Below are 111,898 nucleotides of genomic sequence, written 5' to 3' on the forward strand. Positions count from 1 at the left end.
ACCCGGCTGGCCCGCCGCGGCTGCCGGGCACACCCCGACAGCGAGTGCGGCTGCCGCGTGGCCGGCCCACCCCCGCCGACCGACGCCTACACCCCCACCGACCGGCAGCGGGCGTTCGTGACCACCCGGGACCGGCGCTGCCGCTTCTCCAACTGCGGGCAGCGGGTCGGCTGGGCCGACCTCGACCACGTCACCGCCCACCGGCCCCCGTGCAGGGTCCCGCCGCGAGCTCGCGAGCGATGGGGGGCACGGGGGTCCTTCGACTTCGCCCCCGGCTGGCGCTTCCGGATGGACCCCGACGGCACCCTGCACGTCACCACCCCCTCCGGCGTCACCCGCACCACCCGACCACCGGGCTTGAGGTTCCGAGCACCCGTGACCGGGCCACCACCGGACGGACCCGGACCGGCGGAGCCCCCCGACGACCGGCCGCCGTTCTGAGCAGGGCTGCGCGGGACGACGGGGTTGCTGCGCGCCTGCCGTCAGGTCTGCAGCCAGCGCATCCCGGACGGCGAGTACCGCTCGCCGGCCGTGACGCCGACCGGCGCGACCTCCTCGATGGCGGCGAGGTCCGCGGGCGTCAGCTCGACGTCGAGCGCGGAGACGTTCTCCTCGAGGTTGGCGATCCGCCGGGTGCCGGGGATGGGCACGACGTCGTCCCCCTGGGCGAGCACCCACGCCAGGGCCAGCTGCGCGGGCGTCACGCCTCTGGCCTCGGCGAGCGCGACCACCCGGTCGAGCACCGCCAGGTTCTTCCGGAAGTTCTCACCCTGGAAGCGCGGGGAGGTGCGCCGGAAGTCGTCCTCGGCGAAGTCGTCGACGCTGCGGATCTTCCCGGACAGGAACCCGCGGCCCAGCGGCGAGTACGGCACGAAGCCGATGCCCAGCTCCCGGACGGTCGCCAGCACGCCGTTGTCCTCGACGTCCCGGGTGAACAGCGACCACTCGGTCTGCACCGCGCTCAGCGGGGCGGTGGCGTGTGCGCGGCGGATGCTCTCCGGCCAGGCCTCGCTGATCCCGAGGTAGCGGACCTTGCCCTCGGCGACGAGCTCGCCCAGCGCCCCGAACGTCTCCTCCAGCGGCGTCTCCGGGTCGACCCGGTGCACGTAGTAGAGGTCGATCACGTCGGTGCCCAGTCGCTGCAGCGACCCGTCGACGGACCTCCGGACGTACTCCGGGGTGCCGTTGACCCGGCCGGTGCGCCGGCCCGCGTCGTCGAGCTCGTTGCCGAACTTGGTCGCCAGCACCACCTCGTCCCGGCGGCCGGCCAGCGCCCGCCCGAGCAGCCGCTCGTTCGCCCACGGGCCGTAGACGTCGGCGGTGTCGAGGAACGTGACGCCCAGGTCGAGCGCCCGGTGCAGGGTCGCCAGGTTCTCGGCGTCGTCGAAGGCGCCGTAGTAGGAGCTCATCCCCATGCAGCCCAGCCCCTCGGCCGAGACGGTCAGTCCCTGGGTGCCCAGCGCGCGGATCTCCACGCCCCGATCCTGCACCGGAGGGCGCGGAGTAGAAACGGTCGGCATGGCGGACGACATGGAGATCCAGGCCCAGGGCGAGCACGAGTTCGTCGTCGTGCAGCACACCGAGGCCGACGACGTGACGACCTGGTTCCGGCTGACCCCCGAGGTGCTGGACCGGCTCGGCACGGACGACGAGGAGGACGTCGTCCGCCGGACGGTGCTCTTCCTGCGCCGCCACCAGGACGTCGCGGACTTCCCCGACCTGGTCGAGCTCGAGGACGTCATCGCCAGCTACGAGGACTACCTGTCGGCGATGGCCGAGGACTGAGCGGCGCAACACGCCGTCCTACCGGCCCGGATGGGATGCTGCCGACGTGAGCCAGCCCCCGCTCCCCGCCGACCCGGCCGCGCTCGCCGACGCCCTGGAGTCCACCGGCTACCTCCCCGACGAGGGGCTGGCGACGGCGGCGTACCTCGCGCTGGTCATGCACCGGCCGCTGTTCCTGGAGGGCGAGGCCGGTGTCGGCAAGACGGCGCTGGCCCGGGCGCTGGCCGAGGTCACCGGGCGGCCGCTGTACCGGTTGCAGTGCTACGAGGGCCTGGAGGCCAGTCACGCGCTCTACGACTGGGACTTCGGCCGGCAGCTGCTGCACCTGCGCGCCGCGGAGGCCGCGCACGCCACCGGGGACGCCCAGTCGCCAGACGATGTCGCAGCGCTGGAGGCGGGGCTCTACGACCGGCGGTTCCTGCTGGCCCGGCCGCTGCTGCAGGCGCTGGAGGACTCCCCGTCGGTCCTGCTGGTCGACGAGGTGGACCGCGCCGACGACGAGTTCGAGGCGTTCCTGCTCGAGGTGCTCAGCGACTTCACCATCTCGATCCCGGAGCTGGGCACGATCCGGGCGGAGACCCCGCCGCTCGTCGTCCTCACCTCCAACCGGACCCGGGAGGTGCACGACGCCCTGAAGCGGCGCTGCCTCTACCACTGGCTGGAGCACCCGGACTTCGAGCGCGAGGTGGCGATCCTGCGCCGCCGGCTGCCCGAGGTCACCGAGTCCCTCGCCCGGCAGGTCGCTGGGGCCACCGCCCGGTTGCGCGGGCTGGACCTGCTCAAGCCGCCGGGCGTGGCCGAGGCGATGGACTGGGCCACGGCGCTGCACGCGCTGGGCGCCCGGGAGCTCGACCCCGACACCGCCGCCCGCACCCTCGGGACGGTGCTGAAGTACCGGGAGGACGGCGAGCGGGTGAAGGCCCTGACCGCGGGGGCGCTGTTCGGTGGGGCCTGACCACGTCCTGCCCCGGACCCGGGACGTCGTCGGGACCGTCCTCGGGTTCGCCCGCACGCTGCGCGCCGCCGGGGTGACCGCCTCGCCCGACCGGGTCGAGGCGATGCTCGGCGCCGTCGCGCACCTCGACGTGCTGGACCCCACCGCCGTCTACTGGGCCGGCCGGCTGACGCTCTGCGGCGGACCCGACGACCTCGACCGCTACGACGCGGCGTTCGCCGCGTACTTCGGCGGCGAGGCCCCCCGACCGCGCCGGGGCGGCGCCACCGGGCCACCGCGGCTCGCCCAGGTGGCGCCGCTGCGGACCGGCGAGGGCAGCCGGGACGGCGACGAGCCGGCCGACCTCGCCACCCGGGCCAGCGGCGAGGAGGTGCTGCGGCACCGGGACGTCGCCGACCTCACCCCGGCCGAGCGGGAGCACCTGCGCCGGCTGTTCGCCCTGCTGGCCCCCGCCGCCCCGATGCGCACCTCGCGGCGGCGCACCCCGTCACCCGCCGGTCCGGTCCACCAGGCGCGGACGGTGCGCCGGGCACTGCGGGACGGCGGCGAGGTCACCCGGCTGCTGCACCACCGGGCCCGCCCACGCCCCCGCCGGGTGGTGCTGCTGATCGACGTCTCCGGCTCGATGAGCCCCTACGCCGACGCCCTGCTGCGCTTCGCGCACGCCGCCGTCCGCGCCCGCCCGGCCAGCACCGAGGTGTTCACCCTCGGCACCCGGCTGACCCGGGTCACCCGCGAGCTGCGGCTGCGCGACCCCGACCGGGCGCTGGCGGCGAGCGGCTCGGCGATCCCCGACTGGTCCGGCGGCACCCGGATCGGCGAGGCGCTCAAGGCGTTCCTGGACCGCTGGGGACAGCGCGGCACCGCCCGGGGCGCGGTGGTGGTGCTGTGCAGCGACGGCTGGGAGCGCGGCGGCGCGGAGCTGCTCGGCGAGCAGATGACCCGGCTGCACCGGCTCGCGCACGCCGTCGTCTGGGTGAACCCGCACAAGGGCCGGGTGGGGTACGAACCTCTGACGGCCGGGATGGTGGCCGCGCTGCCGTCCGTCGACCACTTCGTCGCCGGGCACAGCCTGGCCGCGTTCGAGGAGCTGGCAGGAGTGATCACCCGTGCGTGACGTGCTGGACGACCTGGTCGGGTGGTGGCAGGCCGGGGAGACGGTGGGGATGGGCACCGTCGTCGGGACGTGGCGTTCCGCGCCGCGACCGCCGGGCGCATCGATGCTGGTCGGGCCGGACGGCACCGCGGTGGGCAGCGTCTCCGGCGGCTGCGTCGAGGGGGCGGTCTACGAGGAGGCCCGGGACGCCGTGGACACCGGCGTCCCCACGCTGCAGCGCTACGGCGTCAGCGACGACGACGCGTTCGCCGTGGGGCTGACCTGCGGCGGGATCCTCGACGTCTTCGTGGAGGCGGTCTCCCGGGAGTCCTTCCCCGAGCTGGGCGAGGTGGCCGAGTCGGTGGCCGCGCACGAGCCGGTCGCCGTCGTCACCTGCGTGCAGGGCCCGGACGACCGGCTCGGCCGGCGGATGGTGATCTGGCCGGACCGGTTGTCGGGCACGTTCGGCCTGCAGCGGCTGGACGACGCCGTCGGCGACGACGCGCGGGGCATGCTCGTCGCAGGCCGCACCGGGCTGCTCCACTTCGGCCACGACGGGGAGCGGCGCGGCGACGACCTGACCGTGTTCGTCTCCTCCTTCGCCCCGCCGGCCCGGATGGTCGTCTTCGGCGCGATCGACTTCGCCGCCGCGGTGGCCCGGGTGGGCGGCTTCCTCGGGTACCGGGTGACCGTCTGCGACGCCCGCCCGGTGTTCGCCACCGCCCGGCGCTTCCCCGACGCGGACGAGGTCGTGGTCGAGTGGCCGCACCGCTACCTGCAGGCCGAGGTCGACGCCGGGCGGATCGACGAGCGCACCGTGCTCTGCGTGCTCACCCACGACCCCAAGTTCGACGTGCCCCTGCTGGAGGTGGCGCTGCGGCTGCCGGTGGCCTACGTCGGGGCGATGGGCTCGCGGCGCACGCACGAGGAGCGGCTGGCCCGGCTTCGGGAGGCGGGCCTGCAGGACCACGAGTTGGGGCGGCTCTCCTCACCGATCGGGCTGGACCTCGGCGCCCGCACCCCCGAGGAGACGGCCGTCTCGATCGCCGCGGAGATCATCGCCGGGCGCTGGGGCGGCTCGGGGGAGCGGCTGACCGGCCTCGGCGGGCCCATCCACCGCACGGCCGACCGCTGAACGGGCCGTCCAGCAAGGGGCTGCCGGCATAGCGGAAGAGGTATATCGTTCCTGGTATGCCGCCGTCGCGCCGCACCCGCTTCCCCGGCCTGCAGGCCTCCGCCGAGCAGGTCGAGGACGGGCGGCGCGCGCTCGTCGCCCAGCTCGTCGGTGCCCGGGTGGAGAGCGGGCTCAGCCAGACCGAGGTCGCCGCGCGGATGGGCACGTCCCAGTCCGCGGTCGCCCGGCTCGAGAGCGGCGAGCTCGACGTGCGGCTGTCCACGGTGGAGCGGTACGCGGCCGCGCTGGGGCGTGCCGTCTCCTGGCAGGTCGCAGCGCCGGAGGAACCGTCATGAACGCCGTGCAGGACAGCTGGCCACCGCGTCCCGAGCCGCCCTGGCGGCCACCGGAGCCCGAACCACCCGCGCCCTTCCCGCCGCGCACGCCGTGGCACCCGGGCTGGACGGCGCCGGCGCCCGGCCCGGTGTCGGCGTCGGCCTCGCTGCTCGTGCCGCCGTCGGACTGGCTGGCCGAGCGGCTCCTCGGCCAGCGGGTCATCGCTCTCGCCGGTGAGGTCGACGCCGAGGTGGCCAACCGGACGGTCGCCGAGCTCGCCCTGCTGGACGCCTCCGGCGACGAGCCGGTGCAGCTGCGGCTGAGCGGCGTGCGCGCCGACGTCGACACCGTGCTCACCCTCGTGGACGCACTCGACCTGATGGGCGTTCCGGTGCACGCGACCTGCCTGGGGCGCCTGACCGGCGCGGCGGTCGCGCTGCTCGCGGTGGCCGACCGTCGGGTGGCCGGGCCGCACGCCGTCCTGGAGCTGCGCGAGCCCTCCCCGGGGCGCGGCGTGCACGGGCTCGACGTCGAGGGGCGGGCCGCCGAGCACACCCGCCAGGTGCGCCGGCTGCAGGAACGCCTGGCCGAGGCCTGCGGGCGGCCGGTCGAGGAGGTCGCCGCGGACATGCGCGCCGGCCTGGCCCTCACCGCTGCCGAGGCGCGGGAGTACGGGCTGGTGGACGCCGCCGAGGCGCGGCGCGGCACGGGCTGAGACGCCTCACCCCGGCTCAGCGGGCGCGCGGCGGCCAGTCACTGCCGAGCTCGCCGAGGTCCCACCAGAGGCCGGCCATCAGCTGCAGCGACTCCCGGACCAGCGGTGCGGGCAGGTGCTCGTCGGGGGCGTGCTGGGAGCAGCCGGGGTAGGAGTGCGGCACCCAGACGGTGGGCAGGCCGAGCACGTCCGCGAAGGCCTCGTTGGGCAGCGAGCCGCCGAGGTTGGGCAGCAGCGCGGGGGTGCGGCCGGTGCTGCGCTCCAGGGAGCCGAGCGTCCAGCCGACCCACGGGTTCTCCGGGTCCAGCCGGGTCGCGGCCATGACGTGCTCGACGTCGATCTCCACCATGCCGAAACCGGACCGGTCGAAGTGCTCCCGCAGCTGCTCCTCGATGGACTCCCACCCGGTGCCCACCACGAAGCGCAGCTGGCAGTGCACCCGCGCGTCGGCGGGGATGGCGTTGACCGGGCCGTCCGGGTCCCCGGAGGTCATGGCCAGCACCTCCAGGGTGTTCCAGCCGAAGAGCCGCTCGCTGGGGGTGAGGCCCGGCTCGCCCCAGCTCTCGTCGAGGACGGGGCTGTCCGGGCCCTGGTCGACGGTGATCCCGGCCAGCGCCCGGCGCACGGGCTCGGGGACGGCGGGCGGCCGCAGCGCGTCGAGGAGCAGCCGCCCCCGGCCGTCCACCAGGCTCGCCACGGCGTTGATCAGCACGGTCGCCGGGTTGGCCAGCACCCCGCCCCAGTTGCCCGAGTGGTGGGACTCCGCCCGGGCCCGGGCGCGGAAGGTGACGTTCATCGAGCCGCGGGAGCCGAGGAAGACCGTCGGGCGGTCCGCGGCCACCCGCGGGCCGTCGGAGCCGATGAGCAGGTCGGCGGCCAGCTCGTCGCGCAGCTGGTCGCACAGCTCCGACAGCCCGGGGGACCCGAACTCCTCGCCCATGTCCAGCAGGAGCGTGACGTTGTAGCCCAGCCGCCCCCCGCGCTCGGCGAGCACCTGCGCCAGGGCGGCGATGTTGATGCTGTGCTGGCCCTTGTTGTCCGCCACGCCGCGGCCGTACCAGCGGTCGCCCTCGACGACGACCCGCCAGGGGTCGAGCCCCGCCCGCCACTGCTCGGGGTGGGCCGGCTGCACGTCCCCGTGGCCGTAGGTGAGCACCGTCGGCAGGGCGGGGTCCTCGACCCGGCGGGCGACGAGGAAGGGGTGCCGCGCCGAGACGGGGTTCTCCACGATCCGCGCGGTGAAGCCCAGCCGCTCGACCGCGGGGACCATCTCGGCCGTCAGGTACTCGCGCAGCGCCGGCTCCCGCGCCGGGAACGCGCTCTCGGTGGGGTGCGCGACCCGGCGTTCCAGGTCGGCCAGGAAGGTCCCGGAGTCGAAGTGCTCGGCAGCGCGGGCGATGGCGTGCTGGCGGTCCACGGGCCCACGTTGTCAGGGCCCCGAACCACCGGCCACCGACGACGACGCCCGGGTCGCGATGATCGACCGGTGAGCGACGCGGAGCTGCCGTACCGGTACGCCGTCGAGGTCGTGGGGCTGCTCGCCTCGCCGCGGCACCGCTACGACGGCCGGCCGGACGGCGCGGTCGCCGCCCTCCCGGTCGAGCGGCGGGACCGGATCGAGGTCCGGGCGGGCCACGGCGTCGTCGGCGACCGCTACGCCGGGCGGGCCGCGCACCGGGACGCCTCGGTCACCGTCCTCGCCGTGGAGGGGGTCGAGCAGCTCGCGGCCGAGCTGGGCAGCGGTCCGCTGGACCCGCTCGCCCTCCGCCGCACCGTCGTGCTGCGCGGCGCCGAGGTCGAGGCGCTGCGCGGGCAGCTGTTCGGCCTGGACTGCGGAACCGGTGAGGTGCTGCTGGCCGGTGGGCGCCCGGCCAACCCGTGCGCCTGGATGGACACGGTGCTCGCCCCGGGCGCGCACCGCGGGCTGCGCGGCCGGGGCGGGGTGCGCTGCGCGCCGCGGTCGGACGGCGTCCTGCGACTGGGGCCCGCGGTGCTGCGCTCCGCCGTCCCCCTGGACCCGGCGCGGGCGGGGGACGCCGTCCGCCCGGCTCCGCGGCGCCGGCCGTGAGGCCTGGCGGCGCAGCCCCGGTGCTGGTTCGGTGGACCCGCCGGCGGACCGCCGGACCGTCGGACCGGAGGTGCACCGTGCCGTCCCTTACCGCGGTGGTCGGCGCGGCCACACTCGCCTTCTCCGTGGCGCAGGTCGCCGCGCCGGGCCTGCTGATCCGGCCGTGCGGCCTGGAGGACACCCCGGACACGCGCACGGTGGTCCGTGCGTTCGGCGTCCGCGACGGGCTCCTCGGCCTGGGCATGGTGAGCGCCCCGGCCGGCCGCGCCCGGCGGCTGGCCACCGCGGCGCGGGTCGTGGCGGACTGGGGGGACGTGGCGGTGTTCGGGACCGGGTTGCGCGGCCGGCGCACCCGGGGGCCGGTCGCCGCCTCCGCCGCCGCGTGGGGCGCGCTCGCCCTGGCCGCCGGCGTGCTCGACGAACTCCACGGGGGGTGACGAGAGGGCGGGTCGCGGACGCGGCAGACTCGCGGCGTGACGGTGGTCGTGGTGGGCGCCGGGCCGGTGGGCCTGACGGCGGCGCTGCTGCTGGCCCGCCGGGGGCTGGACGTCCTCGTGGTGGACCGGCACGCCGCGCCGTACCCGCAGCCGCGGGCGGTCCACCTCGACGACGAGGCGCTGCGGGTCCTGCAGGCCGCGGGTGTCGCCGACGCCTTCGTCCGGGTGAGCCGGCCGATGGCCGGGCTGCGCCTGCTGGACGACGCCGGTCGCACGCTCGCCGAGTTCCCCCGCGGGGAGGGCGTGCACGGCTGGCCGCAGGCGTCGATGTTCAGCCAGCCCGACCTGGAGGCGGTGCTGCAGGAAGCGGTGGACGCCGAGCCGGCGGTCGAGGTGCGCCGGGGGACCGAGCTCGTCGCGCTCGCACAGGGCGGCGGACCGGTCCGTCTCACCCTGCGCGACCGGCGCACCGGCGCGGGGGCGGGCACGACAGCGGACGTGGTCCTCGGCTGCGACGGGGCGCACAGCACCGTCCGCCGGCTGATCGGCGGCTGGATGCACGACCTCGGACCCGCGGAGCGGTGGCTGGTGGTCGACCTCGCCTCCGCCGGGCCGCTGCCGGTGTGGCCCGGTGTTAACCAGGTCTGCGACCCCGCCCGCCCGGCCACCTTCATGCCGGTCGCCGGGGACCGCTACCGGGCCGAGTTCCGGCTGGCCGACGACGAGGACCCGGCCCACCTGGACCTCCCCGCGCTGCTGGCCCGCTTCGGCGCCGAGGAGTGCACCGTCGTCCGCGCCGCCGAGTACACCTTCGCCGCGCGGGTCGCCGACCGGTGGCGCGACCGCCGGGTGCTGCTGTGCGGCGACGCCGCCCACCTGACCCCGCCGTTCATCGGGCAGGGCCTGGCCCTGGGACTGCGGGACGCCCACCAGCTCGCCTGGAAGCTGGCCGCGGTCCTGGCCGGCGCGGACGACGCGCTGCTGGACACCCACCAGGCGGAGCGGGCGCCGCACGCCCGGGCGCTGGTGCGCCTCGCGGTGCTGCTGGGCCGGCTGATGACCGGAGGCGGGGCGCCGGGCGCGGTCGCCCGCCGCGCCGTCCTCGCCGGGGTCCGCCGCACCCCGGCGCTGGCCGGGTTCGCCGCCGGGAGCAGCTCCCCGCCGCTGCGCCCGGGGCCGCTGGTCCGTCGCGCCCGGGTCGCGCCGGGCTCGCCGGTGGGCGTGCTGGTGCCCCAGCCGACGGTCCGGGTGGACGGCGCGGCCACCCGGCTGGACGACGTCCTCGGGCCCGGCTGGGCGGTGCTCACCGCCGGCGGGCGGGTGCCGGCGGACTGGCCGGGCCGGGTGCTGCGGACCGGGCCGGGCGGGCTGGAGTCACCGGAGCTGGCCCGGTGGCTGCGCGGCCGGTCGGTGCTGGTGCGGCCGGACCGGATCGTGGCCGCCGTCGGGCCCCGGGCGGTCGCGGGGCATGCTGTCGGCAACCCCTTCGAGAGGACGAGATGAGCTTCGACGTCGCCGCGGTCCGCGCCTCCTTCCCCGCCCTGCGGGCGGGGGTGGCCCACTTCGACGGTCCGGGCGGCTCGCAGACCCCCGACGTGGTCGCTCAGGCGGTGGCCGCCACCCTGACCAGCCCCATCGCCAACCGCGGGCGCGTCACCGCGGCCGAGCGGGCGGCGGACGACGTCGTCCTCGCCGCCCGGCAGGCGGTCGCCGACCTGACCGGCGGGGTACCCGGCGGCGTGGTCTTCGGCCGCAGTGCCACGGCCCTGACCTACGAGTTCTCCCGGGTGCTCGCCGCCGGCTGGGGGCCGGGGGACGAGGTCGTGGTGACCCGGCTGGACCACGACGCCAACGTGCGCCCGTGGGTGCAGGCCGCCGCGGCGCGCGGCGCGACCGTGCGCTGGGCGGACTTCGGCCCGGCGACCGGCGAGCTGGACCCCGCCACCGTCGGGGCGCTGCTGTCCCCGCGCACCCGGCTGGTCGCCGTCACGGGCGCCTCCAACCTGATCGGCACCCGCCCCGACCTGCCCGCGATCACCGCGCTCGCGCACGCCGCCGGAGCGCTGACCTGGGTCGACGCCGTGCACCTGACCGCGCACGCGCCGGTGGACGTCGCCGCGCTGGGGGCGGACTTCCTCACCTGCTCGCCGTACAAGTTCCTCGGCCCGCACTGCGGCTGCCTGGTCGCGTCGCCGGACCTGCTCGAGACCCTGCACCCGGACAAGCTGGCGCCCTCGACCGACGCCGTCCCGGAGCGGTTCGAGCTGGGCACGCTGCCGTACGAGCTGCTCGCCGGCACGACCGCGGCGGTGGACTTCCTCGCCGGCATCGCCGGTCCCGAGGGCGACCGGCGCAGCCGCCTGGTGGCGGCGCTGGCGCAGGTGGTGGAGCACGAGGACCGGCTGCGCGAGCGGATCGAGGACGGCGTCCGTGAGCTGCCCGGCCTGACGCTGTGGTCCCGCGCGGCCCGGCGCACCCCGACCCTGCTGTTCACCTTCGACGGCCGGGACGCCGCCGACGCGTACCGGTTCCTCGCCGAGCGCGGCGTCAACGCACCCGCGGGCAACTTCTACGCCCTCGAGGCCTCCCGGCACCTCGGCCTCGGCGACGCCGGTGGCCTGCGGGCCGGGCTCGCCCCCTACAGCGACGAGTCGGACGTCGACCGGCTGGTCGCCGGGCTCACCGCGTTCGTCTCCTGAGCGTTCGTCTACTCGGCGTTCGTCTCCTGAGCATCCCTCGCCTGCGCCTCGAGGATCCGCTTGATGGCCGCCAGCGTCGCCGGGATCCCGGCGTGGGCGGCGCGGACGCGGTCCTCGACCTGCCGCGGCGCGTCGTCGCCGTACCTCTCGCGGAAGGAGGCCTGACCGGCGGGCAGGAACTCCCAGGACTCGGTGAGCCGGGTCCCGCCGTCCACCGGCTCGAGCGTGTAGCCCCAGCGCGCGTTGCGGCCGCCGACCAGCCAGGCGAACTCCCGGCCCCGCTCCGCGGCCACCACCCGGCTGCGGGTCTCCCACGTCCGGTCGGGCAGCTCGTTGCGCCCGGTGAACCAGTCCCCGACCTGGCCCGACGCGCCCTCGTCCCACCAGCAGCCCCGGCAGACCGGGCTCCACTCGCCGGTGCGGGTCACGTCGGAGACCAGGTCGTAGACCTCCTCGGGGGAGGCGGGGACGACGATCGAGTCGCTGTGGCTGAGGGTGCTCACCGCCGCATTCTGCCCTCGCCCGGGGGACGCGCGTGGATGGGGAACGGCGGGGTACCGGGTCCCTGGCCGCAGACCCCCAGGAGCAAGGAGAACTCCATGGCAAGGAACACCCTGTCCCGCTCGCTGCACGACGTCGGGCTCGCAGCCTGGTTCGGGGGCACGCTGGCCAACGCGGTCGCCCTCAACCCGGCCTCGGCCGAGGCCGGCTCGGCCTCGGCGACCGGCGCGGTCGCCAACGCCGGCTGGGACCGGTGGACGCCGGTCAACGCCGCCGCGATCGGCGCGCACCTGGTCGGCAGCGTCGGACAGCTCATCGGCAACCGGACGCGGGTCGCCCAGCAGCAGGGCGCCGCCGGCATGTCGGTGGCCAAGACGGCGCTGACCGCGGCCGCCCTCGGGGTGACCGCCTACAGCCGGGCGCTCGGGAAGATCGTCTCCCAGGAGGGCGCCACCCCGTCCCGGCGGGGGACGAAGCCGTCCAAGCGGGCGCGGGCGGAGGTCGCCGCCGCGCAGCTGCGGCTGGACCAGCTGCAGTGGGTCGTGCCCGCGCTCACCGGCGCGCTGGTGGTCGTGAGCTCCTACGCGGGTGAGCAGCAGCGGCCGAGCGAGGTGGCCCGCGGGCTGGCCGAGAAGAGCAGCTGAGCGGCGCCACGGGGCGGGTCCTCCCTCCCGAGGGGGGACCCGCCGCGTGGCGGCTGCAGCCCGGCGGCCACGCCGCCGATGCCCCCGGGGTGATCGCGTGTGCCCGGAGCCGACTGGCCGCCGCCCTCCCCCGGGGACGGCGGCTCCCGGAAGCCGTCTGGCAGCGCCGGCACCAGGTCATCGTCCGGCTGGGCCTGGCGTCGGCCGGGGCGCTCCTCGTGCTGTGCTGGGCCTGGGGTGAGAGCCAGCTGACCGCGGCCGTGGTGTTCTCGGTGGTCGCGGCGCCGTTGCTGGTGGCGCGGATCCCGACCCTGGGGCGCGTGCTCCGCGCGGCGGCGGCCACGACCGGCTTGATGGCGGCCTCCGTGGCGCTCGTCCACCTGTGGACGGGTGTCACCGAGGCCCACTTCGTGTTCTTCGTGATGGTCGGCGTGATCTCCCTGTACCAGGACTGGGTGCCCTTCGGGATCGCCCTGCTGGTGGTCATCGCGCACCACGGGATCCTCGGCACGCTCTACCCGTACGCCGTGTTCGGCCACGGTGCCGCGCACGACCCGTGGCTGTGGGCCGGGATCCACGGGGCGTTCGTGCTCGCGGCGAGCCTGGCGCACCTGGCGGCCTGGCGGCTCAGCGAGGCCCAGGGGCTCAGCGACCCGCTGACCGGGCTGGCCAACCGGGCTCGGCTCGAGGAGGCCGCCTGCCGCCTCCTGCGCACCGACGAACCGGCCAGCATCGTGTTCATCGACCTGGACGGCTTCAAGGAGGTCAACGACAGCCGGGGCCACGCCAGCGGGGACGTCGTGCTGCTCGAGGTCGCCACCCGGCTGACCCGCAGCGTGCGCCCGCAGGACCTCGTGGCCCGGATCGGCGGCGACGAGTTCGCCCTGCTGGTCCCCGACGGGCCGGCGACGGCCCGCACGGTGGCCGAGCGGGTGCTGCAGGCCCTGGGCCTGCCGGTCCAGCTGGAGGAGGGGACCGCGACCGTGCACGCCAGCGCCGGCCTGGCCACCGCCACCGACGAGGACGCCCCCTCGGTCGAGTCCCTCCTGCGCAACGCCGACCTGGCGATGTACCTGGCCAAGTCCCAGGGCGGGAACCGGGTGGTCGCCTACGCCGACGGCATGGCCGAGGCCGCCGCGCGGCGCGCCGGACTGATGCAGGACCTGGCCGCGGCCACGGCCGCCGACCAGCTCGAGGTCTACTACCAGCCGACCATCCGGCTCAGCGACGGCGCCACCACGGGCTACGAGGCGCTGGTGCGCTGGCACCACCCGGAGCGGGGGCTGGTCCCGCCCGCGGAGTTCATCCCGCTGGCCGAGCAGAGCGGCGTGATCACCGAGATCGGCGCCTGGGTGCTCCGGGAGGCCCTCGCCCAGGGCGCGGTCTGGTCCGCGGCGTGGGACACCCCGCTGCGGATGGCGGTCAACCTCTCGCCCCGGCAGCTCATGGACGGCGACGTCCCCGCGCAGGTCGAGGCCGCGCTGCAGGCGACCGGCTTCCCCGCCGGGCAGCTCACGCTCGAGGTGACCGAGGGCATGCTCGTGCAGGACGTCGACCTCGTGGTCGCCCAGCTCGAGCAGCTCCGGGCCCTGGGCATCGCCGTCGCGATCGACGACTTCGGCACCGGGTTCGCCGGCCTGTCCTACCTGAACCGGCTCCCCGCCGACGTGCTGAAGATCGACCGGAGCTTCGTGGGCGACCTGCCGCTGGGCGCGTCGTCGGCGACGCTGATCGCCTCGGTCATCCAGCTGGCCGGCACGCTGGGCCTCGAGGTCGTCGCCGAGGGCGTCGAGACCGAGGAGCAGCGCCAGGCCCTGGCCGCGCTGAACTGCGGCCACGCCCAGGGGTACCTCTTCGCCCGCCCGCAGCCGGCGGACCAGGTCCTGGTCCCGGCCGCCGCCGCGAGGCCCCAGCTCGCGGCGCGGCCGGCGACGGTCGGCTGACCGGCTAGAGCCGGACGGTCTCGTTCTCCCCGCCGGAGAACCGCTGCCCGGTCACCTTGGCCTTGGCGAAGCTGAGGACGGTGGCGAGCCGCCCGCCGGGGGTGTCCCAGTACTCGGCCGAGGTGGCCTCCACCCGCAGCAGCACGACGCCGGCGTCGTCCGGGCCCTGGGGGAGCCACGCCTCCGTGGCGCTGTTCCACAGCTCGCGCTTCTTCGCCACGTCGTCGACCACGGCGGCGCGGCCGGTCAGCGACACCCAGGTCGCGCCGGAGCCGACCGTGACGTTGACCTCGGGGTGGGCGTCGAGGTGCACCACCTTCCGGGAGGCGCGCTCGGCGAAGAACCACAGGTCGCCGTCGAACTCCACCTCCTGCAGGGCCATCGGCCGGCTGGTCAGCGTGCCCTGCGGCGCGATGGTGGTGAGCATGCCGATCCGCTGACCGCGCAGCAGTTCGGCGACCTTGCGGCTGTCGTCGCTGGTCATCGTCGTCCTCTCCGTCGTCTCCGTGGTCGTCCTCACCGCCTGCCCAGGGCGGGCCGGAGCGACACCCGGGTACGGGTGTCAGCCGAGCGCGCCGGCGAACAGCGGGACGGCGTTCTCCAGCGCGTAGCGGGTGCCCAGGACCGAGCCGCTGGAGAAGGCGTTGACCAGCGTCGGGTCGTCCATCACCACGGCGTGCCCGGCCTGCACCGACGGGACCGCCTGCCACAGCGGGTCGGCGGTGATCAGGCCGGCGTCGACGAAGATCGGGAAGGCGACGGTCAGGTCGGCGTCCAGCAGCGGCAGCTGCTCCTCGCTGATCGGGACGTAGAAGTTCTCCGCCGCCTGCTCCTGGACCGCCGGGGCGTTGGTGAAGCCGAGCTGCTCCAGGAAGTCGACCCGGCTGTCACCGCGCACGTAGGCGCCCCAGCCGGCGGAGGTGTACGCGGCGACGGCCACCGCCTTGCCGGCGAACTCCGGGTGGGCCGCGGCGGCGTCGGCGAACTGCCGCCCGACCTCCTCCTCCAGCGACCGGGCCTCCTCCGCCCTGCCCAGCGCCGACCCGACCAGGTCCAGCTGCTGCTGCCAGGTGGTCTGGTACGGGCCCGCGCCCTCGGGCTGGCCGATCGTCGGCGCGATCGCGCTGAGCGCGTCGTACCGCTCCTGGGTGCCGGCGGAGCGGGTGTCGAGGATCAGGTCGGGCTGCAGCGCGGCGATCTGCTCGTAGCTGGGCTCGAGCGTCTCGACGATCTCCGGCGCCTCGTCGTAGCGGCCCTCGGCCCACGGGCCGACGCCTTCCCCGCCGAAGCCGAGCCAGTCGCTGGCACCGACCGGCTGGACGCCGAGCGCCAGGGCGGTCTCGGCGTCCGACCAGCCGAGGGCGACGACCCGGGCGGGCTCCTCCTCGACGGTGACGTCGCCGAAGGCGGTGCCGACGGTGACCGGGAACGCCCCGGACGTGCCCGCGCCGGACGCCGCGCCGCCGCCGGCAGCTGCGTCGTCCCCGGAGCCGGAGCCGCAGCTGGTGACGACCAGGGCGGCCGCCAGCAGGGCGGTGCCGCGGAGGGCGAGTCGGGACGACATGGGGGTGCTCCTCTTGTCTGGGTCAGACGGCCGCGGACAGCGCGTCCAGGTAGGCGTCCAGGCCCCAGGTCAGGGACAAGACGGTCGGCGGGGAGACAGCTGCGATGAGCTCGTCCCCGACCAGTGTGGCGTGGTGCCCGCCGGTGACCTGCTCCATGGTCTGCGCGTACGGCTGGGCGGCGAAGGCGTCGGCCTCCTCCTGCGTGGAGGCGTAGCTGAGCAGGATGTCGCTGGTCAGCTCGGGGACCCGCTCGTAGCTCAGCGTGTAGTAGAAGGTCGACTCGCCGGTGGACAGCTCGCCCACGCTGGGCGCGACGGTCAGGCCCAGGTCGGTGAGGAACTCGACGCGGGAGTCGGCCGCCTCGTAGACGTAGAAGGTGCCGGCGGTGTCCCAGACCGCGGCCACGGTCTTCCCCTGCAGCTCGGGGTGCCCGGCGGCGGTGTCGGCGATCGCCCGGTCGGTCTCGGCGACCAGGTCCGCGGCCTCCTCCGCCTTGCCCAGCGCCTGGCCGACCGTGGTCACGACGTCCCGCCAGGGGGTGGTCCACGCCTCGCCGGGGTAGGCGACCGTCGGCGCGATGGCCGTGAGCTTGTCGTGGTCCTCCTGCGTGATGCCGGAGTAGTTGGCCAGGATCACGTCCGGCTGCCCGGCGGCGATGGCCTCGAACGGCACCTCCTCGCCGGCGGGCAGCACGGTCGGGGTCTCCGCGCCGAGCGCGTCCAGCTCCTCGGCGATCCACGGCAGGACGCCGTCCTCGTCGCCGCCGTACTCCTGGAACGGGATCGCGACGGGGACGACACCGAGGGCCAGCGCGGCGTCGGTGCTGCCGAAGCCCCAGGTGACGACGTCCTGCGGCGGCTCCTCGATCGTCGTCTCGCCGAACGCGTGCTCGATGGTGACCGGGAAGGCGCCGCCGGCCTCGCTGGGGGCAGCGGCGTCGGCCGGGGCGTCGGACCCGGAGCCGCAGCTGGTCACGAGGACGATGGCGACGAGGGCAGGGCCCAGCAGTGCGGCGCCGCGCAGGACGGGGCGGGGGGACATCGGACCTCTTCGGTCGGGTCAGGGAAGGCTCACCTAACCACGTCACCCGACCACTGCGTGATCACGGTTCGGTCACCGGGGCGGTGCCGGGCCCCGCAGGACGGGCTCGCAGGACCGGCTCGCAGGATGGGGCGATGACCTCTCCCCGCCCCGTCACGGTCGTCACCGGCGCCGGCCGCGGCATCGGCGCCGCCACGGCCCTCCACCTGGCCCGCGCCGGGCACGACGTCGTCGTCGGCTGCCGGGACGACGAGGCCTCCGCCGCCCGGGTCGTCGACGGCGTCCGCGCCGCCGGGGTCCGGGCGGTGGCCGTGGTGGGGGACGTGGCCGACGAGGCCGCCGTCGAGCGCCTGTTCGCCGCGGCGGCCGACCTCGGCCCGGTGACCGGCCTGGTCAACAACGCCGGGCTGACCGCGCACATCGGCGACCTGGCGGACACCCCGGTCGCCCTGGTGCGCCAGGTCGTGGAGGTCAACCTGCTGGGGGCGCTGCTGTGCGCCCGGGCGGCGGTGCAGGCGATGTCCACCGCGCGCGGCGGCGCCGGCGGGGCGATCGTCAACGTGTCCTCCGCGGCGGCCACGCTGGGCTCGCCGCACGAGTACGTCCACTACGCGGCGGCCAAGGCCGGGGTGGACGCCCTGACGGTGGGCCTGGCCAAGGAGGTCGCCGACCAGGGCATCCGGGTGAACGCGGTGGCCCCCGGGACGGTGCGCACCGGCATCCACGCCGCCGCCGGGGACCCCGGCCGGCCGGACCGGCTGGGCCCGGGTGCCGATGGGCCGCGCCGGGGAGCCGGAGGACGTCGCCCCGGCGATCGCCTGGCTGCTCGGGCCCGAGGCCGGCTACGTGACCGGGGCGGTGCTCCGCATCGCCGGTGGGCTGTGAGGCGGCCCCGGCCCGGCCGCCACTAGGGTCCGCGCAGGAGCGGACCACCGGAGGGGGGCGCCTGTGAGCGAGGTGGGGGACTGCCGGCTGGTCGTGGTCGACGCGCAGCGCGTGTTCGCCGACCCGGGCTCGCCGTGGGCCGCCCCGCGGTTCGCCGCGGCGCACGCGAACATCCGCCGGCTGGCCGACGCGCACCCCGGAGCGGTGGTGCACACCCGCTTCGTCGCGCCTCCGGAGCCCACCGGTGCGTGGGTGGCCTACTACGAGCAGTTCCCCTTCGCGTTGCAGCCGCCGGACTCCCCGCTCTACGAGCTGGTCGACGACCCCGGCGACGACCCGGTCGTCGTCGCCACCACCTTCGGCAAGTGGGGCCCGGACCTGGCGGCCCTGGTCGGGCAGGGCCCGGTGCTGCTGACCGGCGTCTCCACCGACTGCTGCGTGCTCTCCACCGCCCTGGGCGCGGCGGACGCCGGGGTCGAGGTGCGGGTCGTCGCCGACGCCTGCGCCGGCGCGACCGACGCCGACCACGAGCGCGCCCTGGCGGCCATGGCGCTGTACGCGCCGCTGATCACGGTCACGACCACCGGGGCGGTCCTCTCCGGCTGAGCGCGACCCGGGAGGTGAGGGGCCCGGAATGTGCGGGGCCCGGGTGGACTTGGAGCCCCAGTGACCACCCTGCAACGCCCGGCCCTCCCGGCCGGGGGCACGACCGCCGCCCGGACGCCCGCACCCCGACCGCCCGGCCAGGCGCGCACCGCGCTGACCCTCGGCGCGTTCGTGGCCCTCGGGCCGCTGACCATCGACATGTACCTGCCGGCGCTGCCGACGATCACCGACGAGCTGCGGACGACGTCGGCCACGGTGCAGCTGACCCTCACCGGCACGCTGGTCGGCCTGGCGCTGGGCCAGCTGGTGCTCGGCCCGCTCGCCGACACGCTGGGCCGCCGCCGCCCGCTGATCGCCGGGACGGCGCTGCACGTGATCGCCTCGCTGCTGGTGCTGGTCGCCCCGTCGGTCGAGGTGCTCGGCGCGCTGCGGTTCCTGCAGGGCCTCGGGACGGCGGCCGGCGCGGTGATCGCGATCGCCGTCGTCCGGGACCTCTACGACGGCCGGGCCGCGGCGACCATGCTGTCCCGGCTGTTCCTGGTCATCGGCGCCGCGCCGGTGCTCGCGCCCACCATCGGCGGCGAGCTGCTGCGGTTCACCTCCTGGCGGGGGGTGTTCGTGCTGCTCGCGGTCTACGGGGCGCTGCTGCTGGTGCTGGGGGTCACCTCGCTGCGGGAGACGCTGCCGCCCGAGCGGCGGAGCAGCAACGGCGTCGGCGGGACGCTGCGCGCCTACGGCGGGCTGTTCCGCGACCGCGCCTACGTCGGGCTGGTGCTGGTCGCCGGGCTGACCATGGCCGCGCTGTTCGCCTACGTGTCCGGCTCCTCCTTCGTCTACCAGGAGCAGTTCGGCCTGGACGAGCAGCAGTTCGGCCTGCTCTTCGGCGCCGGGGCCATCTGGCTCATCGCCGCCACGCAGCTCAACCCGGTGCTGCTGCGGCGCTGGTCGCCGGCCCGGGTGCTGGTCGCCGCCACGGTGGCCGGCACGCTCGCCGGGGCGGTGCTGCTCGTCCTGGCCGGCACCGGCACCGGTGGGCTGTTCGGGGTCGCGGTGCCGCTGTGGGCGGTGCTCGCCGCCGCCGGCCTGGCGCTGCCGAACGCGCCGGCGCTCGCGCTGTCCCGGCACGGGGAGGCGGCGGGGACGGCGGCCGCGCTGCTGGGCGCGGTGCAGTTCGGCGTCGGTGCGGCGGTGTCCCCGCTGGTGGGCCTGCTGGGCAACGACGCGGTGGCGATGGGCCTGGTGATCGTCGGCGCGCTGGTGCTCGCCGTCGTCGTCCTGGTCGTCGTCGTCCGGCCCTGGCAGCTTCCCGAGCCCGACGAGGACGCCGCGCCCGTCGCGGCGCACTGAGCCACCGCGGGCGGCTGCCTAGAGTGACCCGGTGCCCGCCCAGCTCCTGCCCTTCCTCGCCGTGGTGGTGGTCCTGACCTGACCCCCGGACCGGACATGGCGCTCGTCCTGCGCAACGGGGTGGCCGGCGGCTCGCGGGCGGCCTGGTGGACCGGGCTGGGGTGCTGCACGGGCATCTCGGTGTACGCCGCCGCGTCGGCGGTCGGCCTGGCCGCCGTCCTCGCCGCCTCGGCCACCGCCTTCGCGCTGGTCAAGTACGTCGGCGCGGCCTACCTGGTGTACCTGGGGGCGACGGCGCTGTTGCACGCCCGCAAGGGAGCGGTCGCGGCCGCGCCCACCGGGACGCCGGCGACCGCGGTGGACCGGACGACGGCCTTCCGCCAGGGCCTGATGAGCAACCTGCTCAACCCGAGGATCGCGCTGATCTTCCTGACGCTCATCCCGCAGTTCGTCTCCACGGGGGAGCCGGCGCTCGCCACCACCGCCGTCCTGGCGGCGGCGTTCCTGGGTCTGGCCGTGCTCTGGTGGCGGTTGTTCTCCCTCGCGGTGGGCAGGCTCGGCCGGGTGCTGTCCCGGGCGCGCATGCGGACCGCCGTCGAGCGGCTCACCGGTGCCGTGCTGGTCGGGCTGGGCCTGCGGGTGGCCCTCGCCGGCCGCTGAGCGGGGACGGCGGTGGAACGGCTCAGCGGATGAGCACCGGGACGGAGGTGCCCACCTGCTCGAGCCGGGTCACGCCGGTCGCCGGGCTGGTGATCGACTCCTCCAGCCAGAACACGTGGTACGTGCCGCGGGTCAGCCCGGTCACGGTCACCGTGACCTGCTGGCAGCCGTCGGGCTGGGCCGCGGTCGCGGTCACCGGGGTCGGCTGCCGGCCGGCTCCTGCGTCCTGGCTGACCGCCGAGACCCGGTAGCCCTGCACCTCGCCCCGGTCGTCCGAGGGGAAGGTGACGGTCGCCGAGCCCGCGCCGGCGGCGGTGACGGCCGGGGTGACCCGGCGCGGGGAGCCGGTGCCGCCGCAGGCCGGCTCGCGCGGGGTGAGCACCGGGGCGACGCCGTGCGCCGCCCACGGCCGGATGGAGATCCCCGCCGGCCGCGGGGGCTGCGGGACCACCAGGCCGCCGGAGCTCGTGCTGCTGTCGCCGACCGTCTCGCCGCCGGAGTCGCCGGCGATCGTCCCGTGCTCGAAGGAGAGCCTTCCCGACAGCGCGGTGCTGGCCACCCCGGAGCTGACGGTGACCCCGCCGTTCGGGATGGCCCGGCTGGTGGCGGCCGGCTCCACGGCCAGCACGGCGGGGACCAGCTGGGTCGCGGCCACCACGGCGCCGGCTCCCGCGAGCAGCAGCGGGGGGAGCCACCGGGTGCGTCGCCGGCGGGCCCGGGCCCGGGGGGTCCTGCGGGCGGTCGCGCCGGTGCGCGCCGCCGTGCCTCGCCTGTCGTCGGCCACGACACCCCTCTCCGGGTGGTCGGGTGGTCATCGTCCTCGGGTGGTCATCGGCACCGCGGCACGCCGGCTTTAGCCCAGGTGATCGGCTCAGCGGGAATGCCGGCGGCGCCGGTCGTCTTGGGCCCGACGTGAGCACCGCCCCCGTCCGGACGTCGACGACCGACGCAGGTCCGGGTGCCGGTCCGCGCACCGCGCGCCGGGCGGCGCCGGCCATCGCCGCGCTGGCACTGGGCGCGTTCGCCATCGGCACCACCGAGTTCGTCACCATGGGCCTGCTGCCCGACATCGCGCAGGGCACGGGTGTCTCCATCCCCGCCGCGGGGCACTACATCTCCGCCTACGCGCTGGGCGTCGTGGTCGGCGCCCCGGTGATCGCCGCGCTCGGCGCCCGGCTGCCCCGCCGTGGCCTGGCCGTCGGGCTCATGGCCGCCTTCCTGCTCGGCAACGCGCTCACCGCGGTCGCCGCCGGCTCCGGCGCCCTGCTGGTGGCCCGGTTCCTCGCCGGCCTGCCGCACGGCGCCTACTTCGGCGTCGCCTCGCTGATCGCGGCCGCCCTCGTGCCCCAGCACCAGCGCGGCCGGGCGGTCAGCTCGGTGATGCTCGGGCTGGCCGTGGCCAACGTCGCCGGGGTGCCGGCCGGCACCTGGTTGGGGCAGCACCTGGGCTGGCGGGCCGCGTACTGGGCGGTCGTCGTCATCGCCGGGCTGACCGTCCTGTCCGTGCTCGCCGTCGTCCCGGCGGTGGCCGGGAAGGCCGAGGCCACGCTGCGCACCGAGCTGGGCGCCCTCCGCCGTCCGCAGGTCGTGCTCACCGTGCTGGTGGCCACCGTGGGCTTCGGCGGGCTGTTCGCGATGTACAGCTACATCGCGCCGATCGTGACCGACGAGGCCGGGATGCCCGCGGGGTTCGTCCCGGTGGTGCTGCTGGCCTTCGGCGTCGGCGGCGTGGTGGGCATCTCGCTGGGCGGCCGGCTCGCCGACCGGGCGCTGTTCCCCTCCCTGGTCGGTGCGACCGTGAGCACCGGCGTGCTGCTGGCCCTCACCGCGCTCGCGGCCGGCAACGCGGCCACGCTCACCGCGGCGGTCTTCCTGGTCTCGGTGTCCGCCTCCACCATGGTCGTGCTGCTCCAGATGCGGCTGATGGAGGTCGCCGGTGAGGCGCAGATGCTCGGCGCGGCGCTGAACCACTCGGCGCTCAACGCGGCCAACGCCCTGGGCGCCTGGCTCGGCGGCCTGGTGATCGCGGCCGGCCTGGGGTACCGCGCCCCCAGCTGGGTCGGCGCGGGCCTCGCCGTCCTCGGCCTCGGGTTCCTGGTCGCCTCCGCCGTCCTCCGCCGCCGGGAGCGCGCCACCTCCTGAACCGGCTGGTCCGCGGGCACCTGGGTGGCCTTCCGAGCGTGACGGCTGACACACTCCGATGGAGGTCGGGGGTGATCCCGGCCACACCTGCCCAAGCAACGGAGCGGAGGAGCCGGTGACGCGGATCGACGTGCGTGTCGACGGGGTGTCGTACCAGGACGAGGTGGAGCCCAGGACCCTGCTGGTCCACCACCTACGAGAGCAACTCGGCAAGGTCGGCACGGTCGTCGGGTGCGACACCAGCAACTGTGGCGCGTGCACCGTGCACCTGGACGGCCAGGCGGTGAAGTCGTGCACCGTGCTCGCGGTCCAGGCCGACGGCTGCGAGGTGACGACGATCGAGGGCATCGCCGACGGCGCCACCCTGCACCCGGTCCAGCGGGCGTTCCACGAGATGCACGGCCTGCAGTGCGGCTTCTGCACCCCGGGCATGATCATGGCCTCGATCGACCTGCTGCAGGAGAACCCCGACCCCAGCGACACCGAGGTCCGCGAGGGGATCGAGGGCAACCTCTGCCGGTGCACCGGCTACCAGAACATCGTCCGGGCGGTGCAGCACGCGGCCGCGGAGATGCGCGGTGACCAGGGTGCCCCCGGCGACGGGCCGGCCGAGGCCGAGTCCGCCACCGACTCGGCCGCCGCGCCGCACGTGGCGGTGCAGGCATGACGGCCGTCGAGGACCGCCCCGGCATCGAGTCCCCCGCGCCCGCCCGCGAAGTGGGCCAGGCCCGCCGGCGCAAGGAGGACGCCCGGCTGATCACCGGCCGGACGACGTGGACCGACAACCTGGTGCTGCCCGGGATGCTGCACCTGGCGGTGGTGCGCAGCCCGGTCGCCCACGCGAAGATCAGCGCGATCGACGTCAGCGCGGCCCAGCAGGCGCCCGGTGTGATCGCCGTCTTCACCGGCCGCGACTTCGCCGACGAGCAGGGCTCCATCCCGTGCGCCTGGCCGGTCACCCCCGACATGGTCAACCCCGGGCACCCGTCGCTGGCCGTCGACGAGGTCAACCACGTCGGCGAGGCGGTCGCCGTCATCGTCGCCCGCAGCAAGGCGGCCGCGGCCGACGCCGTGGAGCTGGTGGACGTCGACTACGACTCGCTGCCGGTGGTGCTGGACATGGAGGAGGCGCTCGGCGACCAGCCGGTGCTGACCCACGACCACCTGCAGTCCAACGAGAGCTTCCACTTCGTGTTCGACGGCGGTGAGAACGGCGTGGCCGACGACACCGACCGGGCGTTCGCCGACGCCGAGGTCGTGGTCAGCCGCCGGTTCGTGCAGCAGCGCCTGATCCCCGCGTTCATGGAGCCGCGCGCGGTCGCGGTGCAGCCGCAGGGCGACAACTACACGATGTGGTCCTCCACGCAGGTGCCGCACATCCTCCGGCTGATGCTGGCCATGGTCACCGGCGTGCCCGAGCACAAGCTGCGGGTCATCGCCCCCGACGTGGGCGGCGGGTTCGGCGGCAAGCTGCAGGTCACGCCCGAGGAGGTGATCGCCCTCCTGGTCGCCCGGCGGCTCGGCAAGCCGGTCAAGTGGGCCGAGAGCCGCAGCGAGTCGCTGATGAGTGCCCACCACGGCCGGGACCAGGTCCAGTACATCGACATCGCCGCCGACCGCGAGGGCAACGTCAAGGGCCTGCGCTGCCGGATCCTCGCCGACATGGGTGCCTACCTGCGCCTGGTCAGCCCCGGCGTGCCGATCCTGGGCGCGTTCATGTTCAACGGCATCTACAAGTTCCCGGCCTACCGGTTCGAGTGCCGGGGCGTGTTCACCAACAAGACGCCCACCGACGCCTACCGCGGCGCCGGCCGGCCGGAGGCCACCTTCGCCGTCGAGCGGATCATGGACGAGCTCGCCGTCGAGCTGGACGTGGACCCGCTGGAGCTGCGGCGGAAGAACTGGATCAAGGCCGAGGAGTTCCCGTTCACCACGTGCGCGGGGATGACCTACGACAGCGGTGACTACGACGCCGCGACCGAGCAGGCGCTGCAGCTGATCGGCTACGACGAGCTGCGCGCCGAGCAGCGGCGCCGCCGGGAGTCCAACGACCCGGTCCAGCTGGGCATCGGCTTCTCCACCTTCACCGAGATGTGCGGGCTGGCACCCTCCCGGGTGCTCGGCTCGCTGTCCTACGGCGCCGGGGGGTGGGAGCACGCGTCGATCCGGATGCTGCCCACCGGCAAGGTCGAGGTGGTCACCGGGTCCAGCGCCCACGGGCAGGGCCACGAGACGGCGTGGAGCCAGCTGGTCGCCGACCGGCTCGGCGTGCCGTTCGAGGACGTCGAGGTGCTGCACGGCGACACCTCGATCGCCCCGCGCGGCCTGGACACCTACGGCTCCCGCTCGCTGGTGGTGGGCGGGGTCGCGGTGGTCAACGCCGCGGACAAGGTGGTCGCCAAGGCCCGCACGGTCGCGGCGCACATGCTGGAGGCGAACGAGGACGACCTGGAGTTCGCCGGCGGGAAGTTCTCCGTCCGGGGCACGCCGGGCAGCGAGGTCGGCATCCAGGAGATCGCGCTGGCCACCTTCGCGGCGCACGACTTCCCCGAGGGGGTCGAGCCCTCGATCGACGCCGACGCCACCTACGACCCGGAGAACTTCTCCTTCCCGCACGGCACGCACATCTGCGCGATGGAGGTCGACACCGAGACCGGGTTCGTCAAGATCCGGAAGTACGCCTGCGTCGACGACGTCGGCACGATCGTCAACCCGCTGATCGTCGAGGGGCAGGTGCACGGCGGTCTGGCCCAGGGCATCGCCCAGGCGCTCTACGAGGAGGCGGTCTACGACGCCGACGGCAACCTCACCACCGGCACGTTCGTCGACTACCTGGTGCCCTCGGCGGCCGACCTGCCGCACTTCGACACCGGCAACACGGTGCACGCGGCGCCCGGCAACCCGATCGGGGCCAAGGGCGTGGGCGAGGCGGGGTGCATCGCGAGCACCCCTGCGGTGGTCAACGCGGCCCTCGACGCCGTCCGGCACCTCGGCGTCCGGGACATCCGGATGCCCCTGACCCCGGAGCGCGTGTGGCGGGCTCTGCACGACGGCGGGGACGGCGGCGGCCGCGCCACCGCCGGCAGCAACGCCTACGGCGGGGCGCAGACCGAGACCACCGCCGGCGTCTCCACCCCGCAGTCCGCTCTCGGAGGTGACCGGTGATACCCGCCCCGTTCGACTACGTCCGCCCCGCCACCGTCGGGGAGGCACTCCAGGCGATCGCCGACGGGGGTGAGGACGTGAAGGTCCTCGCCGGCGGGCAGTCGCTCATCCCGGTCATGCGGCTGCGGCTGGCCGCGCCCGAGACGGTCGTCGACCTCGGCCGGGTGGCGGAGCTGCGCGGGGTCCGCGAGGAGGGCGACTCCCTCGTGGTCGGCGCGATGACGACGCACGCCGACGTCCTCACCGATCCGTTGCTCGCCCGCTACGGCCGGCTGGTCGTGCAGGCCACCGAGACCGTCGCCGATCGCCAGGTGCGGCGGCGCGGCACCTTCGGCGGGGCACTGGTGCACGCCGACCCAGCAGGTGACCTGCCGGCGGTTGCCCTGGCGCTGGACGCGGAGTTCGTGCTCGTCGGCCCGGGCGGGCGCCGCACGGTGCCGGCGACGGAGTTCTTCGTCGACTACCTCACCACCGCGCTGGAGGAGGGCGAGCTGCTGGTCGAGGTCCGCCTGCCCAAGCTCGGCGAGGACTGGGGGGTCCGGTACGAGAAGTTCAACCGGGTGGCCCAGGCCTGGTCGATCGTCGCGGTGGCCGCGGCCGTCCGGCGGGAGGGCGGCCGGATCGCCGAGGCGCGGATCGGGCTGACGAACATGGGGTCCACGCCGTTGCGCGCGCGGGCCACCGAAGCGGCGCTGGTCGGCGTCGACGTCAGCATGGAGACGGTGACCGCGGCGGCCGCCCAGGCCGCGGAGGGCACGAGTCCCAGCAGCGACCTCAACGCCCGGGCCGACTACCGCCAGCACCTCGCGCAGGTGCTGACCCGACGGGCGGTGGCCGCGGCCGTCGGCCTGTGACGGGGGGCGTGCCGGACCGGTCCGTCCCGTTCGCGGGGCGCCGGTCCGGCGCGTTGCGCCCTGGTGCACCTGCACGACCGTCGCGGTCGTGGTCGGATGGCACGTGCGCGGGCGCGAGCGCCCGGGCCGCACACACTCGGAGGTCCTGCAGTGCAGCTGGAGAACTCGTTCACCGTGCCGGTGCCGATCGACGATGCCTGGCGGGTGCTGCTGGACATCGAGCGGATCGCACCCTGCATGCCCGGCGCGGTCCTGGACTCGGTGACCGGCGACGAGTTCACCGGCCGGGTCAAGGTCAAGCTCGGGCCGATCAACCTGACCTACCAGGGCAGGGCGTCGTTCGTGGAGAAGGACGAGGCCGCGCACCGCGCCGTGATCGACGCCAAGGGCAAGGACCAGCGCGGCAACGGCACCGCCGCAGCGACCGTCACCGCAACCCTCGCCGACCAGGGCAGCACGACGCGGGTCGACGTCCTCACCGACCTCAACATCACCGGCCGGCCGGCCCAGTTCGGCCGGGGCGTGATGACCGACGTGGGCAACAAGCTGCTCGGCCAGTTCGCCGACAAGCTCGCCGCCCAGCTCGGCAGCACCGGCGGGGACGTGCAGGTCGACCAGGAGGCGGCCGCCACGTCGCAGGAGCCGACCGTGGCCAAGGCGACCGCCGCGGCGGCCGCGAAGGCGGCGGCGACGACGGCCGGGGTGGTCGAGGAGGTGGCGGCCTCGGCGGAGACCTCCGCCGGTGGGACCCCGGCCGGTGGCGCGATCCCGACGGCCGCGGCCGCCGCCAAGAAGGCGGCCGCCGCTGCCGCGGACGCCGCGGCGTCGGCGGAGGAGACCGCCGCCGAGGCCCCGGCCACGACGGACAAGGCTCCCGCCAAGGCGGCGAAGGCCACCCCGGCCAAACCGGCGAAGGCGGCGAGGTCGACGGTCGCCCCGGCGGCGGGGACCCCGGCGGCCACCGGGGGCGCCGCGCGGGACGCGGTGCCCGACCCGACGGCGGTCCCGGCGAAGAAGGCGCCCAGCGCGCCGCCGTCCGGCACCACCGCGCCGCCGAACCGGCCGGCCGGTTCCGGCCCGGCCCGGAGCACCCCGGTCCGGAGCACGCCCGCGAAGGCCACCCCGGCCGCCTCGTCCAGCGCACCGTCGTCCAGCGCGCCGTCGACCAGCGCACCGTCGAGCAGCGCACCGTCGAGCACCGCTCCGGTCACCCCGCCGGCCCCGCGCCGGCTCAGCGCCGTCGAGCCGGAGCCGATCGACCTGCTCGAGGTGGCCGGCACGGCGGCGTTCACCCGCTACGCCGGGCCCGCGGCCGGGGTGAGCGTCCTGCTGCTGCTCATCGCATTCCTCGTCCGCCGGCGCCGCAACAGGTGACGGCGGTGACGTTTCCGCTGGTGCTTGTGCTCTGAGTCGCCGGACGACTCAGAGCACGAGCATCAGGAGGACAACTCCCCGAGCCAGCCGGCCGCCGCGGCGGCGACCGCCGCGGGGTCCTTCCTCAGCGAATGGTCCCCGGGGACGGCGACCACCCGGCCGGCGTGCCCGGCCAGCGCGGCCGCGACCTCCGCGGGCCGGCCGAGCGCGTCGGTCTCGCCCTGCACCACCAGCAGCGGGACGGCGACCGCGAGCAGCTCGGCGGCCCGGCTCCTCTCCGGCTTCCGGGGCGGGTACAGCGGGAAGGCCAGCGCCAGCACGCCCGCGGCGCCCTCGGCCGCGGCGGTCCGGCAGGCCACGCGGGCGCCGGCGCTCCGGCCGGCGAGCACGAGCGGTCCGGCGAGGTCACCGGTCGCGCGGAGGTCCGCCAGCACCGCCGTCCAGGCCTCGTCCAGCCGCGGTGGCGCGGGTGCGATCCGCCTGCCGGCCACCCGCCACGGCTGCTCGACCCGCAGCACGCGCCAGCCCGCGCCCGCCGCGGCCAGCGCGACGTGGGTCAGGTCGGCCGAGTCGACGCCGCCGCCCGCCCCGTGGCCGAGGACGAGGGTGCCGGCGACAGCCGCGGCCGGGTCCTCCGACCGCACCCGAGCCGGGCCGAGCGGGGTGCCGACGTCGCGGGTGGTCATGCGTCGGGGAGGTCGAGCAGGCCCGCGACGACGTCAGGCAGCGACTCCCCGGACACGTGCGGCTCGCTGAACACCGGCGGGAAGACGCGCTCCGCCCGGGCCGCCCAACCGCCGGTCAGCCCGGCCTGCTGGGCCCCGTGCACGTCCCACGAGTGGACGGCGACCAGGGCCAGCTGCGCGGGCGGCACGTCGCACACGCCCGCGGCCCACAGGTAGGCCTCCCGGCTGGGCTTCCAGGCACGGATCGTCTCGGTGCTGAGCGTCCGCTCGACCAGCGCGCCCAGCCCGCCGCGGGTCAGCCCGGCCTCGGCCACCCCGGGCGACCCGTGGGTGAGCGTCACCACCCGCACCCCGGCCTCTTTCAGGCGGCGCAGCGCCGGCTCGACGTCCGGGTGCGGCACCAGCTCCAGGAACCGGTCCGCGACGTCGGCCCGCTGGGCTCCGGACAACCCGGTCAGCTGGGCCAGCGAGGCCTCGAAGGCGTCCCGGAACCGGCACCAGGTGCCGGCCACGGTGGCCGCGAAACCGGTGCCGAGGGTCCGGGCGAACACGGTCGGCAGCAGCTCGGCCGGCTCGCCGTGCTCCACCAGCGCCGCCCGGACCGGGGCGAGGTCGAGCAACGTCTCGTTGACGTCGAACGCGACCACCCGGGGGCGGGCGCGGGTCACGCGGTGCGGTCCTTCTTCGCCGCCGCCTTGCGCTGCGCGGTGGTGCTGTCGGGGTGCTTGCGGGCGTACAGGTCGGTGGCCCGGCGGTAGACCATCCACCCCACACCCAGCACGACGGCGGCGACCACCGCGTAGTCCAGGTAGTGCAGGTTCTCCTGGACGAAGTCCCCGGCGGCCACGCCCAGGCCGATGAGCACGCTGTTCCAGATCAGGCTGCCGCCGGCGGTGAACAGCAGGAACTGCGGCCACGGCATCCGCACGACCCCGGCCGGCACCGAGATGAAGCTGCGCACGATCGGCACCATCCGGCCGAAGAAGACCGCCGACCGGCCGTGCCGCTCGAACCACTCGAAGGTGCGGTCGACGTCCTCGGTCTCCACCAGGGGGAGGCGGTCGAGGAACGCGTGCGACCGCTGCGGTCCGAGCCCCCGGCCGACCAGGTAGAGGACCACGGCGCCCACGACCGAACCGATGGTGGCGGCGATGATGGTCGGCACGATGGACATCCGGCCGTCGTTGATCAGCACCCCGGCGGCACCCAGCACGGCCTCGCTGGGGATCGGCGGGATCACCGTCTCGATGAGGATCGTGAGCCCGACCCCCACCACGCCCAACTTCTCGACGAGGTCGAGGAGGAAGCCGGTGATGCCTCCCTGGTCGGAGGAGGCCGCGGCGAGGAGGGACGCGGCGAGGAGGGACATGGCCTCCACGGTATCCGCGCGTTCCGGTGGTCACCGGCCGACGGTCGGAGCCCTCATCCCGCTGTGTGGGCCTTCACAGCCAGCAGCTGCCCCTTGTCGGTGCGGCTGAGGGCCGACTGCAGGGCCGGCTCGGCGTCCACCAGCGCGACGAACGGGGCGACGTCCTCCCGATGGGACAGCACGTTGTCGACCACGAGCAGCCCGCCCAGGCGCAGCACCCGGACCGGGTGCGGCCACCACCCGGGGTAGGCGGGTCGGTGCGCGTCGAGGAGGACGACGTCCTGGCCGCCGTCCGGCAGCCCGGCCAGCACCTCGCCGCCGTCGGCGCAGCGCAGCTCGACCCACGGGTCCAGCCCCACCGCCACCAGGTTCGCCGCCGCGGCCCGCTGCGCGTCGGCATCCGGGTCGACGGTCAGGACCCGGCCGTCCACCGCCCGGACCGCGTCGGCCAGCCAGAGCGTCGAGTACCCGTTCGAGGTGCCGATCTCCAGCACGCGGGCGGCGCCCATCGCCCGCAGCACCACCGCGAGCAGCGCCGCGGCCTCCGGGCCGATGTTGCGCCGCCGGAGCTCCCGGTCGGGCTGGGCCGCGTCGTGGCGCAGCCCCTCGGCGTACAGCTCGTCGACGAAGCGGCGCACCTCGGCGTCCATGCCAGTTCCTCTCGTGGTCGGCCGGGCAGGGGGGCACTAGGTTCAGCAGCCATGGTGCAGCGCTTCACGGCCCGGGCCGTCGTCGTCGGGGACCGCGCCGGCACCGTCGTCCCCGATGCCGTGCTGGACGTCGAGGACGGGCTGATCCGCTGGGTCGGCCCCGCCGCGGACGCCCCGCCCGCTGAGGCGGCCGAGGTGACCCGGCTGCCCGGGGTGCTGACCCCCGGCATGGTCAACACCCACGCCCACTCGCCGATGGTGCTGTTCCGCGGGCAGGGGGAGGGGCTGCCGCTGGACCGCTGGCTGCGGGAGGTCATGTGGCCGCGGGAGGCGCGGCTGACGCCGGAGGACGTCGAGGTCGCGATGACCGCCGCCTCGGCCGAGATGCTGCGCCACGGGGCGACGACCAGCGTCGAGATGTACTTCCACCCGGAGCGGATCGCCGCCGCGGTGCGGGCCACCGGCGCCCGGGCGGTGGTCGCCAACCCGCTGATCGGGCTGCCCGGCTTCGGCACCTTCGAGGAGCAGCTGGACACCGCCGTCCGGCTGACCGCCGACGGCGACGCGCAGGTCGAGTACGGCATCGGTCCGCACTCCGCGTACACGGTGCCGCTGCCGGTCCTGGCGCAGGCCGCGGCGGCCGCCCGCGAGCACGACCTGCTGCTCACCGTGCACGTCGCCGAGACCGCCACCGAGGGTGACGAGCTGCTCGCCACGCACGGCGTCAGCGTCCCCCGGCTGCTCGCGGCGCACGACGTGCTCGGCGGCCGGGTGCTCGGGGCGCACTGCGTGCACATGGACGACGGCGACCTCGAGGTGTGGCGCGAGTACGACATCGCCGTGGCCCACTGCCCGAGCAGCAACGCCAAGCTGGCGAGCGGCACCGCCCGGCTGCGGGACATGCTCGACCTCGGCATCCGGGTGGGCATGGGCACCGACGGGCCGGCGTCCAACGACAACCTGGACCTGTTCGAGGACCTGCGGCTGGCCGCCCAGCTGGCCCGCCTGCGCGAGCGCGACGCCACCGCGCTCACCGCCGCCGAGGCGTTCTGGTTGGCCACGGGGGGAGCGGCCGCGGCGATCGGCCGCGCCGACCTCGGCCAGCTGACCGCCGGGCGCCGGGCGGACCTGGTGCACGTGGACACCGAGGACATCGCCTTCGTGCCGGTCGGCGACACGACCGACCTGCTCACCCACCTGGTGTGGTCGGTGGGCAGCCGGCACGTGCGGGACACCTGGGTGGCCGGCCGCCAGGTGGTCGCCGACGGCACGTCGACGACGGTGGACGAGGCCGCGCTGCGCGCCGACGTGCAGACCCGCGCCCTGCGCCTCGCCGGCCGCTGACGGCGGGTCAGGCGCGGAGGGAGACCGTCTGGCCGCGGGTGACCGTGCGCACCTCACCCGGCGCGCGCCGCTTCGCGACCTCGGCGACGAAGTCCCCGAGCGGGCTGGTGAAGACCGGGTAGTCGTCGAAGTGCACCGGCACGGTGACCGGCGGCTTGAGCAGCTCGACCAGGTCGGCGCCCTGCCGGCCGTCCATGGTGAGCAGGACGCCGGCGATCCGGGTGCCGCCCAGGTGCGGGATGAGCACGTCCAGCGGTCCGCACCGCTGCAGCACCTCGCCGAGGAACGGCCGGTACAGGGTGTCGCCGCTGATGAACCCGCGCCAGGTGACCTCCCCGTGGTGCACGAGCTCGAGCACGCTGCCCATCACCTGGGGGAGCAGCTTGTCCAGGAAGCCCGGGCCGTGCACCCCCGGGACGCTGGTGACCCGGAGGGTGTCCGCGCCCCGGGTGATCTCGTGGGTCTGCCACGGGCGCAGGTCGGCGGTCGCGGTGAAGCCCCGCCGGTCCAGGCAGCGCGCGGCCTCCGGCGTGGTCACCACCGGGGTCTCCTTGGGCAGGGAGCGGGTGGCGACGCGGTCCCAGTGGTCGCCGTGCATGTGGCTGAGCAGGACCGCGTCCAGCTCCGGCAGCAGCGCGGGCACCAGGGCCGGGTCGGTGAGCCGCTTGCTGCGCAGCCCGTACCCGAGGTGGGCCCGCTGACCACGGTGCAGGAAGTTCGGGTCGGTCAGGAGGGTGAAGGGGCCGAGCCGCAGCAGGGTCGTCGCGGTGCCGCCGAAGGTGAGGGTCACGTCGTCCCCGGGTGCGGTCATGGTCGCCCAGCTACCCGTTGGGCGCGCGTCCTGCACCCGGCCTGCTGTAGACACGGACCCGTGCCACACCCCCGCTCGGTCGACGAGTCCTTCCTCGCGCTGCCGCTGTCCGCGCTCACCGAGGCCGCGCTCACCCGCGCCGTCGACCTCGGCTGCGAGCACGCCGACCTGCGGGTCGAGCGCATCCGCACGCAGTCGCTGAGCCTGCGCGACGCCCGCCTGGAGTCGCTGGCCGACGGGGAGGACCTCGGCCTCGCCGTCCGGGTCGTCTTCCAGGGCACCTGGGGCTTCGCCGCGGGCGTGGTGCTCACCGCGGCCGAGGCGGTGCGCCTGGCCGAGGAGGCGGTCGCGGTCGCGACGGTGTCCGCGGCGATCAACACCGACCGGGTCGAGCTCGCGCCCGAGCCGGTGTACCCGGACGGCGAGTGGGTCTCCGCCTACGAGGTGGACCCCTTCGCCGTCCCGGACGCCGACAAGACCGCGCTGATGACCGAGCTGTCCGAGCGGCTGCTGGCCGCCGACGGCGTCGAGCACGTGCAGAGCAGCGTGCTGCAGGTCAAGGAGCAGAAGTGGTACGCGGACACCGCCGGCACCCGCACCCGGCAGCAGCGGGTGCGCATCCACCCGGAGTTCACCGCGCTCACCGTCGACCGGACCACCGGGGCGTTCGAGTCGATGCGCACGCTCGCCCCGCCGGTCGGCCGCGGCTGGGAGTTCCTCACCGGCGACTCCTGGGACTGGCGCGGCGAGCTCGCCGAGCTCCCGGAGCTGCTGCGGGAGAAGACCAAGGCGCCGTCGGTCGAGCCCGGCCGGCACGACCTGGTCGTCGACCCCTCCAACCTGTGGCTGACCATCCACGAGTCGATCGGCCACGCCACCGAGCTGGACCGGGCGCTGGGGTACGAGGCCGCCTACGCGGGCACCTCCTTCGCCACGCCCGACCTGCTCGGCACCCTGCAGTACGGCTCGCCGCTGATGGACGTCACCGGCGACCGCACCGCGGAGCACGGGCTGTCGACCGTCGGCTGGGACGACGAGGGCGTCGCCGCCCAGCGGTGGGACCTGATCCGGGACGGCGTGCTGGTCGGCTACCAGGTCGACCGCAACACGGCCCCCAAGGTGGGGTCGTCCCGGTCCAACGGCTGCGCGTTCGCCGACTCGGCGTCGCACGTGCCGGTGCAGCGGATGGCCAACGTCTCGCTGCAGCCGGCGCCCGACGGGCCGACCACGGAGGAGATGATCTCCGGGGTCGAGCGGGGCATCTACGTCGTCGGCGACAAGAGCTGGTCGATCGACATGCAGCGCTACAACTTCCAGTTCACCGGCCAGCGGTTCTACCGGATCGAGGGCGGCCGGCTCGCCGGGCAGCTCAAGGACGTCGCCTACCAGGCGACGACGACGGACTTCTGGGGCTCGATGCGCGTGGTCGGCGGGCCGTCGACCTACGTGCTCGGTGGCGCCTTCAACTGCGGCAAGGCCCAGCCCGGCCAGGTCGCGCCGGTCAGCCACGGCTGCCCGAGCGCGCTGTTCGAGGACATCGCCATCCTCAACACGAGTCAGGAGTCCGGCCGATGAGCCAGTCCACCCCGCAGGAGCTGGTCGAGCGGGCGCTGGACGCCTCCTCCGCCGACGGTCAGGTCGCCTTCGTCGTGGAGAGCTCGGAGGCCAACCTGCGCTGGGCGAGCAACAGCCTGACCACCAACGGCGCGATGCGGTCCCGGCAGGTCGTCGTCGTCTCGTTCGTCGACGGCGGCACGGGGACGGCCACCGGCACCGTCGCCCGCACCGGCTCCCCGGACATCGCCGAGCTGGTCGCCGCCAGCGAGCAGGCCGCCCGCGACGCCGGTCCGGCCGAGGACGCGATGCCGCTGATCAGCGAGGCACCCGAGGGCTCCGGCGCCTGGGACGACGAGGCCGCCGGCACCTCCATCGGGGTGTTCGCGGACTTCGCCCCCGCACTGGGCGAGGCGTTCGGCGAGGCACGCGGCCGTGACGAGCTGCTGTTCGGGTTCGCCGAGCACTCGATGGCCACCACCTACCTGGGCAGCTCCACCGGTCTGCGGCTGCGGCACGACCAGCCCACCGGCCGGGTCGAGCTCAACGGGAAGAGCTCCGACCTCACCCGCTCGGTGTGGGCGGGCGTCGGCACCCGGGACTTCACCGACGTCTCGGTCGCCGACCTCGCCGCCGAGGTGCGGCAGCGGATGGCCTGGTCGCAGCGGCGGGTGGAGCTGCCGGCCGGGCGGTACGAGACGCTGCTGCCGCCGTCCACGGTCAGCGACCTGATGATCTACGCCTACTGGACGATGGAGGCGCGGGACGCCGACGAGGGCCGCAACGTCTACGCCAAGGCCGGCGGCGGGAACCGGATCGGCGACCGGCTCGCCCAGCTGCCGCTCACCCTGCGCAGCGACCCGTACGCGAAGGGCCTGGAGACCGCCCCCTTCCAGGTGGTCGGCTCCTCCTCGGGGACGGCGTCGGTGTTCGACAACGGCATGGCCACCCCGGCGGTGGACTGGATCCGCGACGGCGTCCTCACCAACCTCATCCGGCCGCGGGCCTGGGCGCTCAAGCAGACCGCGCCGCCCACCGCCGCCGTCGGCAACCTCCTCCTGGAGGACCCGAACGCGACCGCGTCGCAGGCGGAGATGATCGCGGGCACCGGGCGCGGGCTGCTGCTGACCACCCTCTGGTACATCCGCGAGGTCGACCCGCAGACCCTGCTGCTCACCGGCCTCACCCGGGACGGCGTCTTCCTCGTGGAGGACGGCGAGGTCACCGGCGCGGTCAACAACTTCCGGTTCAACGAGTCGCCGGTCGACCTGCTCGGGCGGGTCACCCAGGCCAGCCGCACCGAGCGGACGCTCCCGCGGGAGTGGAACGACTGGTTCACCCGGGCGGCGATGCCCACGCTGCGGGTGCCGGACTTCAACATGAGCTCGGTGTCCCCCGCGAGCTGACCACGAGCTCACCATGAGCGACGCCGGCACTGCTCTTCCCCACCACGTCGTGGCCGGCGTCCTCCGCCGCGGCGGGCGGGTGCTGCTCGCGCACCGGACCCCCGACCGCCGCTGGTACCCCGGCGCCTGGGACCTCCCCGGCGGCCACGTCGGCGCGGGTGAGCAGCCCGGCTCCGCGCTGCGGCGTGAGCTGCGTGAGGAGCTGGGCGTCGAGGTCGACGTGGTCGGTGAGCCCTTCGCCTCCGTCCGGGGCCGGGACTTCCGGATGGACGTCTGGGTCGTCGACCGGTGGGCGGGCGAGCCGACCAACTGCGCTCCGGACGAGCACGACGCGCTCGCCTGGCTCAGCCCCGACGAGCTCGGTGGCCTGGTGCTCGCCGACCCCCGCCTGCCGGAGCTCCTGCGCGCCGCCGTCGGGCACTGACCACCGGGCGGGCAGCCCTCACCTGGGCCCCTGGTGGACGGCGGGGGCACCTGGCTACCCTCGTCGCGGGCCGTGACTGGCGCAGACAGGTGGACCACCACCGGGGAGCGGCCCCGTGGACGTGCCGCGCGCCTGGGCTCCCCGAACTCCCTGAGGAGAGCCCGTGACCAGCACCGACACCCGCAAGACCGCCGCCTTCGCCAGCGCCCTGGACGTCATCGCGCAGGTCGAGCCGCGCGTCGCCGCGGCCATCGGCCAGGAGCTCGCCGACCAGCGCGACAGCCTCAAGCTGATCGCCAGCGAGAACTACGCCTCCCCGGCCGTCCTGCTCGCGATGGGCAACTGGTTCAGCGACAAGTACGCCGAGGGCACCCCGGGACGGCGCTTCTACGCCGCCTGCCAGAACGTCGACACCGTCGAGCGGCTGGCCGCCGAGCACGCCCGGGACCTGTTCGGCGCCGAGCACGCCTACGTGCAGCCGCACTCGGGCATCGACGCCAACCTGGTCGCCTTCTGGGCCGTCCTCGCCCACCGGGTGGAGAGCCCCGCCCTGGCCGAGGCCGGGGTGAAGAACGTCGACGCCCTGACCGACGCGGACTGGCAGCGGCTGCGCCGGGCGCTGGGCGACCAGCGGATGCTCGGCATGTCCCTGGACGCCGGCGGGCACCTCACCCACGGCTTCCGGCCGAACATCTCCGGCAAGATGTTCGAGCAGTCCAGCTACGGCACCGACCCGTCCACCGGGCTGATCGACTACGCGGCGCTGCGCGAGCGGGCCCGGGCGTTCCGGCCGTTGGTCCTCGTCGCCGGCTACTCCGCCTATCCGCGGCTGGTCGACTTCGCCGCGATGCGGGAGATCGCCGACGAGGTGGGCGCCACGCTGATGGTCGACATGGCGCACTTCGCCGGGCTGGTCGCCGGCAAGGTGCTCACCGGGGACTTCGACCCGGTGCCGCACGCCGGCATCGTCACCACCACGACGCACAAGTCGCTGCGCGGCCCGCGCGGCGGCATGGTGCTGTGCACCGAGGAGTTCGCGCCCTCGGTCGACCGCGGGTGCCCGATGGTGCTCGGCGGCCCGCTGCCGCACGTGATGGCCGCCAAGGCGGTGGCGCTGGCCGAGGCGCGCCGTCCCGAGTTCGCCGGCTACGCGCAGCAGATCGTCGCCAACGCCCGGGCGCTGGCCGAGGGGCTGCTGCGCCGCGGCGTCCGGCTGGTCACCGGCGGCACCGACAACCACCTGGTGCTCGCCGACGTCGGCGCGGGCGGGCTGACCGGCCGGCAGGCGGAGGCGTCGCTTCTGGACGCCGGGCTGGTCACCAACCGCAACGCCGTCCCGGCCGACCCGAACGGACCCTGGTACACCAGCGGCATCCGGCTGGGCACCCCCGCGCTGACCACCCGCGGGCTGCGCGAGGACGAGCTGAGAGAGGTCGGGGAGCTCATCGCCGACGTCCTGGCCGCCACCGAGCCCGACGCCGACTCGAAGGTGCGCTACCGGCTGGACCCGCGGGTCGCCGAGCGGGTGCGGGCCCGGGCCGCGGAGCTGCTCGCCGTCCACCCGCTCTACCCCGAGGTGCAGCTGGACCTCGGGACCCGCGGATGACCACTCCGGCGCGGGACGTGGACGTCGCGCGTGGCGGGTGACCAGGAGCGGGGTGCCGGCCCGGGGCTGCCGGGGTGTGCGGGGCGGGTGTGGCAGGAGCTCAGCAACGGACGACAGAACCGCCGTCCGTTCCCGGGTGTCGCCGTCCTCAAACCTCGAGCGCGGCTACTTTTTTCCTGACGCCGACGACGACCACCTGCCCCCGGCAGGACGGCGAGGGGAGCCTCCATGACGTACCGCCAGAAGCCCTCGATCTTCCAGCTGGGCAAGGTCCACGACAACGGCCCGGCCGTGGTCGTCTCCGGCTGGGGGCTGGGCATGTGCGCCTCCAGCTGCCGGTGCCACCGCAACCCCGACGACGGCCAGCTCGCCCTCGCCGAGGACCAGGCCGCCGGCCAGCTGGGCCTGGTCAGCTTCACCGACAGCGGCGACTGCGCCTGCTGCGAGGCGTGGACCTCCAGCGAGCTCTCGGCGATCCTGCGCGACGTCGCGGTGCTCGAGGCGCTGCAGGCCCAGGAGCCCTCGATCGGCTGACCCGGCCGCACGACCTCCCCGGCCGCAGGCCGGGACCGCACCGGACGAGCCGTCCGCCGGGGGGACCGGCGGGCGGCTCGTCGTCGTCCGTGCCTGGTTCCCCCCGCACCGGGCCGGGTAGCCCGCTGGCATGTGGGCACGGGCAGCGCTGCGCGGCGCGGTGGCGGGACTGGTCGGCGTCGCGGTGATGACCGCGGGCGAGAAGGTGGAGCAGGCGGTCACCGGGCGGCCGGACTCTTACGTGCCGGCCCGGACGCTCACCGCGCTGACCACCGGACGACGGCTGCCGGAGTCGGCACGGCCGCCGGTGCGCAACCACCTCATGCACTGGGGCACCGGAGCGGCCGTCGGGGCGCTGCGCGGGATCTGGTCCGCGGCGGGGCTGCGCGGGTGGCGCGCGTCGGCCTGGCACACCGCCGTCCGGCTGGCCGTCGACCAGACGCTGGAGAACGTCACCGGGGTCGGCGCCCCGCCGTGGACCTGGTCGCGCCAGGACCAGGTGGTCGACGTCGGGCACAAGGCGGTCTACTCCTTCGCCACCGGGGTCGTCGCCGACCGGATCGTGCCGTCGGCGCGCAACGGGAGGGGCGGGCGGGGCCTGTGGGACTGAGGACGACGGTGGACTGATCGGTCCCGGCGCGTTCGGCGGAGCTGCCAGCAGCGGTCTCCTTACCGTCCGTTCCGACGCGCGCAGTTACCAGCTCCCCTTCCCGGGTGCGACGGTGCGCACCTGGAGGCCCGGTGACCCGCTCGACCACCCGCCGGTGGACCCGCGGCGCGGCGCTGGCGCTGAGCGTGGGTGCCGCGGCGATCGTCCTCGCCCCCGTCTCGGCCTCGGCCACGCCCACCACGACGGAGGAGGCCCGCCAGTCCGTCACCCGGGCGGCCCAGGAACTGGAGGCGATCGGGGAGCAGGTCAACGAGGCCGCCGCCGCGGCGCAGCAGCAGCAGGTCGCGGCGACCGAGGCCACCGTGGCCGCCGCCACCGCGCAGGCACAGCTCGACCAGCTCCGGCCGGCCCTGGCGGCGATCGCCCAGGCCGGGTACATCGGGACGACGCGGGGCCAGCTCGCGGCCTTCCTCACCAGCGGCTCCGTCGACGACCTGGTGCAGCAGCTGAACACGCTCGACGAGCTCGCCGACCACGCCGACGACGTCGTGGCCGCCGCGGCGGCCGCCCGCACGACCGCCGAGCAGGCCCAGCGGGCCGCCGCCGACGCCGCGGTGGCCGCGGAGACCGCCGCCGCCGAGCTGGCCGCCCGCCAGGAGCAGCTCGAGGCCGACCTCGCCGGTTACCAGGCGGACCTCGCCCGGCTCTCGGCCGCCGACCAGGTCCTGGTGCACACCGCGCTCGCCGGCCCGGCGGTCGTGGCCAGCGCCGCCCCGGCACCCACCGCGGCGGCCGGGTCCGCCGTCCAGACGGCGCTGGCCCAGCTCGGGGACTCCTACCGGCACGCCGCCGTCGGTCCGGACGCCTTCGACTGCTCCGGGCTGACGATGTACGCCTACGCGGCCGCCGGGGTCGCGCTGCCGCACTCCAGCGCCGCCCAGTCCCGGGTCGGGGTCCCCGTCGCGCGGGCCGACCTGCAGCCCGGCGACCTGGTCTTCTTCTACAACCCGATCAGCCACGTGGGCATCTACATCGGGAACGGGCAGATGGTGCACGCCAGCGTGCCCGGCCGCCCGGTCGCGGTGACCAGCGTGGACAAGGGCGGCTACGTCAGCGCCCGCCGCGTCACCGGCTGACCCGGCGGCACCTGATCCACGCTGCGCCCTCAGTGGGGGCGGTGGCCTTCGGTGAGCATCTGCACGGTGGCCGCGATCCGCCGGGCCCGCGTCTGCGGCGTCGCCGCGGTGTGCACCCGCCACAGCACCGCGTACCGGTTGGCGCCGTCCAGCCCGGCGAACGCCTCCTGGGCGGCCGGCTCGGCGGCCAGGGCGGCGGCCAGGTCGTCGGGGACGGTGATCGTCGCCGGTCCCGCGTAGGCGCGGTCCCACCGCCCGTCGGCCCGGGCCGACTCCACCGCGGCGAGGCCGGCCGGCCGCATGCGCCCCTCGGCGACCAGCCGGGCGACGGTCCCCACGTTCCGCTGCGACCACACGCTCCGCGGCCGGCGGGGGGTGAAGCGGACGGTGTACCAGTCGTCGTCCACCCGGTTCGCCCGCCCGTCGATCCAGCCGAAGCAGAGCGCGACCTCCACGGCCTCGGTCAGGGTCACCGACGGCACACCTGCCGAGCGCTTGGCCAGCCGCAGGAACAGGCCCGGCGCGCGGTCGTGCTCGGCCGCCAGCCACTCCTCGAGGTCCGCGGCGGTGGCGAAGGCGCGGGTGGCGAAGCGGCTCTCGTCGGGCACCCGGTCATGGTGGTGAGCCGCGCCGGGTCCGTCCAGGTCCGCCCGCACCGTTTCACCGGTCGCATGCCCGGCTACCGGGGACCGGACGACGCCGAGGACCGGCGGCGGGATCGGGGAGGCACATGGCGCGGGAACCGGGCCCGGCGGCGTTGTGGCTGGTGCGGCACGCGGAGAGCATGGGCAACGTCGCGGACGCGGCCGCGCAGGACAGCGGCGCGGGCCGCCTCGAGCTCGACGTCCGCGACCCCGACGTCCCGCTGTCCCCCACCGGTGAGTCGCAGGCGGACGCACTGGGCCGCTGGTTGGCCGGCCTGCCCGCGGACGAGCGCCCCACCACGGTCCTGAGCTCGCCGTTCACCCGCGCCGCCACGACCGCGCAGCGGGTCCTCGACGCGGGCGGGCTGGACCTGACGATCCGGTACGACGAGCGGCTGCGGGAGCGGGACTTCGGCGCCTTCGACGGCATGACCGGCGCCGGGATCCGGGCCGAGTACCCGGACGAGGCCCGCCGCCGCGCGCTGCTCGGCAAGTTCTACTACCGCCCGCCGGGCGGGGAGAGCTGGGCCGACGTCGCCCTGCGGATCCGCAGCCTGCTCGCCACCGAGGCGCTGCGGCACGACGGCGAGCGGCTGCTGTGCGTCTCCCACCAGGCGGTGCTCATGGTCTTCCGGTACGTGCTGGAGGAGCTGTCCGAGGCGGAGCTGCTGGAGATCGACCAGGGGGAGCCGGTCGCCAACACGTCGGTGACCCGGTACGTCCGCGGGGACGGCGGGTCCTTCCGGCTGGTCGAGTACAACGCCGTTCCGCACCTGGCGGCCGACGAGCACGACGCCGGCGCCCCGGTCACCGAGGAGAACGATGTCCCGTCCCCGGCGTGAGTCGACCCTGGTCACCGCCAAGGTGCTCCGCGGCTGGCGGCTGCCCGAGCCGACGGGGGGCAAGGACTCGCGCGGGTCGGTCCTCGTGGTCGGCGCGAGCACGGAGACCCTGGGCGCGGTGCTGCTCGCCGCCGAGGCGGCGCTGCGCTCCGGAGCGGGGAAGCTGCAGGTCGCCGTCCCGTCGAAGGTCGCGCCGCACGTGTCCATCTCGCTGCCCGAGGCCCTGGTGCGGGGTCTGCCGTCCACCGAGGAGGGCGCCATCCGCGCCTCGTCGGCCGAGCTGGTGCTCGACCTGGCGCAGAAGGCGTCGGCGGTGCTGATCGGTCCGGGCATGGCCGACGAGGCGGAGACGCGGGGGCTGGTGGAGGCGCTGCTGCCCGAGCTGGAAGGGCCGGTCGCGCTGGACGCGCTCGGGCTCGCCGCCGTCACCGCCGACCCCCGCTGCATGCACCACCTGGAGGGCCGCGCCGTCCTCACGCCGAACCCGACGGAGCTCGGGATCGCGCTGCACACCGGACCCGACGACCTCGCCGAGGACCCGGCCGGCGCCGCCCGGGAGCTCGCGGAGAAGTCGCGGGCCGTCGTGGGCCTGGGCGGGGAGACCAGCTGGATCGCTGCCCCCGACGGCCGGCTGTGGGAGGACGAGACCGGCGGCGCCGGGCTGGGGGTGTCGGGCTCGGGTGACGTCCGGGCGGGCATCGTGGCCGGGCTGCTCGCACGCGGTGCCGAGCCCGCGCAGGCCGCGGTCTGGGCCGCCTACGTGCACGGCCGGGCGGGGGAGCGGCTGGCCGCGCGGGTCGGCCGGCTGGGGTTCCTGGCCCGCGAGCTGCCGCCGGAGGTGCCGCGGGTGCTCGCCGAGGTCGATCTCTGACCGCGGCGGGGCTGCTGGCTCCGGAGCGCCGGATGGGCCAGCCTGACCCGGTGACGACGACCCCGGAGACGGGCCGCCCGGCGGCCGAGGTGCTCGAGGCGGAGCTGGTGGCCAGGCCGGGCGGCCGGTTGCTGCGCAGCACCCGGTTCCTGGCCGCGTTCATCGCGGAGCTGGCGATGGGCCTGCTGCCCGCACCCTCGCTGAGCGACGTCGTCGTCACCCGGCGGGACGACGGCACCGAGGTCCTGCGGGTGCCGGCGGGCGACCCCACCGTGCCCGGCGACATGCTGCGCCTGGTGCAGCGGCAGCTGGCCGAGCAGGACCTCCCCACCTTCCTCGCCGGATGGGGACCGACCGGCCGGGCGTGAGCTCCTCCGCGGGGTGGGGTAGACACGACCTCTCGCCGTGGGACCGGCCCGCGGAATGCGCAAGGAGCAGCAGGGTGGCGGACCACTACATCGGCGAACTGGACTTCGGGTCCCCGGAGATCGACGAGCAGGCGTTCGTGGCGCCGACCGCGGTCGTGGTCGGCAAGGTGACGATGGGCCCGCGGTCGAGCATCTGGTACGGAGCCGTGGCCCGGGCCGACGCCGAGGTCATCGAGATCGGCGCGGACTCCAACGTGCAGGACGGCTCCACGCTGCACAGCGACCCCGGCTTCCCCCTGGTGCTGGGCGAGCGGGTCACCGTCGGGCACGGCGTGGTGCTGCACGGCTGCCGGGTCGACGACGAGGTGCTCGTCGGGATGGGCAGCACCGTGCTTAACGGCGCGCACATCGGGACCGGGTCGATCATCGCGGCCGGCGCCGTGGTCACCCAGGGCACCGAGATCCCGCCGAACTCCCTGGTCGCCGGGGTGCCGGCCAAGGTCCGCCGGCAGACGAACGAGGACGACGTCGCCGCGATCAAGGCGAACGCGGTCAGCTACACCGACCGGATCGACCGGCACCGCGCCGTCCGCCGGCTGTCCTGACCGTGTCCGGCGACGGCCCGGACGCGGGCGGGCAGGCGACCGCGCTGCTGCGCACCGCGTACCTGCTCACCGGCGACCGGGCCGCCGCCGAGGACCTGGTCCTGGCCGTGCTGGTGGCCGGGGGGACGGTCGACCGCCGCCGGCTCGTCACCGAGCACCTGCGCCGCAGCCGGCGCGAGGGGGTCGTGGAGGCCACCGCGGCGTTCAGCTGGCCCGGCGCCGCCCGGCCGGCGACGCCCGGCCCCGGCCCGGTGGCCGCGGCCCTCGCCCGCCTGCCGGCGCGGACGCGGGCGGTGCTGGTGCTCCGGTACGGCGAGGACTTGCCCGATGAGGTGGTCGGCCCGGCGGTCGGCCGGCCGGCGGCGGTCGCCGGGCTGGCCGGCCAGGGCCTGGCCCGGCTCGCGGAGCTGCTCGGGGAGCCGGACGTCGAGGCGGCGCTGCGCCGGGACCTGTCGCACCGGGCCGCCGAGGTCGACGGGGCGGCACCGGCCGGGCTGCTCGACCGCGTGGCGGCCGACCGGCGGGCGCAGCGGAGCCACCGCGCCGGCCTGGCGGCGCTCGCGGTCCTCGGCGCCGCCGTGGTCCTCCTGGTGCTGCTCACGGTGGGCTGAGGACAGTGGGTCGAGGACGGTGCGCGTCCCGATCCGCGTGCTCGGATGCCCCCGTGGACGCCTGGACGACCCCGCAGCGCTGGCCTCGGTGATCTGCCTGCGGGCCGTCGACGAGCTCGCCCGGCGCCCGGCCCGGTGACGGTCAGACGCGGTACTGGCGCACCAGCGGGCAGCTGAACGGGTCGCGCTCGGCCAGCCCGACCTGGTTGAGGTACTTGACCACGGTGGCGTACGAGCCCAGCAGCGAGGTCTCCGTGTAGACCACCCCGGAGCGGGCGCAGAAGTCCCGCACCAGCGGCTGGGCGAGCTTCAGGTTGGGGCGCGGCATGCTCGGGAAGAGGTGGTGCTCCACCTGGTAGTTGAGGCCGCCCATGAACAGGTCGGTGAACCGGCCGCCGCGGATGTTGCGCGACATCAGCACCTGGCGGCGGAGGAAGTCGACCTTGGCCTGCTCCGGCACGAGCGGCATGCCCTTGTGGTTGGGCGCGAACGACCCGCCGAGCAGCACGCCGAACACCGCGAGGTTGACCCCGATGAACGCGGCGGCGATGCCGGCCGGCAGCAGCAGGAAGACGGCCGCCACGAAGCCCGCCAGCCGGACGCCGATGATCCCGAGCTCCAGCCACCTGTGCGGCATGTCCTTGCGCTGCCACAGCGTCTGGACGCTGGCCACGTGCAGGGCCACGCCCTCCAGGGTGAGCAGCGGGAAGAACGCCCAGCCCTGGTGGCGGGTGAACCACGCGGCCACCCCGGTGCGCCCCCGGGCGGCCTCGGGGTGGAAGGCCAGCGGGCCGGGGCCGATGTCGGGGTCCTTGCCGACCTGGTTGGGCGCGTTGTGGTGCTTGTTGTGCTTGCCCATCCACCAGCCGTAGCTCAGCCCGGCGAAGCCGCAGGACAGCACCCGGGCGGCCCAGGCGTTCGCCGCGTGGGAGGCGAAGACCTGCCGGTGGGCCGTGTCGTGGCCGAGGAAGCCGAACTGGGTGCAGACCACGGCCAGGACGGCGGCCGGCACCAGCTGCCACCAGGTGTCCCCGAGCAGGACGACGGCCACCCAGGTGCTCACGAAGGCGGCGACGGTCAGGCCGATCACCCCGAGGTACCAGCCCCGCCGGCGGTTCAGCAGCCCGGCGTCGCGCACCTGCCGGGAGAGCTCGGCGTACCCGCTGACCTGGCGGTCGCGGGCGCGGCGGACGGTGGCCGCTCGAGGGGACGCCTCGAGTGCAGATGAGGTCATGGGTGCTCTCTGGAAGGGCCCCGCGGAGCAGGGCGGTGCCGTCGATCCGGCCGGAAGGAGTCCGCGCTACCGCATGGTTTGAGCACCGCGTGGACCTGACGGTAGGTGGCACACGACCGGCCCGCCACGCGGGCCGCGGATCGCCGACCGGCTCGGGCAGGCTGTCGGCGTGCGCGCACTCGTGTTCGAGGAGTTCGGCGGTCCGCTGACGGTGCAGGAGGTCCCCGACCCGCGGCCGGCCCCGGACGGCGTGGTCGTGGAGGTGGGGGCGAGCGGGATCTGCCGCAGCGACTGGCACGCCTGGTCGGGGCACGACCCCGACGTCGACCTGCCGCACGTGCCCGGTCACGAGCTGGCCGGCACGGTGGCCGCGGTCGGCGCGCGGGTCCGGTCCTGGGCGGTGGGCGACCGGGTCACCGTCCCGTTCGTGTGCGCCTGCGGGCGGTGCGGCCCCTGCCGGGACGGCGACGGGCAGGTGTGCCTGCGCCAGACCCAGCCCGGGTTCACCCACTGGGGCTCGCTGGCCGGGTACGTCGCGCTCGACGCCGCCGACGTGAACCTGGTCGCGCTGCCCGCGGACATGCCGTTCAGCACCGCCGCCAGCCTGGGCTGCCGGTTCGCCACCGCCTTCCGTGCCGTCACCGGGGTCGGCCGGGTGCGGCCGGGGGAGTGGGTGGCGGTGCACGGCTGCGGCGGGGTGGGGCTCTCGGCGGTCCAGGTCGCGGTCGCCGCCGGGGCCCGGGTCGTCGCCGTCGACGTGGCGGCGGGCGCCCGGGAGCTGGCGACGGCGTTCGGCGCGGAGCACGTCGTCGACGGGTCGGTGGCCGACGTGCCGACGGCGGTCGTCGAGCTCACCGGCGGCGGCGCCTCCGTCTCCCTCGACGCGCTGGGTGCCGCGGTCACCTGCGTCAACTCCATCCGCAGCCTGCGCCGGCGCGGACGGCACGTCCAGGTCGGCCTGCTGCCCCCGGTTCTCGGCCGCCCGGAGATCCCGATGGAGGCGGTGGTCGCCGGGGAGCTCGCCGTGCTGGGCAGCCACGGGATGGCCGCCGCCGACTACCCGGCGATGCTCTCCCTCATCTCCGCCGGGCGGCTGCGCCCGGAGCTGCTGGTCACCCGGGAGCTCACGCTGGCCGACGCCGGGCCGGCGCTGGCGGGCGTGGGCGGCGAGCCGGGCATCGCCGTCGTCACCGCGTTCTGAGCACGGCCGGCACGGGGGACGGAGCCGTGCTCAACGGCCGCTGGAGGCGTGACCGATCCCGAGTGCCCGGGCCGTCGCCGTCATCGCCCGGGACATGCGGGACGGCATGGACGCCGGCTCGGGGATGGTGACCGGCCGGACCCGCCCGTTGTGCAGCGCGGCGATCCGCCAGGCGCCGTCATCCCGCACGGCGACGAGCGTCTGCCGCGAGAGCCGCCGCTCCGGCAGCCTGGCCCGCCAGGGCATGAGCACGGAGCCGGTCGCGTGCAGGACGGCGACGTCGGGGCGCAGGTGGCGGATCGACTCGACGCGGCCGACGAGCGCGGAGCCGGTCAGCACGCCGCGGAACAGCCGGTCGTGGTTGTCGACCACGGCCTGTCGGCCGCGCGCGTGCGTGCCGTCGTAGGACACGTAGTCGGCGTCCTCGGTGAAGCACGCCCCGTAGGCGTCCGCGTCGCCGGCCGTCCAGGCCGCGCACATCCGGTCGAACAGCTCGGTCAGCGTCGCGTCTGCAGCCCTGGCGACGATCGCCATCAGGAGTCCTCCTCCGCTCGGTCCGGACGGGTGGGCCTGCGCCCGGCGGCGCGGTCGGTGCCGCCGAGGAGCGCGCGGCCGCGGAGCCGGGTCGTGCGCTCCTGGAGCTCCTCGGTCGCGCGGGCCAGGAAGGTCAGCACCGCGTCGACCTGGTCCGGGGTCATGCCGTCGGTGAGACGGTCGAGTGCCGGGCCGTTCTCCGCGAAGACGGCGGCGACCTCCCCGACCCGCTCCGGGACGGGTTCCAGCAGTTGCCGCCGTCCGTCGGCCGGGTCCGGACGGCGGCGCACGAAGCCGGCCGCCGCCAACCGGTTGACGACCCCGGTGACGGCGCCCGTGGTGAGCCCGGTCATCGCGGCGAGCCTGCTGCCGGTGAGCTCGCTGTGCTGCAGCAGCAGGTCGAGGCACTTGTGGTCGGAGGGCCCGAGCCCGAGCCGCTCGGCGATGGCGTGGTGGTAGAGCACCGTGGCCGTGCTGTGCCGGCGGGTCAGCTGCGCCAGGCGCGCCAGGTGCGCGTCGCTCCCTCGAGCCATCCACCTCACCAACTCGCTTAGAAACTAAGCGAGATTGTGCATGGCCTGCCACCTCCCGTCAACCGTGGACAGCGGTGCGCCGACCTGGCATCGCCGTCGTCACCGCGGTCCGAGGCCGCTCCCGGCGCGGCGACTCGCGGTACGACCCGGGGCCCGTGCTCCACACTCGGGAGGTGCAGGAGGAGGGCAGCACGCGCGCCACCCCGACCGGCGCCGGCGTGGACCGGCTGCTGCTCGGGGGTGGTCGCCGGTACACCCGGGCGCAGGTCGCCGAGCTGTCCGGCATGCCGCCGGACCGCTTCGGCCGGCTGTGGCACGCGCTGGGCTTCCCCGAGGCCGCCGAGGACGACGTGGTGTTCACCGACGACGACGTCACCGCGCTGCGCACGCTCGCCGATCTCGTCGACGCCGGGTTCGTCGCCCCGGGCACCGAGGCGTCGTTCGCCCGGGCGCTGGCGCAGCCGCTGGCGCGGCTGGCGGACTGGCAGACGGCCCTGCTCACCGGCGCCCTGGCCCGTGACCGCGCCGGGCGGCCCGACGGGTCGCACCCCGCGCCCTGGGACGTGCCACCCACGGCCGACGCGCTGCTGACCCTGCTGGGCGGGGTGCAGGACTACGTGTGGCGCCGGCACCTGGCCGCCGGGGTCGAGCGGGCACCGATGGCGCCCGCTGCCGGCGAGGTGCGCGTGCTGGCGGTCGGCTTCGCCGACCTCGTCGGCTACACCACCCGCACGCGCGGCATGAGCGGCGCCGAGCTGGGGGTCATGGTCGAGGACTTCGAGGCGACCGCCGCCGAGGTGGTCGCCCGCGGTGGTGGCCAGGTGGTGAAGAACGTCGGGGACGGGGTGCTGTTCACCGCCACCGACCCGGCCGCCGCGGCGGAGATCGGGTTGTCGCTGCCCGAGCGGTGGGCGGCCGGGGACCGGCCGCCGCTGCGGGTCGGCCTGGCGCACGGCCGGGTGCTCACCCGGCTCGGGGACGTGTACTCGTCGGTGGTGAACCTGGCCAGCCGGCTGACCACCGTGGCCCGCGCCGGCAGCGTGCTCGTCGACCGGGAGCTGGCCGCCCGGCTGCAGCGGCACCCCCGCTACCGGGTCGTGCCGCTGCAGCGCCGCTCGGTGCGCGGCTTCGAGGACCTGCAGCCGTGGCTGGTCAGCCGCCGTAGGGGGGACGACGCGCAGCCCTGAGCGCGCGGGTCAGCCGGTCGGCTCCGCCGTCTCCGCGGGGGCGTCGCTGGTGGGAGCCGGCGCGCTGGTGGTGGCCCGGGAGCGCGGAGGCGCCGAGGTCGTCGACTCCTCCTCGTCGTCCGTCGGCGGAGCCGCGGTGGTGGGGGTCTGCCGGCCGGTGGTCGTCGGGGCGGTCGGCTCCGTGCTGGTGGTGTCCGCCGGGTCGCTCGTCGGCGCTGCGGGGTCGGGAGTCTGTGCCGGCGTCGACTCCGGGCCCGGGACCGGGCTGGTGGGCGGGGGCAGCACGTCGGACGCGGGTACCCGCAGGGTCTGACCACTGGTGGTGGTCACCGTCGTGTACTCCACCGGGTCGGGTCGCACCGCGACGTAGAGCGCGAACAGCAGCACGAACAGCAGGCCGAGCGCCAGGGTGGAGGTGCGGGCCCGGCCGATCCGGGCGGGCAGCCGCCCGCCCGGGAAGAGCCGCGAGTGCCGGGTGGCCGGCACGGCGGCGACGGCGGGCTGCACCGCGGTCTGCTGCTGCACCGTGGTCGGCAGGTCGTCCTGCGAGTGCCGGGGGCTCATGCCGCTCCTCCGCTGCGTGCCCGGTCCTCGGCCAGGGCCTCCTCCTGGACGCTCCGGGCGTCGCCGTCCCCGGTCGAGGTGGCGCGCAGCGCCACGCCCTCCCGGGAGAGCGCCAGCGCCACGCGCGCCCGGAGGTCACGCCCCACCTCGAACTGCTTGCCCGGCAGGGTCCGGGCCACCATCCGCAGGTTGACCTCGTCGAGGGCCAGGCTCTCCACGCCCATGACGCTGGGCGCGTCGAGCAGCAGCCGGTGCAGGCGGGGATCGTCGTACGCCTTCGTGCCCACCTCGCGGAGGACCTCCTGGACGCGGTTGACGTCGGTGGTGGCCGGGACCGGGACGTCGACGACCGCGCGGGCCCAGTCGCGCGAGAGGTTGACCACCTTGACGATCTGGCCGTTGGGCACGATCACGACCTCGCCGTTCACCGAGCGGAGGCGGGTGATCCGCAGCGTGACGTCCTCGACCGTCCCGTCCGCGGGGTCGCCGCCCCCGACGACCTGGATGGAGACGACGTCGCCGAAGCCGTACTGCCGCTCGGTGATCAGGAAGAAGCCGGCCAGCACGTCGCCGACGATCCGCTGGGCACCGAAGCCGAGGCCCACGCCGAGCACCGTGGCCGGCGCGACCAGCCCGGTGACCGGGACGCCGAGGGTCTCCAGCACGAAGAACAACGCGATCGACCAGATCAGCACGATCCCCGCCCAGGTGATCACCTGGGTCAGCGAGTGCCGGTGCTTGGCCGCCTCCGAGCGCACCAGGGCGTCGGAGCCGGTGTAGCTGGCGTCGATCCGGTCGGTGATCCGGTTGCCTGCCCAGCTCACGAACCGGGCCAGCAGCGTGGCCCCGAGCAGGATCAGCAGGGCCTCGAGACCGGCCCCGCGGAACCAGTTCCAGACGTCCTCTAGCGCTTCGATCGGTGCACCTCCATCCCGGACCCATCTTGGCCCGTCGCCCCGGTCACATGCGCCCCGGGGGGCCGTCCGGTGTCCCGCGGATGCCGCCCCGGGGCGAGCCGGTGATGACTCTGGGTGATGAAGTCGAGATCAACTCGGTTTGCGGCCGCTCCCTTCCCAGCGCACGGTGGAGAACGACCGGTCCCCAGCCCCAGGGCCGCCGTCGCTGTCGTACCGACCTGAGGAAGGGAGAGGCGCCCGACCAGAGCGCCGCATCCACCCGTGAGCACATCCCCCGCACCGCATGGGGGCGAGCGACCTCCGCTCGTCACGTACAGTGATCAGACGATCGCGGACGCGCACCCGGCGTTGGCCGAGCCACCGGCTCCGGCGGCCGATCGGGGTGGGCTGGACACGGTCGTCTTCGGCGTGGCCGCCGTCGTCGCGCTGGCCTTCGTCGCCTGGGGGTTCGCCTCCCCGGCCGGACTCGGCGGGGCGAGCACCACCGCGCTGGTCTGGATCGAGAAGAACCTGGGCTGGCTGTTCGTGACGCTGGCCTCGGCGTTCGTCGTCTACGTCCTGTGGCTGGCGGCCAGCCGGTACGGCCGGATCCCGCTGGGCCGCGACGGCGAGGCGCCGGAGTTCCGGACCGTCTCCTGGATCGCGATGATGTTCAGCGCCGGCATGGGGATCGGGCTGATGTTCTACGGCGTCGCCGAGCCGCTGGCCCACTACGTCACCCCGCCGCCGGGCACCGTCGAGGGGGAGAGCGCCGAGGCCGTCCGGACGGCGATGGCCACCACGCTGTTCCACTGGACGCTGCACCCGTGGGCCATCTACGCCGTCGTCGGCCTGGCGATCGCCTACGGCACCTTCCGCCGCGGCCGCCGGCAGCTGATCAGCGCCGCGTTCGCCCCGCTCATCGGCCGCCGCCGCACCGAGGGCCCGGCCGGGAAGCTGATCGACGTCCTGGCCGTCTTCGCCACCCTGTTCGGCTCGGCCGCCTCGCTGGGGCTGGGCACGCTGCAGATCGGCTCGGGCGTGGAGATCCTCGGCTGGGCCGGGGACGTCGGCAACGGCTTCCTGGTCGCCATCATCGCCGTGCTCACCGCGGCCTTCGTGGCCAGCGCGGTGTCCGGGGTGGCCCGCGGCATCCAGTGGCTGTCGAACACCAACATGGTGCTGGCCGTCGTCCTGGCCCTCTTCGTCTTCCTGGTCGGCCCGACGGTGTTCATCCTCAACCTGCTGCCCGAGGCGATCGGCGCGTACGCGTCCGACCTCGGCGCGATGGTCGGGCGCACCGAGGCCACCGGCGGCGACGCCACCGCGACCTGGCTGCGCGGCTGGACCGTCTTCTACTGGGCGTGGTGGATCAGCTGGACGCCGTTCGTCGGGCTGTTCATCGCCCGGATCAGCCGCGGCCGGACCATCCGCCAGTTCGTCACCGGGGTGCTGCTGGTGCCCAGCGTGGTGAGCCTCTTCTGGTTCGCCGTCTTCGGTGGGGCGGGCATCCGGGCGCAGCAGGACGGCGTCGACGTCGCCGGGCAGTCGACCTCGGAGGGCCAGCTGTTCGGCGTCCTCGGGCAGTTCCCCGCTGCCACCGTCATGACGGTGCTCGTCGTGCTGCTGGTGTCGATCTTCTTCGTGTCCGGCGCCGACGCGGCCTCGATCGTCATGGGCTCGCTGTCCGAGGGGGGCACGCTGGTGCCGAGCCGGCGGATCGTCGTCTTCTGGGGCGTCGTGATGGGCGCGGTCGCGGCGATCATGCTGCTGGTCGGCGGGGACGACGCCCTCACCGGGCTGCAGAACCTGACGATCATCGCGGCGCTGCCGTTCGCGCTGGTCATGGTCGGCATGGCCGTCGCGCTGGCCAAGGACCTGCGCTCCGACCCGCTGGTCCTGCGGCGGGCGTACGCCACGGGCGCCGTCGAGCAGGCCGTCGTCAAGGGGATCACCCGGCACGGCGACGACTTCGGGCTGGTGGTCGAGCCCGCCCCGCCTCCGGAGGCGACGCCCAACACGGTCGCCCCGCTCCCCGAGGACGTCCCGGCCGGCCGCCCGCGGGGCTGAGCCCCTCCGCCGTTGTGCGCTCATGGCTGCCTCACGCGGGCTGAGGCGACCGTGCGCGCACAACGGCGAGCCCACGGGCAGGGCGCCGGGTCCTTGCGCGGCCCCGGCACCATGAGCGGATGACCGACGTCGTCGCCCGTGCCCGCGCCCTCGCCGACGACCTGCTGTTCCCCGCCGCCGCGGCGGTCGAGGCGGCCGGCGCCGTGCCGGCCGGCTCCCTGGACGCGCTCGCCGCGGCCGGCCTGTACGGCCTCACCGGCCCCGCCGACGCCGGCGGGCTGGACGCGGACCCCGCCACGGTCGCCGCGGTCGTGGAGGAGCTCGCCGCCGGCGACCTGACGACGACGTTCGTCTGGCTGCAGCACCTCGGCGTCGCCGGCATGCTCGGGGACGGCTCGGCGGAGCTGCGGCGGACGTTCCTCGCCGACCTGTGCGCCGGCCGCCGCCGGGCGGGCATCGCGCTGCAGGCCGCGGTCCGCCCCGGGCCGCCGGCGATCCGGGTGCGCCGCGAGGCGGAGCAGCTCGTCCTGGACGGCGCCGTCCCGTGGGTGACCGGATGGGGGCACGTCGACCTGCTCCTGGTGGCCGCCCGGGACGGGGACCAGGTGTGCTTCGTGCTCGTCGACGCGGTGGCCGGGCCCAGCCTCGGCGTGACCCCGCAGCGGATGGTCGCGGTCGAGGCCAGCGCCACCGTGGAGCTCGTGCTCACCGGCCACCGGGTGCCCGCGGGCCGGCTGCTGGTCGCCGTCCCCCTGGCCGACCTGCTCGCCGGCGACCCGGCGGGGCTGCGGCTCAACGGCTCGCTGGCGCTCGGCCTGGTCGCGCGCTGCGCCCGGCTGATCGGCCCCTCACCACTGGACGGCGACCTCGCCGCCGCGCGGGCCCGGCTCGACGCCGCGGGTCCGGAGGAGCTGCCCGCCGCCCGGGCGCACGCCTCCGCGCTGGCCCACCGCGCCGCCGGGCTGCTGGTGGCGGTCACCGGCAGCCGGGCCGTGCTGGCGGGTGCGCACGCCCAGCGGCTGGCCCGGGAGGCGCTGTTCCTGCTGGTGTTCGGCTCACGGCCGGCGATCAAGCAGGCGCTGGTCGCCGAGCTCGGCGGCTGAGGACGGCTCGTCGATGGCCCCTCTGCAGGGCCCCGCCGCGAGCTCGCGAGGGGTGGGGGGCAGAGGGGTCCTTCATCTACCGCAGCCGGCGGACCGGCACCACCATCGGCGTGCCGGACACCGGGTCGGGGACCACCCGCGCCTCCAGCTCGAAGACGTCGGCGAGCAGCTGCTCGGTGAGCACCTCGCGCGGCGTGCCCGAGGCCACCAGCACGCCGTCCTTCATCGCGACCAGCCGCTCGGCGTACCGGGCGGCGAGGTTGAGGTCGTGCAGCACGACGACGACGGTGCGCCCCCGCTCGGTGTGCAGCCGGCCGATCAGCTCCAGGACGTCGACCTGGTGCGCCAGGTCGAGATAGGTCGTGGGCTCGTCCAGCAGCAGCAGGTCGGTGCCCTGGGCCAGCGCCATCGAGATCCAGGCGCGCTGCCGCTGGCCGCCGGAGAGGGCGTCGACCGGGGCGTCGGCGTGCTCGGCCATGTCGGTCCAGGTGAGGGCCTCGGTGACGATCGCCTCGTCGTCCGAGGACCACTGGCGCAGCCAGGTCTGGTGCGGGTGCCGCCCTCGGGCCACCAGGTCGGCGACGGTCAGCCCCTCGGGGGCGAGCGGGGTCTGCGGCAGCAGGCCCAGCACCTTGGCGACCTCGCGGGTGGGGGTGGCGGTGATCGCCCGGCCGTCGAGCAGCACGGTGCCCTCGGTGGGCCGCAGCAGCCGCCCCAGCGCGCGCAGCAGGGTGGACTTGCCGCAGCCGTTGGGCCCGACGATCGCGGTGAACGACCCGTCGGTGAGCCCGAGGTCCAGCTGCTCGACGACGACCTTCTCGCCGTAGGCGAGCCGGACGCCGTCGGCGGCCAGCCGGACGGCGGGCGCCGCGCCGGTGGAGGTCCCGGCGGAGGGGGAGGTCAGGGCAGTCACAGGGTCGATCGCCGCCTTCCGCGGACGAGGAGCCAGAGCAGGTAGGGCGCGCCGACCACGGCGGTGACCACACCGACCGGGAACGTCTCGGGGAACGCGGTCCGGGCGACCAGGTCGCTGAGCACCAGCAGCAGCGCGCCGAGGAGCGCCGAGGCGACCAGCGGCGGCCGGGAGCCGCCGGTCAGCCGGACGGCGATCTGCGGGACGACCAGCGCGACGAACTGGATCGGGCCGGCCGCGGCGACCGCGAACGCCGCCAGGCCGACCGCGACGAGCACGACGGTGCCCTGGGCGAGCGGCACGCGGATCCCGAGGCCGCGGGCGGTCTCGTCGCCGAACTGCAGCACCCCGAGCACCCGGGTCAGTGCCAGGGCGGCGGGGAACAGGACCAGCAGCGCCAGCGCCAGCGGCAGCGCCTGGCCCCAGCCGCGGCCGTGCAGCGACCCGGAGATCCACACGTTGGCGGCCGCCGCGTCGGTGATCTCGCTGCGGGTGAGCAGGTAGTTGACCAGCGCCTGGGCGAACGCCGACAGGCCGACGCCGACCAGCACCAGCCGGTACCCGTCGATGCCCTTACGCCAGGCCAGGCCGAAGATCAGCGCCGCCGCGGCCAGTGCGCCGAGCAGCGCCGCGGCCGGCGTCCCGAACCCGCCCAGGACGGCGCCGGCGCCGCCGGCCCCACCGAGCACGATGAGCGCCACCGCGCCGACGGCCGCGCCGCCGGTGACGCCGAGGATGTCCGGGCTGGCCAGCGGGTTGCGGGCGAAGGTCTGGATGAGCGCGCCGGAGACGCCCAGGGCCAGGCCGACCAGCAGGCCGACGACGATCCGCGGGGCGCGCAGCTCCGTCACGATGAACCGCTGGGTGTCGTCACCCGCTCCGACCAGGGCGCCGAGCACCTCCGGCACGCTGATCGGGAAGTCGCCGCGGCCCAGGCTGACCGCGCAGGCGAGCACCAGGGCGGCCAGCACGGCCAGCGGGACGGCCAGCGGGCGGAGCCGGTAGGCGCCGGAGACGGGACCGACCCGCAGCGCGCGACGCGGCCGGGCAGAGGTCCCCGGCGTCCGGGTGGGGGCGGTGAGCGTCACAGCTGCGCCAGCCGGCGGCGGCGGACCAGGGCGACGAAGAACGGCGTGCCGACCACCGCGAGCACGATCCCGACCTGCAGCTCGCCGGGGCGGGCCACGACGCGGCCCAGCACGTCGGCGACCAGCAACGACACCGCGCCCAGCAGGCCGGCGTAGGGGACCAGCCACCGGTGGTCGGGGCCGGTGATCGCCCGGGCGACGTGCGGGACGACCAGCCCGACGAACGCGATCGGCCCGCAGGCGGCGGTGGCGGCGCCGGTGAGCAGGGTGGTCGCGGCCAGCCCGGTGGCTCGGGCCAGCCAGATCCGCTGGCCCAGGCCCCGGGCGACGTCCTCACCGAGGCTGAGGGTGTTGAGCGCGGGGGCGTTGACCACCGCGAGCACCACGCCCAGCACGATGAACGGCGCGACCTGCGTGGCGATCGAGAGGTCCCGGCCGGCCAGCGCCCCGACGATCCAGAACCGGAAGGCGTCGAGGGTGGTCTGCTCCCGGATGGTCAGCGCCTGCACCAGCGCGAACAGCAGCGCGGTGAGGGCGGCGCCGGCGAGGGCCAGGCTGACCGGGGTCGCGCCGCCCCGGCCCGAGCCGCCGATCGCGAAGACCGCGACGCTGCCGAGCAGCGCGCCGGCGAAGGCGAACCACACGTAGCCGCTGGGCGAGGTGATGCCCAGCAGCGAGATGGCCAGCACCACGGCGAACGCGGCTCCGGCGGTGACGCCGAGCAGCCCGGGGTCGCCGAGCGGGTTGCGGGTGTGGCCCTGCATGAGCGCGCCGGAGATCCCGAGGGCGGCCCCGGCGAGCAGGCCGAGCAGCGTGCGGGGCACCCGCAGCTCCCGGACGATGATCGCGTCGTCGCCCGGCAGCGAGGAGTCGGTGAGCGCCTGCCAGACGGTGCCGAGCCCGATGGACCGGGTGCCGACGGCGGTGCTCAGCGCGCACGCGGCGAGTACCAGGAGGACGAGCAGCCAGAGCCCGCCCGTGCGCGACAGCCCGCCGCGCAGCAGGCCCCGACGGGGCTGGTCCGCCGTCTGGACGGGCCGGGTGGCCGTGCGCTGCGCCACGTGCGGCTCCTGGGGGACGGCGAACTGGTTAGGCTGACCTTACCTGCCGCCCCTGCTCAGCGCGGGGCGATCCCGGCCACGACCAGGTCGGCGAGCTCCCGGTAGGCGGCGGCGTCGTCCATCCCGGTGGCGGTGAGCACGTCGCCGCGGTGGATCGCCGCCATCACCTGGGCGACCGCGACCCCGACGAACGAGGCGTGCACCGGCCGCACGGTGCCGGCCGCGACGCCCTCGCCGACCAGCTGCTGCACCCGGCCGGCGGCCGCACGGGTGTTGCGCTCGTAGATCTCCCGGGCGGGTGCGAACGCGGCCAGGTCGGCGAAGAACGCCGGGGAGGCCGGCTGCAGCTGCTCGGCGACGGCGAGCAGGTAGGCGCTGATCCGCTCCCGGTGGTCGCCGGTCGAGGCGATCCGGGACTCCACGGCGGCGGTCGCGGTCTGGAAGAACCGCTTCACCGCGGACACCACCAGCTGCTCCTTGCTGGCCGCGATGCCGTACAGCGTGCTCTTCGAGCAGTGCAGCCGGCGGGCGAGGTCGTCGAGGGTGAACGACGCGAAGCCCTCCGCCAGCACGAGGGCGACCAGCTCGTCGAGCAGCTCCGCGCGCCGCCGGGTGCGGGCGGTGCGCGTGTCCAGCGATGTCATGGCGGCCTCCTCGGGGGGTGCCGGAGGGTAGCAACGGCCGGCGGTGGAGTACTCGTGGCAGTACTGCGTATCGTTCTCCAGTACCGAAGGCCGGACGACGTCGTCCGGCCGCTGCCGGAGGTGTGCCGTGCCCGTCCGTCGTCTCGTGCCCTCCCAGGAGGCCGCCGACCTCCTCGACCTGACCCGCCAGCTGGCCCGCGAGGAGCTCGCGCCGCGGGCGGCCGCGGACGAGGCCGCCGAGGCGTTCCCCCGCGACGTCTTCCGGACCCTGGGCCGCGCCGGGCTGCTCGGGTTGCCCTTCGCCGAGGAGCACGGCGGCGGCGGGCAGCCCTACGAGGTGTACCTGCAGGTGCTCGAGGAGCTGGCCGCGGCCTGGGCGAGCGTCGCCGTCGGCGTCAGCGTGCACGGGCTGTCCTGCGTCGCGCTGGCCACCGCGGGCACCCCCGAGCAGCAGCAGCGGCTGCCGGAGCTCCTCGGTGGCGAGCTGCTGGGCGCCTACTGCCTCTCCGAGCCGCACGCCGGCTCCGACCCCGCGGCCATGCGCACGCGCGCGGTGCGCGACGGCGACGACTACGTGCTCACCGGGGACAAGGCCTGGACGACGCACGGCGGGGAGGCCGACTTCTACACGGTGATGGCCCGGACCTCCGAGGACCGCTCGCGCGGCATCTCCTGCTTCCTGGTGCCCGGCGACGCGCCCGGCCTGTCCGCCGACGCCGCGGAACGCAAGATGGGGCTGACCGGCTCCACCACGGCGACCATGCGGCTGGACGGCGTCCGGGTGTCCGCCGACCGGCTGATCGGCGCCGAGGGGCAGGGGCTGGCGCTGGCGCTGGGCGCGCTGGACGCGGGCCGGCTGGGCATCGCCGCCGTCGCGACCGGCCTGGCGCAGCGCGCGCTGGACGACGCGGTCGCCTACGCCCGGGAGCGGGAGACCTTCGGCGCCCCGATCATCGAGCACCAGGGGCTCGCCTTCCTGCTCGCGGACATGGCCGCCGCCGTCGAGACGTCTCGCGCCGTGTACCTCGCCGCCGCCCGGCTGCGCGACGCCGGGCAGCCGTACGGGCAGCAGGCGGCGATCGCGAAGCTGGTGGCGACCGACAACGCGATGAAGGTGACCACCGACGCCGTCCAGGTGCTCGGTGGCTACGGCTACACCCGCGACTTCCCGGTCGAGCGGTACATGCGCGAGGCGAAGGTCATGCAGATCTTCGAGGGCACCAACCAGATCCAGCGGCTGGTGATCAGCCGGGCGCTGGCCCGGGACGACGTCCGGACGACGACCGTCACCCCCGGCACCCCCCTCGCCCTCGCCCGCTGAGGAGGGCGGCCGAAGTCGCGACTTCGGCCCCTAGGGTGGCGGCATGTGTCGGAACATCCACGTCCTGCACAACCTGGAGCCGGGGACGACGTCGGACGAGGTCCGCGCGGCCGCGCTCCAGTACGTGCGCAAGGTCAGCGGCTACGCCAAGCCCTCGCAGGCCAACCAGGCCGCCTTCGACCGGGCCGTCGCGGAGATCGCCCACGCCACCGAGCACCTGCTCGCCGACCTGGTCACCAGCGCGCCACCGAAGGACCGCGAGGTGCTCGCCGCCCAGGCCCGCGAGCGCGCGGCCGTGCGCTACGCCCGGGGATAGTCCCGCCTTTCCAGCTGGAATGGCGGGAGTCAGAGACTGGGGCCGGAGACCAGGTAGCGGTAGGCGGTGCTGCCGGGCTCCAGGTGCTGGATCCGCAGCGGCCCGGCGTCAATCCGGGCCAGCAGCGGCGCCAGGCCGGCCGGGCTGCCCAGCTCGATCCCGGTCAGCGCGGCGCCGGTCTCCCGGTTGTCCCGCTTGACGTACTCGAACAGCACGATGTCGTCGTCGGCACCGAGCACCTCGTCCAGGAAGCGCCGCAGCGCACCGGGCTCCTGCGGGAACTCGACCAGGAAGTAGTGCTTGAGCCCCTGGTGCACCAGTGACCGCTCGACCACCTCGGCGTACCGGCTGACGTCGTTGTTGCCGCCGGACAGCAGGCAGACGACCGTCTGCCCCGGCTCGACGGTCACCTGCCCGCCGGTCAGCGCCGCGGTGGCCAGCGCCCCGGCGGGCTCGGCGATCACCCCGTCGACCTGGTACAGCTCGAGCATCTCGGTGCAGACATGCCCCTCGGGCACGGTCACCAGCTCCGCGCCGCTGGCCTCGACCAGCGGGAAGGTGACCGCGCCGGCGCGGCGCACCGCCGCCCCGTCCACGAACGTGTCGATCGCGGGCAGGTCCACCGGCCGGCCGGCCGCGAGCGCCGCCGCCATGCTGGCCGCACCTGCGGGCTCCACCCCCACCAGCCGGGTGCCCGGGCTGTGCTGCCGCAGCCAGGTGGCGCAGCCGGCCAGCAACCCGCCGCCCCCGACCGGGACCACCAGCACGTCCGGCGGCGCACCGAGCTGGTCCAGCACCTCCACCGCCACCGTGGCCTGCCCGGCCACCGTGGGCAGCGCATCGAACGCGGGCACCAGCGTCGCCCCGGTCGTCGCCGCGGAGGCGGCCGCGGCCGCTGCGGCGTCGTCGTAGGTGTCCCCGGTGACGACCAGCTGGACGGCGTCCCCGCCCAGGGCCGCGATCCGCTGCCGCTTCTGCCGCGGCGTCGTCCCCGGGACGAAGACCCGGCCCTGGACGCCCAGCACCCGGCACGCGTACGCCACGCCCTGGCCGTGGTTGCCGGCGCTCGCGCACACCGCCCCAGCCGCGCGGCCGGCCGCGTCGAGCCGGCTGATCGTGTTGTACGCGCCGCGCACCTTGTACGACCGGCCGACCTGCAGGTCCTCGCGCTTGACCCAGACCTGCGCGCCGGTCAGCTCGGACAACCGCGCGTTGCGCTGCAGCGGGGTGCGCTCGGCCACGCCGGCCAGCCGCCGCACGGCCGCGTCGACCTCGGTGGCGAAGGCCGTGTCGGCGGAGGCCGTGTCGGCGGAGGCCGTGTCGGCGGAGGGCCGGCCGGCCGTGGGCAGGAACGCGTCGGGCATGCCCCGATCCTCACCGATGCGGCCGGCCCCGGCGGTCAGAGGCCGAAGAACGGGCCGCGCGTCGCCTCCTTCTCCGGCACCGGCGCGAAGACGTTGCCGGTCGTCGGCGGGGCGAAGTCCCGGGCGTTGCCGAAGATCCGCAGGAGCGGGCCGACCAGGGCGTCGTAGAGCGGCGGGAACAGCCGGAACCCCGCGATGATCAGCGGGTTGGTGAAGCCGGACTGCTTGAGCCGGCGGGGGTCGGCCACCCGGTCGACCACCGCCCGGGCGACCCGCTCGGGGGTGTAGACCGGCGGCGGCGGGTGGCCGGTGTTGCCCAGCACGGTCGCCGCCTGCTTGTAGATCGGCGTCGTCGTCCCGCCGGGCGCGACGGCGGAGACGTGCACGTCGGGCAGGTCGCGGAGTTCCTGCTGCAGGGTGCGGAGCAGCCCGAGCTGGCCCCACTTGGCGGTGACGTAGGCGCCCATCGTCGGCGTCGTCACCGAGGCGAGCAGCGAGCTGACGACGACGAGCGAGCCGCGCCGCTGCTCCCGGAACACCGGCAGCACCGCCTGGACCACGTGGAAGGTGCCCTGGATGGCGGTGTCCACGACCCGCTCGAAGACGTCGGGGTCGAGGTCCTCCAGCTTCCCGTAGGCCATCACCGTCGCGGAGTGGACGACGACGTCCAGCCGCCCGAACGTCCCGGTCGCCCGCTCGACCGCGGCCCCCACGGCGGCCGGGTCCAGGACGTCGCCCGGCACGCACTCGACCGCCCGCGCACCGGCGGCCCGGCACTCCTCAGCGGCCTCGGCGAGCGACGACGGGCTGCGGGAGAACAGCACCAGCGCGGCGCCGCGGCGGGCGAACGCCTGCGCGCTGGCGCGGCCGATGCCGCTGGAACCGCCGACGACCAGGACCACCTCGCCGTCGGCCGGAGGTGGTGGCGGGGTGGACCGGGATGCCGTCTGCTCAGCACTCACCGCCCGGCCGTACCCCCGCCACGGCAGCGGCACGCGCGCCGCGCCGGACGCTCCTGGCAGTGACGAGGCTCACTGCCGCCGGCCCCGGGGTCCGCCGCTACCGTCTGCCCACACGAGGAGGGCCGGCGCCGGCCGGCCCCCCCGACCGAGAGGACACCCCGTGTTCGAGAAGGTCCTGGTCGCCAACCGTGGTGAGATCGCCGTCCGCGCCTTCCGGGCGGCGTACGAGCTGGGCGCAGGCACGGTCGCCGTCTTCCCCCACGAGGACCGCAACTCCGTCCACCGGCTCAAGGCCGACGAGAGCTACGAGATCGGGGAGCCCGGGCACCCGGTGCGGGCCTACCTGGACGTGCAGGGGATCGTCCGGGCCGCCCGCCGGGCGGGGGCCGACGCCGTCTACCCCGGCTACGGGTTCCTGTCGGAGAACCCCGAGCTGGCCGAGGCGTGCGCGGCCGCGGGCATCACGTTCGTCGGGCCGTCGGCGGAGGTGCTGGAGCTCACCGGCAACAAGGCGCGGGCCATCGCGGCCGCCCGGGAGGCCGGCCTGCCGGTGCTGACCTCCACCGAGCCCACCGCCGACGTCGACGCGCTGCTCGCCGCGGCCGGGACGATCGACGGGCCGGTCTTCGTCAAGGCGGTCGCCGGCGGTGGCGGGCGCGGCATGCGCCGGGTCGACGACCGGGCGCAGCTGCGCGGGTCCATCGAGGCGGCGATGCGCGAGGCCGAGTCCGCGTTCGGGGACGCGACGGTCTTCCTGGAGCAGGCCGTCGTCGACCCGCGGCACATCGAGGTGCAGATCCTGGCGGACGGCGCCGGGAACGTGATCCACCTCTACGAGCGCGACTGCTCGGTCCAGCGCCGCCACCAGAAGGTCATCGAGCTGGCACCCGCCCCCAACCTGGACCCGGCGCTGCGGGAGCGGATCTGCGCCGACGCCGTCGCGTTCGCCCGGGCGATCGGCTACAGCTGCGCCGGCACCGTGGAGTTCCTGGTCGACCCGCAGGGCCGGCACGTCTTCATCGAGATGAACCCGCGCATCCAGGTGGAGCACACGGTCACCGAGGAGGTCACCGACGTCGACCTGGTGCAGAGCCAGCTGCGGATCGCGGCGGGGGAGACCCTCGAGGACCTGGGGCTCACCCAGGACGCGATCGTGCTGCGCGGCGCCGCGCTGCAGTGCCGGATCACCACCGAGGACCCGGCCAACGGGTTCCGCCCGGACACCGGCCGGATCACCGCCTACCGCTCGCCGGGCGGCGCGGGGGTGCGGCTCGACGGTGCGGCGACCCTCGGCGCGGAGGTCGGCGCGCACTTCGACTCGATGCTGGTGAAGCTCACCTGCCGCGGCCGCAGCTTCGACCTCGCCGTCGTCCGGGCGCGCCGCGCGGTCGCCGAGTTCCGCATCCGCGGGGTGGCCACGAACATCCCGTTCCTGCAGGCGGTGCTCGACGACGCCGACTTCCGGGCCGGCCGGGTGACGACGTCGTTCATCGAGGAGCGGCCGCAGCTGCTCACCGCGCGCTCCTCGGCCGACCGGGGCACCAAGCTGCTCACCTACCTGGCCGACGTGACGGTCAACCGGCCGCACGGCGAGCGCCCGCACCTGGTCGACCCGGTGAGCAAGCTGCCGCGCGTGGACCTGGACGCCGACCCGCCGGCCGGGTCCCGCAACCGGCTGCGCGACGTCGGACCCGAGCGGTTCGCCGCCGACCTGCGGGCGCAGACGGCGCTCGCGGTCACCGACACCACGTTCCGGGACGCCCACCAGTCGCTGCTGGCCACCCGGGTGCGCAGCAAGGACCTGCTCGCCGTCGCCGGGCACCAGGCCCGGCTGCTGCCCGGCCTGCTGTCGATCGAGGCCTGGGGCGGCGCCACCTACGACGTGGCGCTGCGGTTCCTGCACGAGGACCCGTGGGACCGGCTGGCCGCGCTCCGCGAGGCGGTGCCCAACGTCTGCCTGCAGATGCTGCTGCGCGGCCGCAACACCGTGGGCTACACGCCCTACCCGGAGCAGGTGACGACGGCGTTCGTGCAGGAGGCGGCGAGCACCGGCATCGACGTCTTCCGGGTCTTCGACGCGCTCAACGACGTCGGCCAGATGCGGCCGGCGATCGACGCCGTCCGGGGGACCGGGACGGCGGTCGCCGAGGTCGCGCTCTGCTACACCGGCGACCTGTCCGACCCGGCCGAGCGGCTGTACACCCTGGACTACTACCTGCGGCTGGCCGAGCAGATCGTCGACGCCGGCGCCCACGTGCTGGCGATCAAGGACATGGCGGGCCTGCTGCGCGCCCCCGCCGCCGCGACCCTGGTGAGCGCGCTGCGGGAGCGGTTCGACCTGCCGCTGCACCTGCACACCCACGACACCCCCGGCGGGCAGCTGGCCACGCTGCTCGCGGCCTGGCAGGCCGGCGTCGACGCGGTGGACGGCGCCAGCGCCGCGCTGGCCGGCACCACCAGCCAGCCCGCGCTGTCCAGCATCGTCGCGGCCACCGACCACACCGACCGGGCGACCGGCCTGGACCTGCGGGCGGTCAACGACCTGGAGCCCTACTGGGAGGCGGTGCGGCGGGTCTACGCGCCGTTCGAGTCGGGGCTGCCCGCCCCCACCGGCCGGGTGTACACCCACGAGATCCCCGGCGGGCAGCTGTCCAACCTCCGCCAGCAGGCGATCGCCCTCGGCCTGGGCCAGCGGTTCGAGGAGGTCGAGGGCATGTACGCGGCCGCCGACCGGCTGCTCGGCCACCTGGTGAAGGTCACGCCGTCGTCCAAGGTCGTCGGCGACCTGGCGCTGCAGCTGGTCGGCGCCGGGGTCTCGGTGGACGACTTCGCCGCCGAGCCCAACCGCTTCGACCTGCCCGACTCCGTCGTCGGCTTCCTGCGCGGCGAGCTCGGCGACCCGCCCGGCGGCTGGCCGGAGCCGTTCCGCTCCAAGGCGCTGGAGGGACGGCGTCCCGCCGAGCCGCCGGCCGAGCTGACCGACGAGGACCGCGACGGGCTGGCGAAGGAGCCGCGGCGCACCCTCAACCGGCTGCTGTTCCCCGGGCCGACCAAGGAGTTCGAGCAGCACCGCGACACCTACGGCGACACCTCCGTGCTGCCGAGCAAGGAGTTCCTCTACGGGCTGCGGTCGGGCACCGAGCACTCGGTCGACCTGGAGCCCGGCGTCCGGCTGCTGATCGGCATCGAGGCGGTGTCCGACGCCGACGAGCGCGGCCTGCGCACGGTCATGTGCACGATGAACGGGCAGCTGCGGCCGGTGTCGGTGCGGGACCGGTCCGTCACGTCCGACGTCCAGCCGGCGGAGAAGGCCGACCGGAACGACCCCGACCACGTCGCCGCGCCGTTCGCCGGCGTGGTCACGCTCTCGGTGTCCGAGGGCGACGAGGTGGAGGCCGGGGCGCCGATCGGCACCATCGAGGCGATGAAGATGGAGGCGGCGATCACCGCCCCGCGGGCCGGGGGCGTCAAGCGGGTGGCGATCAGCCCGGTGCAGCAGGTGGAGGGCGGCGACCTGCTCGTCGTCCTGGGCTAGGGCGTCAGCCGGTCCGCCAGCAGGCCCCCGGCGGCCGCCCGGTCGCCGGTCACGGTCAGCCGCGGGTCGTCCAGCGGGGTGCGCCGCCACAGCAGCTGGGCGACGGCGAGGTCCGGGCCGGCCACCTCGGCGACCGGCGCGGCGCCGAGCACCCAGGTCGCCGTGGGCGTGGTCAGCCGCACTCCGACGGCGGGCGCGGGCATCCGGCCCAGGCGCACCTGCCGGGGCTGCATCGTGTCGACCACCTCGGCCACGCAGTCGGCGGCCACGGCCGCGTCCGCCTCGAGGGGGACGCCGACCGCCGCGGCCAGGTCGAGGCGGTGCACGAAGGTCTCGTGCAGCTGCCGGCGGGCCCACCAGGCGGCGGTGCCGGGACCGGCGAGCGTCGGGCAGGGGCGGGCGGCATCGGCCAGCGCGGCGCGCACGTCCGCGGCGGCTGCCGCGTAGTCGGGAGGACCGGCCTCGTCGTCGTCCTCGTCCGGGATGGCCGCGTCCGGCGGGAGCCGGGCTGCAGCGGCCGCCCACCGGTGGATGCCGGTGAGGTGCCGCACCAGGTCGGCCACCGTCCACGGCGCGCAGGCCGGCACCGGGAGGTCCGCGTCGGCGGTCGTGGCGAGCGCGGCGAAGGCCTCCTGCTCGACGGCCAGGGCGGAGAGGTGGTCCAACGCGGAGGTCACCGGGGGAGCATGCCGTCCGCAGGCCGGCCGGGACAGCCGCCCGGTCCCGGCGACTCCTCGGCGTCACATGCGCGGAGTAGGAAGACCCGGTGACGTCCGCACCCCGCACCGTGAGCCGCTCGTCGGGCTCCGGGCACCTGCTCGCCCAGCTGTCGGCACCGGTCCGCCGGTTCCTGCGGACCGAGGCGTCCAGCGCGGCCCTGCTCGTGCTCGGCACGGTGCTCGCGCTGGCCTGGGCCAACTCGCCCTGGGGCGGCTCCTACGACGGGTTCTGGCACACCGAGCTCACCCTGCGGCTGGGATCCGCCCAGGTCAGCGAGGACCTGCGGCACTGGGTCAACGACGGCCTGATGTGCTTCTTCTTCTTCCTGATCGGCATGGAGGTCCGCCGCGAGCTGAGCATGGGGGAGCTCACCCAGCGCAGCCGGCTGTCGGTGCCCGCCCTCGCGGCGATCGCCGGTCTGGTGCTGCCCGCGCTCATCTACTTCGCGATCAACGCCGGCGGCCCGGGCGCGCACGGCTGGGGCATCCCGATGGCCACCGACACCGCGTTCGTGCTCGGGGCCCTCGCCCTGGTCGGGCAGCACACCCCCACCCAGCTGCGGGTCTTCCTGCTGTCGCTGTCGGTCGTCGACGACATCGGCGCGCTCACCGCCATCGCGGTCTTCTACTCCGCGGACATCGACCTGCTCGCGCTGGCGATCGCGGCGCTGTGCATCGTGGCGTTCCAGCTGCTCACCCGGCTGCGGGTGTGGCGCGGGCCGGCCTACTTCGCGGTCGGCGTGGTGATGTGGCTGGCGATGCACGCCTCCGGGGTGCACGCCACGATCGGCGCCGTCGTCCTGGGCCTGCTGGTCAGCGCCTACCCGCCCCGCCGGGACGAGGTGGAGTCCGCGGGCAGCCTGGCCCGCGCGTTCCGGCAGTCCCCGGACGTCGTCCTGGCCCGGCGGGCGAAGCTGTCGGTGGAGCGGGCCATCTCGCCCAACGAGCGGATCGGCGCGCAGCTGGTGCCGTGGAGCAGCTACGTCGTCGTCCCGGTGTTCGCGCTGGCCAACGCGGGGGTGCAGCTGAACACGGAGCTGCTGGGGCGCGCGCTGACCTCACCGATCACGATCGGGGTCTTCCTGGGGCTCGTCGTCGGCAAGCTGCTGGGCATCGGGCTGGCCGCCACGCTCGCGGTCCGGACCGGGATGGGGCAGCTGCCGCCGGGGGTCTCGCTGTCCAGCGTGTGGGGCGGCGCCGCGCTCTCCGGCCTGGGCTTCACCGTCTCGCTGTTCGTCACCGACCTGGCCTTCGAGGACCCGGTGCTGCGGGAGGAGGCGATGGTGGGGGTGCTGTCCGCCGCCGTCGTGGCCGCGGCGCTCGGCTCGGTGTGGTTCTGGCAGCTGGGACGCCGGGCGCCCCGGCCGGACACGACCGGGCCGCACCGGCTGGAGCCGCCGGTCGACCCGGCCGTCGACCACGTGCGCGGCCCGGTCGACGCGCCGCTGGACCTGGTCGAGTACGGCGACGTGGAGTGCCCGTTCTGCGGCCGGGCCACCGGCGTGGTCGAGGAGCTGCGCCGGCGGTTCGGCGACGACCTGCGCTACGTCTTCCGGCACCTGCCGCTGCCCGACGTCCACCCGCACGCCGAGCTCGCCGCCGAGGCCACCGAGGCCGCGGGCGCGCAGGGCGCGTTCTGGGCGATGCACGACCGGCTGTTCGCCCACCAGGACCAGCTCGAGGCCGACCAGCTGCTCGACCACGCCGCCGCGCTCGGGCTGGACCTGGGCCGCTTCGCCGAGGAGCTCGGGCAGGGCACCCACGCCGGGCGGGTCCGCGCGGACGTGGCCCGCGCCGAGGCCAGCGGCGTCCGGGGCACGCCGACCTTCTTCGTCAACGGCGTCCGGCACGACGGCCGGACGACGACGGAGGCGCTGGCCGCCGCCCTGCTGGCCACCGACCCGCGGGGGCCGGACCACCACCCGCTGCCCGAGCCGGAGCCCGCCGGGCCGACCCGCGCGGCGGTGCTGGTCTCCCCGGCGGTGGCCCTGCCCAGCGTCGAGGGCTACGCGGAGACCCCCGGGGACGGCACCTCCCCGCGGCTGTCCGAGGAGCACCTCGCGGCGCTGCGCCGGGTGGGCCGGCGGATGAGCACCACCGAGGGGCAGGTGCTGCTGCGCTCGGGCCAGGCGGAGTTCGATTTCTTCGTCGTCCTCTCCGGCCGGGTGGCCGTGGTCGAGGGCCCGCTGGAGGGCCTCGCCGACGGCCGGCGCCCGCACGTCATCAGCATCAACGGGCCGGGGCGCTTCTTCGGCGGGCTCAACATGCTGGCCGGGCAGCGGCCGGTCCGCTCGCTCGTCGTCGCGGCGCCCGGCGAGGTGCTGGTGATCACCCTCGAGCAGCTGCGGGCGGTCTTCGCCCGCAACCGGGAGCTGGGGGAGCTGATCACCCGCTCGTTCCTGCTGCGCCGCGCCATGCTGATCGGCCAGGCCAGCGGCCTGCGGGTGGTCGGTGACCGGCGCTGGCCGGCCAGCGCCGAGCTGCGGCAGGTCCTCACCGACGAGGGGATCGCCCACCAGTGGCTCGACCCGGCCGACGACCCGGTGGCGCGCCGGATCCTGGCCGAGACCGGCCAGGACGGGGGGACGGTGCCGGTCGTGCTGGGCCCGGACGGCCGGGTGCTGGTCGAGCCGACCCGCGAGGACCTGGTGCGGTTCGCCACCGCCTCCCGGGACCTGACCACGACCTGACGGGCGCTCAGCGGTCGAGGTGAGCAGGTCAGCTGCGCATCTCGGCGAGGAAGCCGGTCATCTCCGAGCGCAGCGTCTCGGCCATCTGCGACAGGCCCGGGGACGTCGCGCCGGCGGTGCCCGTGCCGTCCACCGCGGCGGTGATCCCGTCGGCGACCCCGGTCATGTCCGCGACCGTCGTCCCCACGGTGTCCATCACCTCGGCGACGTCGTCGCAGGCGGTGCGCACCGACTCGACCTGGGTGGTGACCCGCGCGGTCTGGTCGGCGAGGTCCTTGACCTCGGAGGCGACCACGGCGAAGCCCTTGCCGGCCTCCCCGGCGCGGGCGGCCTCGATGGTGGCGTTGAGCGCGATCAGCCGGGTCTGCGCGGCCACCGCGTCGATCAGCGCGATGACCTCCTTGATCTCGGTGGAGGACCGGTTCAGCGAGGCGATCGTCTCCCGGGCCCGGGCGACCTCGCTGCTCGCCGTCGCGGCCGCGCCGGTCAGCCCGGCGGCGGACGCGCTGAGCTCGGTGGCCGCCGTGGCGAGCTGCTCGGACATCGAGAGCACCACCGACTCGAACTCGTCGGCGAGCGTGAGCCGGGTGCTCCGGGCCTCGGCGACCCGGGTCGTCGAGGAGTGCATGACGTCCCCCGCGTCGTTGAGGATCCCCGCGCCGCGACGGAACGCCCCGCACAGGCCGCGCTGCAGCACCCGGCGGTGGAACCGGCCCTGGGCCGCCGAGGTGAGCGCCGCGCCGGCCTCCCGGACGAAGGTGTCGGAGACGTCGAGCAGCTGGTTGACGCCGTCCTGCAGCTCGCGCAGCTCGGGGACCTCCCGCGAGCCGGCCACCGCGCGGCTGCGGGCCTCCAGGTCGCCGGCCGCGGCGTCCCGGCACACCCGGCTCACCTCGCGCACGAACGCCCGGTAGACCGCAAGCTCCTCGCTCGCCGACGGGGACGCCGCCGAGCGGGCGGACAGCAGCCCCATCTCAGGACCCTCCCCGGGCGATCAGCGACCAGACGAACTCGTCGTAGGACAGGCCCTGCTCGGCGAGCACCGAGGAGAGGAGGGCGACCCGCTGGTCCCGCGCCGTCCTGGTCACCGTTGCCGCCGACGTCATCGGTGGTCCCCCTCCGTGGAGCACTGCCACCGCTCCTCATCGGCAGGGCGCGGGCGGATGGGACCTGATCGTGCCTCGGCGGTCACGGAACGCGGCCGGGGGGCCGCCACGGAGTTCCCCGTCGACGCTCGTGCTCTGAGTGCCGGGCGCACTCAGAGCACGACGACCGCCGGACAGGAGTGCCGCTCCCGGGGGTGGGACGCGACCGGGCAGGGCACCTAGCGGCCCGGCTGCTCCCAGGCCGCCCGGTGGTCGATGGTGTGCGGGACGAAGTAGGACAGGTTGTCGGTGATCAGCCCGTCCGACTCGCGGATGCCCAGCCCGGCCGCCTCGCCGTCGACCACCCAGGTGCCGAGCACGGGGTGGTGCGGACCGTCGGGCCCGGCGAAGTCCGGCAGCGGGCACAGCTGCTGCAGCACCCAGCCCTCGGCCCCGTAGCGCCCGCCCTGCTGGGCGAGCACGTCCCCGCCCGGGCCGACCAGCTCGATGTTGTTGCCCTCGCGGCCGAGCAGCGGTTTGCGGGCGAACCCGGTCGCGTCGAGCTCGGCGGCGCGCGGGTCGTCGCCGAAGAACGCCGGCAGCAGGTGCCGGGAGACCACCGGGTCGTTCTCGTAGCGCTGCCACAGCACCGGCAGCAGGCCCTTGGTCGACCACAGCGTCTTCCAGATCGGCTCGATCCAGGCGGTGTCGCCCCACCGCAGGTCGGCGACGACGGAGGGCCCGTACTCGTCGGCCAGCAGCCACTCCCAGGGGTAGAGCTTGAAGACGACCTCGAGCCGGTTGCCCCTGGGGTCGTAGAACCGGGCGTCGCCGGTGTCCAGCCCGATCTCCTCGGTGGTCATCACCACCGCCTCGTAGCCGGCCCGCTGCACGCAGTCGGCCATGTAGGCGACGGTCATCCAGTCCTCACCGCTGGGGTCGCCCTCGGTCCACGCCAGGTGCACCCGGCGGGGACGGCGGCCGAAGTGCGCCTCCCACCGCGACAGGTTCCGCTGCCACGCCGCCACCAGCCGGTCGTCGAGCTGGTTCCACTGGTCGCGGCCCTGCCCGGTCTCCAGGTGCCAGGCCCACTGCACCACCGCCGCCTCCACCAGCGAGGTGGGGGTGTCGGCGTTGAACTCCAGCAGCCTGGGCTCGCCCGCGCCGTCCCACCACAGGTCGAACCGGCCGTAGATGCTCGGCGGCTCGGCGTCCCAGCTGGCGCGGACGACGTCGCGGGCGTCGCGCGGGATCCGCAGCCGGTCCAGCAGCCGCTCGTCGCCGAGTATCACGTCCCCGGCCTCGACGCAGGCGGCGAACAGCAGCTCGGTGGCGTCGGCGAGCCGGTCGATCTCCGCGGCGGAGAAGTCGTAGAAGACGTCCTCCCGCCAGTAGGAGCGGACGTCGCCGTCGGGCAGCGAGGTCTTGTTGTAGACCAGGCCCTGCGACTCGATCTCGGCCTCCCAGCCGATCCGGGCCTTGCCGTACAGGCGCCTCACGAGCCGCCGCCACCCCCGCCGGAGCCGATGCCGCCGGAGATGCGGGTGCCCGAGGAGACCCGGCCGGAGCCGGGCATGCCGTTCCGGCTGCGGGCCGAGGAGTCCGCCGGGTTGATCCGCGTCGCCCCGCCCGTGTACTGCTGGGGGATCGTCTGCCCGACCGCGTACCGGTTGCCGCCGAACCCGCCGAGCAGGAAGAAGAACGGGAGGCCCCCGACGTAGCCGCCGTTGCGCTCGGCCTCCTCGCACTGCTCCTCGTCGACCACCCGGTCCTGCTCGTCGACGCAGTAGACGGTCCGCGCCTCCTGCTCGTCCTCGCCCGTGCCGCAGGCAGCCAGGAAGCCCATGGCGGCGCCGGTCAGGCTGACCGTGCCGATGGCCGCCTTCACCCGGTTGCTCCTCGACGTGCTCACGTCCGCGCTCCTCGTCTGGGGGCCGCCATCCTGTCGTACTGACGTCCATCCTCACAGCACCGTTCCCGGGGCCGCCGCCACGGTGCCCCGGCACGTCGGCCGGCGGGGCGGACGGAGTGCCGACCGATGAGTTCGGACGCGGCCGCCGGTCCGAGGGGGGACGGGCCGGACGACGGCCCCCCACGCCGGCCGCCGTGCCGCGCCGACCCGAGGGAGCACACCCCGTGCGCATGATCTTCGTCAACCTGCCGGTCACCGACCTGGACCGCGCCAAGGCCTTCTACGCCGCGCTCGGCTTCGAGAACAACGCCCAGTTCACCGACGAGACCGCGGCGGCCATGGTCATCGAGGAGAACATCGTGGTGATGCTGCTGACCCGGGACAAGTTCAACAGCTTCCTGGCCGGGCCGGCCGGGGACCCGGCGGAGGCGACCGCCGTCCTGAACGCGATCTCCGCCGCCAGCCGCGAGGAGGCCGACGACCTGCTGAGCCGGGCGCTGGACAACGGCGGCAAGCCGTGGCGGCCGGCCCAGGACCACGGGTTCATGTACGGCACGAGCTGGGCCGACCCGGACGGCAACGTCTGGGAGGCGGTCTGGATGGACCCCGCCGCGGTCGAGGGCTGACCGTCGGCGGGCGGGCCGGCGCGGGGCACCCGTTACCTTCCCCCGGTGCCCCGCGCCCGTCCCTCCGTCGGCTACGCCCTCACCGTCGGCGCCGCCGGCCTGTTCGCGGTCAACGGCACCGTCTCCACGCTCGCCCTCCAGGCCGGGATCCCGGCGACCCGGCTGACCGCGCTGCGGTGCACGGGGGCGGCGGTCGCCCTCGTGGTCGCCCTCGCCGTCGTCTCCCCGCGCCGGCTCCGGATCAGCTGGGCCGAGGTCCCCCTCGTCGCGGCGTTCGGCGTGATCGGCGTGGCCCTCACCCAGTTCCTGTACTACGTCGCGATCGGCCGCCTGCCGGTCGGCATCGCGCTGGTGTTCGAGATGACCGCGCCGGTGTTCATCGCCCTGTACGTGCGGCTGGTGCGCCGGGAGCAGGTGCGCAGCCGGGTGTGGGTGGCGCTGCTGCTGTCCCTGTCCGGGCTGGTGCTCGTCGCGCAGGTCTGGCAGGGCGGCGGCTCGCTGGACCCCCTCGGTGTCGCGGCCGGGCTGACCGCCGCGCTGTGCCTGGCCACCTACTACCTGCTGGGTGAGCGGGGCACCGCCGACCGCGATCCCGTGGCCCTGACCGCCTGGAGCTTCGTGGCCGCCTCGGTGTTCTGGGCCGTCGCCGCACCGTGGTGGGAGTTCGACCCGGGGGTGCTCGCCGAGGCGGTGCCGGTCTCCCTCGGCGACCTGCGGCTGCCGGTGGGCGCGCTCGTGCTGTGGATCGTGCTGCTCGGCGCCGTCGTCCCGTTCTGGCTGTCCCTCGCCGCGCTGCGGCACCTGCCCCCGACCACCGCCGGCCTGGTCGCGACCGTCGAGCCGGTGCTCGCCTCGATCGTCGCCTGGCTGTGGGTGGAGCAGGTGCTCACGGCCTGGCAGATCGCCGGGGGCGTCGTCGTCCTCACCGGCATCGCGCTGGCGCAGACCGCGCGCGCCGCACCGGCCACGGTGGTGCCGGAGGCCGTGCCCAGCTGATCAGCGGTCGGGCGGCTGGTCGCCCAGGGACGACGGGTCGTCGGGGACGTCGACCGCCTGTGACCGCAGCGCCTCGAGCGGCACGACCTCCAGGGCCCGGGCGTTGGTGGACGCCAGGACCACGCCGGCCGGGGCGCCGGCCTCCAGGGCCTGCAGCCAGCGCGCCGCGACCACGCACCAGCGGTCCCCGGGGCGCAGCCCGGGGAAGTCCCACTCCGGGCGCGGGGTGACCAGGTCGTTGCCCAGCCGGCGCTGCAGCTCGAGGAACTCGGCGGAGACGACCGCGCAGACGGTGTGGCTGCCGGCGTCCGCCGGGCCGCTGCGGCACGAGCCGTCCCGGGTGAAGCCGGTCATCGGGTCGGTGCCGCAGGGCTCGAGCGGTCCGCCCAGCACGTTGCGTGCCTCGCCGGAGGGCTCCATGCGCCGATCATCGCGCCGCCACCGCCGGTCGTGCACCTCTGAGTCGCGCGCCGCCGATCCGGCCCGCAGGCTGGACGGGTGCGGGTACTGGTGACCGGGGCGTCCGGCTTCGTGGGCAGCAGGCTGGCGACGGCCCTGGACGACGCCGGCCACGAGGTGCTCGGTATGACCCGCAACCCCGAGCGCTACCGCGGGGCGGGCCGCCCGGTGCGCGGCGACGTGGCCGACGAGGGGTCCCTGCGGGCGGCGCTGGACGGGTGCGCGGCGGCCTACTACCTGGTGCACTCGCTGGCCGCCGCAGACTTCGCCGCCCGGGACGCCGCCGCCGCGCGCGCCTTCGCCCGGGCCGCCGCGGCGGCCGGGGTCGGCCGGATCGTCTACCTCGGCGGGCTGGGCAACGACGCCGACCAGCTCTCCCCGCACCTGCGCAGCCGCCGGGAGGTGGAGGGCCTGCTGGCCGAGGGCGGGGTGCCGGTCACGACGCTGCGCGCGGGCATCGTGGTCGGCCACGGCGGCATCTCCTGGGAGATGACCCGCCAGCTCGTGGCCCACCTGCCGGCCATGGTCACCCCGCGCTGGGTGCACACCCGGACCCAGCCGATCGCCATCGCCGACGTCGTGCGCTACCTGGTCGGCGTGCTGGAGGCACCCGAGGCGGCGGGGCGGGCCTTCGACGTCGGCGGGCCGGAGGTCCTGGAGTACGTCGAGATGCTGAAGCGGCTGGCCGAGATCCAGGGCCGGCGGCTGCTCATCGTCCCCGTCCCGCTGCTGAGCCCGCAGCTGTCGTCGCGGTGGCTGTCGCTGGTGACCGACGTGGACGTGCAGACCGGCCGGTCGTTGATCGACTCGATGACCAACGAGGTCGTGGTGCGCGACGACGCCATCCGGCGGGTCGTGCCGTTCGAGCCGATGGACTACGACGACGCCGTGCTCACCGCCCTGGGGGAACGCGCCCGGGCCCGCCGGGCCGCCCGTCAGGGGCGGCCCGCCGGGCGGACCCGGTGACCCGCGCCCGACGCCGGCTCGGAGCCGCGCTCGTCTCCGACGACGAGCTCACCCGGCTGCTGGCCCGGCTGCCGTCGTGGCTGGTGGACAAGGTCCCCCGCGACCACCGTGAGTCCGATGAGGCCTTCCGCCGCCGGCGGCGGGTGACCGCCGGGGTGTCCGTGGCCGGGGCCGGGCTGCTGGGCGTGTCACTGGCGCAGAAGCCGGACTCCCCGGCGTTCTACGGGCTCACGCTGGGGGTGGCCGGCACCTGGGTCGCCGGTGGACTGGCGTCCGGGCCGCTGCACCTGGGCTGGGTGCAGACCCCGTCGGCCACCCTGCGCCGGCCGCTGCTCACCCCGGTGCTGGCCGGCGTGGGCGCCTTCGGGCTGTTCTACGGCGCCGCGCTGGTGGCCCGGCGCATCCCGCCGCTGGACGCCGCGATCTCCCGGGTGCTGCGGTACGCCCACCAGGGGACGCCGGCCCTCGTCCTCACCACGACGCTGGCCAACGGCATCGCCGAGGAGGTCTTCTTCCGCGGCGCGCTCTACGCGGCAGTCGGTGCCGAGGCGCCGGTGCTGAAGTCCAGCGTCGTCTACACCTTGGCCACCGTGGCCACGCGCAACCCGGCGCTGGTGCTCGCCTCGGCCCCCATGGGGTTGCTCTTCGCGCTGCAGCGCCGGGCCAGCGGCGGCATCCAGGCCCCGGTGCTCTCGCACCTGACCTGGTCGGTGCTGATGCTGCGGTTCCTCCCCCCGCTGTTCCGCGACCGCCCGTCGATCGCCGTACCGACGCCCGCCGAGAGCGGCTGAGCGGCCGGGCTGACGCGCGCGGCGGCCGGATGGCATGCTCACGCGCTGTGACCACGAACCGGCCCCTCACCCCACCGTGCGTCACGCCCGCGCGGTGAGCTCCGGACCCGGCACCCGCCAGGAGCGGGAGGCGGCGGTGCGGGCGGCCACCAACGCCGTCGTCACCACGATCGACCCGCCCCTGCCGCACGCCGCCGACGGGCCGCTGGCCGGCGTCCGGGTCGGCGTGAAGGACAACATCGACACCGCCGGGGTGCTGACCACCTGCGGCTCCCGGTTCTTCGCCGACCGGGTGCCCGACGCCGACGCGGTCGTGGTCACCCGGCTGGTGGAGGCGGGGGCGGAGGTCGTCGCCAAGCTCAACCTGTCGGAGTTCGCCGTCGGCATCACCTCGCAGAACTCCGCGTCCGGGCCGGTGCGCAACCCCTGGGACCTCACCCGGGTGCCGGGCGGTTCGAGCGGCGGATCGGGCGCCGCGGTGGCCGCCGGCCTGGTCGACGTGGCGCTGGGCACGGACACCGGGGGATCGGTGCGGCTCCCCGCGGCGGCCTGCGGGGTGACCGGGCTGCGCCCGGGGATCGCCGTGGTCCCCGACGCCGGCACCTTCCCGATGTGCGACCTGGTCGACACGATCGGCCCGCTCGCCCGGACCGTCGAGCTGGTCGGCCGGGCCTTCTGCGTGCTCGCCGGGCGCCCGGCGCGCCACCTGCAGCCGGCGCTGCCGGCGCGGATCGGCGTGCCGCGGCTGTGGTTCGACGACCTCGACCCGGGCGTGGAGGCGGTGGTCGCGGCGGCGGCCCGGGTGTTCGCCGACGGCGGTGCCGAGCTGGTGCCGGTCGAGGTGGCCGGGATCAGCGCTGCCCAGGACGTGCTCTACACGATCGTCTACTCCGGCCTGGCCGACCTGCACGGCGAGCGGCTGGCGCGTCCGGAGCTGTTCCAGGCAGACACCCTCACCCGGATGCGGGTGGGCAGCCGGGTCAGCGAGGGCGACCGGGTGGCGGCGCTGGAGGCCCGCGCGGAGTACCAGCGGGCGGTCGACGAGGTCTTCGAGCACGTCGACGTCCTGCTCACGCCCACCCTGCCGGTCGACGTCCCCCGCGCCGCCGACGGGGACGACGTGCTGGCCACCACCCGCCGGCTGATCCAGCTGACCGCCCCCTGGTCGCTGCACTCCGGCCCGACGCTCGCCCTGCCGGTCGGCCGGCACCCCGGCTCCGGCATGCCGGTGGGCGCCCAGCTGACCGCGCCGGTCGGCGGGGAGGACCTGCTGCTGGACGCCGGCGCCTGGTTCCAGCAGCGCACCGACTGGCACACCGCCCTCCCGCCCTGCCGGGTGGGCTGAACCGTCCGCCGGCGGGTGGGCCGGTCAGACCGGGTCGCCGGTGCGGGGGGCGCGGATGGTCACCGTCGTCCCCTCCGGGCCGGGGACGGCGGTGACGTCGGCGAAGGCGCTCATCAGGGTCGAGCCGCGGCCGCGGTCCATGCTGGGTACCCGCTCCCGCCACTGCCCGGTGTCCCGGACGGTGATGAGCACCGCGCCCCCGCCGGCCTCGGCGGTCACCTCGACGAAGGGCTCGGTCGGCTCCTGCGCGTGCTCGACGGCGTTGGTCACCGCCTCGCACGCGGCCAGCAGCAGGTCGTAGGCGAGGTCCTCGTCCAGCTCCACCTCGGCGAACAGCCGGCGCAGCGCCCGGCGCAGCGCCGCGACCGACTGCGGCACCGATGGGAAGCGCCAGCGCTCCCGCCGCACCTCCGGCGACGGCGGTGGTGCGGGCACCGCAGGGGGCCGGCTGGCCGGGACCAGCGCGCGCACGTCGGCGGTCGGCGGGAGGACGGGAGCGGACGGCGCCACCACCCCGGTGTCCCGCGGCGGGGCCGGTTCGCGGCCGTGCGTGGCGCGCTCGACGGCCACCCGGACCCGGGCGATGAGCTCCGCCGCCCGGAAGGGCTTGGCCAGGTAGTCGTCGACGCCGGCCGCGAAGCCCTCCACCGCGGCCTCCTGCCCGGCGCGGGCGGTCAGCATGACCACCGGGATCGAGCGGGTCGCCGGGTCCGCGCGCAACCGGCGGAGCAGCTCGAAGCCGTCGACCCGCGGCATCATCACGTCGGTCAGCACGACGTCGGGGAGCTCCTCGGCGACGCTCGCCAGCGCCTGCTCGCCGTCCGCGCACACCCGGACCCGCCACAGCGGGGACAGCAGCCGGGTGACGTAGTCGCGCATGTCGGCGTTGTCGTCGACCACGAGCACGGTCGCGGTCGCCCCGGCCGGCGCCGCCGGCTGCTCCGGCGGGGCGACGTCGTGCTCCCACACCTCGGCGGTGCCCCGGGCGGCCTCGGACGGCACGGCGGGGACATCGCCGGCGACGTCCGGGCGGCCGTACGGGACGGCGACGGCGAAGGTGCTCCCCGCGCCCGGCGCGCTGGTCACCGAGACGGTCCCGCCGTGCAGCGCGACCAGCTCGCGCACCAGGGCCAGCCCGATCCCGGTGCCCTCCCGGGTCCGGGCCACCGATCCCGGCACGCGGTGGAAGCGGTCGAACACCAGGGGCAGCTCCTCGGCGGGGATGCCGATGCCGGTGTCGGTCACGGTGAGCACGAACTCGTCCTCCGTCCCGCGCAGCAGGACCTCGATGGTGCCGACGAAGGTGTACTTGACCGCGTTGGACAGCAGGTTGAGGACGACCTTCTCCCACATCCGCGGGTCGACGGCGGCCGGCCGCGGGAGCGGCGGGCAGTCGACGGTCAGCCGGAGCCCGGCCCGCTCGGCGGCGGACCGCAGCACCCCGGCCAGCTCGGCGGTGAAGCCGGCGACGTCGGTCTCCACCCGCACGGCGGCCGCCCGGCCGGCCTCGATGCTGGCGAAGTCCATGAGGTCGTTGACCAGCCGCTGCAGCCGCTGCCCGTTGCGCACCGCCAGCGCCAGCTGGTCGCGGACCGCGGGGGCCAGCGGCTGCGCGGCATCGGCGAGCACGTCGCTGAGCGGGCCGAGCAGCAGGGTGAGCGGGGTGCGGAGCTCGTGGCTGACGTCGGAGAAGAACGCCGTCTTGGCCCGGTCCAGCTCGGCGAGCGCCTCGGCCCGCCGCCGCTCGGCCTCGAAGGCCCGGGCGTTGAGCACCGCGGTCGTGACCTGGCCGGCCACGAGCTCCAGGAAGGTGCGGTACTCGTCGTCGAGCCGGCGGTTGGGGCTGATCCCGGTGACCAGCAACCCGACCCGCTCACCGGCCGGCCCGGTCAGCGGGAGCACCAGGGCGTCGGTCACCGGGTCCCGCCAGAAGCCGCCGACCAGGCCGAGGTCGGCGACCGGCCCGGGCAGCTCGGCCGCGTCCGTGACGCCGGCCGGCAGCTGCTCGGGGCGCACCCCGGCGGTCGCGGCGCGCTGCAGCCGGCCGGTCCCGGGGTCGTCGAGGTAGACCGCGGCGAAGGGCACGTCGAGCGGGTCCTGGCCCAGGACCCGGCCGAGCCCGGCGAGCGTGCCCGCCTCGTCGCCCAGGGCGGAGCCGGCGTCGGAGAGGTCCCGCAGCAGCCGCTGCCGGCGCTCGCCGAGCACCTCGCCGGTGACCTCGGTGCAGACCCCGAGCATGCCGCCGACCGAGCCGTCGTCGGTGAAGGCGGGCGCGTGCGAGACGGTGAAGTAGGTCTCCTCGCGGTAGCCGGCGCGCTCCAGCAGCAACGGCAGGCGGGGCAGCCAGGACGCCTCGCGGGTGGTGATCGCGCGGTCGACCGGCTCGGCCAGCGAGGCCCACCCCTCGGCGAGGGTCACCCGGATGTCCTCGCCGATCGCGGGGTGCTTGGCGCCGATGAACGGCGCGTACGCGTCGTTGTAGAACTGCGTGTACTGCGGTCCCCAGGTCAGCACCATGGGGTAGCGCGAGGCCAGCACGGTGCGGACGGCGTAGCGCAGGCCGGGTGACCACGACCCCACCGGCCCGACGGGGGTGGCCGCCCAGTCCAGCGCCGCCATCAGCCGTCCGGCGTCGCCGCCCCCGGCGAACAGGTCACCGGCCGGCGGACCGGACGGCGGCGCAGACGGCGGATCGAGGGCCACGCACACCTCCCACCGGTCTCGACAGCGCGCAGCGAGCCCCGGGCGGCCCCGCACGGGGACGCGCGGGGTCGCGGCCCGCGACCGGACCCGCGGGGTGCAACCTACCTGGCCGTCCCGGGGTGGGGGCCGGCCACCGGTTGGCCCGGGCCGGGTCCGGGCGGGTTGGATGGGCTCCGGCCCGCCGGGAGAGACCTGGCGCCGACCAGAGGAGATCCCCGTGGCAGAGCTGACCCGCCCCGACGTCGAGCCGCCGACCGGCCCCGCCCCGTCCGACCTGGTGATCGAGGACCTCGTCGAGGGGGACGGCACCGAGGCCACCGCGGGCAGCCTGGTCAGCGCCCACTACGTCGGCGTCACCCACGACGGCGGCGAGCAGTTCGACGCCTCCTGGGACCGCGGCGACCCGCTGGAGTTCCGGCTCGGGGTCGGCATGGTCATCCAGGGCTGGGACGAAGGCATCCAGGGCATGCGCGTGGGCGGCCGGCGCCGGCTGACCATCCCGCCGCAGAAGGCCTACGGCGACCGCGGGGCCGGCGGCGTCATCAAGCCCGGCGCGACGCTCGTCTTCGTGGTGGACCTCGTCGGCGTCCGCTGATCGGAGGCCCCGTGGGAGTGACCCCGGTCGCGGGCCGGAATCGGCCGGTCCGGGCACCGGTTGCGGCGGACGTGCAGGTCGAGGTCTGGTCCGACGTCGTGTGCCCGTGGTGCTACATCGGGAAGCGGAGGCTGGAGACGGCGCTCGACCGCTTCCCGCACGCCGACCAGGTCGAGGTGGTCTGGCGCTCCTTCCAGCTGGACCCGAGCATCCCCGAGGGCCACACCGAGGAGACGCTGCCGGCGCTCGCCGCGAAGTACGGCGCGAGCGTCGAGCAGATGCGCGGCACCATGGCGCGCGTCCAGGAGCTCGCGGCCGCCGAGGGGCTGGACTACGACCTCGCCGCCGGCGTCAGCGGCAACACGCTGCTCGCCCACGAGCTCGTCCACCTCGCCGCCTCGCACGGCCTGGGCGGGGCGATGGAGGAGCGGCTGCTGCACGCGCACTTCGAGGAGCGCCGGTCGGTGTTCGACGTCGAGTCCCTCGTGCCCCTGGCCGTCGAGGTCGGGCTGGACGAGGCGGAGGTGCGGGCCGCGCTGGCCGACCGCCGGTTCCTGCCCGCCGTCCGGGAGGACGTCGGCACCGCCCGCATGCTCGGCGCGACCGGCGTCCCGTTCTTCGTCGTCGACCGCACGTACGGCGCCGCCGGCGCGCAGCCGGCCGACGTACTGCTGCGCCTGCTCGAGCGGGCCTGGGCCGAGCGCGGCCCCGTCCAGGGCGCCGCTCCGAGCGTGCGCGGGGTGGGACGGACGGGGTCCGCCCGTTAGCGACGCAGGACGTCGGCGGTGAACGCGTGCAGGCGCTGCCGCAGGCCGGCGACCCGCTCCTCGGCCGCGAGGGCCTGCAGCTCCTCGTCGAGGGGCAGGGCCGTCGGCGGGACCTCGAGCACCCGGTGCGCGCAGTCGAGGTCGGCGCAGATGTAGGTGCCGACGGTGTTGCCGTTGCGCCCGGCCTCGCCGACCCGGCGGGCGGTGAACAGCGAGATCGCCGCGGCGGTCTGCACGGTGTGGCACAGCAGGCACATGGCCGAGCGGCGGCTGGACATCTTCGTGTCGGCGGCGCGGAGCGCCACCCCCACCGTCCGCCCCTCGTGCTCGTGCACCAGGTATCCGCGGAGTTCCGCCTTCGGGTCCCGCCAGCCGAGCACGTCGGCGTTCGCCCAGTCGAACGCGTCGAGGTCCCGGGGCAGCGCCATCGCCGCCGCCTCGCTGCGCGAGCAGTTGACCAGCGAACGGCGGATCGCGGCCTCGGTCAGGGCGAGCACGGGGACCTCCGGGGGACGGCGGGGCAGGAGCCGCCGGAGGTTACGGAACGCAGCCGGAGTGCCGCCACGGGGTTTCCCCGACGACGCTCGTGCTCTGAGTGCGGGGTGCACTCAGAGCACGAGCGTCCGCAGACACGGGTGCTACTGGGTGGCGGGGCCGCCGTGCTCGCTGCCGGCGAGCTTGGCGAGGAACTCGTGGCAGCGCTTGGCCCGCGCCGAGTCCTGCTCCATGACCTCGCGGAAGAACTGCGCCAGGTCGTCCAGGTTCGCGTTCTCGGCGTCCCGGACGTACTGGCCGTAGTCGTGACCGCCCTTCAACGCGTGGTACTGCACGGAGATCAGGTCGTAGGTGACGTCGGCGAAACCGGTCTCGCCAGTGGCCATGGCTGCCTCCTCGGAACGGGACGTGACGAGCGTCACACTAGCGCCGAGGCAGCTCGCGGGCAGCCGGTCAGGCGCGGTCGGCCGGTGGCGCCTCGCCGAACGCCCCGCCGGTGACGTCGCCGCCGCCGGCCTCGTCGGCCTCGGTCCGGGCGGAGGCCAGCTCGTCCTCGCCGCTGGTGACCGGGTCGTCCGCGGCCGAGGCGAGGTCCTCGCCCTGGCCGAGCGCGCCAGGGTCGGCCTGGGTGGTGCGGGGGTCGTTGAGCGGATCGGGCACGTCGGGGTCGGTGACGGTCATGGCCGTCGCTTGCCCCCCGGCCCGCCGGCCCAATCGCGCCATTGTAACTGGACCTCTACGTAAGTCCTCTGTTACACAGGCGGGGTGGACGCCCTGGCCGCGCTCGCCGACCCGATCCGGCGGGAGATCGTGACCCTGCTCGCCGCCGGCGAGCAGGGGGCCGGGGAGCTGGCCGGTCACTTCGCGGTGAGCCGGCCGGCGGTCAGCCGGCACCTGCGGGTGCTCCGCGAGGCGGGTCTGGTGCGCGTCCGGGCGGAGGGGCAGCGACGGGTCTACGCACTCGACCCCGGCCCGCTGTCCGAGCTGGACGCCTGGCTGGCCCCGTACCGGCGGCTGTGGGCGCAGCGGCTGGACGCCCTGGACACCGAGATGGCCCGCGGCCGGCGGGCCCGGGCAGAGGAGGACGGTCGATGACGGGACCGCGCGACGAGCGGCTGGGCCGGGTCACCGAGGTGCCCGAGGGGGTGCAGGTGCAGTTCCGGCGCAGCTGGCCGGACCCGATCGAGGACGTGTGGGCCGCACTGACCGAGGACGACCGGACGGCGCGCTGGTTCGGCAGCTACGAGGGCGAGCGGCGGGTCGGTGGCTCCGGCACCCTCACGATGACCCACGAGGGGGAGTCGGCCGGCGAGCCGATGCGGATCGTCGAGTGCGATCCGCCCCGCCGGCTCGTCGTCCAGTGGGAGTCCGAGCAGGCGTGGCGGATCCAGCTCGACCTGACCGAGGAGCAGGACCGCACCGTGCTCCTGTTCACCCAGGTCTTCCCCCCGGGCACCGACGCCGGCGACTACGTGCTGGGCTGGCACTGGTACCTCGACAAGCTCGGCGCCGAGGTGTCCGGCGGGGCGGGGCCGGGGAGCTGGGAGGAGTTCCTGGCTGCCCGCCGCCCCGCCTACGGCGGCTAGGCCTGGGCGGCCGGCTCGGTGCGCACCGGGTCCGGGCCGGTCCACGGGCCGAGCCGGTGCAGCAGCCGGTCGCGCGAGGCCAGCCGCGGGCCGGACTGGACCGGCCAGGTCGCGTAGGAGCCCCCGGTCAGCTCGCGGGCCACGTGCAGCGCGAGGTTCGGGTCGTCCTGCGCCTGGCGGGCGAAGGCGACCAGGTCGGCCTGGCCGGTCGCGACGACGGCCTCGGCCTGGTGCGGGTCGACGAGCAGGCCCACGGCCATGGTCGGGATCCCGGCCCGCTCGCGGATCGCGGCGGCGTAGGGCACCTGGTAGCCGTAGCCGATCGGGTGCTGCCACCCGGTGCCGATACCGCCGCCGGAGACGTCGACGGCGTCCACGCCGCGGGCGCGCAGCTCGCGGGCGAAGGCGATGGTGTCCTCCAGCGTGGTGCCGTCGCGGGACGCGTCGACCGCCGAGACGCGCACGACCAGCGGGAGCTCCTCGGGCCACACCGCGCGGACGGCGTCGACCACCTCGAGCGGGAAGCGCATCCGGTTCACCAGCGAGCCGCCGTACTCGTCGTCCCGGCGGTTGGTCAGCGGCGAGAGGAACTGGTTGAGCAGGTAGCCGTGCGCGGCGTGCACCTCCACCATCTCGAAGCCGGCGGTCAGCGACCGCCGCGCCGCGGCCACGAACGCCTCGCGGACGTCGGCGATCTCCGCGACGGTCAGCGGGTGCGGCGCCGGCCAGCCCTCGCCCATCGGCACACCGCTCGGCGAGACCGCCGTCCACGGCACGTCGCCCGGCCGGGCGTTCCCGGCGGTCACCGGGCCGTCGCCGTCCCACGGGCGCAGCGTGCTCGCCTTGCCGCCGGCGTGCGCCAGCTGGATCGCCGGCACGCTGCCGTGCTCGCGGAGGAACGCGGCGATCCGGGCCAGGCCGGGCACCTGCGCGTCGTCCCAGAGGCCGACGTCCCCGGGGCTGATCCGGCCCTCCGCGGTGACGCCGGTCGCCTCCACCATCACCAGGCCGAAGCCGCCCAGGGCGAAGCGGCCGAGGTGCACCAGGTGGTAGTCGCCGACCTGGCCGTCGGTGGCGTTGTACTGGCACATCGGGGCGACGGCGAGGCGGTTGGGCACCGTCACGCCGCGCAGGGTCAGGGGCTCCAGGAGTCGTCGTGTGGTCACGGTGGGCGACAACTGCCAGGCCGTCGGGTGACATCCCGCAGGGAGGTAGGTCACACTCCAGGTAGACGTCCTAGACGTAAGCGTCCCACGCTCCTAACCTGGCCCGATCCCCCCGGCTCCAGCGTCGTGGCCGGGGGGTGACGCATTCCTGGCGCCGCTGTGAGCGCCGCACCGACGGTCCCCCCAGGAGGAGACGCCGTGACTTCCGTGGCCATCCCAGGTCTCGACAACGCCCCGACGACCCACGCCCGCCTCCTCTCCTGGGTGCGGGAGATGGCTGAGCTGGCGACGCCGGACCAGGTGGTGTGGGTCGACGGCACCGAGGCGGAGTGGGCGCGGCTCACCCAGCGGCTCGTCGACGCGGGCACCTTCACCCGCCTGGAGAAGAAGCCCAACTCCTTCTGGTGCGCCTCCGACCCCGGTGACGTCGCCCGGGTCGAGGACCGCACCTTCATCTGCTCGGTCGACGAGGCCGACGCCGGTCCCACCAACAACTGGATGGACCCGGCCGAGATGAAGTCGATCATGACCGAGCTGTACCGGGGGTGCATGCGCGGCCGGACGATGTACGTCATCCCGTTCTGCATGGGCCCGGTCGAGGCCGAGAACCCGATGTTCGGCGTCGAGCTCACCGACTCCGAGTACGTCGTCGTCTCGATGCGGGTGATGGCCCGGATCGGCAGCCGGATCCTCGAGGCGATGGGCACCGACCGGCCGTTCGTGCCGGCCATGCACTCGCTCGGCGCCCCGCTGGAGCCCGGCGCGACCGACGTCCCGTGGCCGTGCAGCGACACCAAGTACATCGTGCACTTCCCCGAGGAGCGGGCCATCTGGTCCTACGGCTCCGGCTACGGCGGCAACGCCCTGCTGGGCAAGAAGTGCTACTCCCTGCGGATCGCCTCGGTGATGGCCCGCGACGAGGGCTGGCTAGCCGAGCACATGCTGATCCTCAAGCTGACCAGCCCGCAGCAGAAGAGCTACTACGTGGCCGCGGCCTTCCCGTCGGCCTGCGGCAAGACCAACCTGGCGATGCTGGAGCCGACCATCCCCGGCTGGAAGGTCGAGACCCTCGGCGACGACATCGCCTGGATGCGCTTCGGTGAGGACGGGCGCCTCTACGCCCTCAACCCCGAGTACGGCCTGTTCGGCGTGGCCCCGGGCACCGGCTGGGACACCAACCCGAACGCGATGCGGACCATCGACCAGGGCAACTCGGTGTTCACCAACGTCGCCCTCACCGACGACGGCGACGTCTGGTGGGAGGGGATGACCGAGGAGCCGCCGGCCCACCTGACCAGCTGGAAGGGCCACGACTGGACGCCGGACTCCGACGAGCCCTCCAGCCACCCCAACAGCCGGTTCTGCACCCCGATCACGCAGTGCCCGATCCTCGCGCCGGAGTACGAGGACCCGAGGGGCGTGCCGATCTCGGCGATCCTGTTCGGCGGCCGGCGCAAGACCACGATCCCGCTGGTCACCGAGGCGCGGGACTGGAACCACGGCGTTTTCATGGGCGCCACGCTCTCCTCGGAGACCACCGCCGCGGCCACCGGCGCGGTCGGTGTCGTCCGGCGTGACCCGTTCGCGATGCTGCCCTTCATCGGCTACCACGCCGGTGACTACATGGGCCACTGGGTGCAGACCGGCAAGATGCACGACTCCACCAAGCTGCCGCGCATCTTCTACGTGAACTGGTTCCGCCGGGACTCCGACGGCGGCTTCCTGTGGCCGGGCTTCGGGGAGAACAGCCGCGTGCTCAAGTGGGTCGTCGAGCGGATCGAGGGCACTGCGGCCGCCGAGGAGACCGCGGTCGGGCACGTGCCCACCGCCGACTCCCTGGACGTCTCCGGCCTGGACATGACCCCCGACCAGGTGCGGCAGGCGCTGGCCGTCAAGGCGGACGAGTGGCGCGCCGAGGTCCCGCAGATCACCGAGTGGTTCGAGAAGTTCGGCGAGAAGCTGCCCAGCACCATGTGGGACGAGCTGGAGATCCTCAAGAGCCGGCTCGCGTAGCGGGAGGAGCCGAGGTCCCGCCCCCCGACAGCGCCGTCGGGGGGCGGGACCTCGTGCTCTCCGGGGTCGCGCGCCCGCACCGCGGGCCACCCGCTCCTCGGTTAGCGTGGCGGGGGCACGCCCACCCCTGACGGAGGCCCTCCCCCTCGTGCCCAACCCGTACCTGCACGTGCTGCGCACCCCGCACGCGGTGCCGATGGTGGTCGCGGCCTTCATCGGCCGGTTGCCGTTGTCGATGATCGGGCTGGGCAGCGTGCTCCTCGTGCAGTCCGAGACGGGCTCGTACGGACTGGGCGGGGCGGTGGCCGCGTTCGGCGCGATCACCACGGCGATCGCCGGGCCGATGATCGGCCGCCTGGCCGACACGCACGCCCAGCGCCGGGTGCTGCTGTTGGTCCTGGTGGTCTTCGTGCTCTCCGGGGTGGCGTTCCTCTTCGCGGTGCGCGACGGGTGGCCGCTGTGGACGGTGTTCCTCGCCGCCGGCGTCGCCGGGGCCAGCATCCCGCCGGTCGCCTCGATGATCCGGGTCCGCTGGACCCACCTGCTCCGCGGCACGCCCCGGCTCCCCACGGCCCTGGCGATGGAGTCCGTGGTCGACGAGTTCGTGTTCATCGTCGGTCCGGTGCTGGTCACCTTCCTGTCCACCACCGGGCACACCACCTCGGGTCTGGTCACCGCCTTCACCCTGGCCGCGGTGGGCAGCCTGCTGTTCGCCGCCCAGCGGCACACCGAGCCGCCGCCGGCCGAGCACGAGCACCGGCGGGGGCCCTCGGCCATCCGGGTGCAGGGCCTGCGGGTGCTCTTCGTCGTGGGGGCGGCGATCGGTGCGGTGCTGGGCACCCTGGAGATCGCCCTGGTCGCCTTCGCCGACGAGCGGGGGGCGCGGTCCTTCTCCGGCCTGCTCATCGCCGGCCTGGCCGCCGGGTCGATGCTGTCGGGCATCGGCTGGGGGAGCGTGCACTGGACGCTCCCGCTGCGGCGGCGGCTGGTCGGGGTCCTGGTCGTGCTCACCGCGCTGACCGTCCCGCTGGTGCTCGTCGGCTCCTTCTGGCCGATGCTGCTCCTGGTGGTGGTCGCCGGGGTGGCCGTCTCCCCGGCGCTGATCAGCTCCTTCACCCTCGCCGAGCTGCTGGTGCCCCGGGCCGCGGTCACCGAGGCGTTCACCTGGATCGGTACCGCGCTGGCCCTCGGCGTCGCGATCGGCACCTCGCTCGCCGGCAAGATCGTCGACAGCACGGGGGCCAATGCCAGCTTCCTGGTGGCGACCGTGGCCGCCGGCCTGGCCGCGGTGGTGGTGGCCGCCGGCCAGCGGCTGCTCCGGGTCCCCGCCGAGCACGCCGCCGTTCCGGCGCTCGCCCGCTGAGCAGTGCTTCGCTCTCTCAGACCTAGGCGTCGTCCGCCCTGCCGACCAGCTCGGCCGTCCGGTTCAGATGCGTTCGCATGAGCCGGGTGGCCTGCTCGACGTCTCGCTCGGTGATCGCGTCGACCAGGGCGCGGTGCTCGACGACGCCGTGCGGGCCGTGCGAGGGCGCCGCCGCGCGCGCCCGCTCCAGCGAGCGGAGCAGCGGGTCGTGCAGGGAGTCCACGAACATCGAGATGGCGCGGTTGTGTGCCGACTGCGCGTAGCGGGTGTGCCAGGCCGCAGACAGCTCCAGCGGGTACTCGTCGGCCTTGCTGGCGGCATCGCTCTGGTCGCAGATCGTGTAGAGCGCCGCGACGTCCTCCTCGGTGGCGCGCTCGCACACCAGCGGCACGATGCCCAGCTCGAACACCATCCGGGTCTCGGTCACCTCGCGGGCGCTGACCGACGACAGCGAGATGAGGTCGACGATGCCCTCACCGACGAGCCGGCTGCTCGGTGCGGAGATGAAGGCCCCGCCCCGGGCGCCGACGCGGATCTCGACCAGGCCGTTGGCCTCGAGGACCCGCAGCGCCTCGCGGACGGTCACCCGGCTGACACCGAACCGCTCGCACAGCTCTCGTTCCGAGGGCAGCCGGTCGCCGGCAGCGAGCCGACCCTGCCGGATGAGCAGGCGGATCTGGTCGACGATGACCTCGGAGATGCGCCCGATGCTGACCCGGCTGAGCAGGTCGCCGGTGCCTACCGCCTGAGCGGCAACCGCTGCGGCCCCGGGGTCGGACGTCGTCATCCGGCCAGTCTAGGGGGGCGCGACAGCACCTCGGGTCCGGTTCGTCACGGCCAGGACAGTCCTGACGCCGCAGCGTGGTGGCGGCCACGGGTCCCGCGAGGAGCCTCACCGACGCAACCAGGTCGATCGGCGCGGGTTCGCCGGCGGCCGCGGTCAGGGCGCCGATCGCGACGGCCGGGGCAGCCGACGTCGGACCATGCCAGGTCCGACGCCGTCGGGTCGGCGCCTGGCAGGATCGCCCGGTGCCCAAGGACCACCCCGCCGCCCGCCCCCCGAGGGGTGGGCGCCCCGCTGCGGGCGGTGGCCGGGTGCTCGGCGTCGCCCCGGAGCGGCTGGGCCGGTGGCTGGACGGCGTCGCCGAACGGCACGGCGCGTTCGCCGACGTCCGGGTCGAGGACGACGGGAGCCTCGCGGTCACCTGCGCGGACACCACGACGCTGCGGCTGGCGGCTCCCTACGGCTGGACCCCGGGCTCGGCCCCGCTGACGGCGTTCACCGCCGCCGCCCGGGAGCCCCGGCGCACCGCCGTCCTGCTGGTCCGCCGCGGCCGCTGGGCGGTGGGCGTCTTCGACGGGCCGGAGCTGGTCGTCTCCAAGGTCGACGCCCGCCAGGTCCAGGGCCGCACCGCCGCCGGGGGCTGGTCGCAGCAGCGCTTCGCCCGGCGGCGGGGCCACCAGGCGGACGCCGTCGTCGGGGCGACCGCGGACACCGCCGCCCGCGTGCTCCTGCCGCACGTGCCCGGCCTCGTCGCGCTGGCTCCCGGCGGGGACCGGGGACTGGTCGCCGAGGTGCTCGCCGACCCGCGGCTGCGCCCGCTGGCCGAGCTGCCCCGGCTCGCGCCGCTGGACGTCGGCGAGCCGACGAAGGCGGTGCTGCTGACGACCCCCGCCCAGTTCTGCGCGGTGCGGGTGCACATCGTGGAGCCGGGGGAGCGGGCGCCCTAGCCGAGCAGCGCTGCCGCCGCGGTGAGGGCGCTCCGCGCGTCGGCGGCCAGGCGGCGCACCAGCTCCCCGGCCGGCACGGCCTCGGCCAGCCCGTGCGCCTGCCCGGCCCACAGGTGCATCCCCTCCGCGTCCCCGGCGGCGCGGGCGGCCGCGCGCACCGGGGCGGTCATCAGGTGCACCTCCGGGTACGCGGCCGGGGCGTCGTCGCCGAGCTCGGCGGTGGCGCGGTTGACCAGCGCCCGGGCCCGCCGCCCGGTGAACGCCCGGGTGACCGTGGTCGGCCGACCCGCCGGCGCCGGCCCGGCGACCAGCGCGGCGGCGTGCGCGGGCGTGGTGCCCGCCTCGGGGGTGCGCAGGAACGCCGTGCCCAGCGCGGCCAGCGAGGCGCCGGCGGCCAGGACGGCGGCCACCCCCGCGCCGTCGGCGATGCCCCCGGCGGCGACCAGCGGCAGGTCGGTGACCCGCCGCACCAGCCGGAGGAGCGGCAGCAGGCCGAGCTGCCCCGGTTCCTCGTCCGAGCCGCCACCGCGGTGCGCGCCGGCCTCCCAGCCCTGGACGACCAGGGCGTCGGCGCCCGCGGCGGTCGCGGCGCTCGCCCCCTCGGGGTCGGTGACGGTCACCCACACCGCGGACCCGGCGCCGTGCAGCCGGTCGACCGCGCCGTCCGGGGGCAGCCCGAAGGCGAAGGAGACGACGGCGGGGGCCAGCTCGACCAGCCGCTCCACCTTGGCGGCCAGGTCGTCGTCGCCGTGCTCGGGGGTGCCCGGCGCGACGCCGTACCGCTGCGCCCAGGCGGCGACCCGCGCGGCGTGCGCGGTCAGGACGGCGGGGTCCGCGGCGGGACCGGCGGCGAAGACGTTGACCCCGAACGGGGCGTCGCTGACCGCCCGCAGCTCGGCGACCTGCGCGGCCAGCTGCTCCGCCGTCCGGTAGCCGGCAGCCAGGAAGCCCAGGCCGCCCGCGGCACCGACGGCGGCCGCCAGCGCCACCGTCGAGGGCCCGCCGGCCATCGGGGCGGCGACGACGCGGGCGGGGACGGGCGGGAGCGGCCGGGTCATCCCGGCAGACCACCACCCCGCCGCCGTCCGGGCAAGGGTCCACCGCGGCGCCGTCCGGGTAGGGGGCGGCGGTGACCGACCCCGCGCGCGCCGCCGACGGCCGCCTGCACAGCCGCCCGGCGCCCGCGCCCGCCGGCCCGCCCCTGCCGGCGGGGACCACCGCGCTGCGGTTGACGGGTGCGGAGGTGCTCGTCGCGGTGCCGGACGGGCGGGCCGCCGGTCCCCGCCCGCTGCTGGTCTTCCTGCACGGGGCCGGCGGCTCGGCGGGGAACGCGGTGGCCGCCGTCGCCGCGCAGGCCACCGCCCGCGGGGTGGTGGTCCTGGCCCCCACCTCGGCCGCGACCACCTGGGACCTGATCGCCGGCAGCCTGGGCCGGGACGTCGCCGTCCTCGACGCCGCGCTGGCCGAGGTGTTCGGCCGCTGCGCGGTCGACCGGGTGGCGATCGGCGGGTTCTCCGACGGCGCGTCCTACGCGCTGTCCCTCGGCGCCGCCAACGGCGACCTCGCCGAGGCCCTGCTCGGCTTCTCGCCCGGCTTCCTCGCCGCCCCTGGGCGGCACGGACGCCCCCGGGTGTGGATCTGCCACGGCACCGACGACCGGGTGCTGCCGGTCGCCCGGTGCGGCCGGCGGGTCGCTGCCGACCTGGCCGCCGACGGGTACGACGTCACCTACGACGAGTTCGCCGGCGGCCACGTGCTGACCCCGCACCTGGTCGCCACCGCGCTCGACTGGTGGCTGGGCGCCCGCGCCGGCTGACCCGGCCCCCTCGAAACCCTTCTCCCCGCGTGCTCGTGCTCTGAGTCGCCCCACGACTCAGAGCACGAGCATCCGGGAGGTCGGATCCTGAGCGCTCCCGGCAACGCCGACCGACTCCCGCGTCGGTCGTCGGCGAACGGCTGCGCGAGACGCCGACGGGGCCTGCTGGCTGCCGACGCTCAACGGGCAGGGGGCGGAGTGGCGTCGGTGTCGGTGGTGCTCAGCTCGATCTGCTCGCGGCGCACCTGGTCGCTGTGCAGCTGCTCCTCCGTCGTCCACGAGGTAGCCAGGCGGACCTTCTCGACGGGCACCCGCTCCATCGTGACCCGGGGCTGCTCGCCCCAGAGCGTCACCCACTCCGTGGTGCTGGTGCGACGCTGCGCGCCGGCATCGTCCGGGGTCGGGTCCGGGCGGTCGGCGTCGCCGGGCGCGAGGGGGCGGTACTCGATCCGGGCGCGCTGCCGGGTGACGGTGACCGGCACCATCACCTCCTCGGTGACCTCCTCGACCCGCAGCACCGCGCGGGTCCACGGCTCGACCACCGTGCGCACCCGCACCTGCTCCTCCGACCGGGTCATGGCCGAATCGGTCAGGGCGGTGTCGGTCCCCGCGACCGCCCCGGTCCGGTCCCCCCGGTAGTGCGCCCGCAGCATCGACTCCTCCTCCGGACCGAGCCGGTCCGGGGACGCGGGGTGGGGAGCGGACCGGACGGCTGCCGCCGGCACGGCCAGCCGCAGCCGCCCGTCGGTGAAGACGGCGTCGGTGATCGGCGCGACCACCGCCACGTCGTCCGGGTCGGCCGTGGCGTGCAGCCCGGAGGTGAGCCCCACCCAGGTGGGCCGCTCGGTCGCGTCGTCCACGAAGACGGCGGTGACGGTGCCCAGGGCGTTGCCGTCCCGGTCCTCGGCGATCGCCCCGATGACCGGGGGCAGTGCGGAGTCGCTGGCCATGGGCGATGGATGATCCGGCACCGCGGGGTCTACACATCGCCGCCGACTGCTTGAGCGGGGCGGTCGCCGCGCGTAACGTCCTCCGACCGTGTCTCAGTCTCCCGCTCTCCCCGAGGCCACCCCCGATCCCGTCCTCACCGCCGAGCGGGCGCACCTCGCGCACGCGGCCGACTGCCTGACCCGGATGCGCGCCTCCGCGGTCGACGTCGCCGACGTCGGCGTCGACTCCTGGGCCTCCGAGCGGCTCGGCGCCGCCCGGGCCGAGCGGCTGCGGTCGCTGGCGTCCGACCCCGGCGTGCCCGCGTTCTTCGGTCGCACAGACGGCGGGTCCGAGACCTTCCACATCGGCCGCCGGCACGTCCGGGACGCCGCCGGTGACCCGGTGGTCATCGACTGGCGCGCGCCGATGAGCCGGCCGTTCTACCAGGCGAGCGTCGCCGATCCGCAGGGCGTCGTGCGCCGCCGCCGGTTCGGGTTCGCCGGCGGCCAGCTGACCAGCTACGACGACGAGCTCCTCGCCGCCGGGGACGAGCACGAGAGCGAGGTCCTCCGGCAGGAGATCGAGCGGCCCCGCAGCGGTCCGATGCGCGACATCGTGGCCACCATCCAGCCCGACCAGGACGACATCGTCCGGGCTCCGCTGGGCGAGTCGATCTGCGTGCAGGGCGCCCCCGGCACGGGCAAGACCGCGGTGGGGCTGCACCGCGCCGCCTACCTGCTCTACACGCACGGCGGGCAGCTCACCCGCAGTGGCGTGCTGGTGGTGGGGCCGAACCGGGCGTTCCTGCGCTACATCGAGCAGGTGCTGCCCGCGCTCGGGGAGGTCGACGTCGACCAGGCCACGGTGGCCGACCTGACCGCGCGGGTGACGGTGCGCGCGCAGGACCCCGCGGAGGTCGCCGTCCTCAAGGGGGACACCCGGATGGCCCGGGTGCTGCACCGAGCGCTGTGGGGGCTGATCGGCAAGCCCACCGACTCGGTGCAGGTGCCGCTGGCCGGGCGCCGGTACCGGGTCGGGCCGGAGCGCCTCAAGCGGCTGGTCGACGACCTGCGCCGGGCGGGCACCGCCGCCGACGACCAGCAGCTGGTCCACTACGCCGCCGGCCGGGAACGGCTGAGCATGGCGCTGGCCGAGTACGCCCGGCGGCTCAAGGAGGCCGGCGGTGGCAGCCCGAGCGACGCCGAGACCCGCCGCGCCGCCCGCAGCCCCGAGGTCCGGGCCTTCCTCGACGCGCACTGGCCGGCCGTGGACGCCGCCGCCCTGGTCGCCACGCTGCTCACCGAGCCCGAGCGGCTGGCCCGCGCGGCCCGCGGCATCCTCACCGAGGAGGAGCAGGCGCTGCTGCACTGGCCCCGCGCGCCGCGCTCGGTGCGGACCGCGCCGTGGACCGCCGCCGACGCGGTGCTGGTGGACGAGGTCGCCGGGATGCTCGAGCGCACCGCCGGCTACGGCCACGTGGTGGTCGACGAGGCGCAGGACCTCTCGCCGATGCAGTGCCGGGCGGTGGCCCGCAGGCTGGCCGCCGGGTCGCTCACCGTGCTGGGCGACCTCGCCCAGGCCACCAGCCCGTGGTCGGCGGCGGACTGGGCGGCCACGCTCGGGGCGCTGGGCCGGCCGGGGACGACGGTGCGTCCGCTGACCCGCGGCTACCGGGTGCCCGGGGAGGTGCTCGACTTCGCCAACCGGCTGCTGCCGCTGATCGCCCCGGCGCTGCCCCCGGCCACCGCCGCCCGGTCCCAGCCGGGCTCCCTGCGGCTGCGTCCGGTGTCGGCGCTGGCCGGGCCGCTGGCCGAGGTGGTGGCCGAGCTCGCGGCCGCCGAGGGCTCCACGGGGGTGGTGTGCGCGGACGCCGCGGCCGGCGAGGTGGTGGCGGTGCTGTCCGCGGCCGGGCTGGAGGTCGCCGCGGTGGCCGACGACGGCACCGCGCCGGCCCGGACCGCCGTCGTCCCGGCGTCGCTGGTCAAGGGCCTGGAGTTCGACCACGTCGTGGTCGTGGAGCCGGCCGCGATCGCGGCCGCGGAGCCCCGCGGGCTGAACCGGCTCTACGTCGTCCTCACCCGGGCGGTCAGCAGCATGGTGGTGCTGCACCGCGGCGAGCTGCCGGAGGTCCTCGCCGGCTGACGGGAGCCCCCCTCCCCACCTCCGGCGTCCGGGTGTGCCCGGTGGGCTGTGGATGCTCCCTAGGCTCCCGGCATGGCCGCCTCGCTGCGCCGGGCGCTGCGCGCGCCCGCCGCCCCCGTCGTCCTGGCCGACCTCGACCCGCGGGCCACCCCGCAGGCGCCCGGGCACAAGGAGGCGACGAAGGAGGCCACGCGCGCCGACGCCGCCCACCTGGCCGAGCTGCAGCGGCGCCTGTACGCCGAGGCCACCGGCGGTGGCCGGCGCCGCGTGCTGCTGGTGCTGCAGGGCATGGACACCAGCGGCAAGGGCGGCGTGGTGGAGCACGTCCTCGGCGCGGTGGAGCCGCACGGCGTGCACGCGGTCACCTTCGGCCGGCCGACGCCGGAGGAGCTGCGGCACTCGTTCCTGTGGCGGGTCCGGCGGGCGGTGCCGGGCCCCGGCATGATCGGCGTCTTCAACCGGTCGCACTACGAGGACGTGCTGGTCAGCCGGGTGCGTCAGCGGGCCGCGCCGGAGGTGGTGGAACGCCGCTACCGGGACGTCGTCCGGTTCGAGCGCCGGCTGGCCGACGACGGCGTCACCGTGCTCAAGGTCTTCCTGCACGTGTCGCCGTGGGAGCAGAAGGAACGGCTGCTGGCCCGGCTCGACGACTCGGGCTCGCGGTGGAAGTTCGACCCCACCGACGTCGACGACCGGGCGCTGTGGCCGGAGTACCAGCGCGCCTACGCCGCCGCCCTCGAGCGCACCGACACCGACGCGGCGCCGTGGTACGTCGTCCCGGCCGACCGCAAGTGGTACCGCAACTGGGCGGTGGGGCGGCTGCTGCGGGAGACCCTCACCGAGCTGCAGCCCCGGCTGCCCGAGCCGCCGTGGGACGTCGACGAGCAGCGCGACCGGCTGCTGGAGGAGCCGCCCCTCAGCGGCTGAGCGCCGGCGCGCCGCGGCGGACCCGCTCGTCCAGCGCCTGGGTGCCCAGCCAGCCGGCCAGCAGGACCAGGTGCAGCAGGAACAGCCAGAAGCCGACCGCCACCACCCCGCCGACCACGGTCAGCCCGCCGAACGGGGCGCCCAGGTCGATCGGCAGGGCCAGGAAGAGCACGAACCCCTGCAGGAAGCCGGACAGGCAGGCCGCGGTGAACACGGCGCCGACGACGACGGCCGCCCACCGCAGCCGCTCGGCCGCCACCACCCGGAAGACCCAGACCAGCGGAACGGTGAGCGCGGCGAGCACCGAGTAGTAGCCGACGGCGAACGCGGCGAGGCCGGAGCTCACCCCCGGCTCCTCCGACAGCCGCGCCAGGGCCCCGCCGGCCACCAGCAGCGGGTACGTCAGGAGCGGCGCCACCACGAGCAGCGGGAGGGACAGCAGGCGGCCGCGCCAGCCGGTGAACCGGTCCTGCGTGCTGGTGAAGCGCAGCAGCGCCCGGCGCAGCCCCTCGCCGTAGAGGGAGATCGGCAGCAGGGTCAGCAGCGCCTCGACCACGGTCAGCCCGGTGCCGGCCTCGGCCAGCCGGGCGAGCGCCCGGGGGGCGCCCAGCTCGGCGGGGAGCACCCCGGCCAGCTGGTCGGTCAGCTCCCGCACGGTCCCCGGGCTGGTCACCCAGCTGGTCAGCCCGAGGGCCAGCACCAGTCCCGGGACGACGGCGATACCCGCGTAGAAGGTGAGACCCGCGGCGATGAGCGCGGTGTCCCGCCCGCGCAGCCGGACCCGGACGGTGGCCAGCAGGCCGCGGACCTCTCTCGCCACCTGCACCGACCAATGTCACCAGGTCGGCGGGCGTCGTGCCCGTCGAGGGGTCAGGCGAGGACCGACACCAGGATCATGTAGCCGAACGCGACGACGATGAGCAGCGCGATCGTGACCAGGATCAGCGTGCGCGCGCGGCTCCGTGGCAGCTTGCCCCCGCCTTCGTCGGCGGGGCGCTTGGACGGCGTGCTCATGCGGCCTCCCGAGGGGGCGTCGGTCGGAGCCGGCCGGGGACCGGCTCCGTCTGGGTTCCCCGTGGGCCACCGCTCACGCCTCGCCGCCCGCGTCAGCGGCAGCCGGTCAGCGCCCCAGCAGGTGCTGCGCGGCGGCGAAGCCGCCCAGCCCGCTCACCGCGCCGCCGCGGGTGGTCCCGCCCGAGGACGCCGCGACCACCCGGGGGTGCGCGGTCGCCACGCCCCAGCCGCCCGCCTCGGCGGGCTCGGCGGCCACCGGCCAGGACAGGTCGCCGTGGAAGATGTGCCCGCCGGGCATGGCCAGCGAGGCCTCCACGTCCAGCGGGGACGCCGCCTGCAGGCACGGCCGGCCGTCGGCGTCCCGGGCCAGGCAGTCGAGCAACGGCTCGGCCAGGTACTCGTCGAGCTGGCCCACCACCCGGGCGACCGCCTCGTCGCGGGTGCCGTCGGGGTGGGTGGTGAACAGCTCCGCCGGGGTGTGCAGCCCGAACAGCGTGAGCGTGTGCAGGCCGGTGTCCCCGACGATCGTCGGGTCGGTCAGCGAGTGGCAGTAGACCTCGAACGGGATCACGTCGGGCAGCCGGCCGGCCGCGGCCTGCGCGTACGCCGCGTCGATCTGCGAGGCGGCCTCGTCGACGTGCACCGTGCCGCTGAACACCCGGTGCGGGTCGCCGCCCGAGCGCAGCCGGGGCAGCCGGGCGAGCACCATGTTGACCTTGAGCTGCGAGCCCGAGGGCCGGGGAGCAGGGGCGGTGGTGCCCAGCAGCTCGTCGAGCACGGCGGGTGCCGCCCCGGAGACCGCGTAGCCCGCGTCGGCGGCCCGGGCCGTCCCGTCGTCGTCGGTCCAGTGCACCGTGACGCCGTCCGGCCGGGTCTCGACCGCGGTCACGGTCGCCCCGGTGACCAGCTCGGCCCCGGCGGCGCGCGCGGCCGTGGCGATCGCGCCGCTCACCGCGCCCATCCCGCCGACCGGGACCCGCCACCGCCCGGTGCCGTTGCCGATCAGGTGGTACAGGAAGCACCGGCCGGCCAGCCCGTCGGCGGCGTGGACGTCGGCGAACGTGCCGATCAGCCCGTCGGTGAGCGCGATCCCGCGGACGACGTCGTCGGACAGGTGCGCACCGACCACGTCGGCCAGTGGCCGTTCCCGCAGGTCGTGCCACAGCTCCGGGTCGCGGAGCCGGCCGGCGAGCTCCGCCTCGCCGAGCAGCGGCTCGGTGAGGGTCGGCGCGAGGTCCTCGGCCAGGGTCGCCAGCCGGCCGTAGAACCGCCGCCAGCCGGCGAACTCGGCGTCCCCGCCGGTGAGGGCGTGGAAGGAGGCCGCCGTCGCCGGGCCCTCCTCCCGCTCGACCAGCAACCCGCCGTGGGCGCCGTCGCGCACCAGGGGGGTGTAGGAGGCGACCGCGCGGTCCAGCAGCGTCACCTGCAGGTCGAGGTCGGTGACGATCCGGTCGGGCAGGAGGCTGACCAGGTAGGAGTACGCCGACAACCGGACGTCGACCCCCGGGAACACCTGCTGGCTGATCGCGGCCCCGCCGAGCACGGGCCGTCGCTCCAGCACCAGCACCGACCACCCGGCGCGGGCCAGGTAGGCCGCGGCGACCAGGCCGTTGTGCCCGCCGCCGACGACGACGGCGTCGTGGCGGGCGGCCGGGCCGGTCACGTGAGCCCCCGCGCGAGGAAGAGGGAGTCCTGGTCGTCCTCGGAGGAGCCGAACGCGGCGGCCGGCTCGTACCCGGCCCGGGTGTAGAGGCCGACGGCCTCGGGCTGCCGGGGACCGGTCTCCAGGCGGAGGGTGGTCCAGCCGCGGCTGAGCGCCTCGACGGCGCCGTCGTGGCGGGAGCGCAGCTCGGCCTGCTGCGCGGCGGTCAGCTGGGCGACCTCCGGGTCGTCCCAGGCGGCGGGGGAGATCGTCGGCACGCGCTCATCCTGGCGGGTCGGCGTGCACGCGGCGCAGCAGGCCCCGCACCGCCGTCCGCGGCGTGGTCCGCGCGGTGCTCGCGGAGCGTGGTGGAGACGGCCGGAGACGGGACGCAGCGCACGCCCCGTCCCGGTCGGCCCCCCGGTCGCGGCCGGGCGGAGGCGACCAGGTCGGGTCGCGTGTCGGCCGTCCGGCGGCGGAGGACGAGGCACAACCCCCGCCGGGCCGGACCCTGCGCACCGCGTGCCTGTCACGCTCCGCCAGCGTGTCGAAGCACACGCCGGGAGTTTGTCCACAAATTGACCGAAGGGGTTTGTCACGACCACATAACGCCCCTAGGGTCGACCGCGGTCCGACGGGCACCTCGGTCACCCTCCCGGGTGACGACCGGCCGGACCGCCGCCGAACTCCACGGCCCGCGCAGTCGCGGCGGGCCAGGGGACCGGGGACCCACCGCAGTACTGGGGTGAAGCACCCGCGGCCCGTCTCGGGCCGCTGGTGCCGGGCGTCTTCCCGCCCGAACCCGTCAGCTAACTCGGTAGGCGGCACGTGGAAGAAGGGACCACCCGCCAGACATGGCGAGTTCGCACAGCCCTGCCCGTCGGCGGGCCACCCCTCGTCGGGTCCTCCTCACGCTCCTCGCCGCCGGCGCCGTCGCGCTCACCCCGCTGCCGGCCCTGGCCGACCCGACCACCTCGGGCGAGGCCGCGACCCTGGTCGCCGAGAAGGCGCACGAGCTCGAGGTCGTCACCGAGAAGTTCAACGACGCCCGCGAGGAGCTGAAGGCCCAGCAGGCCGCGGCCGACGAGGCCGCCGCCCAGGTCGAGGCCGCCGAGGCCGCGCTGACCACCGCTCGGGACTCCGTCCGCCAGGTGGCCCGCAGCGCCTACACCGGCGAGCAGCTGAGCACGCTCGAGGCGATGCTCAGCAGCTCCTCGTCCGACGAGCTGATGGACCGCGTCGGCACCCTCGACGTGATCGCCGACCACAACACCGAGGTCCTCGCGGCGGCCCAGGCCGCCGACGACACCGCCAGGCAGGCGCAGGACGCCGCGGCGGAGGCCGCGGCCGACGCCCAGGCGCAGGTCGACCGCGTCGCTGCCCAGCAGGACGACCTCAACGAGCAGATCGCCGACTACCAGGCCCAGTACGAGCGGCTGGACGCCGCGGAGCAGGCGGCCTCCCGCGCCGACGCGGAGCGGCACCCGACCACCCCGGCCCTGCCGCCGGGTGCGGCGCCCGCGCCCGGCACCCCGCCGGCTCCCCCGGTCGTCGGCGGCAGCGGTGCCGCGCAGGCCGCCGTCAGCACCGCCATGGCGCAGATCGGCGACCCCTACGTCTGGGCCGCCGCGGGGCCGAACTCCTTCGACTGCTCCGGCCTGGTGCAGTACGCCTACGCCGCCGCGGGAATCCCGCTGCCCCACTCCAGCAAGGGCCAGGCCTCGATGGGCCGCGCGGTCAGCCGCGGCGACCTGCAGCCCGGCGACGTCCTGGCGTTCTACAGCCCGGTCAGCCACGTCGGCATCTACATCGGCAACGGGCAGATGGTGCACGCGCCGACGTCGGGCAGCAGCGTCAAGGTCGTCTCCATCGACTACATGGGCCAGATCACCGCGATGCGCCGTCTCGCGGGCTGAGTAAGGACCCGGTCCAGCACGTCGCGTTGCCCCGGTCGCCGTCTGGCGACCGGGGCTCCGTGGCATCCGGGGGACGTCGGTCACATCCGGGAGCCCGCGCGCCCGGTCGTGCGTTGACCCCGGTCGTGGCTGCCCGACTCCTGGACCCCCCGACCGTCGCCCGCGCCTTCCGCGCCGTCGCCATCGCCGAGGCGGTGTCCTGGGTGCTCTTGCTCGCCGGCATGTTCGTGAAGTGGGTGCTGGGCACCTCGGAGCTCGGCGTCCAGCTGGCCGGGCCGGTGCACGGCGCCGTCTTCGTGCTCTACGTCGGCCTCGCCCTGCTCGCCTGGCGGGTGCTGCGCTGGAGCCCGCGCACGGCGCTGCTGGCGCTCGCCGCGTCGGTCCCCCCGTTGGTCACCGTCTGGTTCGAGCGGTGGGCGCAGCGTGCCGGGCACCTGCCGTCCGGGGCGGTGACGGCGACGGCTGGCTAGCCTCCGCCCATGGTCGAACCCGTCCTGCCCGCCACCGCCCGCCGGCTGCTCGCCCGCACCGCCCGCGTGCAGCGGGACGGCCGGGCGCCGAGCCTGGTGGCCGGGGTGGTCCGGGACGGCGGGCTGGCCTGGTCGGCGGGCCGGGGGGACGTCGCCGAGCCGCACACCGACGTCCAGTACCGGATCGGCTCGATCAGCAAGACGGTCACCGCGGTCGTGGTGCTGCGGCTGCGCGACGAGGGCCGGCTGGGCCTCGACGACCGGCTCGAGGAGCACGTGCCCGGCACGCCGCTCGGCGACCGGACGGTCGGCCAGCTGCTCTCCCACCTCGCCGGGGTGACGTCGGAGAGCCCCGGCGGCTGGTGGGAGCGGGTGCCCGGCGGTTCGCTGGCGGACCTGCAGCTCACCGAGGACGACGTCGTGCTCGGCACCGCCCGGCGGTTCCACTACTCCAACCTGGGCTTCGGGCTGCTCGGGGAACTCGTCGCCCGGCACCGCGGGCGCTCCTGGGAGGACGTCGTCCGGGACGAGGTGCTCGCCCCGCTGGACATGACCCGCACGACGCCCCGGCCCGACGGAGCCGCCGCCCCGGGGACGGCCGTGCACCCGTGGGCCGACGTCGTCCTCCCCGAGCCCGAGCACCACGCCGGGGTGATGGCGGCCGCCGGCCAGCTGTGGGCGACGCTGACCGATCTCGGCCGGTTCGCCGCCTTCCTGCTCGGTGACACCGGGGAGGTGCTCTCGCCGGCGACCCTCGAGGAGATGACGGTGCCCGCGGGGGTGGACCCGTCGGTGCCGGGCTGGTCGGCCTACGGGCTGGGGCTGCAGGTGCTGCGGGTCGACGGGCAGACCCTGGTCGGGCACGGCGGCTCGATGCCCGGCTTCCTCGCCGGTGTCTTCGTCGACCGGGTCGAGGAGGCCGGCGCGGTGACGCTGGCCAACACCACCAGCGGGCTGGACCCCCTGGTCCCCGGGCTGCTCGGGGACCTGCGCGAGGCCGAACCGCGGATCGTCGCCGCCTGGGCTCCGCAGCCGCCGCCGGTGCCGCTGGAGCAGCTCGGCGTCTGGTTCTGGGGACCGGCACCGCACGTGCTGCGGGCGCAGGGCGGCGGGCTGCTGCACCTGGGACCGATGCCCGGGCGGGCGGGCCGGGCCAGCCGGTTCGCCCCGCGGCCGGACGGCACCTGGGTGGGGCTGGACGGCTACTACGCCGGCGAGACGCTGCGCATCGCCCCGGACCACCTGGACCTGGCGACCTTCGTCCTCACCCGGACGCCCTACGACCCCGACGCCCCGGTGCCGGGCGGGGTCGACGAGCGCGGCTGGGCGACGTAGTCCTCACTCCCAGGTGTCCATCGTCGCCTTGACCACCGCGGCGTAGGCCAGGTGCGGGACGACGTCGCTGACCCAGTCGGTGGTCGACCAGGTGCGCGGGTCGGTGATGCCCAGGACGGTCATCGGGCCGTTCGCGGCGACGAGCACGCCGGCGGTGATCAAGCCGGTGCCCACCAGCGGCCGGGAGCGGAAGCCGGTCGCCCGGACGAGCCCGGTGAGCACCCCCATGCCGATGCCGGCGGCCAGCCCGGTCAGCGGGCCGAGTCCCTGCACCCGGTTCGAGCGGGTCTCCTGGTCCCCGGGGATCGCCACGTGCGCCTTGTCCGCCAGCCTCTCCACCGTCTGCTCCGGCGTGGAGCTGGCCCCGCGCCCGCGGACGACCATGTCGAGGTAGGTGACGGCGTTCAGCACGCTCGTCCCGGCCGCGCCGGCCGCCGCGCCACGCAGGACCCACCCCACGGTGCTGATGCCGCGCCTGCGGGTGCCGACGCCGCCTCGCGACGGATGCGTGGCCATGCCCGGCGGCTACTCGGCCCGGGTGGCGACCGAAACCGAACCGGGCCCGACGCGCCGGACCCGGCCGGACGGGGCACCCTGGGACGGGTGGGCGACGTCGACCGGGCGTTGGAGCGGGCCATCGACGCCCTGCTGGACCGGCGCGCGGGCGGCACCACCATCTGCCCGTCGGAGGCGGCCCGGGCGGTCGATCCGGAGGGCTGGCGCGCCCTCATGCCGGCGGCCCGGGAGGCGGCGGGGCGGCTGGCGGCGGCCGGGCGCGTCGAGGTCACCCAGCGGGGTGCGGAGGTCGACGTGGCCACCGCCCGCGGGCCGGTCCGGGTGCGCCGATGCCGGTGAGGCCGCTCAGCCCTCCTCGGCGCGGGCCGGTCCGGCCGCGCGCTCGAGCAACGGGATCATCCGGGGGCCGACGAACCGGCGGAGCGCGAGGTTGGTGTCCGTGCGCTGGACGCCGGGGATGGCGAGCACCTGCTCGGTGATCCGCCACAGGTCGTCGGCGTCGACGGCGACCACCCGCACGAGCAGGTCGACGACGCCGGACAGGCCGGTGACCTCGAGCACCTCCGGGATCCCGGCCAGCGCCGCACCGACGTCGGCCAGGCTGGTCTGCACGACCTGCACCGTCACGTAGGCGGTCAGCCGGTAGCCCAGCGACTCCGGGCGCACCCGCAGCTCGAACGGGTCGAGCACGCCACCGGCCTCCAGGCGGGCCAGCCGCGCCTGCACGGTGTTGCGGGCCAGCCCGAGCCGTTGCGCGAGGCCGAGCACGGTGGCCCGGGGGTCCTCCGTCAGGGCGAGCAGCAGCCGCGCGTCGGTGGCGTCCAGCCGATCGGCACTCGCGGGCACGGTGCGCAGTCTGGCATGCGTGGACGTCCTAGCAGTACCCATCGTGCGCAGTCGTGCGGCCGGCTGTTGCGCAGATCGGCACCTGGGTGATCTATTGCGCGGAGCCCCCGGCATGCCACCATGTGTGAGCGGTGCCACATCCCGGGCGCCGCGAGAGCACGTCCAGCGACGGTTGCCCGGAGACCCCGGGCCCGCCCGACGGCGAGGAGGACACGCGTGACTGCGTTGTCGCACACCACCGAGGTGGTCGACCCGGTGCCCGGTGCCGGTGCCCCGCACCTCCCCGGGCAGCCCCCGCTGGTGCAGCTGCTCACCCCCGAGGGTGAGCGGGTGGAGCACCCCGACCACTCCATCGACATCGGCGACGAGGAGCTGCGCGCCCTCTACCGCGACCTGGTCCTGGTCCGGCGCTGGGACGTCGAGGCCACCGCCCTGCAGCGCCAGGGCGAGCTCGGCATCTGGGCCTCGCTGCTCGGCCAGGAGGCCGCCCAGGTGGGTGCCGGGCGCGCGCTGACCGCGGCGGACATGGCCTTCCCCACCTACCGGGAGCACGGTGTGGCGTGGGCCCGGGGCGTGGACCCGCTGCAGGTGATCAGCCTGTTCCGCGGGGTCGACGCCGGCGGCTGGGACCCGGTGGCGACCGGGTTCAACCTCTACACCGTCGTCATCGGCGCGCAGACGCTGCACGCCACCGGCTACGCCATGGGCGTCCAGCGCGACGGCGCCGAGTCCGCGGTGCTGGCGTTCCTGGGTGACGGCGCGACCAGCCAGGGCGAGGTCAACGAGGCGATGATCTGGGCCTCGTCGCTGTCCGCGCCGGTGGTCTTCTTCTGCCAGAACAACCAGTACGCGATCAGCGTGCCGATCGAGCGGCAGTCCCGGGTACCGCTGTACCAGCGGGCCGCCGGCTTCGGCTTCCCCGGCGTCCGGGTCGACGGCAACGACGTCCTCGCCGTGCTGGCGGTCACCCGGGCCGCGCTGGCCGCGGCCCGGGAGGGGCAGGGCCCCACCTTCATCGAGGCGTTCACCTACCGGATGGGCGCGCACACCACCTCCGACGACCCGACCCGCTACCGGCTGGCCAGCGAGCTGGAGGAGTGGAAGCTGCGCGACCCGATCGCCCGGGTGAAGGCGTACCTGTCCCGCAGCGGCATCGCCGACGCCGACTTCTTCGCCGCGGTCGACGCCGAGGGCGACGAGCTGGCCGCCCGGATCCGGAAGGGCACCCTGGACATGGCCGACCCGGCGGGGACGGAGATCTTCGACCACGTCTACGCCGAGATGCCCCCCACCCTCGCGGCGCAGCGCGCCGAGTTCGTGGACTACCACGCGTCGTTCGAGGGCGGGGCCCACTGATGGCCACCCCGACGACGACGCCCGAGCGAGCATCGCAGGGAGCGCCAGCGACCGAGGAGCGGAACGAGGGCGGAGCCGAGCGATGACGGAGACGCTGACCATCGGCAAGGCGCTCAACCTGGGCCTGCGCCGGGCACTGGAGGACGACCCGAAGGTCGTGCTGATGGGCGAGGACATCGGCCGGCTGGGCGGGGTCTTCCGGATCACCGACGGCCTGCAGAAGGACTTCGGTGACGACCGCGTCGTCGACACCCCGCTGGCCGAGGCGGGGATCGTGGGCACCGCGGTCGGCCTGGCCATGCGCGGCTACCGACCGGTCTGCGAGATCCAGTTCGACGGCTTCGTCTTCCCCGCCTACAACCAGATCGTCACCCAGGTGGCCAAGATCCACGCCCGGTCGCGGGGGCGGCTGTCGATGCCGATCGTCATCCGCATCCCCTTCGGCGGGGGCATCGGCGCGGTCGAGCACCACAGCGAGAGCCCGGAGGCCTACTTCGCGCACACCGCGGGGCTCAAGGTGGTCGCCGTCAGCACCCCGGCCGATGCCTACTGGGGCATCCAGCAGGCGATCGCCCACCCCGACCCGATCGTCTTCCTGGAGCCCAAGCGCCGGTACTGGGAGAAGGCGGCGGTCGACCTCGACGGGGAACCGCCCCCGCTGTTCGGCTCCCGGGTGGTGCGTGGCGGCGACGACGTCACCGTGCTCGCCTACGGCCCGATGGTGAAGACGGCGCTGCAGGCCGCGGAGGCCGCCGCCGAGGAGGGCCGCTCCCTCGAGGTCATCGACCTGCGCACGATCTCCCCGCTGGACCTCGACCCGGTGTTCGCCTCGGTGCGGCGCACCGGCCGGTGCGTCGTCGTCCACGAGGCCCCGGTCACCCTGGGCCTCGGCGCCGAGATCGCCGCCCGGGTCACCGAGACCTGCTTCCACTCCCTGGAGGCGCCGGTGCTGCGGGTGGGCGGCTACGACACGCCCTACCCGCCGTCGAAGCTGGAGGAGGAGTACCTCCCCGACCTCGACCGCGTGCTCGACGCCGTCGACCGCTCGATGGGGTTCTGATGGCCGACCTGCGCCAGTTCAAGCTGCCCGACGTCGGCGAGGGGCTCACCGAGGGCGAGATCCTCTCCTGGCTGGTCGCGGTCGGCGACACGGTGACGGTCAACCAGCCGCTGTGCGAGGTGGAGACGGCGAAGGCCGCCGTCGAGCTGCCCTCGCCCTACGCCGGCACGGTCACCGAGCTGCTGTACGAGGCCGGGACGACGGTCGACGTGGGGTCGCCGATCATCACCATCGACGTCGGTGGGGACGGCGGCGGGAGCACGTCCGCCGAGTCCACCGGGTCGGGGCTGATCGGGGAGACGAACGCCAACGGCCGCACCGCGGTGCTCGTCGGCTACGGTCCCCGCACCACCGAGGCCCGCCGTCGTCCGCGCCGCAGCGGCACGTCCGCCGCCGCCCGGGCCACCGCTCCGCAGGTGCCGGCCGAGGCCGACCACGGCAGCGCGCCGGAGCGCCCGCCGCTGCTGGCCACCGCCCCGGACGTCACGGTGAAGCCGGTCCGGCACGGCGGGCTGGAGATCGGGCGGGCCGCGGAGGCGCACAGCACGCGCGACGTGGCCGCGGCACCGTCGAGCGCCGCCGCGCCGGGCCGGGGCGCGCTGCGCCCGCTGGCCAAGCCCCCGGTGCGCAAGTACGCCAAGGACCTCGGCATCGACCTCGCCACGGTCTCCGGCACCGGGCCCGGCGGCGTGATCACCCGGGCCGACGTCGACGCCGCCCGCGGCGCCACCTCCACCCCCACCGGGGCTCTCCCGGGATCAAGCACCGGGGAGCAGCGGATCCCGATCAAGGGCGTGCGCAAGCACACCGCCGCGGCGATGGTGTCCAGCGCGTTCACCGCGCCGCACGTCACCGAGTTCCTCACCGTCGACGTGACCCGGGCGATGAAGCTCCGCGACCGGCTGGCCGCCCGGCCGGAGTTCGCCGGCGTCAAGGTGAGCCCGCTGCTGCTGGTCGCGAAGGCGGTGCTGCTCGCGGCGCAGCGGCACCCGATGGTCAACAGCTCCTGGGACGAGGCGGCGCAGGAGATCGTCGTCCACGGGCAGGTGAACCTCGGGATCGCCGCCGCGACGCCGCGGGGCCTCGTCGTCCCCAACGTCAAGGACGCCGGGCGCCTCTCCCTCCCCGAGCTGGCCACCGCGCTCACCGAGCTGACCGGCACCGCCCGCGCGGGGAGGACCGCGCCGGCGGACATGACCGGCGGCACGATCACGATCACCAACGTCGGCGTCTTCGGCGTCGACACCGGCACCCCGATCCTCAACCCCGGGGAGTCGGCGATCCTCGCCTTCGGCGCCGTCCGCGCGATGCCGTGGGTGCACAAGGGCAAGGTCGTGCCGCGCCAGGTCACCACCCTGGGCTTGTCCTTCGACCACCGGATCATCGACGGCGAGCTCGGGTCCCGGTTCCTGGCCGACGTGGGGGCACTGCTGCACGACCCGGGCGTCGCGCTGGCCTTCTGACCATGCGGACCGCCCTGCAGCAGGTGCTGACCTTCGCCGCGGGCTCCCGGGTGCCCGAGGGGTTCGGGTACCTCGGCGCTGACGGCCGGGTGGTCCCCGGCCGGCCGGTCGAGACGTGGATCAGCGCGCGGATGACCCACGTGTTCGCGCTGGCCACCCTGCTGGGGCACCCGGGGGCCGAGGAGCTCGCAGCGCACGGGGTCGCGGCGCTGCGCGGCGGGCCGCTGCACGACGGCGAGCACGGCGGCTGGCGCGCGGCGACCGACGACGACACCAAGGCCGCCTACGTGCACGCCTTCGCCGTCCTCGCCGGGTCCACCGCGACGACCGCCGGCATCGACGGCGGCCGCGCCCTGCTCGACGAGGCCATGGCCGTCTGGGAGCAGCGGTTCTGGGACGACGACGAGGGGCTGGCCGCGGAGTCCTTCGACCGGGCCTGGACGACGAGCGAGGACTACCGCGGCGCAAACGCGAACATGCACGGCGTGGAGGCGGCGCTGGCCGCGGCCGACGCGCTGGCACCCAGCGATCCCGGCACCGCCGCCCGGCTGCGCACGCACGCGCTGCGCGCCACCGAACGGATCGTGCACGGCTGGGCCCGGGAGCGGCACTGGCGGCTCCCCGAGCACTTCACCTCCGGCTGGGAGCCGCTGCCGGAGTTCAACCGCGACCGCCCGGCCGACCCCTTCCGGCCCTACGGGGTGACCATCGGGCACCAGTTCGAGTGGGCGCGGCTGTGCCTGCACCTGGCGGCGGCGCTGGACGAGCACGCGCCCGGGTGGCTGCGCACCGACGCCGACGGGCTCTTCCTCGCCGCGGCCGAGCGCGGCTGGGCCGCCGACGGGCAGGAGGGCTTCCCGTACACGCTGGACTGGGACGACCGGCCGGTGGTCGGCGCCCGCATGCACTGGGTCGTCTGCGAGGCGGTCGCGGCGGCCGCCGTCCGGTACGCCGTCACCGGTGACCCCCGGGCGGCCACCCTGCAGCAGCGCTGGGGGGAGCTGGGCGACCGGCTGTTCCTCGACCCGGCCGCCGGCAGCTGGCACCACGAGCTGACGCCGGAGGGCGCCGTCGGCTCCGGGACGTGGGAGGGCAAGCCGGACGCCTACCACCTGGTGCAGATGCTGGTGCTGCCCGGCCGCCCGGTCCGCGGCAGCGTCGCCGCCGCCGTCCTCGCCTCCTGAGCGGTGTCGGACCCGTCCGTCACGCGGGCGGTGATTCGGCGGTGCGCGACCGGGTAGGGGGCGACGAAACGCACGAGCCCCCGAGCACAGGAGGAGATCACGTGGCGACCGTCGAGAAGTCGATCGACGTGGACGTTCCGATCCGGCAGGTCTACGACCAGTGGACGCAGTTCGAGTCGTTCCCGGAGTTCATGGGAGGGGTGGAGCGGATCACCCAGCTCGACGACCGGCGCACGCACTGGGTGACCAAGATCGGTGGCGTGGAGCGCGAGTTCGATGCCGAGATCACCGAGCAGCACCCCGAGGAGCGGGTGGCCTGGCGCAGCACGAGCGGCGAGGCGAAGCACGCCGGCGTGGTCACGTTCCACAAGATCAGTGACACGACGACCCGCATCATGGTCCAGCTGGACTGGGAGCCAGAGGGCGTCGTGGAGAAGGTCGGCGCGGCCGTCGGCGTCGACGACCGGCAGATCAACGCCGACGTGAAGCGCTTCAAGGAGTTCATCGAGAGCCGGGGCACCGAGACCGGCGCCTGGCGCGGCGACATCCCGCGCCAGTAGGACATCCGGCAGGACGACGACGGCGCCCGCCCCCGCAAGGGGACGGGCGCCGCCGCACGTCGTACCGGGGTCAGCCGGCTCCGCTCACTCCGCGTCGAGGTCGCGCTCGACCATCTCGGCGATCTGCGCGAGGGCCGCCTCGTCGTCGCTGCTGACCTCGACGTCGGTGCCCTTCTTGGCGCCGAGCGTCATGATCATCAGCGGGGAGCCGGCGTCCACCGGGTTGCCGCCGGGAGTGGCCAGCGTGACCGACGCCCCGGACTTGGCCACCGCCTCGGCGATCAGGGCGGCCGGGCGGGCGTGCAGGCCGACGGCGGAGCCGACGGTGACGGTCTTGGAGGGCATCGTGCCTCTTCTCGGATCGACGGTGGGTGGGATCAGCTTGCCTGCTGCGCGGCGGCGGCACCCGCCGGGGCAGCAGGGGCGTGGGTGGGCGTGTGCGCGTGCTGGAGGTCCACGGCGTCCTCGGGGACGTCGTCGGCCTTGGGCCGCCCGATGCTCTTGGCGATGGTCACGGCGACGGCGCCGACGACCGCACCGATGAGCACGGCGATCAGGAACAGCACGGCGTTGCTCATCGCGAAGAACACGAAGATGCCGCCGTGCGGTGCCCGCAGCTCGACGCCGCTGGCCGCGACGATCGCGCCGGTGGTGGCACCGCCGACCATCATCGAGGGGATCACCCGCAGCGGGTCGGCCGCGGCGAACGGGATGGCCCCCTCGGAGATGAACGAGAGCCCGAGCAGCCAGGCCGCCTTGCCGTTGTCCCGCTCGGCCGGGGTGTAGAGCTTCGGCCGGATCGCGGTGGACATCGCCATGGCCAGCGGCGGGACCATGCCGGCGGCCATGACCGTGGCCATGATGACCAGCGGTGCCCCGCCGGTGGTCGCCGCGCCGGCCAGCCCGGTGGTGGCGAAGACGTAGGCGGCCTTGTTGACCGGTCCGCCCAGGTCGAAGCACATCATCAGGCCCAGGATGATCCCGAGCAGGATGGCTTCGGTGCCGGCCAGGCCGGTGAGGAAGTTGCCGAGCCCGGTGAGGGCGGCGGCCAGGGGGCGGCCGAGCACGATGACCATCAGGCCGCTGGAGATCAGCGTGGCCAGCAGCGGGATGATCACGACCGGCTGCAGCCCGCGGACCCCGGCGGGCAGCTTCCAGCCGCTGATCCACCGCGCGGCGAAGCCGGCCAGGATGCCGCCGACCACGCCGCCGAGGAACCCGGCGCCCACGGTGAGGGAGACCGCGCCGACGACGAAGCCGGGGACGATGCCCGGCCGGTCGGCGATGGCGTAGGCGATGTAGCCGGCCAGCGCCGGGACCAGGAAGCCGAAGGCCGCCTGGCCGAGCACGGTGCAGACCGCGCCGAGGTAGCCGAGGAAGCCGTCGGTCAGCCCCTCGACGCCCGACACGCTCGGCAGGTCGAAGAAGGTGTTGTTCAGCGCCCAGTTCTGCGCGTAGCTCAGGCCGTCGGTGGACGGGTCGGAGTTGACGATCTGGTAGCCGCCGAACAGGAAGCCGAGCGCGATCAGCAGACCGCCCGCCGCGACGAACGGGATCATGTAGCTGACGCCGGTGAGCAGCCAGCGGCGGACCTCACCGCCCAGCGACGGCTTCCCGCCGTCCCCGGCCGGGGCCTCCCCGCCCGCGCCGGCGGTGCCGGGCACCCGGCGGCCGTTGGGGTCGTCGGCGGCGGCCAGCGCCTCGCGGATCATCACCTCGGGCTCGTTCATCGCGCGCTTGGTGCCCGACTGCACCAGCGGCTTGCCGGCGAACCGCTCCCGGTCCTTCACGCCCACGTCCACGGCGAAGATCACCGCGTCGGCCCGGCTGATCACCGAGGGGTCCAGCGGCGTGGAACCGGAGGAGCCCTGGGTCTCCACGTGGAGCTCGACGCCCATCTCCTTGGCCGCCGCGGTCAGCTTGTCCGCCGCCATGTAGGTGTGCGCGATGCCGGTCGGGCAGGCGCTGACCGCGATGACCGTGCGGGACGACGTCCCGGCGGCCGTCGCGGCGGGCGCGGCGGCCGCAGGCGCGGCGGTGGACGCGGTGGCGCCGCCGCCGGCGGCCGCGGGGGCGGCGGCCGCCGGGGCGGGGGAGACGACGTCCTGCACCAGGGCGACGATCTCCTCCGAGCTGCTCGCCGCGCGCAGCGAGGCGACGAACTCCGGCCGCACCAGCGCGCGGGCCAGCGCGGTGAGCAGGGTCAGGTGGTCGGCGTCGCCGTGCTCGGGCGCGGCGATGAGGAAGGCGAGGTCCGCCGGGCCGTCCGGCGCGCCGAAGTCGACCTTCGGGGAGAGCCGGGCGAAGGCCAGCGACGCCTGGGTGACCGCCGAGGACCGGCAGTGCGGGATCGCGATCCCGCCGGGCAGGCCGGTGGCGGCCTTCGCCTCGCGGGCCATGGCGTCGGCGTGCAGCGAGTCGCCGGTGGTCGCCCGGCCGGCCCCGGCGACCAGCTCGGCGAGCCGGCGCACGACGCTGCCCTTGTCGGACCCGAGGTCGGCGTCGAGCGCCACCAGCTCGGGTGTGATCAGTGCGGACATGGTCTCTCCTGCGGGTTCAACGGGCGTCGGTACCGGCGGCCGGGACGGCCGCGGCGGAAGTGGGGGAGCCGGGCGGGCCGGCGGTGACGGGGACCCCGGCCGGGTCCACCTGCGGAGGGGTCGGCACGGCCGATCCGGGGAGCGAGGCGCTGGCGGCGCCGTAGGCGACCGCGTGCTGCAGTCGCCCGGCCGGGTCGGCGCCGGCCAGGTCGGCCAGCACGTAGCCGGCCAGGCTGCAGTCGCCGGCGCCCACGGTGCTGCGCACGGTGATCCGCGGCGGGCGGGCCGACCACAGCCCGCCGTCGGCGGTGGAGAGCAGGGCGCCGTCGGCGCCGAGGGTGAGCAGCACCTCGGCGACCCCGCGCTCGTGCAGCGTGGCGACGGCGGCGAGCGCGGCCGGCAGGTCGGTCGCCACCGACTCCTCCGGGACCCCGGCCAGCTGGGCGAGCTCCTCGGTGTTGGGCTTGAGCAGGTCGGGGGCGGCGTCCGGCCCCGCGTCGAGCAGCGCCAGCAGCGGCGCCTCGGAGGTGTCGACGGCGATCCGTGCGCCGGTGTCGCGCAGCCCCCGGACCAGCGTGGCGTACCAGTCCACCGGCGCTCCCGGCGGGAGCGACCCGGAGAGGACGACCCACCGGGCACCGGTGGCGTGCTCGTGGACCGCCGCCTCCAGCGCGGCCAGCGCGGTGCCGTCGAGCCGGGCGCCCGGCTCGTTCAGCTTGGTGGTGGTGCCGTCGGGCTCGGTGAGGGTGTAGTTGGTGCGCACCGGGGTGGCCAGCGGCACGGTGGCCAGCCGCAGGCCCAGCTCGTGCAGCGCCCGGACGATCGGGTCGTCGTCGGCGGCGGGCAGCACCGAGACGACGTCGGCCCCCGCCGCCGCCACCGCCCGTGACACGTTGACGCCCTTGCCGCCGGGCTCGGTGCTGCTGGGGCCCAGCCGGGCGACCGTGCCGCGCTCCAGCGGACCGGGCAGCGCGAGCGTCCGGTCCAGGCTCGGGTTGGCGGTCAGCGTGACCACCCGCCCGGTCGACTCCGTCCTCATCCGACGAGCACCTCGATCCCCTGTTGCTCCAGTTCGGCGACGACGGCCGGATCGGCCTCGTCATCGGTGACCAGCACGTCGACGTCCTCGACGGCCGCGAAGCGCACCAGGTGCTCGCGGCCGATCTTGCTGCTGTCGCCGAGCACCACCACCCGCTGCCCGGCGGAGGCCATGGCCCGCTTGACGCCGGCCTCCGCCTCGTCGGGGGTGGAGAAGCCGTGGGCGGCGCTGATCCCGTTGGTGCCGAGGAAGACGACGTCGGCCCGCAGGTCGGCCAGTGCGGCGACGGTCGACAGCCCGACGGCGGCCTGGGTGATCCCGCGGACCCGGCCGCCGAGCAGGTGCAGCGAGATGCCGGGCGACGGGGCCAGCCGGGCGGCGATCGGCACGGAGTTGGTGGCGACGGTCAGCGACCGGTCGCCGGGCAGCAGCTCGGCCAGTGCCGCCGTCGTGCTGCCCCCGTCGAGGACGACGCTGCCGTGCGGGCCGGGCAGGAGGGCGAGGGCGGCGTTCGCGATCCGCCGCTTGGCCTCGGTGCGGGTGCCCCGCCGCTCGCCGAACCCGGACTCGACGACGGTGAGCGCGCCGACCGGCACGGCGCCCCC

Annotated in this window: 114 protein-coding genes, 2 pseudogenes and 2 riboswitches (1 of these 118 cut by a window edge); of the genes and pseudogenes, 68 read left to right on the forward strand and 48 right to left on the reverse strand. The window is 75.6% G+C overall.

Annotated features, from left to right (window positions below; all coding sequences use genetic code 11):
• Positions 1-441: pseudogene (locus HL189_RS17385) on the forward strand (HNH endonuclease); the annotation flags it as partial.
• A gap of 41 nt (positions 442-482) precedes the next feature.
• Here the strand turns inward: HL189_RS17385 and HL189_RS17390 are convergent.
• Entirely contained in the window at positions 483-1,475 is a 993-nt protein-coding gene (locus HL189_RS17390; protein ID WP_369134973.1) for an aldo/keto reductase, read from the reverse strand.
• 43 nt (positions 1,476-1,518) lie between these two features.
• Here HL189_RS17390 and HL189_RS17395 point away from each other — a divergent pair, with 43 nt between their 5' ends.
• The 6 genes from HL189_RS17395 to HL189_RS17420 are packed head-to-tail and all read left to right on the forward strand — an operon-like array spanning position 1,519 to position 6,001.
• Complete coding sequence (locus HL189_RS17395) at positions 1,519-1,785, forward strand: hypothetical protein (protein ID WP_369134974.1); 267 nt, start codon at positions 1,519-1,521, stop codon at positions 1,783-1,785.
• 46 nt (positions 1,786-1,831) lie between these two features.
• Positions 1,832-2,740: an AAA family ATPase gene (locus tag HL189_RS17400; protein ID WP_369134975.1), complete on the forward strand. Its 909-nt coding sequence runs from the start codon at positions 1,832-1,834 to the stop codon at positions 2,738-2,740.
• Positions 2,730-3,857, forward strand: a complete 1,128-nt coding sequence (locus tag HL189_RS17405; protein WP_369134976.1) for a VWA domain-containing protein — start codon at positions 2,730-2,732, stop codon at positions 3,855-3,857. The genes HL189_RS17400 and HL189_RS17405 overlap by 11 nt, the downstream gene beginning before the upstream one ends.
• Complete coding sequence (locus HL189_RS17410) at positions 3,850-4,971, forward strand: XdhC family protein (RefSeq protein ID WP_369134977.1); 1,122 nt, start codon at positions 3,850-3,852, stop codon at positions 4,969-4,971. Before HL189_RS17405 ends, HL189_RS17410 begins: the two co-directional genes overlap by 8 nt.
• A gap of 56 nt (positions 4,972-5,027) precedes the next feature.
• Positions 5,028-5,306 carry a helix-turn-helix domain-containing protein gene (locus tag HL189_RS17415; RefSeq protein ID WP_369134978.1) on the forward strand — a complete coding sequence of 93 codons (279 nt, stop codon included), beginning with the start codon at positions 5,028-5,030 and terminating at the stop codon, positions 5,304-5,306.
• Positions 5,303-6,001, forward strand: coding sequence for an ATP-dependent Clp protease proteolytic subunit (locus HL189_RS17420; RefSeq protein WP_369134979.1), 699 nt, complete (start codon positions 5,303-5,305; stop codon positions 5,999-6,001). The genes HL189_RS17415 and HL189_RS17420 overlap by 4 nt, the downstream gene beginning before the upstream one ends.
• Before the next feature lie 16 nt (positions 6,002-6,017).
• Here the strand turns inward: HL189_RS17420 and HL189_RS17425 are convergent, their stop codons facing one another.
• Complete coding sequence (locus tag HL189_RS17425; protein WP_369134980.1) at positions 6,018-7,418, reverse strand: M20 family metallopeptidase; 1,401 nt, start codon at positions 7,416-7,418, stop codon at positions 6,018-6,020.
• Between the two features lie 69 nt (positions 7,419-7,487).
• Here HL189_RS17425 and HL189_RS17430 point away from each other — a divergent pair, with 69 nt between their 5' ends.
• The 4 genes from HL189_RS17430 to HL189_RS17445 all read left to right on the forward strand — a co-directional run bounded on the left by HL189_RS17430 (position 7,488) and on the right by HL189_RS17445 (position 11,205).
• The gene (locus HL189_RS17430; RefSeq protein ID WP_369134981.1) at positions 7,488-8,069 is read left to right on the forward strand and encodes a molybdenum cofactor biosysynthesis protein; all 582 of its coding nucleotides are present in this window, start codon (positions 7,488-7,490) and stop codon (positions 8,067-8,069) included.
• A gap of 77 nt (positions 8,070-8,146) precedes the next feature.
• On the forward strand, positions 8,147-8,506 hold the full coding sequence (locus HL189_RS17435) for a hypothetical protein (RefSeq protein ID WP_369134982.1): 360 nt from the start codon (positions 8,147-8,149) through the stop codon (positions 8,504-8,506).
• A 36-nt stretch (positions 8,507-8,542) separates the two neighbouring features.
• Positions 8,543-10,009, forward strand: coding sequence for a bifunctional 3-(3-hydroxy-phenyl)propionate/3-hydroxycinnamic acid hydroxylase (locus HL189_RS17440; protein ID WP_369134983.1), 1,467 nt, complete (start codon positions 8,543-8,545; stop codon positions 10,007-10,009).
• The gene (locus HL189_RS17445; RefSeq protein WP_369134984.1) at positions 10,006-11,205 is read left to right on the forward strand and encodes a cysteine desulfurase-like protein; all 1,200 of its coding nucleotides are present in this window, start codon (positions 10,006-10,008) and stop codon (positions 11,203-11,205) included. Before HL189_RS17440 ends, HL189_RS17445 begins: the two co-directional genes overlap by 4 nt.
• Before the next feature lie 8 nt (positions 11,206-11,213).
• Here the strand turns inward: HL189_RS17445 and HL189_RS17450 are convergent, their stop codons facing one another.
• Positions 11,214-11,708 carry an SRPBCC family protein gene (locus HL189_RS17450; RefSeq protein WP_369134985.1) on the reverse strand — a complete coding sequence of 165 codons (495 nt, stop codon included), beginning with the start codon at positions 11,706-11,708 and terminating at the stop codon, positions 11,214-11,216.
• A gap of 96 nt (positions 11,709-11,804) precedes the next feature.
• Here HL189_RS17450 and HL189_RS17455 point away from each other — a divergent pair, with 96 nt between their 5' ends.
• Positions 11,805-12,350, forward strand: a complete 546-nt coding sequence (locus HL189_RS17455; protein WP_369134986.1) for a hypothetical protein — start codon at positions 11,805-11,807, stop codon at positions 12,348-12,350.
• An 89-nt stretch (positions 12,351-12,439) separates the two neighbouring features.
• Positions 12,440-14,293 carry a putative bifunctional diguanylate cyclase/phosphodiesterase gene (locus tag HL189_RS17460; protein WP_369134987.1) on the forward strand — a complete coding sequence of 618 codons (1,854 nt, stop codon included), beginning with the start codon at positions 12,440-12,442 and terminating at the stop codon, positions 14,291-14,293.
• Positions 14,294-14,297: 4 nt separating this feature from the next.
• Here HL189_RS17460 and HL189_RS17465 read toward each other — a convergent pair whose 3' ends face one another.
• From HL189_RS17465 to HL189_RS17475, 3 genes are all read right to left on the reverse strand, one after another.
• The gene (locus HL189_RS17465; RefSeq protein WP_369134988.1) at positions 14,298-14,777 is read right to left on the reverse strand and encodes a pyridoxamine 5'-phosphate oxidase family protein; all 480 of its coding nucleotides are present in this window, start codon (positions 14,775-14,777) and stop codon (positions 14,298-14,300) included.
• A 78-nt stretch (positions 14,778-14,855) separates the two neighbouring features.
• Positions 14,856-15,857, reverse strand: coding sequence for an iron-siderophore ABC transporter substrate-binding protein (locus HL189_RS17470; RefSeq protein WP_369134989.1), 1,002 nt, complete (start codon positions 15,855-15,857; stop codon positions 14,856-14,858).
• A 22-nt stretch (positions 15,858-15,879) separates the two neighbouring features.
• A complete protein-coding gene (locus tag HL189_RS17475) occupies positions 15,880-16,899 on the reverse strand; it encodes an iron-siderophore ABC transporter substrate-binding protein (RefSeq protein WP_369134990.1) in 1,020 nt (339 codons plus the stop codon).
• Between the two features lie 134 nt (positions 16,900-17,033).
• Here HL189_RS17475 and HL189_RS17480 point away from each other — a divergent pair.
• The 5 genes and pseudogenes from HL189_RS17480 to HL189_RS17500 all read left to right on the forward strand — a co-directional run.
• A pseudogene (locus HL189_RS17480) lies at positions 17,034-17,576 on the forward strand (SDR family NAD(P)-dependent oxidoreductase); the annotation flags it as partial.
• 97 nt (positions 17,577-17,673) lie between these two features.
• A complete protein-coding gene (locus tag HL189_RS17485) occupies positions 17,674-17,784 on the forward strand; it encodes an SDR family oxidoreductase (protein WP_369135166.1) in 111 nt (36 codons plus the stop codon).
• A 63-nt stretch (positions 17,785-17,847) separates the two neighbouring features.
• A complete protein-coding gene (locus HL189_RS17490) occupies positions 17,848-18,390 on the forward strand; it encodes a cysteine hydrolase family protein (RefSeq protein ID WP_369134991.1) in 543 nt (180 codons plus the stop codon).
• A gap of 60 nt (positions 18,391-18,450) precedes the next feature.
• Positions 18,451-19,737 (forward strand): multidrug effflux MFS transporter, encoded by a 1,287-nt coding sequence (locus HL189_RS17495; RefSeq protein WP_369134992.1) that lies wholly within the window; start codon positions 18,451-18,453, stop codon positions 19,735-19,737.
• A 78-nt stretch (positions 19,738-19,815) separates the two neighbouring features.
• A complete protein-coding gene (locus HL189_RS17500; RefSeq protein WP_369135167.1) occupies positions 19,816-20,397 on the forward strand; it encodes a LysE family translocator in 582 nt (193 codons plus the stop codon).
• A 22-nt stretch (positions 20,398-20,419) separates the two neighbouring features.
• Here HL189_RS17500 and HL189_RS17505 read toward each other — a convergent pair whose 3' ends face one another.
• Positions 20,420-21,181, reverse strand: coding sequence for a hypothetical protein (locus HL189_RS17505; RefSeq protein WP_369134993.1), 762 nt, complete (start codon positions 21,179-21,181; stop codon positions 20,420-20,422).
• 128 nt (positions 21,182-21,309) lie between these two features.
• On the opposite strand from HL189_RS17505, the gene HL189_RS17510 reads away from it, so the two are divergent.
• From HL189_RS17510 to HL189_RS17530, 5 genes are all read left to right on the forward strand, one after another.
• On the forward strand, positions 21,310-22,539 hold the full coding sequence (locus HL189_RS17510; RefSeq protein ID WP_369134994.1) for an MFS transporter: 1,230 nt from the start codon (positions 21,310-21,312) through the stop codon (positions 22,537-22,539).
• A 115-nt stretch (positions 22,540-22,654) separates the two neighbouring features.
• Positions 22,655-23,206: a (2Fe-2S)-binding protein gene (locus HL189_RS17515; protein ID WP_369134995.1), complete on the forward strand. Its 552-nt coding sequence runs from the start codon at positions 22,655-22,657 to the stop codon at positions 23,204-23,206.
• Positions 23,203-25,704, forward strand: a complete 2,502-nt coding sequence (locus HL189_RS17520; RefSeq protein ID WP_369134996.1) for a xanthine dehydrogenase family protein molybdopterin-binding subunit — start codon at positions 23,203-23,205, stop codon at positions 25,702-25,704. Before HL189_RS17515 ends, HL189_RS17520 begins: the two co-directional genes overlap by 4 nt.
• On the forward strand, positions 25,701-26,558 hold the full coding sequence (locus HL189_RS17525; RefSeq protein ID WP_369134997.1) for a xanthine dehydrogenase family protein subunit M: 858 nt from the start codon (positions 25,701-25,703) through the stop codon (positions 26,556-26,558). The genes HL189_RS17520 and HL189_RS17525 overlap by 4 nt, the downstream gene beginning before the upstream one ends.
• A gap of 150 nt (positions 26,559-26,708) precedes the next feature.
• Positions 26,709-27,932: an SRPBCC family protein gene (locus HL189_RS17530; RefSeq protein WP_369134998.1), complete on the forward strand. Its 1,224-nt coding sequence runs from the start codon at positions 26,709-26,711 to the stop codon at positions 27,930-27,932.
• A 62-nt stretch (positions 27,933-27,994) separates the two neighbouring features.
• Here HL189_RS17530 and HL189_RS17535 read toward each other — a convergent pair whose 3' ends face one another.
• Genes HL189_RS17535 through HL189_RS17550 form a run of 4 tightly spaced genes read right to left on the reverse strand, consistent with a single transcriptional unit; the run spans position 27,995 to position 30,637 of the window.
• A complete protein-coding gene (locus HL189_RS17535; protein WP_369134999.1) occupies positions 27,995-28,618 on the reverse strand; it encodes an alpha/beta family hydrolase in 624 nt (207 codons plus the stop codon).
• Positions 28,615-29,286 carry an HAD family hydrolase gene (locus HL189_RS17540; protein WP_369135000.1) on the reverse strand — a complete coding sequence of 224 codons (672 nt, stop codon included), beginning with the start codon at positions 29,284-29,286 and terminating at the stop codon, positions 28,615-28,617. The genes HL189_RS17535 and HL189_RS17540 overlap by 4 nt, the downstream gene beginning before the upstream one ends.
• A complete protein-coding gene (locus HL189_RS17545) occupies positions 29,283-29,987 on the reverse strand; it encodes a DedA family protein (RefSeq protein WP_369135001.1) in 705 nt (234 codons plus the stop codon). The genes HL189_RS17540 and HL189_RS17545 overlap by 4 nt, the downstream gene beginning before the upstream one ends.
• Positions 29,988-30,040: 53 nt before the next feature.
• A complete protein-coding gene (locus tag HL189_RS17550) occupies positions 30,041-30,637 on the reverse strand; it encodes an O-methyltransferase (protein WP_369135002.1) in 597 nt (198 codons plus the stop codon).
• 51 nt (positions 30,638-30,688) lie between these two features.
• Here HL189_RS17550 and HL189_RS17555 point away from each other — a divergent pair, with 51 nt between their 5' ends.
• Complete coding sequence (locus HL189_RS17555; protein WP_369135003.1) at positions 30,689-31,981, forward strand: amidohydrolase family protein; 1,293 nt, start codon at positions 30,689-30,691, stop codon at positions 31,979-31,981.
• Between the two features lie 7 nt (positions 31,982-31,988).
• On the opposite strand, the gene HL189_RS17560 is transcribed toward HL189_RS17555, so the two are convergent.
• Positions 31,989-32,792, reverse strand: coding sequence for an MBL fold metallo-hydrolase (locus HL189_RS17560; RefSeq protein WP_369135004.1), 804 nt, complete (start codon positions 32,790-32,792; stop codon positions 31,989-31,991).
• Between the two features lie 60 nt (positions 32,793-32,852).
• On the opposite strand from HL189_RS17560, the gene HL189_RS17565 reads away from it, so the two are divergent.
• The 7 genes from HL189_RS17565 (at position 32,853) to HL189_RS17595 (ending at position 40,062) form a co-directional block, all read left to right on the forward strand.
• Complete coding sequence (locus HL189_RS17565; protein ID WP_369135005.1) at positions 32,853-34,367, forward strand: TldD/PmbA family protein; 1,515 nt, start codon at positions 32,853-32,855, stop codon at positions 34,365-34,367.
• A complete protein-coding gene (locus tag HL189_RS17570) occupies positions 34,364-35,752 on the forward strand; it encodes a metallopeptidase TldD-related protein (RefSeq protein ID WP_369135006.1) in 1,389 nt (462 codons plus the stop codon). Before HL189_RS17565 ends, HL189_RS17570 begins: the two co-directional genes overlap by 4 nt.
• A gap of 13 nt (positions 35,753-35,765) precedes the next feature.
• Positions 35,766-36,176 (forward strand): NUDIX domain-containing protein, encoded by a 411-nt coding sequence (locus HL189_RS17575; RefSeq protein ID WP_369135007.1) that lies wholly within the window; start codon positions 35,766-35,768, stop codon positions 36,174-36,176.
• 62 nt (positions 36,177-36,238) lie between these two features.
• Positions 36,239-36,321: riboswitch (ZMP/ZTP riboswitch) on the forward strand.
• A gap of 18 nt (positions 36,322-36,339) precedes the next feature.
• Positions 36,340-37,782, forward strand: coding sequence for a glycine hydroxymethyltransferase (locus HL189_RS17580; protein ID WP_369135008.1), 1,443 nt, complete (start codon positions 36,340-36,342; stop codon positions 37,780-37,782).
• 228 nt (positions 37,783-38,010) lie between these two features.
• The gene (locus HL189_RS17585) at positions 38,011-38,316 is read left to right on the forward strand and encodes a hypothetical protein (protein ID WP_369135009.1); all 306 of its coding nucleotides are present in this window, start codon (positions 38,011-38,013) and stop codon (positions 38,314-38,316) included.
• Between the two features lie 130 nt (positions 38,317-38,446).
• Entirely contained in the window at positions 38,447-38,926 is a 480-nt protein-coding gene (locus HL189_RS17590) for a hypothetical protein (RefSeq protein ID WP_369135010.1), read from the forward strand.
• Positions 38,927-39,057: 131 nt separating this feature from the next.
• On the forward strand, positions 39,058-40,062 hold the full coding sequence (locus HL189_RS17595; RefSeq protein ID WP_369135011.1) for a C40 family peptidase: 1,005 nt from the start codon (positions 39,058-39,060) through the stop codon (positions 40,060-40,062).
• 29 nt (positions 40,063-40,091) lie between these two features.
• On the opposite strand, the gene HL189_RS17600 is transcribed toward HL189_RS17595, so the two are convergent.
• Positions 40,092-40,670: a YdeI family protein gene (locus HL189_RS17600; RefSeq protein ID WP_369135012.1), complete on the reverse strand. Its 579-nt coding sequence runs from the start codon at positions 40,668-40,670 to the stop codon at positions 40,092-40,094.
• A 122-nt stretch (positions 40,671-40,792) separates the two neighbouring features.
• Between HL189_RS17600 and HL189_RS17605 the strand changes: the two genes are divergently transcribed.
• From HL189_RS17605 to HL189_RS17625, 5 genes are all read left to right on the forward strand, one after another.
• Positions 40,793-41,548 (forward strand): histidine phosphatase family protein, encoded by a 756-nt coding sequence (locus HL189_RS17605; protein ID WP_369135013.1) that lies wholly within the window; start codon positions 40,793-40,795, stop codon positions 41,546-41,548.
• Positions 41,529-42,419 carry an NAD(P)H-hydrate dehydratase gene (locus HL189_RS17610; protein ID WP_369135014.1) on the forward strand — a complete coding sequence of 297 codons (891 nt, stop codon included), beginning with the start codon at positions 41,529-41,531 and terminating at the stop codon, positions 42,417-42,419. The genes HL189_RS17605 and HL189_RS17610 overlap by 20 nt, the downstream gene beginning before the upstream one ends.
• Positions 42,420-42,469: 50 nt before the next feature.
• The gene (locus HL189_RS17615; protein WP_369135015.1) at positions 42,470-42,787 is read left to right on the forward strand and encodes a hypothetical protein; all 318 of its coding nucleotides are present in this window, start codon (positions 42,470-42,472) and stop codon (positions 42,785-42,787) included.
• A 74-nt stretch (positions 42,788-42,861) separates the two neighbouring features.
• A complete protein-coding gene (locus HL189_RS17620; protein WP_369135016.1) occupies positions 42,862-43,392 on the forward strand; it encodes a gamma carbonic anhydrase family protein in 531 nt (176 codons plus the stop codon).
• Positions 43,393-43,394: 2 nt separating this feature from the next.
• A complete protein-coding gene (locus tag HL189_RS17625) occupies positions 43,395-44,003 on the forward strand; it encodes a hypothetical protein (protein ID WP_369135017.1) in 609 nt (202 codons plus the stop codon).
• Positions 44,004-44,145: 142 nt separating this feature from the next.
• Here HL189_RS17625 and HL189_RS17630 read toward each other — a convergent pair whose 3' ends face one another.
• Positions 44,146-45,237: a fatty acid desaturase gene (locus HL189_RS17630; protein ID WP_369135018.1), complete on the reverse strand. Its 1,092-nt coding sequence runs from the start codon at positions 45,235-45,237 to the stop codon at positions 44,146-44,148.
• 169 nt (positions 45,238-45,406) lie between these two features.
• Here HL189_RS17630 and HL189_RS17635 point away from each other — a divergent pair, with 169 nt between their 5' ends.
• A complete protein-coding gene (locus HL189_RS17635; RefSeq protein ID WP_369135019.1) occupies positions 45,407-46,438 on the forward strand; it encodes an alcohol dehydrogenase catalytic domain-containing protein in 1,032 nt (343 codons plus the stop codon).
• A gap of 30 nt (positions 46,439-46,468) precedes the next feature.
• Here HL189_RS17635 and HL189_RS17640 read toward each other — a convergent pair whose 3' ends face one another.
• Together HL189_RS17640 and HL189_RS17645 are read right to left on the reverse strand one after the other, a co-directional pair.
• Positions 46,469-46,972 (reverse strand): SgcJ/EcaC family oxidoreductase, encoded by a 504-nt coding sequence (locus tag HL189_RS17640; RefSeq protein ID WP_369135020.1) that lies wholly within the window; start codon positions 46,970-46,972, stop codon positions 46,469-46,471.
• On the reverse strand, positions 46,972-47,505 hold the full coding sequence (locus HL189_RS17645) for a MarR family winged helix-turn-helix transcriptional regulator (RefSeq protein WP_369135021.1): 534 nt from the start codon (positions 47,503-47,505) through the stop codon (positions 46,972-46,974). The genes HL189_RS17640 and HL189_RS17645 overlap by 1 nt, the downstream gene beginning before the upstream one ends.
• A 155-nt stretch (positions 47,506-47,660) precedes the next feature.
• Between HL189_RS17645 and HL189_RS17650 the strand changes: the two genes are divergently transcribed.
• Positions 47,661-48,692 carry an adenylate/guanylate cyclase domain-containing protein gene (locus HL189_RS17650; protein ID WP_369135022.1) on the forward strand — a complete coding sequence of 344 codons (1,032 nt, stop codon included), beginning with the start codon at positions 47,661-47,663 and terminating at the stop codon, positions 48,690-48,692.
• Between the two features lie 9 nt (positions 48,693-48,701).
• Here HL189_RS17650 and HL189_RS17655 read toward each other — a convergent pair whose 3' ends face one another.
• Entirely contained in the window at positions 48,702-49,256 is a 555-nt protein-coding gene (locus HL189_RS17655) for a hypothetical protein (RefSeq protein ID WP_369135023.1), read from the reverse strand.
• The gene (locus tag HL189_RS17660; RefSeq protein WP_369135024.1) at positions 49,253-50,080 is read right to left on the reverse strand and encodes a mechanosensitive ion channel family protein; all 828 of its coding nucleotides are present in this window, start codon (positions 50,078-50,080) and stop codon (positions 49,253-49,255) included. The genes HL189_RS17655 and HL189_RS17660 overlap by 4 nt, the downstream gene beginning before the upstream one ends.
• Positions 50,081-50,521: 441 nt before the next feature.
• Between HL189_RS17660 and HL189_RS17665 the strand changes: the two genes are divergently transcribed.
• On the forward strand, positions 50,522-52,222 hold the full coding sequence (locus HL189_RS17665; RefSeq protein WP_369135025.1) for a BCCT family transporter: 1,701 nt from the start codon (positions 50,522-50,524) through the stop codon (positions 52,220-52,222).
• A 119-nt stretch (positions 52,223-52,341) separates the two neighbouring features.
• On the forward strand, positions 52,342-53,325 hold the full coding sequence (locus HL189_RS17670) for an acyl-CoA dehydrogenase family protein (RefSeq protein WP_369135026.1): 984 nt from the start codon (positions 52,342-52,344) through the stop codon (positions 53,323-53,325).
• Between the two features lie 76 nt (positions 53,326-53,401).
• Here the strand turns inward: HL189_RS17670 and HL189_RS17675 are convergent, their stop codons facing one another.
• From HL189_RS17675 to HL189_RS17690, 4 genes are read right to left on the reverse strand one after another with little or no spacing between them, the layout of a single operon-like run.
• Entirely contained in the window at positions 53,402-54,238 is an 837-nt protein-coding gene (locus HL189_RS17675) for an ABC transporter ATP-binding protein (RefSeq protein ID WP_369135027.1), read from the reverse strand.
• Complete coding sequence (locus tag HL189_RS17680; RefSeq protein ID WP_369135028.1) at positions 54,235-55,326, reverse strand: FecCD family ABC transporter permease; 1,092 nt, start codon at positions 55,324-55,326, stop codon at positions 54,235-54,237. The genes HL189_RS17675 and HL189_RS17680 overlap by 4 nt, the downstream gene beginning before the upstream one ends.
• The gene (locus HL189_RS17685; protein WP_369135029.1) at positions 55,323-56,387 is read right to left on the reverse strand and encodes a FecCD family ABC transporter permease; all 1,065 of its coding nucleotides are present in this window, start codon (positions 56,385-56,387) and stop codon (positions 55,323-55,325) included. The genes HL189_RS17680 and HL189_RS17685 overlap by 4 nt, the downstream gene beginning before the upstream one ends.
• A 56-nt stretch (positions 56,388-56,443) precedes the next feature.
• Complete coding sequence (locus HL189_RS17690) at positions 56,444-57,031, reverse strand: TetR/AcrR family transcriptional regulator (protein ID WP_369135030.1); 588 nt, start codon at positions 57,029-57,031, stop codon at positions 56,444-56,446.
• A gap of 127 nt (positions 57,032-57,158) precedes the next feature.
• Here HL189_RS17690 and HL189_RS17695 point away from each other — a divergent pair, with 127 nt between their 5' ends.
• The gene (locus HL189_RS17695; RefSeq protein ID WP_369135031.1) at positions 57,159-58,352 is read left to right on the forward strand and encodes an acyl-CoA dehydrogenase family protein; all 1,194 of its coding nucleotides are present in this window, start codon (positions 57,159-57,161) and stop codon (positions 58,350-58,352) included.
• A gap of 43 nt (positions 58,353-58,395) precedes the next feature.
• Entirely contained in the window at positions 58,396-58,668 is a 273-nt protein-coding gene (locus HL189_RS17700; RefSeq protein WP_369135032.1) for a DUF2277 domain-containing protein, read from the forward strand.
• A 29-nt stretch (positions 58,669-58,697) separates the two neighbouring features.
• Here HL189_RS17700 and ilvA read toward each other — a convergent pair whose 3' ends face one another.
• Both ilvA and HL189_RS17710 read right to left on the reverse strand, forming a co-directional pair.
• Positions 58,698-60,032 carry a threonine ammonia-lyase IlvA gene (ilvA, locus tag HL189_RS17705; protein WP_369135033.1) on the reverse strand — a complete coding sequence of 445 codons (1,335 nt, stop codon included), beginning with the start codon at positions 60,030-60,032 and terminating at the stop codon, positions 58,698-58,700.
• Between the two features lie 35 nt (positions 60,033-60,067).
• Positions 60,068-60,994 carry an SDR family NAD(P)-dependent oxidoreductase gene (locus HL189_RS17710; protein WP_369135034.1) on the reverse strand — a complete coding sequence of 309 codons (927 nt, stop codon included), beginning with the start codon at positions 60,992-60,994 and terminating at the stop codon, positions 60,068-60,070.
• 160 nt (positions 60,995-61,154) lie between these two features.
• Between HL189_RS17710 and HL189_RS17715 the strand changes: the two genes are divergently transcribed.
• Complete coding sequence (locus HL189_RS17715) at positions 61,155-64,529, forward strand: pyruvate carboxylase (protein WP_369135035.1); 3,375 nt, start codon at positions 61,155-61,157, stop codon at positions 64,527-64,529.
• Here the strand turns inward: HL189_RS17715 and HL189_RS17720 are convergent.
• Positions 64,526-65,206: a maleylpyruvate isomerase family mycothiol-dependent enzyme gene (locus HL189_RS17720; RefSeq protein ID WP_369135036.1), complete on the reverse strand. Its 681-nt coding sequence runs from the start codon at positions 65,204-65,206 to the stop codon at positions 64,526-64,528. The two genes, HL189_RS17715 and HL189_RS17720, sit on opposite strands and share 4 nt — an antisense overlap.
• Positions 65,207-65,295: 89 nt before the next feature.
• Between HL189_RS17720 and nhaA the strand changes: the two genes are divergently transcribed.
• Positions 65,296-67,938 carry a Na+/H+ antiporter NhaA gene (nhaA, locus tag HL189_RS17725; protein WP_369135037.1) on the forward strand — a complete coding sequence of 881 codons (2,643 nt, stop codon included), beginning with the start codon at positions 65,296-65,298 and terminating at the stop codon, positions 67,936-67,938.
• A 28-nt stretch (positions 67,939-67,966) separates the two neighbouring features.
• On the opposite strand, the gene HL189_RS17730 is transcribed toward nhaA, so the two are convergent.
• The 4 genes from HL189_RS17730 to HL189_RS17745 form a co-directional block, all read right to left on the reverse strand.
• Positions 67,967-68,911: a methyl-accepting chemotaxis protein gene (locus HL189_RS17730; RefSeq protein WP_369135038.1), complete on the reverse strand. Its 945-nt coding sequence runs from the start codon at positions 68,909-68,911 to the stop codon at positions 67,967-67,969.
• Between the two features lies 1 nt (position 68,912).
• The gene (locus HL189_RS17735) at positions 68,913-69,044 is read right to left on the reverse strand and encodes a hypothetical protein (protein ID WP_369135039.1); all 132 of its coding nucleotides are present in this window, start codon (positions 69,042-69,044) and stop codon (positions 68,913-68,915) included.
• Positions 69,045-69,262: 218 nt separating this feature from the next.
• On the reverse strand, positions 69,263-70,522 hold the full coding sequence (locus HL189_RS17740; protein ID WP_369135040.1) for a glutathionylspermidine synthase family protein: 1,260 nt from the start codon (positions 70,520-70,522) through the stop codon (positions 69,263-69,265).
• Positions 70,519-70,935, reverse strand: coding sequence for a hypothetical protein (locus HL189_RS17745; protein ID WP_369135041.1), 417 nt, complete (start codon positions 70,933-70,935; stop codon positions 70,519-70,521). The genes HL189_RS17740 and HL189_RS17745 overlap by 4 nt, the downstream gene beginning before the upstream one ends.
• A 230-nt stretch (positions 70,936-71,165) precedes the next feature.
• Between HL189_RS17745 and HL189_RS17750 the strand changes: the two genes are divergently transcribed.
• Both HL189_RS17750 and HL189_RS17755 read left to right on the forward strand, forming a co-directional pair.
• Positions 71,166-71,561, forward strand: coding sequence for a VOC family protein (locus HL189_RS17750; RefSeq protein WP_369135042.1), 396 nt, complete (start codon positions 71,166-71,168; stop codon positions 71,559-71,561).
• Positions 71,562-71,606: 45 nt separating this feature from the next.
• Positions 71,607-72,557: a DMT family transporter gene (locus HL189_RS17755; RefSeq protein ID WP_369135043.1), complete on the forward strand. Its 951-nt coding sequence runs from the start codon at positions 71,607-71,609 to the stop codon at positions 72,555-72,557.
• Here the strand turns inward: HL189_RS17755 and HL189_RS17760 are convergent, their stop codons facing one another.
• Positions 72,558-72,977: a DUF2237 family protein gene (locus HL189_RS17760; protein ID WP_369135044.1), complete on the reverse strand. Its 420-nt coding sequence runs from the start codon at positions 72,975-72,977 to the stop codon at positions 72,558-72,560.
• Positions 72,978-73,055: 78 nt separating this feature from the next.
• Here HL189_RS17760 and HL189_RS17765 point away from each other — a divergent pair, with 78 nt between their 5' ends.
• The 3 genes from HL189_RS17765 to HL189_RS17775 all read left to right on the forward strand — a co-directional run bounded on the left by HL189_RS17765 (position 73,056) and on the right by HL189_RS17775 (position 76,118).
• A complete protein-coding gene (locus HL189_RS17765; protein ID WP_369135045.1) occupies positions 73,056-73,982 on the forward strand; it encodes an NAD(P)H-binding protein in 927 nt (308 codons plus the stop codon).
• On the forward strand, positions 73,979-74,773 hold the full coding sequence (locus HL189_RS17770) for a CPBP family intramembrane glutamic endopeptidase (RefSeq protein WP_369135046.1): 795 nt from the start codon (positions 73,979-73,981) through the stop codon (positions 74,771-74,773). Before HL189_RS17765 ends, HL189_RS17770 begins: the two co-directional genes overlap by 4 nt.
• A gap of 94 nt (positions 74,774-74,867) precedes the next feature.
• Positions 74,868-76,118 (forward strand): amidase, encoded by a 1,251-nt coding sequence (locus HL189_RS17775; RefSeq protein WP_369135047.1) that lies wholly within the window; start codon positions 74,868-74,870, stop codon positions 76,116-76,118.
• A 24-nt stretch (positions 76,119-76,142) separates the two neighbouring features.
• On the opposite strand, the gene HL189_RS17780 is transcribed toward HL189_RS17775, so the two are convergent.
• The gene (locus HL189_RS17780; RefSeq protein WP_369135048.1) at positions 76,143-78,821 is read right to left on the reverse strand and encodes an ATP-binding protein; all 2,679 of its coding nucleotides are present in this window, start codon (positions 78,819-78,821) and stop codon (positions 76,143-76,145) included.
• Between the two features lie 217 nt (positions 78,822-79,038).
• Between HL189_RS17780 and HL189_RS17785 the strand changes: the two genes are divergently transcribed.
• Both HL189_RS17785 and HL189_RS17790 read left to right on the forward strand, forming a co-directional pair.
• Positions 79,039-79,416: an FKBP-type peptidyl-prolyl cis-trans isomerase gene (locus tag HL189_RS17785; RefSeq protein ID WP_369135049.1), complete on the forward strand. Its 378-nt coding sequence runs from the start codon at positions 79,039-79,041 to the stop codon at positions 79,414-79,416.
• Between the two features lie 11 nt (positions 79,417-79,427).
• Entirely contained in the window at positions 79,428-80,183 is a 756-nt protein-coding gene (locus HL189_RS17790) for a DsbA family oxidoreductase (RefSeq protein WP_369135050.1), read from the forward strand.
• Here the strand turns inward: HL189_RS17790 and HL189_RS17795 are convergent.
• The 3 genes from HL189_RS17795 to HL189_RS17805 form a co-directional block, all read right to left on the reverse strand.
• A complete protein-coding gene (locus tag HL189_RS17795) occupies positions 80,180-80,680 on the reverse strand; it encodes an FBP domain-containing protein (RefSeq protein WP_369135051.1) in 501 nt (166 codons plus the stop codon). The genes HL189_RS17790 and HL189_RS17795 overlap by 4 nt on opposite strands.
• Positions 80,681-80,821: 141 nt before the next feature.
• Entirely contained in the window at positions 80,822-81,064 is a 243-nt protein-coding gene (locus HL189_RS17800) for an acyl carrier protein (RefSeq protein WP_369135052.1), read from the reverse strand.
• A 67-nt stretch (positions 81,065-81,131) separates the two neighbouring features.
• Positions 81,132-81,359, reverse strand: coding sequence for a hypothetical protein (locus tag HL189_RS17805; RefSeq protein ID WP_369135053.1), 228 nt, complete (start codon positions 81,357-81,359; stop codon positions 81,132-81,134).
• An 84-nt stretch (positions 81,360-81,443) separates the two neighbouring features.
• Between HL189_RS17805 and HL189_RS17810 the strand changes: the two genes are divergently transcribed.
• The gene (locus HL189_RS17810) at positions 81,444-81,773 is read left to right on the forward strand and encodes an ArsR/SmtB family transcription factor (protein WP_369135054.1); all 330 of its coding nucleotides are present in this window, start codon (positions 81,444-81,446) and stop codon (positions 81,771-81,773) included.
• A complete protein-coding gene (locus HL189_RS17815) occupies positions 81,770-82,264 on the forward strand; it encodes an SRPBCC family protein (RefSeq protein WP_369135055.1) in 495 nt (164 codons plus the stop codon). The genes HL189_RS17810 and HL189_RS17815 overlap by 4 nt, the downstream gene beginning before the upstream one ends.
• Here the strand turns inward: HL189_RS17815 and HL189_RS17820 are convergent.
• Positions 82,261-83,430: an NADH:flavin oxidoreductase/NADH oxidase gene (locus HL189_RS17820; protein ID WP_369135056.1), complete on the reverse strand. Its 1,170-nt coding sequence runs from the start codon at positions 83,428-83,430 to the stop codon at positions 82,261-82,263. The genes HL189_RS17815 and HL189_RS17820 overlap by 4 nt on opposite strands.
• Positions 83,431-83,628: 198 nt before the next feature.
• Between HL189_RS17820 and HL189_RS17825 the strand changes: the two genes are divergently transcribed.
• Together HL189_RS17825 and HL189_RS17830 are read left to right on the forward strand one after the other, a co-directional pair.
• Positions 83,629-85,443, forward strand: a complete 1,815-nt coding sequence (locus HL189_RS17825) for a phosphoenolpyruvate carboxykinase (GTP) (RefSeq protein WP_369135057.1) — start codon at positions 83,629-83,631, stop codon at positions 85,441-85,443.
• Positions 85,444-85,591: 148 nt separating this feature from the next.
• Entirely contained in the window at positions 85,592-86,806 is a 1,215-nt protein-coding gene (locus HL189_RS17830; protein WP_369135058.1) for an MFS transporter, read from the forward strand.
• Between the two features lie 22 nt (positions 86,807-86,828).
• Here the strand turns inward: HL189_RS17830 and HL189_RS17835 are convergent, their stop codons facing one another.
• The gene (locus tag HL189_RS17835; RefSeq protein ID WP_369135059.1) at positions 86,829-87,593 is read right to left on the reverse strand and encodes a FadR/GntR family transcriptional regulator; all 765 of its coding nucleotides are present in this window, start codon (positions 87,591-87,593) and stop codon (positions 86,829-86,831) included.
• A gap of 242 nt (positions 87,594-87,835) precedes the next feature.
• Between HL189_RS17835 and HL189_RS17840 the strand changes: the two genes are divergently transcribed.
• A complete protein-coding gene (locus tag HL189_RS17840) occupies positions 87,836-88,537 on the forward strand; it encodes an acVLRF1 family peptidyl-tRNA hydrolase (RefSeq protein WP_369135060.1) in 702 nt (233 codons plus the stop codon).
• Here the strand turns inward: HL189_RS17840 and HL189_RS17845 are convergent.
• Entirely contained in the window at positions 88,534-89,595 is a 1,062-nt protein-coding gene (locus HL189_RS17845) for a nitronate monooxygenase (RefSeq protein WP_369135061.1), read from the reverse strand. The genes HL189_RS17840 and HL189_RS17845 overlap by 4 nt on opposite strands.
• A 71-nt stretch (positions 89,596-89,666) precedes the next feature.
• On the opposite strand from HL189_RS17845, the gene HL189_RS17850 reads away from it, so the two are divergent.
• Positions 89,667-90,353, forward strand: coding sequence for an alpha/beta hydrolase (locus tag HL189_RS17850; RefSeq protein WP_369135062.1), 687 nt, complete (start codon positions 89,667-89,669; stop codon positions 90,351-90,353).
• A 179-nt stretch (positions 90,354-90,532) separates the two neighbouring features.
• On the opposite strand, the gene HL189_RS17855 is transcribed toward HL189_RS17850, so the two are convergent.
• Positions 90,533-91,303, reverse strand: a complete 771-nt coding sequence (locus HL189_RS17855; protein ID WP_369135063.1) for a YsnF/AvaK domain-containing protein — start codon at positions 91,301-91,303, stop codon at positions 90,533-90,535.
• A gap of 88 nt (positions 91,304-91,391) precedes the next feature.
• Between HL189_RS17855 and HL189_RS17860 the strand changes: the two genes are divergently transcribed.
• Together HL189_RS17860 and HL189_RS17865 are read left to right on the forward strand one after the other, a co-directional pair.
• Positions 91,392-93,425, forward strand: a complete 2,034-nt coding sequence (locus HL189_RS17860; protein ID WP_369135064.1) for a UvrD-helicase domain-containing protein — start codon at positions 91,392-91,394, stop codon at positions 93,423-93,425.
• Positions 93,426-93,497: 72 nt separating this feature from the next.
• Positions 93,498-94,352 carry a PPK2 family polyphosphate kinase gene (locus HL189_RS17865; protein WP_369135065.1) on the forward strand — a complete coding sequence of 285 codons (855 nt, stop codon included), beginning with the start codon at positions 93,498-93,500 and terminating at the stop codon, positions 94,350-94,352.
• On the opposite strand, the gene HL189_RS17870 is transcribed toward HL189_RS17865, so the two are convergent.
• From HL189_RS17870 to HL189_RS17885, 4 genes are all read right to left on the reverse strand, one after another.
• Positions 94,342-95,178, reverse strand: a complete 837-nt coding sequence (locus HL189_RS17870; protein ID WP_369135066.1) for a YhjD/YihY/BrkB family envelope integrity protein — start codon at positions 95,176-95,178, stop codon at positions 94,342-94,344. The genes HL189_RS17865 and HL189_RS17870 overlap by 11 nt on opposite strands.
• A 44-nt stretch (positions 95,179-95,222) precedes the next feature.
• A complete protein-coding gene (locus HL189_RS17875; RefSeq protein WP_369135067.1) occupies positions 95,223-95,366 on the reverse strand; it encodes a hypothetical protein in 144 nt (47 codons plus the stop codon).
• Between the two features lie 106 nt (positions 95,367-95,472).
• Entirely contained in the window at positions 95,473-97,029 is a 1,557-nt protein-coding gene (locus HL189_RS17880; RefSeq protein WP_369135068.1) for a phytoene desaturase family protein, read from the reverse strand.
• On the reverse strand, positions 97,026-97,286 hold the full coding sequence (locus HL189_RS17885; protein ID WP_369135069.1) for a hypothetical protein: 261 nt from the start codon (positions 97,284-97,286) through the stop codon (positions 97,026-97,028). Before HL189_RS17885 ends, HL189_RS17880 begins: the two co-directional genes overlap by 4 nt.
• Positions 97,287-97,677: 391 nt before the next feature.
• Positions 97,678-97,847, forward strand: a riboswitch (cyclic di-AMP (ydaO/yuaA leader).
• Between the two features lie 15 nt (positions 97,848-97,862).
• Here HL189_RS17885 and HL189_RS17890 point away from each other — a divergent pair.
• From HL189_RS17890 to HL189_RS17900, 3 genes are all read left to right on the forward strand, one after another.
• Entirely contained in the window at positions 97,863-98,924 is a 1,062-nt protein-coding gene (locus tag HL189_RS17890) for a C40 family peptidase (protein ID WP_369135070.1), read from the forward strand.
• Between the two features lie 125 nt (positions 98,925-99,049).
• Entirely contained in the window at positions 99,050-99,394 is a 345-nt protein-coding gene (locus HL189_RS17895; protein WP_369135071.1) for a DUF3817 domain-containing protein, read from the forward strand.
• A gap of 9 nt (positions 99,395-99,403) precedes the next feature.
• Entirely contained in the window at positions 99,404-100,729 is a 1,326-nt protein-coding gene (locus HL189_RS17900; RefSeq protein ID WP_369135072.1) for a serine hydrolase domain-containing protein, read from the forward strand.
• Between the two features lie 3 nt (positions 100,730-100,732).
• On the opposite strand, the gene HL189_RS17905 is transcribed toward HL189_RS17900, so the two are convergent.
• Positions 100,733-101,245, reverse strand: a complete 513-nt coding sequence (locus tag HL189_RS17905) for a hypothetical protein (protein ID WP_369135073.1) — start codon at positions 101,243-101,245, stop codon at positions 100,733-100,735.
• Between the two features lie 87 nt (positions 101,246-101,332).
• On the opposite strand from HL189_RS17905, the gene HL189_RS17910 reads away from it, so the two are divergent.
• Positions 101,333-101,584: a DUF3253 domain-containing protein gene (locus HL189_RS17910; RefSeq protein ID WP_369135074.1), complete on the forward strand. Its 252-nt coding sequence runs from the start codon at positions 101,333-101,335 to the stop codon at positions 101,582-101,584.
• A gap of 6 nt (positions 101,585-101,590) precedes the next feature.
• On the opposite strand, the gene HL189_RS17915 is transcribed toward HL189_RS17910, so the two are convergent.
• Positions 101,591-102,091 carry an Lrp/AsnC family transcriptional regulator gene (locus tag HL189_RS17915; RefSeq protein ID WP_369135075.1) on the reverse strand — a complete coding sequence of 167 codons (501 nt, stop codon included), beginning with the start codon at positions 102,089-102,091 and terminating at the stop codon, positions 101,591-101,593.
• Positions 102,092-102,334: 243 nt separating this feature from the next.
• Here HL189_RS17915 and pdhA point away from each other — a divergent pair, with 243 nt between their 5' ends.
• The 5 genes from pdhA (at position 102,335) to HL189_RS17940 (ending at position 107,714) form a co-directional block, all read left to right on the forward strand.
• Positions 102,335-103,447 (forward strand): pyruvate dehydrogenase (acetyl-transferring) E1 component subunit alpha, encoded by a 1,113-nt coding sequence (gene pdhA / locus HL189_RS17920; RefSeq protein ID WP_369135168.1) that lies wholly within the window; start codon positions 102,335-102,337, stop codon positions 103,445-103,447.
• An 82-nt stretch (positions 103,448-103,529) separates the two neighbouring features.
• Positions 103,530-104,507: an alpha-ketoacid dehydrogenase subunit beta gene (locus tag HL189_RS17925; RefSeq protein ID WP_369135076.1), complete on the forward strand. Its 978-nt coding sequence runs from the start codon at positions 103,530-103,532 to the stop codon at positions 104,505-104,507.
• Positions 104,507-105,970, forward strand: coding sequence for a dihydrolipoamide acetyltransferase family protein (locus tag HL189_RS17930; protein ID WP_369135077.1), 1,464 nt, complete (start codon positions 104,507-104,509; stop codon positions 105,968-105,970). The genes HL189_RS17925 and HL189_RS17930 overlap by 1 nt, the downstream gene beginning before the upstream one ends.
• Before the next feature lie 2 nt (positions 105,971-105,972).
• The gene (locus HL189_RS17935; protein WP_369135078.1) at positions 105,973-107,154 is read left to right on the forward strand and encodes an AGE family epimerase/isomerase; all 1,182 of its coding nucleotides are present in this window, start codon (positions 105,973-105,975) and stop codon (positions 107,152-107,154) included.
• Between the two features lie 101 nt (positions 107,155-107,255).
• Positions 107,256-107,714, forward strand: a complete 459-nt coding sequence (locus tag HL189_RS17940) for an SRPBCC family protein (protein WP_369135079.1) — start codon at positions 107,256-107,258, stop codon at positions 107,712-107,714.
• 84 nt (positions 107,715-107,798) lie between these two features.
• Here HL189_RS17940 and HL189_RS17945 read toward each other — a convergent pair whose 3' ends face one another.
• The 4 genes in view from HL189_RS17945 to HL189_RS17960 are tightly spaced (at most 32 nt apart) and all read right to left on the reverse strand, a layout consistent with a single transcriptional unit that may run on beyond the window.
• Complete coding sequence (locus HL189_RS17945; RefSeq protein WP_369135080.1) at positions 107,799-108,059, reverse strand: HPr family phosphocarrier protein; 261 nt, start codon at positions 108,057-108,059, stop codon at positions 107,799-107,801.
• 32 nt (positions 108,060-108,091) lie between these two features.
• Positions 108,092-110,254, reverse strand: a complete 2,163-nt coding sequence (locus HL189_RS17950; protein WP_369135081.1) for a fructose-specific PTS transporter subunit EIIC — start codon at positions 110,252-110,254, stop codon at positions 108,092-108,094.
• 16 nt (positions 110,255-110,270) lie between these two features.
• The gene (locus HL189_RS17955; RefSeq protein WP_369135082.1) at positions 110,271-111,293 is read right to left on the reverse strand and encodes a 1-phosphofructokinase family hexose kinase; all 1,023 of its coding nucleotides are present in this window, start codon (positions 111,291-111,293) and stop codon (positions 110,271-110,273) included.
• Positions 111,290-111,898 carry the 3' portion of a DeoR/GlpR family DNA-binding transcription regulator gene (locus HL189_RS17960; RefSeq protein ID WP_369135083.1) on the reverse strand. The gene runs 159 nt beyond the window's last position, so only the last 609 of its 768 coding nucleotides appear in the window; its start codon lies beyond the right edge, outside the window — the gene reads right to left on this strand; it ends in the stop codon at positions 111,290-111,292. Before HL189_RS17960 ends, HL189_RS17955 begins: the two co-directional genes overlap by 4 nt.

Origin of the sequence: Modestobacter sp. I12A-02662 (genome assembly GCF_041028325.1) — a bacterium.
Taxonomy (GTDB): Bacteria; Actinomycetota; Actinomycetes; order Mycobacteriales; family Geodermatophilaceae; genus Modestobacter.

Bases quoted from the DNA above. Each gene is read 5' to 3' on its own strand.
- HL189_RS17750 (WP_369135042.1), top strand. From the start codon at position 71,166: ATGATCTTCGTCAACCTGCCGGTCACCGACCTGGACCGCGCCAAGGCC.
- HL189_RS17570 (WP_369135006.1), top strand. From the start codon at position 34,364: ATGAGCCAGTCCACCCCGCAGGAGCTGGTCGAGCGGGCGCTGGACGCC.
- HL189_RS17925 (WP_369135076.1), top strand. From the start codon at position 103,530: ATGACGGAGACGCTGACCATCGGCAAGGCGCTCAACCTGGGCCTGCGC.
- HL189_RS17465 (WP_369134988.1), bottom strand. From the start codon at position 14,777: ATGACCAGCGACGACAGCCGCAAGGTCGCCGAACTGCTGCGCGGTCAG.
- HL189_RS17555 (WP_369135003.1), top strand. From the start codon at position 30,689: ATGGTGCAGCGCTTCACGGCCCGGGCCGTCGTCGTCGGGGACCGCGCC.
- HL189_RS17890 (WP_369135070.1), top strand. From the start codon at position 97,863: ATGGCGAGTTCGCACAGCCCTGCCCGTCGGCGGGCCACCCCTCGTCGG.
- HL189_RS17760 (WP_369135044.1), bottom strand. From the start codon at position 72,977: ATGGAGCCCTCCGGCGAGGCACGCAACGTGCTGGGCGGACCGCTCGAG.
- HL189_RS17560 (WP_369135004.1), bottom strand. From the start codon at position 32,792: ATGACCGCACCCGGGGACGACGTGACCCTCACCTTCGGCGGCACCGCG.
- HL189_RS17800 (WP_369135052.1), bottom strand. From the start codon at position 81,064: ATGGCCACTGGCGAGACCGGTTTCGCCGACGTCACCTACGACCTGATC.
- HL189_RS17655 (WP_369135023.1), bottom strand. From the start codon at position 49,256: ATGAGCCCCCGGCACTCGCAGGACGACCTGCCGACCACGGTGCAGCAG.
- HL189_RS17455 (WP_369134986.1), top strand. From the start codon at position 11,805: ATGGCAAGGAACACCCTGTCCCGCTCGCTGCACGACGTCGGGCTCGCA.
- HL189_RS17875 (WP_369135067.1), bottom strand. From the start codon at position 95,366: ATGAGCACGCCGTCCAAGCGCCCCGCCGACGAAGGCGGGGGCAAGCTG.
- HL189_RS17805 (WP_369135053.1), bottom strand. From the start codon at position 81,359: ATGACCGTCACCGACCCCGACGTGCCCGATCCGCTCAACGACCCCCGC.
- HL189_RS17420 (WP_369134979.1), top strand. From the start codon at position 5,303: ATGAACGCCGTGCAGGACAGCTGGCCACCGCGTCCCGAGCCGCCCTGG.
- HL189_RS17475 (WP_369134990.1), bottom strand. From the start codon at position 16,899: ATGTCCCCCCGCCCCGTCCTGCGCGGCGCCGCACTGCTGGGCCCTGCC.
- HL189_RS17815 (WP_369135055.1), top strand. From the start codon at position 81,770: ATGACGGGACCGCGCGACGAGCGGCTGGGCCGGGTCACCGAGGTGCCC.
- HL189_RS17690 (WP_369135030.1), bottom strand. From the start codon at position 57,031: ATGACATCGCTGGACACGCGCACCGCCCGCACCCGGCGGCGCGCGGAG.
- HL189_RS17585 (WP_369135009.1), top strand. From the start codon at position 38,011: ATGACGTACCGCCAGAAGCCCTCGATCTTCCAGCTGGGCAAGGTCCAC.
- HL189_RS17645 (WP_369135021.1), bottom strand. From the start codon at position 47,505: ATGGCTCGAGGGAGCGACGCGCACCTGGCGCGCCTGGCGCAGCTGACC.
- HL189_RS17395 (WP_369134974.1), top strand. From the start codon at position 1,519: ATGGCGGACGACATGGAGATCCAGGCCCAGGGCGAGCACGAGTTCGTC.
- HL189_RS17670 (WP_369135026.1), top strand. From the start codon at position 52,342: ATGACCGACGTCGTCGCCCGTGCCCGCGCCCTCGCCGACGACCTGCTG.
- HL189_RS17930 (WP_369135077.1), top strand. From the start codon at position 104,507: ATGGCCGACCTGCGCCAGTTCAAGCTGCCCGACGTCGGCGAGGGGCTC.
- HL189_RS17485 (WP_369135166.1), top strand. From the start codon at position 17,674: ATGGGCCGCGCCGGGGAGCCGGAGGACGTCGCCCCGGCGATCGCCTGG.
- HL189_RS17470 (WP_369134989.1), bottom strand. From the start codon at position 15,857: ATGTCGTCCCGACTCGCCCTCCGCGGCACCGCCCTGCTGGCGGCCGCC.
- HL189_RS17955 (WP_369135082.1), bottom strand. From the start codon at position 111,293: ATGAGGACGGAGTCGACCGGGCGGGTGGTCACGCTGACCGCCAACCCG.
- HL189_RS17445 (WP_369134984.1), top strand. From the start codon at position 10,006: ATGAGCTTCGACGTCGCCGCGGTCCGCGCCTCCTTCCCCGCCCTGCGG.
- HL189_RS17845 (WP_369135061.1), bottom strand. From the start codon at position 89,595: ATGACCCGGCCGCTCCCGCCCGTCCCCGCCCGCGTCGTCGCCGCCCCG.
- HL189_RS17935 (WP_369135078.1), top strand. From the start codon at position 105,973: ATGCGGACCGCCCTGCAGCAGGTGCTGACCTTCGCCGCGGGCTCCCGG.
- HL189_RS17640 (WP_369135020.1), bottom strand. From the start codon at position 46,972: ATGGCGATCGTCGCCAGGGCTGCAGACGCGACGCTGACCGAGCTGTTC.
- HL189_RS17550 (WP_369135002.1), bottom strand. From the start codon at position 30,637: ATGGACGCCGAGGTGCGCCGCTTCGTCGACGAGCTGTACGCCGAGGGG.
- HL189_RS17545 (WP_369135001.1), bottom strand. From the start codon at position 29,987: ATGTCCCTCCTCGCCGCGTCCCTCCTCGCCGCGGCCTCCTCCGACCAG.
- HL189_RS17590 (WP_369135010.1), top strand. From the start codon at position 38,447: ATGTGGGCACGGGCAGCGCTGCGCGGCGCGGTGGCGGGACTGGTCGGC.
- HL189_RS17735 (WP_369135039.1), bottom strand. From the start codon at position 69,044: ATGACGTCGGCGGCAACGGTGACCAGGACGGCGCGGGACCAGCGGGTC.
- ilvA (WP_369135033.1), bottom strand. From the start codon at position 60,032: ATGCCCGACGCGTTCCTGCCCACGGCCGGCCGGCCCTCCGCCGACACG.
- HL189_RS17855 (WP_369135063.1), bottom strand. From the start codon at position 91,303: ATGGCCAGCGACTCCGCACTGCCCCCGGTCATCGGGGCGATCGCCGAG.
- HL189_RS17950 (WP_369135081.1), bottom strand. From the start codon at position 110,254: ATGTCCGCACTGATCACACCCGAGCTGGTGGCGCTCGACGCCGACCTC.
- HL189_RS17865 (WP_369135065.1), top strand. From the start codon at position 93,498: ATGGCCGCCTCGCTGCGCCGGGCGCTGCGCGCGCCCGCCGCCCCCGTC.
- HL189_RS17610 (WP_369135014.1), top strand. From the start codon at position 41,529: ATGTCCCGTCCCCGGCGTGAGTCGACCCTGGTCACCGCCAAGGTGCTC.
- HL189_RS17520 (WP_369134996.1), top strand. From the start codon at position 23,203: ATGACGGCCGTCGAGGACCGCCCCGGCATCGAGTCCCCCGCGCCCGCC.
- HL189_RS17835 (WP_369135059.1), bottom strand. From the start codon at position 87,593: ATGACGACGTCCGACCCCGGGGCCGCAGCGGTTGCCGCTCAGGCGGTA.
- HL189_RS17415 (WP_369134978.1), top strand. From the start codon at position 5,028: ATGCCGCCGTCGCGCCGCACCCGCTTCCCCGGCCTGCAGGCCTCCGCC.
- HL189_RS17730 (WP_369135038.1), bottom strand. From the start codon at position 68,911: ATGGGGCTGCTGTCCGCCCGCTCGGCGGCGTCCCCGTCGGCGAGCGAG.
- HL189_RS17945 (WP_369135080.1), bottom strand. From the start codon at position 108,059: ATGCCCTCCAAGACCGTCACCGTCGGCTCCGCCGTCGGCCTGCACGCC.
- HL189_RS17630 (WP_369135018.1), bottom strand. From the start codon at position 45,237: ATGACCTCATCTGCACTCGAGGCGTCCCCTCGAGCGGCCACCGTCCGC.
- HL189_RS17700 (WP_369135032.1), top strand. From the start codon at position 58,396: ATGTGTCGGAACATCCACGTCCTGCACAACCTGGAGCCGGGGACGACG.
- HL189_RS17535 (WP_369134999.1), bottom strand. From the start codon at position 28,618: ATGACCACCCGCGACGTCGGCACCCCGCTCGGCCCGGCTCGGGTGCGG.
- HL189_RS17905 (WP_369135073.1), bottom strand. From the start codon at position 101,245: ATGGCCACGCATCCGTCGCGAGGCGGCGTCGGCACCCGCAGGCGCGGC.
- HL189_RS17900 (WP_369135072.1), top strand. From the start codon at position 99,404: ATGGTCGAACCCGTCCTGCCCGCCACCGCCCGCCGGCTGCTCGCCCGC.
- HL189_RS17605 (WP_369135013.1), top strand. From the start codon at position 40,793: ATGGCGCGGGAACCGGGCCCGGCGGCGTTGTGGCTGGTGCGGCACGCG.
- HL189_RS17575 (WP_369135007.1), top strand. From the start codon at position 35,766: ATGAGCGACGCCGGCACTGCTCTTCCCCACCACGTCGTGGCCGGCGTC.